The 94,171-nt window shown below is 63.3% G+C and carries 89 protein-coding genes, 1 tRNA gene and 1 riboswitch; of the genes, 51 read left to right on the top strand and 39 right to left on the bottom strand.

What is annotated here, in order from left to right; translation table 11 throughout:
- Nucleotides 1-109 precede the first annotated feature (109 nt).
- Nucleotides 110-3,127: a phosphoenolpyruvate carboxylase gene (gene ppc / locus A9J21_RS03355; RefSeq protein ID WP_066731846.1), complete on the bottom strand. Its 3,018-nt coding sequence runs from the start codon at nt 3,125-3,127 to the stop codon at nt 110-112.
- Between the two features lie 152 nt (nt 3,128-3,279).
- Here ppc and hemC point away from each other — a divergent pair, with 152 nt between their 5' ends.
- Genes hemC through A9J21_RS03340 form a run of 3 tightly spaced genes read left to right on the top strand, consistent with a single transcriptional unit; the run spans nt 3,280 to nt 7,580 of the window.
- Nucleotides 3,280-4,275 carry a hydroxymethylbilane synthase gene (gene hemC / locus A9J21_RS03350; protein ID WP_066731844.1) on the top strand — a complete coding sequence of 332 codons (996 nt, stop codon included), beginning with the start codon at nt 3,280-3,282 and terminating at the stop codon, nt 4,273-4,275.
- A 10-nt stretch (nt 4,276-4,285) separates the two neighbouring features.
- Nucleotides 4,286-6,385 carry a fused uroporphyrinogen-III synthase HemD/membrane protein HemX gene (gene hemDX / locus A9J21_RS03345; RefSeq protein ID WP_066731842.1) on the top strand — a complete coding sequence of 700 codons (2,100 nt, stop codon included), beginning with the start codon at nt 4,286-4,288 and terminating at the stop codon, nt 6,383-6,385.
- Nucleotides 6,386-6,389: 4 nt separating this feature from the next.
- On the top strand, nt 6,390-7,580 hold the full coding sequence (locus A9J21_RS03340) for a heme biosynthesis protein HemY (protein ID WP_066731840.1): 1,191 nt from the start codon (nt 6,390-6,392) through the stop codon (nt 7,578-7,580).
- Nucleotides 7,581-7,655: 75 nt separating this feature from the next.
- On the opposite strand, the gene A9J21_RS03335 is transcribed toward A9J21_RS03340, so the two are convergent.
- On the bottom strand, nt 7,656-9,215 hold the full coding sequence (locus tag A9J21_RS03335; RefSeq protein WP_404851343.1) for a cryptochrome/photolyase family protein: 1,560 nt from the start codon (nt 9,213-9,215) through the stop codon (nt 7,656-7,658).
- Between the two features lie 58 nt (nt 9,216-9,273).
- Between A9J21_RS03335 and A9J21_RS03330 the strand changes: the two genes are divergently transcribed.
- The 11 genes from A9J21_RS03330 (at nt 9,274) to A9J21_RS03280 (ending at nt 21,250) form a co-directional block, all read left to right on the top strand.
- On the top strand, nt 9,274-9,990 hold the full coding sequence (locus A9J21_RS03330; protein ID WP_066731838.1) for a pseudouridine synthase: 717 nt from the start codon (nt 9,274-9,276) through the stop codon (nt 9,988-9,990).
- An 85-nt stretch (nt 9,991-10,075) separates the two neighbouring features.
- Complete coding sequence (locus A9J21_RS03325; protein WP_066731890.1) at nt 10,076-10,648, top strand: YqgE/AlgH family protein; 573 nt, start codon at nt 10,076-10,078, stop codon at nt 10,646-10,648.
- The gene (ruvX, locus tag A9J21_RS03320; protein ID WP_066731837.1) at nt 10,641-11,078 is read left to right on the top strand and encodes a Holliday junction resolvase RuvX; all 438 of its coding nucleotides are present in this window, start codon (nt 10,641-10,643) and stop codon (nt 11,076-11,078) included. The genes A9J21_RS03325 and ruvX overlap by 8 nt, the downstream gene beginning before the upstream one ends.
- Complete coding sequence (pyrR, locus tag A9J21_RS03315) at nt 11,075-11,599, top strand: bifunctional pyr operon transcriptional regulator/uracil phosphoribosyltransferase PyrR (RefSeq protein ID WP_066731835.1); 525 nt, start codon at nt 11,075-11,077, stop codon at nt 11,597-11,599. The genes ruvX and pyrR overlap by 4 nt, the downstream gene beginning before the upstream one ends.
- A gap of 92 nt (nt 11,600-11,691) precedes the next feature.
- Nucleotides 11,692-12,663: an aspartate carbamoyltransferase catalytic subunit gene (locus A9J21_RS03310; protein WP_066731832.1), complete on the top strand. Its 972-nt coding sequence runs from the start codon at nt 11,692-11,694 to the stop codon at nt 12,661-12,663.
- A 157-nt stretch (nt 12,664-12,820) separates the two neighbouring features.
- Nucleotides 12,821-14,095, top strand: a complete 1,275-nt coding sequence (locus tag A9J21_RS03305) for a dihydroorotase (RefSeq protein ID WP_066731830.1) — start codon at nt 12,821-12,823, stop codon at nt 14,093-14,095.
- A gap of 43 nt (nt 14,096-14,138) precedes the next feature.
- Nucleotides 14,139-14,993: a 1-acyl-sn-glycerol-3-phosphate acyltransferase gene (locus A9J21_RS03300; protein ID WP_066731829.1), complete on the top strand. Its 855-nt coding sequence runs from the start codon at nt 14,139-14,141 to the stop codon at nt 14,991-14,993.
- 57 nt (nt 14,994-15,050) lie between these two features.
- Entirely contained in the window at nt 15,051-15,821 is a 771-nt protein-coding gene (locus A9J21_RS03295; RefSeq protein ID WP_082926217.1) for an ABC transporter permease, read from the top strand.
- Between the two features lie 69 nt (nt 15,822-15,890).
- Nucleotides 15,891-16,562, top strand: coding sequence for an ABC transporter ATP-binding protein (locus A9J21_RS03290; RefSeq protein ID WP_231906796.1), 672 nt, complete (start codon nt 15,891-15,893; stop codon nt 16,560-16,562).
- Nucleotides 16,563-16,643: 81 nt separating this feature from the next.
- Nucleotides 16,644-18,701 carry a glycosyltransferase gene (locus tag A9J21_RS03285; protein WP_156545642.1) on the top strand — a complete coding sequence of 686 codons (2,058 nt, stop codon included), beginning with the start codon at nt 16,644-16,646 and terminating at the stop codon, nt 18,699-18,701.
- A 74-nt stretch (nt 18,702-18,775) separates the two neighbouring features.
- The gene (locus A9J21_RS03280; protein ID WP_197497452.1) at nt 18,776-21,250 is read left to right on the top strand and encodes a glycosyltransferase 61 family protein; all 2,475 of its coding nucleotides are present in this window, start codon (nt 18,776-18,778) and stop codon (nt 21,248-21,250) included.
- Here A9J21_RS03280 and A9J21_RS03275 read toward each other — a convergent pair.
- Nucleotides 21,231-22,073, bottom strand: a complete 843-nt coding sequence (locus A9J21_RS03275) for a symmetrical bis(5'-nucleosyl)-tetraphosphatase (RefSeq protein WP_404851342.1) — start codon at nt 22,071-22,073, stop codon at nt 21,231-21,233. The two genes, A9J21_RS03280 and A9J21_RS03275, sit on opposite strands and share 20 nt — an antisense overlap.
- Before the next feature lie 334 nt (nt 22,074-22,407).
- Here A9J21_RS03275 and rfbB point away from each other — a divergent pair, with 334 nt between their 5' ends.
- From rfbB to A9J21_RS03195, 16 genes are all read left to right on the top strand, one after another.
- Complete coding sequence (gene rfbB, locus A9J21_RS03270; RefSeq protein ID WP_066731815.1) at nt 22,408-23,463, top strand: dTDP-glucose 4,6-dehydratase; 1,056 nt, start codon at nt 22,408-22,410, stop codon at nt 23,461-23,463.
- On the top strand, nt 23,456-24,370 hold the full coding sequence (gene rfbD, locus A9J21_RS03265; RefSeq protein ID WP_066731814.1) for a dTDP-4-dehydrorhamnose reductase: 915 nt from the start codon (nt 23,456-23,458) through the stop codon (nt 24,368-24,370). Before rfbB ends, rfbD begins: the two co-directional genes overlap by 8 nt.
- 12 nt (nt 24,371-24,382) lie before the next feature.
- The gene (gene rfbA, locus A9J21_RS03260; protein WP_066731813.1) at nt 24,383-25,261 is read left to right on the top strand and encodes a glucose-1-phosphate thymidylyltransferase RfbA; all 879 of its coding nucleotides are present in this window, start codon (nt 24,383-24,385) and stop codon (nt 25,259-25,261) included.
- Nucleotides 25,258-25,809: a dTDP-4-dehydrorhamnose 3,5-epimerase gene (gene rfbC, locus A9J21_RS03255; RefSeq protein WP_066731810.1), complete on the top strand. Its 552-nt coding sequence runs from the start codon at nt 25,258-25,260 to the stop codon at nt 25,807-25,809. Before rfbA ends, rfbC begins: the two co-directional genes overlap by 4 nt.
- A 66-nt stretch (nt 25,810-25,875) precedes the next feature.
- Complete coding sequence (locus A9J21_RS03250; RefSeq protein WP_066731808.1) at nt 25,876-26,961, top strand: DegT/DnrJ/EryC1/StrS aminotransferase family protein; 1,086 nt, start codon at nt 25,876-25,878, stop codon at nt 26,959-26,961.
- A gap of 49 nt (nt 26,962-27,010) precedes the next feature.
- Nucleotides 27,011-27,946, top strand: coding sequence for a glycosyltransferase (locus A9J21_RS03245; protein WP_082926215.1), 936 nt, complete (start codon nt 27,011-27,013; stop codon nt 27,944-27,946).
- Nucleotides 27,943-29,019, top strand: coding sequence for a glycosyltransferase (locus A9J21_RS03240; protein ID WP_066731806.1), 1,077 nt, complete (start codon nt 27,943-27,945; stop codon nt 29,017-29,019). Before A9J21_RS03245 ends, A9J21_RS03240 begins: the two co-directional genes overlap by 4 nt.
- The gene (locus A9J21_RS03235; RefSeq protein ID WP_082926214.1) at nt 29,016-30,014 is read left to right on the top strand and encodes a glycosyltransferase family 2 protein; all 999 of its coding nucleotides are present in this window, start codon (nt 29,016-29,018) and stop codon (nt 30,012-30,014) included. The genes A9J21_RS03240 and A9J21_RS03235 overlap by 4 nt, the downstream gene beginning before the upstream one ends.
- Nucleotides 29,983-30,810 (top strand): glycosyltransferase family 2 protein, encoded by an 828-nt coding sequence (locus A9J21_RS03230; protein WP_066731804.1) that lies wholly within the window; start codon nt 29,983-29,985, stop codon nt 30,808-30,810. The genes A9J21_RS03235 and A9J21_RS03230 overlap by 32 nt, the downstream gene beginning before the upstream one ends.
- Nucleotides 30,811-30,821: 11 nt before the next feature.
- Nucleotides 30,822-31,910, top strand: coding sequence for an MraY family glycosyltransferase (locus A9J21_RS03225; RefSeq protein ID WP_066731802.1), 1,089 nt, complete (start codon nt 30,822-30,824; stop codon nt 31,908-31,910).
- A 187-nt stretch (nt 31,911-32,097) separates the two neighbouring features.
- The gene (locus A9J21_RS03220; protein ID WP_066731800.1) at nt 32,098-32,337 is read left to right on the top strand and encodes an acyl carrier protein; all 240 of its coding nucleotides are present in this window, start codon (nt 32,098-32,100) and stop codon (nt 32,335-32,337) included.
- A gap of 8 nt (nt 32,338-32,345) precedes the next feature.
- On the top strand, nt 32,346-33,092 hold the full coding sequence (locus tag A9J21_RS03215) for an SDR family NAD(P)-dependent oxidoreductase (protein ID WP_066731798.1): 747 nt from the start codon (nt 32,346-32,348) through the stop codon (nt 33,090-33,092).
- Complete coding sequence (locus tag A9J21_RS03210) at nt 33,092-34,459, top strand: AMP-binding protein (RefSeq protein WP_066731796.1); 1,368 nt, start codon at nt 33,092-33,094, stop codon at nt 34,457-34,459. The genes A9J21_RS03215 and A9J21_RS03210 overlap by 1 nt, the downstream gene beginning before the upstream one ends.
- A gap of 23 nt (nt 34,460-34,482) precedes the next feature.
- The gene (locus A9J21_RS03205) at nt 34,483-35,589 is read left to right on the top strand and encodes an acyl-protein synthetase (RefSeq protein ID WP_066731794.1); all 1,107 of its coding nucleotides are present in this window, start codon (nt 34,483-34,485) and stop codon (nt 35,587-35,589) included.
- Nucleotides 35,589-36,797, top strand: coding sequence for an acyl-CoA reductase (locus tag A9J21_RS03200; protein ID WP_066731792.1), 1,209 nt, complete (start codon nt 35,589-35,591; stop codon nt 36,795-36,797). Before A9J21_RS03205 ends, A9J21_RS03200 begins: the two co-directional genes overlap by 1 nt.
- A 44-nt stretch (nt 36,798-36,841) precedes the next feature.
- The gene (locus A9J21_RS03195; RefSeq protein WP_066731790.1) at nt 36,842-37,510 is read left to right on the top strand and encodes an acetyltransferase; all 669 of its coding nucleotides are present in this window, start codon (nt 36,842-36,844) and stop codon (nt 37,508-37,510) included.
- On the opposite strand, the gene A9J21_RS03190 is transcribed toward A9J21_RS03195, so the two are convergent.
- From A9J21_RS03190 to A9J21_RS03170, 5 genes are read right to left on the bottom strand one after another with little or no spacing between them, the layout of a single operon-like run.
- Nucleotides 37,511-38,542 (bottom strand): glycosyltransferase, encoded by a 1,032-nt coding sequence (locus A9J21_RS03190; RefSeq protein ID WP_231906795.1) that lies wholly within the window; start codon nt 38,540-38,542, stop codon nt 37,511-37,513.
- Between the two features lie 53 nt (nt 38,543-38,595).
- On the bottom strand, nt 38,596-39,864 hold the full coding sequence (locus A9J21_RS03185; RefSeq protein WP_066731786.1) for a lipopolysaccharide biosynthesis protein: 1,269 nt from the start codon (nt 39,862-39,864) through the stop codon (nt 38,596-38,598).
- The gene (locus A9J21_RS03180; RefSeq protein WP_066731784.1) at nt 39,864-40,961 is read right to left on the bottom strand and encodes a glycosyltransferase; all 1,098 of its coding nucleotides are present in this window, start codon (nt 40,959-40,961) and stop codon (nt 39,864-39,866) included. Before A9J21_RS03180 ends, A9J21_RS03185 begins: the two co-directional genes overlap by 1 nt.
- 35 nt (nt 40,962-40,996) lie before the next feature.
- Nucleotides 40,997-42,316: a sugar transferase gene (locus A9J21_RS03175; RefSeq protein ID WP_066731782.1), complete on the bottom strand. Its 1,320-nt coding sequence runs from the start codon at nt 42,314-42,316 to the stop codon at nt 40,997-40,999.
- Nucleotides 42,313-43,458, bottom strand: coding sequence for a glycosyltransferase family 4 protein (locus A9J21_RS03170; protein ID WP_066731780.1), 1,146 nt, complete (start codon nt 43,456-43,458; stop codon nt 42,313-42,315). The genes A9J21_RS03175 and A9J21_RS03170 overlap by 4 nt, the downstream gene beginning before the upstream one ends.
- Before the next feature lie 291 nt (nt 43,459-43,749).
- On the opposite strand from A9J21_RS03170, the gene A9J21_RS03165 reads away from it, so the two are divergent.
- From A9J21_RS03165 to A9J21_RS03145, 5 genes are all read left to right on the top strand, one after another.
- A complete protein-coding gene (locus tag A9J21_RS03165; protein WP_066731778.1) occupies nt 43,750-45,135 on the top strand; it encodes a phosphomannomutase/phosphoglucomutase in 1,386 nt (461 codons plus the stop codon).
- A complete protein-coding gene (waaC, locus tag A9J21_RS03160; RefSeq protein ID WP_066731776.1) occupies nt 45,116-46,207 on the top strand; it encodes a lipopolysaccharide heptosyltransferase I in 1,092 nt (363 codons plus the stop codon). The genes A9J21_RS03165 and waaC overlap by 20 nt, the downstream gene beginning before the upstream one ends.
- Nucleotides 46,207-47,481: a lipid IV(A) 3-deoxy-D-manno-octulosonic acid transferase gene (gene waaA, locus A9J21_RS03155; protein WP_066731774.1), complete on the top strand. Its 1,275-nt coding sequence runs from the start codon at nt 46,207-46,209 to the stop codon at nt 47,479-47,481. The genes waaC and waaA overlap by 1 nt, the downstream gene beginning before the upstream one ends.
- Nucleotides 47,482-47,566: 85 nt before the next feature.
- Nucleotides 47,567-48,388: an META and DUF4377 domain-containing protein gene (locus A9J21_RS03150; protein WP_066731772.1), complete on the top strand. Its 822-nt coding sequence runs from the start codon at nt 47,567-47,569 to the stop codon at nt 48,386-48,388.
- 68 nt (nt 48,389-48,456) lie between these two features.
- On the top strand, nt 48,457-49,776 hold the full coding sequence (locus A9J21_RS03145) for an O-antigen ligase (RefSeq protein WP_231906794.1): 1,320 nt from the start codon (nt 48,457-48,459) through the stop codon (nt 49,774-49,776).
- Between the two features lie 32 nt (nt 49,777-49,808).
- Here the strand turns inward: A9J21_RS03145 and A9J21_RS03140 are convergent, their stop codons facing one another.
- From A9J21_RS03140 to A9J21_RS31360, 5 genes are all read right to left on the bottom strand, one after another.
- Nucleotides 49,809-51,281 carry a TolC family outer membrane protein gene (locus A9J21_RS03140; RefSeq protein ID WP_066731763.1) on the bottom strand — a complete coding sequence of 491 codons (1,473 nt, stop codon included), beginning with the start codon at nt 51,279-51,281 and terminating at the stop codon, nt 49,809-49,811.
- A 163-nt stretch (nt 51,282-51,444) separates the two neighbouring features.
- Nucleotides 51,445-51,768: a rhodanese-like domain-containing protein gene (locus tag A9J21_RS03135; RefSeq protein ID WP_066731761.1), complete on the bottom strand. Its 324-nt coding sequence runs from the start codon at nt 51,766-51,768 to the stop codon at nt 51,445-51,447.
- A gap of 13 nt (nt 51,769-51,781) precedes the next feature.
- Nucleotides 51,782-52,435 (bottom strand): protein-L-isoaspartate O-methyltransferase, encoded by a 654-nt coding sequence (locus A9J21_RS03130; protein WP_066731759.1) that lies wholly within the window; start codon nt 52,433-52,435, stop codon nt 51,782-51,784.
- Nucleotides 52,436-52,672: 237 nt separating this feature from the next.
- Complete coding sequence (locus A9J21_RS03125) at nt 52,673-53,464, bottom strand: TetR/AcrR family transcriptional regulator (RefSeq protein ID WP_066731757.1); 792 nt, start codon at nt 53,462-53,464, stop codon at nt 52,673-52,675.
- 124 nt (nt 53,465-53,588) lie between these two features.
- Nucleotides 53,589-53,792, bottom strand: a complete 204-nt coding sequence (locus A9J21_RS31360) for a hypothetical protein (RefSeq protein ID WP_066731755.1) — start codon at nt 53,790-53,792, stop codon at nt 53,589-53,591.
- Here A9J21_RS31360 and A9J21_RS32195 point away from each other — a divergent pair.
- The 3 genes from A9J21_RS32195 to A9J21_RS03110 all read left to right on the top strand — a co-directional run bounded on the left by A9J21_RS32195 (nt 53,707) and on the right by A9J21_RS03110 (nt 55,548).
- Entirely contained in the window at nt 53,707-53,994 is a 288-nt protein-coding gene (locus tag A9J21_RS32195) for a YkgJ family cysteine cluster protein (protein WP_082926213.1), read from the top strand. The two genes, A9J21_RS31360 and A9J21_RS32195, sit on opposite strands and share 86 nt — an antisense overlap.
- A 26-nt stretch (nt 53,995-54,020) precedes the next feature.
- Nucleotides 54,021-54,587 (top strand): DUF1439 domain-containing protein, encoded by a 567-nt coding sequence (locus A9J21_RS03115; protein ID WP_066731752.1) that lies wholly within the window; start codon nt 54,021-54,023, stop codon nt 54,585-54,587.
- 79 nt (nt 54,588-54,666) lie between these two features.
- A complete protein-coding gene (locus A9J21_RS03110) occupies nt 54,667-55,548 on the top strand; it encodes an undecaprenyl-diphosphate phosphatase (RefSeq protein ID WP_066731750.1) in 882 nt (293 codons plus the stop codon).
- 58 nt (nt 55,549-55,606) lie between these two features.
- Here A9J21_RS03110 and trmB read toward each other — a convergent pair whose 3' ends face one another.
- Together trmB and A9J21_RS03100 are read right to left on the bottom strand one after the other, a co-directional pair.
- A complete protein-coding gene (gene trmB / locus A9J21_RS03105; RefSeq protein WP_066731748.1) occupies nt 55,607-56,389 on the bottom strand; it encodes a tRNA (guanosine(46)-N7)-methyltransferase TrmB in 783 nt (260 codons plus the stop codon).
- Between the two features lie 75 nt (nt 56,390-56,464).
- A tRNA-Gly gene (locus A9J21_RS03100) sits at nt 56,465-56,539 on the bottom strand.
- 114 nt (nt 56,540-56,653) lie between these two features.
- Between A9J21_RS03100 and A9J21_RS03095 the strand changes: the two genes are divergently transcribed.
- Nucleotides 56,654-57,043: a DUF5594 family protein gene (locus tag A9J21_RS03095; protein ID WP_066731745.1), complete on the top strand. Its 390-nt coding sequence runs from the start codon at nt 56,654-56,656 to the stop codon at nt 57,041-57,043.
- A 15-nt stretch (nt 57,044-57,058) separates the two neighbouring features.
- On the opposite strand, the gene A9J21_RS03090 is transcribed toward A9J21_RS03095, so the two are convergent.
- The gene (locus tag A9J21_RS03090) at nt 57,059-57,979 is read right to left on the bottom strand and encodes an aldose epimerase (protein WP_066731743.1); all 921 of its coding nucleotides are present in this window, start codon (nt 57,977-57,979) and stop codon (nt 57,059-57,061) included.
- A gap of 81 nt (nt 57,980-58,060) precedes the next feature.
- Nucleotides 58,061-59,287 carry a polyhydroxyalkanoate depolymerase gene (locus tag A9J21_RS03085; RefSeq protein ID WP_066731740.1) on the bottom strand — a complete coding sequence of 409 codons (1,227 nt, stop codon included), beginning with the start codon at nt 59,285-59,287 and terminating at the stop codon, nt 58,061-58,063.
- Nucleotides 59,288-59,568: 281 nt separating this feature from the next.
- On the opposite strand from A9J21_RS03085, the gene A9J21_RS03080 reads away from it, so the two are divergent.
- Nucleotides 59,569-60,225, top strand: a complete 657-nt coding sequence (locus A9J21_RS03080; protein ID WP_066731738.1) for a glutathione S-transferase family protein — start codon at nt 59,569-59,571, stop codon at nt 60,223-60,225.
- 27 nt (nt 60,226-60,252) lie between these two features.
- Here A9J21_RS03080 and A9J21_RS03075 read toward each other — a convergent pair whose 3' ends face one another.
- Nucleotides 60,253-62,268, bottom strand: coding sequence for an acetoacetate--CoA ligase (locus A9J21_RS03075; RefSeq protein WP_066731737.1), 2,016 nt, complete (start codon nt 62,266-62,268; stop codon nt 60,253-60,255).
- Nucleotides 62,269-62,381: 113 nt separating this feature from the next.
- A complete protein-coding gene (gene ubiD, locus A9J21_RS03070; RefSeq protein ID WP_066731736.1) occupies nt 62,382-63,899 on the bottom strand; it encodes a 4-hydroxy-3-polyprenylbenzoate decarboxylase in 1,518 nt (505 codons plus the stop codon).
- A gap of 646 nt (nt 63,900-64,545) precedes the next feature.
- Here ubiD and A9J21_RS03065 point away from each other — a divergent pair.
- Complete coding sequence (locus A9J21_RS03065) at nt 64,546-65,625, top strand: lytic transglycosylase domain-containing protein (RefSeq protein WP_066731882.1); 1,080 nt, start codon at nt 64,546-64,548, stop codon at nt 65,623-65,625.
- A gap of 96 nt (nt 65,626-65,721) precedes the next feature.
- Here A9J21_RS03065 and A9J21_RS03060 read toward each other — a convergent pair whose 3' ends face one another.
- The 4 genes from A9J21_RS03060 to ribBA all read right to left on the bottom strand — a co-directional run bounded on the left by A9J21_RS03060 (nt 65,722) and on the right by ribBA (nt 69,300).
- Entirely contained in the window at nt 65,722-66,903 is a 1,182-nt protein-coding gene (locus A9J21_RS03060) for a pyridoxal phosphate-dependent aminotransferase (protein ID WP_066731734.1), read from the bottom strand.
- A 122-nt stretch (nt 66,904-67,025) separates the two neighbouring features.
- On the bottom strand, nt 67,026-67,541 hold the full coding sequence (nusB, locus tag A9J21_RS03055) for a transcription antitermination factor NusB (protein ID WP_029051082.1): 516 nt from the start codon (nt 67,539-67,541) through the stop codon (nt 67,026-67,028).
- On the bottom strand, nt 67,534-68,043 hold the full coding sequence (gene ribH / locus A9J21_RS03050) for a 6,7-dimethyl-8-ribityllumazine synthase (RefSeq protein WP_066731880.1): 510 nt from the start codon (nt 68,041-68,043) through the stop codon (nt 67,534-67,536). The genes nusB and ribH overlap by 8 nt, the downstream gene beginning before the upstream one ends.
- 141 nt (nt 68,044-68,184) lie before the next feature.
- Nucleotides 68,185-69,300 carry a bifunctional 3,4-dihydroxy-2-butanone-4-phosphate synthase/GTP cyclohydrolase II gene (gene ribBA, locus A9J21_RS03045; RefSeq protein WP_066731732.1) on the bottom strand — a complete coding sequence of 372 codons (1,116 nt, stop codon included), beginning with the start codon at nt 69,298-69,300 and terminating at the stop codon, nt 68,185-68,187.
- Nucleotides 69,301-69,578: 278 nt separating this feature from the next.
- On the opposite strand from ribBA, the gene A9J21_RS03040 reads away from it, so the two are divergent.
- The 3 genes from A9J21_RS03040 (at nt 69,579) to A9J21_RS03030 (ending at nt 71,895) form a co-directional block, all read left to right on the top strand.
- Nucleotides 69,579-70,610: a CaiB/BaiF CoA-transferase family protein gene (locus A9J21_RS03040; protein WP_066731729.1), complete on the top strand. Its 1,032-nt coding sequence runs from the start codon at nt 69,579-69,581 to the stop codon at nt 70,608-70,610.
- A gap of 133 nt (nt 70,611-70,743) precedes the next feature.
- Nucleotides 70,744-70,932: a YjfB family protein gene (locus tag A9J21_RS03035; protein ID WP_066731727.1), complete on the top strand. Its 189-nt coding sequence runs from the start codon at nt 70,744-70,746 to the stop codon at nt 70,930-70,932.
- A gap of 108 nt (nt 70,933-71,040) precedes the next feature.
- The gene (locus tag A9J21_RS03030; protein ID WP_231906793.1) at nt 71,041-71,895 is read left to right on the top strand and encodes an alpha/beta fold hydrolase; all 855 of its coding nucleotides are present in this window, start codon (nt 71,041-71,043) and stop codon (nt 71,893-71,895) included.
- 116 nt (nt 71,896-72,011) lie between these two features.
- Here the strand turns inward: A9J21_RS03030 and A9J21_RS03025 are convergent, their stop codons facing one another.
- The 16 genes from A9J21_RS03025 to glyA all read right to left on the bottom strand — a co-directional run bounded on the left by A9J21_RS03025 (nt 72,012) and on the right by glyA (nt 88,023).
- On the bottom strand, nt 72,012-72,644 hold the full coding sequence (locus A9J21_RS03025) for a riboflavin synthase (RefSeq protein ID WP_066731725.1): 633 nt from the start codon (nt 72,642-72,644) through the stop codon (nt 72,012-72,014).
- A 34-nt stretch (nt 72,645-72,678) separates the two neighbouring features.
- Entirely contained in the window at nt 72,679-73,800 is a 1,122-nt protein-coding gene (ribD, locus tag A9J21_RS03020) for a bifunctional diaminohydroxyphosphoribosylaminopyrimidine deaminase/5-amino-6-(5-phosphoribosylamino)uracil reductase RibD (RefSeq protein WP_066731722.1), read from the bottom strand.
- Nucleotides 73,801-73,894: 94 nt separating this feature from the next.
- A complete protein-coding gene (locus A9J21_RS03015) occupies nt 73,895-74,431 on the bottom strand; it encodes a GspH/FimT family pseudopilin (protein WP_066731720.1) in 537 nt (178 codons plus the stop codon).
- Between the two features lie 4 nt (nt 74,432-74,435).
- The gene (locus A9J21_RS03010) at nt 74,436-74,900 is read right to left on the bottom strand and encodes a type IV pilin protein (protein ID WP_066731718.1); all 465 of its coding nucleotides are present in this window, start codon (nt 74,898-74,900) and stop codon (nt 74,436-74,438) included.
- Nucleotides 74,897-76,729, bottom strand: a complete 1,833-nt coding sequence (locus tag A9J21_RS03005; RefSeq protein ID WP_066731716.1) for a pilus assembly protein PilY — start codon at nt 76,727-76,729, stop codon at nt 74,897-74,899. The genes A9J21_RS03010 and A9J21_RS03005 overlap by 4 nt, the downstream gene beginning before the upstream one ends.
- The gene (locus A9J21_RS03000) at nt 76,726-77,295 is read right to left on the bottom strand and encodes a pilus assembly protein PilX (RefSeq protein WP_066731714.1); all 570 of its coding nucleotides are present in this window, start codon (nt 77,293-77,295) and stop codon (nt 76,726-76,728) included. Before A9J21_RS03000 ends, A9J21_RS03005 begins: the two co-directional genes overlap by 4 nt.
- Nucleotides 77,289-78,242 (bottom strand): PilW family protein, encoded by a 954-nt coding sequence (locus A9J21_RS02995; RefSeq protein WP_231906792.1) that lies wholly within the window; start codon nt 78,240-78,242, stop codon nt 77,289-77,291. Before A9J21_RS02995 ends, A9J21_RS03000 begins: the two co-directional genes overlap by 7 nt.
- A complete protein-coding gene (locus A9J21_RS02990) occupies nt 78,239-78,574 on the bottom strand; it encodes a hypothetical protein (RefSeq protein ID WP_082926212.1) in 336 nt (111 codons plus the stop codon). The genes A9J21_RS02995 and A9J21_RS02990 overlap by 4 nt, the downstream gene beginning before the upstream one ends.
- A gap of 257 nt (nt 78,575-78,831) precedes the next feature.
- Nucleotides 78,832-79,374, bottom strand: a complete 543-nt coding sequence (locus A9J21_RS02985) for a GspH/FimT family pseudopilin (protein WP_082926211.1) — start codon at nt 79,372-79,374, stop codon at nt 78,832-78,834.
- A gap of 5 nt (nt 79,375-79,379) precedes the next feature.
- On the bottom strand, nt 79,380-79,835 hold the full coding sequence (locus tag A9J21_RS02980) for a type IV pilin protein (protein WP_066731712.1): 456 nt from the start codon (nt 79,833-79,835) through the stop codon (nt 79,380-79,382).
- A gap of 14 nt (nt 79,836-79,849) precedes the next feature.
- Nucleotides 79,850-83,707, bottom strand: a complete 3,858-nt coding sequence (locus A9J21_RS02975) for a pilus assembly protein (RefSeq protein WP_066731710.1) — start codon at nt 83,705-83,707, stop codon at nt 79,850-79,852.
- A 43-nt stretch (nt 83,708-83,750) separates the two neighbouring features.
- Nucleotides 83,751-84,380 carry a PilX N-terminal domain-containing pilus assembly protein gene (locus A9J21_RS02970; RefSeq protein WP_066731708.1) on the bottom strand — a complete coding sequence of 210 codons (630 nt, stop codon included), beginning with the start codon at nt 84,378-84,380 and terminating at the stop codon, nt 83,751-83,753.
- Nucleotides 84,371-85,306: a PilW family protein gene (locus tag A9J21_RS02965; RefSeq protein WP_066731706.1), complete on the bottom strand. Its 936-nt coding sequence runs from the start codon at nt 85,304-85,306 to the stop codon at nt 84,371-84,373. Before A9J21_RS02965 ends, A9J21_RS02970 begins: the two co-directional genes overlap by 10 nt.
- Nucleotides 85,306-85,923, bottom strand: a complete 618-nt coding sequence (gene pilV / locus A9J21_RS02960; RefSeq protein ID WP_066731704.1) for a type IV pilus modification protein PilV — start codon at nt 85,921-85,923, stop codon at nt 85,306-85,308. The genes A9J21_RS02965 and pilV overlap by 1 nt, the downstream gene beginning before the upstream one ends.
- Before the next feature lie 215 nt (nt 85,924-86,138).
- Entirely contained in the window at nt 86,139-86,606 is a 468-nt protein-coding gene (nrdR, locus tag A9J21_RS02955) for a transcriptional regulator NrdR (RefSeq protein ID WP_029051311.1), read from the bottom strand.
- A 169-nt stretch (nt 86,607-86,775) separates the two neighbouring features.
- Complete coding sequence (gene glyA, locus A9J21_RS02950) at nt 86,776-88,023, bottom strand: serine hydroxymethyltransferase (RefSeq protein WP_066731703.1); 1,248 nt, start codon at nt 88,021-88,023, stop codon at nt 86,776-86,778.
- A 180-nt stretch (nt 88,024-88,203) separates the two neighbouring features.
- Nucleotides 88,204-88,306, bottom strand: a riboswitch (ZMP/ZTP riboswitch).
- A gap of 167 nt (nt 88,307-88,473) precedes the next feature.
- Between glyA and ybgC the strand changes: the two genes are divergently transcribed.
- From ybgC to ybgF, 7 genes are all read left to right on the top strand, one after another.
- Nucleotides 88,474-88,878, top strand: coding sequence for a tol-pal system-associated acyl-CoA thioesterase (gene ybgC / locus A9J21_RS02945; RefSeq protein WP_066731870.1), 405 nt, complete (start codon nt 88,474-88,476; stop codon nt 88,876-88,878).
- On the top strand, nt 88,875-89,558 hold the full coding sequence (gene tolQ / locus A9J21_RS02940; protein ID WP_066731701.1) for a protein TolQ: 684 nt from the start codon (nt 88,875-88,877) through the stop codon (nt 89,556-89,558). Before ybgC ends, tolQ begins: the two co-directional genes overlap by 4 nt.
- A 21-nt stretch (nt 89,559-89,579) precedes the next feature.
- Nucleotides 89,580-90,017 carry a protein TolR gene (gene tolR / locus A9J21_RS02935; RefSeq protein WP_066731700.1) on the top strand — a complete coding sequence of 146 codons (438 nt, stop codon included), beginning with the start codon at nt 89,580-89,582 and terminating at the stop codon, nt 90,015-90,017.
- A gap of 18 nt (nt 90,018-90,035) precedes the next feature.
- Nucleotides 90,036-91,124 (top strand): cell envelope integrity protein TolA, encoded by a 1,089-nt coding sequence (tolA, locus tag A9J21_RS02930; protein WP_066731698.1) that lies wholly within the window; start codon nt 90,036-90,038, stop codon nt 91,122-91,124.
- A 212-nt stretch (nt 91,125-91,336) separates the two neighbouring features.
- Nucleotides 91,337-92,677 (top strand): Tol-Pal system beta propeller repeat protein TolB, encoded by a 1,341-nt coding sequence (gene tolB, locus A9J21_RS02925; protein ID WP_066731696.1) that lies wholly within the window; start codon nt 91,337-91,339, stop codon nt 92,675-92,677.
- Nucleotides 92,678-92,697: 20 nt separating this feature from the next.
- Complete coding sequence (gene pal, locus A9J21_RS02920; protein WP_197497450.1) at nt 92,698-93,207, top strand: peptidoglycan-associated lipoprotein Pal; 510 nt, start codon at nt 92,698-92,700, stop codon at nt 93,205-93,207.
- An 18-nt stretch (nt 93,208-93,225) separates the two neighbouring features.
- Nucleotides 93,226-93,981, top strand: a complete 756-nt coding sequence (gene ybgF / locus A9J21_RS02915) for a tol-pal system protein YbgF (protein WP_066731694.1) — start codon at nt 93,226-93,228, stop codon at nt 93,979-93,981.
- Nucleotides 93,982-94,171 lie beyond the last annotated feature (190 nt).

The raw sequence follows: 94,171 nt of genomic DNA, 5'->3' as shown, positions 1-94,171 counted from the left end.
CAGGCCGCTCAACGTGCGAAGTCGGCAACCGGAACCGCTTTACCCTCTCCCCCGACCCCTCTCCCGCCGGGCGGGAGAGGGGAGAAAAGCGGCGAAAACGCAACAAAAATCAGCCGCTATTACGCAACCCGGCCGCCACGCCGTTGATCGTCAAGTGAATCCCGCGTCGCACGCGAACGTCGTCGGCGTCCTTGCCGGCGCGGTAGCGCTTGAGCAGTTCCACCTGCAGGTGGTTCAGCGGGTCCAGGTAGGCAAAGCGGTTCTTGATCGAGCGCGCCAGCAGCGGGTTATCGGACAGGCGTTCCGTGCGGCCCGTGATGAGCGACAGCATGTCGCTGGTCAGATGCCACTCGGCGCTGATGCGCGAGAACACGGCCTTGCGCAGCGCCGGGTCGTCGCACAGCCCCGCGTAACGCGACGCCACGGCCAGGTCGGTCTTGGCAAGCACCATGTCCATGTTCGACAGCAGCGTGCGGAAGAACGGCCAGGTCTTGACCATGCGCTTCAGCGTGGCCACGGCCACCTTGCGCGACTTTTCGTCGGGTGCGGCGTCCAGCATGGCCTTGACCGCGCTGCCAAAGCCGTACCAGCCCGGCAGCAGCAGGCGGCACTGGCCCCACGAGAAGCCCCACGGAATCGCGCGCAGATCCTCGATCTTGCGGCTCTTCTTGTCCATCAGCTTGCGCGAGGCCGGCCGCGAACCCAGGTTCAGGTCGGCAATCTCGGTGATCGGCGTGGTCGCGAAGAAGTAGTCCTTGAAGCCCGGGGTCTCGTACACCAGGTGCCGGTACGCGCGGAACGCGTGGTCGGACAGCTGCTGCATGACCGCTTCGAACGTGGCGAGCCCGGCCGGCGCGTTCTGCGTGGGCAGCAGCGACGCCTCCAGCGTGGCCGCGATCACCGTTTCCAGGTTGCGCCGGCCGATTTCCGGATTGGCGAACTTGCTATTGATGATTTCGCCCTGCTCGGTCAGGCGGATCTGGCCGTTCACGGTGCCCGGCGGCTGCGACAGGATCGCCTCGTAGGTCGGGCCACCGCCACGGCCCACGGTGCCCCCGCGGCCGTGGAACAGGCGCAGCTTGACGCGGCGTTCCTCGAACAGCTTCACCAGCGCCAGTTCGGCCTTGTAGAGTTCCCAGTTCGACGTCAGGAAGCCGCCGTCCTTGTTCGAATCCGAATAGCCGAGCATCACTTCCTGCTCGACGCCATGGTGCCTGATCACCGAATCGAAGCCCGGCAGGTCCAGCAGCGACTGCATGATGCCGGCCGCGTTGCGCAAGTCCTCGATGGTTTCGAACAGCGGAATGACCATCAGCTCCATGCGGGCCGGGTCGGTCTTGCTGCCCAGCGCGCCGCGCAGCATGCCGGTTTCCTTCTGCAGCAGCATCACCTCCACCAGGTCGGACAGCGTCTCGGTGTGCGAAATGATGTAGTTGCGGGCCACGCGGTTGCCGTAGCGGGCCCGCAGGTCGCGCGCCATGGCGAAGATCGCCAGCTCCTTGCGCGTCTGCTCGGAATAGTCGTGCCACGGCAGCGTCAGCAGGCGCGGCTGGCGCAGTTCGGCCAGCAGCAGTTCCACCTTGCGCTCTTCGGGCAGCCCCGCGTAGTTGGCTTCGATGCCGGCGGCCTTGAACAGCTCGGCCACCACGGCTTCGTGCACGTCGGACACCTGGCGCATGTCCACCGACGCCAGATGGAAGCCGAAGATGGCGATGGCGCGCGCCAGCGAGTCGATGCGGCCACGAGCCAGCGCCTGGCCGTGGTGCGAGCGCAGCGAATCGAGTACCACCTGCACGTCGGCGGCGAACGCTTCGGCGTTGTCGTACGGCGCCACATCGGCCACCGGATGGCGCTGGGCCACATGGCCGGTCAGGCGTTCCGTGGTGGCGGCCAGGCGGGCGTAGATGCCGATCAGCGCACGGCGGTATGGCTCGTCGGCGCGGTGCTCGGAATGGTCGGGCGATGCCTCGGCCAGCGCCAGCAGCTCGGGGCTGGCATCGACCATCAACGACGACAGCGGCAGTTCGGCGCCCAGCGCGTGAACCTCGTCCAGATACCACAGCATGATCAGCGTCGACTGCTGCTGGGCGGCGTGCTCCAGCGTTTCGGCCGTCACATTCGGATTGCCGTCGCGGTCGCCGCCGATCCACGAGCCCATCTGCAGGAACGGCGCCAGCGGCGCGGGTGCCGTGCCGGCCTTGCCGCGGCGCGGGAAGACTTCGGCGATGTCCTCTTCCATCTCCGCCATCAGGCGCGGAATGCCCTGCAGGAACGTGGTGCGGTAGTAGGAGAGGGCGTTCTCGATCTCGTCCACCACCATCAGCCGCGTGTTGCGCAGCATGCGGGTCTGCCACAGCGTGGTCACGCGGGCGCGCAGCTGCGCCGTGTTGTGGTCGCGCTCGCGTGCCGTCATCGGCAGATCGCGCTCGGCCAGCAGGCGGGCGATCTCGCGCTCGGCGTCGAGGATCGACTTGCGTTGCACTTCGGTCGGATGCGCGGTCAGCACGGGCATGATCAGCGCGCCATCCAGGAAGTCGCGCACCTGCTTGCCGGTGACGCCGGCGGCGTCGATGGCCTGCAGCGCGCGGGCCAGGCTGCCCGGCTGAGGCGGCGATCCGGCCAGCGCATGCACGCGGCGGCGGCGGTTGTGGTGCTGGTCCTCGGCGATATTGGCCAGGTGCGAAAAATAGCTGAAGGCGCGTACCACCGAGTTGGTCTGGTCGCGCGACAGCCGCTTCAGCAGGCGGTCCAGCTCGGTGCCGGCGGAACGGTCGTTCTCGCGGCGGAAGCGCACGGCGGTCTGGCGGATCGTCTCGACCAGGTCGAAGGCGGCATCGCCTTCCTGCTCGCGCAGGCATTCGCCGAGCAGGCGGCCCAGGAAGCGGATGTCCTCGCGCAGCGGCAGGTCCTTGTCGGCGGTGCGGCGGGCCGGGGCGACGGTATTGCCCTCGGGCGTCACCACGGACAGCGTCGGCTTGCCCGATGCCCTGGCATTGCGGGTGGGGGATTTCTTGGGGGTGGCGCCCGGGGTGGTGCCATTCACGTCATGCTGGCCTGAGGCTCGCGTAACTGACTTGCGGCCGGTGGATCGGGTACGGCCGTTGGGGCGCGCAGCAGGCTGCGTCATTGACTTATCTCCTCGTCTCACTGCGTTGCTTATATGTATCGAACCCCATACACGTGGCGCGAGGTTCGACCGGCATCAATCACGTGCCGGAAAGTCACTTCGGGTCTGGCAATCTGGCGGTTTTGCGAGGGGGTGCGTGCTAACATGCGCGCATGCAAGCACCCGCCCAACCGTCGTCTTCGTCCGCTGCAGCGTCACGCAGCATGCCACACAAGCTCGTCATCGCCTCGCGCGAAAGCCGGCTGGCGATGTGGCAGGCTGAACATGTGCGTGCTGCATTGCAACAATACTATCCCCAATGCGATGTGTCCATTCTCGGCATGACGACAAGGGGTGATCAAATTCTCGATAAGACCCTGTCAAAGGTAGGCGGCAAGGGCCTGTTCGTGAAGGAGCTTGAAGTGGCCATGGCCGAGGGTCGTGCCGACCTGGCCGTGCATTCGCTCAAGGATGTGCCGATGGAGCTGCCCGAGGGGTTTGTGCTGACGGCCGTCATGGAACGCGAAGACCCGCGCGACGCGCTGGTTTCCTCGCAATTCGCCTCGCTCGACGAGATGCCGGCAGGCACCGTGGTTGGCACGTCGAGCCTGCGCCGCGAGGCTGCGCTGCGCAGCCGTTATCCGCATCTGGTCATCAAGCCGTTGCGCGGCAATCTCGATACGCGTCTGGGCAAGCTCGACCGCGGCGAATATGGCGCCATCATCCTGGCCGCAGCAGGTCTGAAGCGCCTGGGCCTGGGTGACCGCATCCGCGCGCTGATCGGGCCCGACAGCTCGCTGCCCGCCGCAGGGCAGGGCGCGCTGGGTATCGAGATCCGCTCGGACCGCCCCGAAATGGCCGAATGGCTGGCGCCGCTCAATCACGTGCCGACGCTGCTGGCCGTGTCGGCCGAACGTGCCGTATCGCGCCGCCTGGGCGGGTCGTGCCAGGTACCGCTGGCCGCCCACGCGCGCTGGCATGACGCCACGCTGCAACTCGACGCCTTTGTCGCGCTGCCCGATGGCACCCGCAACGTGCGTGCTCACGCTACGGCACCCGTGGATTCGGTGCAGGCCGCCGAGCAGCTGGGCGCCGCCGTGGCGGGTGACCTGCTGGGCCAGGGCGCCGACGCCGTACTGGCTGCGCTGTCGACCGCCGGACCCGCCTGAGGAACGCCCGATGCCTCGCCCGACCGTCGTAGTTACGCGACCCGCCGGGCAGTCCCGGCAACTGACCGAGGCCTTGCATGCCGCCGGTCTCGATGTGCTCGGCTTCCCGCTGCTGGCAATCGGCCCGGCCGCCGACGATACGCCGCTGCGCGCGGCGCTGGCCCGCCTGGCCGACTATGCACTGGTGGTGTTCGTCAGCCCCAACGCGGTGTCGTTCGCGCTGGACGCGCTGGCGCAGGTGCAGAACACCGCCGGCCAGGCGCAATGGCCGCCTGACGTTCCCGTGGCCGTGGTAGGCCCGTCGAGCGTTGCGGCGCTGGCCGAACGCGGCGTCGCACCGCCGACCCATCGCGTGATTGCCCCCGCTGGCGCACAGGGCGAGACCGATACCACTGCTGACGCCCCGCGTTTCGACTCCGAGGCCCTCTGGACCGAACTCGACACCACGCCCGGCGCGTTCGCGGGCCGCAGCGTACTGATCATCCGCGGCAACGGCGGCCGCGACTGGCTGGGCGACCGCCTGCGCGAAGCCGGCGCCACCGTGGACGCCGTGGAAGCCTACAGCCGCACGCTGCCCGAGCCGACCGGCATGCAGTGGCAGGCCGTGCGCGACAGCCTGAAGCCCGATGCGCCGCCATACGCCTGGCTGCTGACCAGTTCCGAAGCCGTCCGCAACCTCGATGCCCTGGCGCGCCTGCACTTGTCGCCCCAGGAACACGAACGCCTGAAGCAGATGCAGTGCATTGCGCCGCATGCGAGAATTGCAGCGCAGGCCCAGTCGCTGGGTTTTGCGCACGTGCTGCCCGCCGCGCCCGGCGATGCCGGCTTGCTGGCCGCATGTACGCAATGGGGCAATGCCCACGCTGGCCCGGCGGCGCCCGAGCCCGTGGCGCCGGTGCCCGCACCCGCCCCGGTCGAACCGGTGCCGGTGCCTGCGCCCGCACCGGCAGCCTCAGAATCAACAGGGTCCGAAGGACCCACGACAACGAAGGTCGAACGCGTGACGCCAGAGACTACGTCCCCCTCGTCTAGCCATGCCGCACCGTCCGGTGCTGCCGGCACGTCTTTTACTGCGCATCCGCCCGCCGGACACGCCGCCGCCCGCCGCGGCATGGTGGCCTGGTGGGTGGTTGCCGTCGTCCTGGTCCTGGCCATCGCCGGCGGCTTCTTCTGGCTGCAGATGCGCGTGGAACACCTGACGCAGGAGCTTGCGCGGCGCCAGCAGAGCAATGACACGCTGGTGCAGGAAACGCGCGTGCTGTCGAAGAATGCGCAGGACACGGTCAAGGAACTGCAAGCCAAGGTCGGCGCACTTGACGGCCAGGTGGTGGAAGCCCGCGACAAGCAGGCCGCGCTGGAACAGGTCTACCAGGACCTGATGCGCAACCGCGACGACTGGGAAATCGCCGAGATCCAGCAACTGCTGACCAATGCCGGCCAGCAACTGCAACTGACGGGCAACGTGCAGGTGGCGCTGTCGGCGCTGCAGAGCGCCGACGCGCGCCTGGCCCGCGCGGACAAGCCGCAGTACAACCAGCTGCGCCGCGCCATTGCCCGCGACATCGCGCGCATGAAGGCGGTGCCCGATACGGACCTGACCGGCGCGGCGATCAAGCTCGACGAATCGATCAACCAGATCGATGCGCTGCCGCTGCTGTCCGGTGAGCGCATGCTCGACCGCGTCCCGGGCGAGAACGAGAAGCTGGCCAAGGGCGATGCCAGGGGTGCTTCGGCGCCGGCTGCCACGGGCAATGTCCTGACGCGCACCTGGGACTACGTACTGGCCGAACTGGGCCAGGTCATCCGCGTGCGCAAGGTGGATGACACCAATGCGCTGCTGTTGTCGGGCGACCAGGGCTGGTTCCTGCGCGAGAACGTCAAGCTGCGGCTGCTCAATGCGCGGCTGGCGCTGCTGTCGCGTAACGAACCGGTCTTCCGCAACGACCTGGCCGCTGCCCAGGCGATGATCGGCCGCTATTTCGATACCCGCTCGCGCCGCGTGCAGGGCGTGCTGACGCTGCTCAAGCAGTCGCAGGCCAGCGCGGTGAGCGTGTCGCTGCCGACCATGGCCGAGAGCCTTGGCGCGCTGCATGCCCTGAAGAAGGAGTAGCCGCATGCGACTGCTTTTCTGGGTGGCCGTACTGTTTGGCGGCGCGGTGGGATTGGCGCTGTTCACGCAGTTCAATCAGAGCAACGTGGTGCTGTTCTATCCGCCGTACCGCGTGGAGATGTCGCTGAACCTGACGCTGGCGCTGCTGCTGCTGGTGTTCTTCGTGGTCTGGACTGTCATGACGACGATGCGGCATCTGTCGGAAATGCCTCGCCGGGCTGCCGCATACCGCGAGCGCAGCCGCATGAGCAAGGCCCAGGCCGCGTTGCGCGAGTCGATCGAGAACCTGTTTGCTGGCCGCTTTGCCCGCGCCGAACGCGCGGCCAAGGAGGCCCAGTCCTGGCCGGAGCAGGCGCAGACCGCCGCGCTGGTGGGCGCGCGGGCCGCGCACCGGATGCAGGAATCGGAACGTCGTGACGCATGGATGTCGCAGGTCACCGATCCCGAACGCGAGCAGGCGCGGCTGGTGTCGATGGCCGAACTGCTGGTGGATGCCCGCGACCCAGAGGGGGCGCTGGAAACCATCGCCCAGCTGCAGGAAAAAGGCGGCCGCCAGATCCACGTGCAGCGGATTGCGCTGCGTGCGCACCAGCATCTGAAGAACTGGACCGAGGTGCTTCGCCTGGCGCGTTCGCTGGAAAAGCGCAATGCGCTGCACCCGGTGCTGGCGCTGCGTCTCAAGCAGATGGCCGTGGAAGCCATGCTCGAAGAGCGCCGCCATGACGCGGAATCGCTCTATCACTTCTGGCGCTCGCTGTCGGCCGACGAGCGGCATGCCGTGCGCATCGCCGAGCAGGCCGCACGCTATTTCTCGGCGCTGAACCGCCAGAACGAGGCCCGCCGGATCGTCGAGGAAGCCCTCAAGGTCAATTGGGACAGCCGGCTGGTGCAGCGCTACGCCGATTGCGCGGAGCCGGGCAAGGCGCTGCCGCAGATCCAGCAGGCCGAAAAATGGCTGGTCGACCATCCGAACGATGCCGACCTGTACTACACGCTGGGCGTGCTCTGCCTGGGCGAGCAACTGTGGGGCAAGGCGCAGTCGAACTTCGAACGCGCGCTGCGCTACGCCGACCGCGACGCGCAGCGGCGCATCTGCGTACGCGCGCATCTGGCGCTGGCCCGGCTGTTCGAGGAAACCGACCGCCCCGAGGATGCCCAGAAGCACTATCGGGAAAGTGCCATGCTGGCGGCTTGAGCACTGGCGAGGACCGGCGGGGTGCAAATGCCCGGCCCGGTTCTCGCGTCAACCCGCGCCGGACCTGCCTTCCGCTCAGTCGCCCTCGGGCTTCGCCTTCGACCCCTTCACCGCCCCATACCTCTCCAGCGCCTCCATCCGTGCAACCTTGTGCTGGACGATCGGCTGCGGATAGTTGTCTCCCAGCTTTACTCCCGCCGACGCCAGCACCTCGGCGGGCGCCGTCCATGGTGCATGGATGTACTTGTCCGGCAGGTTTTCCAGCACCGGCAGGTATTTGCGGATAAAGCGGCCCTGTGGATCGAATTTTTCCGACTGGGTGACCGGATTGAAGATGCGGAAGTAGGGTTGCGCGTCGCAGCCGGTTGAGGCTGCCCATTGCCAGCCACCGTTGTTCGCCGAGAATTCGAAATCGTTGAGCTGGTCGGCGAAGTATTGTTCGCCACGGCGCCAGTCCACGCCCAGGTCCTTGACCAGAAAGCTGGCCGTGACCATGCGCAGCCGGTTGTGCATGTACCCGCTCTGTTTGATCTGCAGCATGGCGGCGTCCACCAGCGGGTAGCCAGTTTGGGCCTGGCACCAGGCGTCGAAATATTCGTTGCCGGTGTGGATGTCGACCCAGCGGATCGCGTCGTATTCCGGGTGGTACGACTTGCCTTCGGCCAGGCGCGGGTGGTGGTGCAGGATCATGAAGTAAAAATCCCGCCAGATCAGTTCTGATAGCCAGATGACCGCGCCGGCACTGCCAGTGCCGCTGCGCTGGGCGGCATCGTGCGCGGCACGCGCGAGCTTGCGGATCGAGATCGTGCCGAAACGCAGGTGCACCGACAGGTAGCTGGGGCCGCGCAGCGCCGGGAAGTCGCGGCGATGTCCGTATTCGCCCATGCGGCCCTGGAACTCGTGGAATAGCGCCTCGGCCCCGTCCATGCCCGTCGGCATGGCAATTTCCTTTAGGTTGCTGGGCGCAAAGCCCAGCGATTCCAGCGTCGGCAGCGCCTTCCGGTGTGCGGCGGGCACCGGGGCCAGCGCCTTCCGGTATTTGTCGACCGGGTAGGGGCGCAGGTCGAACGGTCGCACTGCCTTCAGCCACGCATTCTTGTAAGGCGTGAACACGCTGAAAGGGTGGTCCTGGCCGGTCAGGATCTCGTTTGCCTCGAAAATTACCTGGTCCTTGAACGTGAACAGTTCACGCTCATCTGCCGCCAGCGCCTGGCGCACCGTGGCGTCGCGGTCGTTGGCGATCGGTTCGTAATCGTGATTGGTGAACACTGCCTCGGCGTCGAGTTCGGCCGCCAGGCGCGGGATTGCCTTGCGCGCCTGCTCGTCGAGCACGATCAGGCCGCCGCCGGCATCGGCCAGCGCCTGCCGCAGCGGATCGAGCGATTTCAGGATGAATTCGATGCGACGGTCGGCCTTGAGCCCGCGCTCGAGCAGCGGATCGAGGATTTCGCGGTCGAACACGAACACGCACCATACCTGCCGGCAGTGCTTGAGGGCATAATGCAGCGCCGCGTGGTCGTCCATGCGCAAGTCGCGCCGGAACCAGACCAGGCCGCGTGTGAATTCCCGGTCAATCCGGTAAGGCAGACGTTCGCCCGGTGCGGGCGCAGGGGAAGGTGATCTCGGCATCGCCATAACCTAACATAGCGTCCAGATACTTCCCTACCGTTTACAAGCAGTTTTCAGATCACTCATGGCCATTACACTCGACCGCATCCTGCAATCCCAAGGCTTCGGCACCCGCCGCTACTGTGGCGACCTGGTGGAGGCCGGGCTGGTCGAGGTCAACGGCGAACTGTGCGAAGACCCGGGTGCACGCTTCGAGGTTGACGGTCTGCGCCTGACCGTCGATGGCGAGGAATGGCTGGCCTGTACCAAGGCCTACCTGATGCTGAACAAGCCCGCCGGCTACGAATGCTCGCAGCGGCCGCGCCATCATCCCAGTGTCTACAACCTGCTGCCGGTGCCGTTGCGCCAGCGCGAGGTGCAGGCCGTGGGGCGGCTCGACCACGACACCACGGGCCTGCTGCTGCTGACCGACGACGGCCAGTTCATCCACGCCCAGACGTCGCCGAAGAAGCAGGTTCCCAAGGTGTACGAGGTGACGACGTTCGATCCGGTGACGCCGGAACAGGTGGAAGCCTTGGGCGCCGGCGTGCAACTGGACGACGAACCGGCCCCGATTGCCGCGCATGCCTGCGAGGCCACCGGCGAGCGCAGCCTGCGGTTGTCGCTGCTGCAGGGCAAGTATCACCAGGTCAAGCGCATGGTGGCCGCCACCGGCAACCATGTGACGGCACTGCATCGCAGCGCTATCGGCGGCTTGCGGCTGGACCCGGCGCTGGCGCTGGGCGAATGGCGCTGGCTGACGCCCGAAGACATGGTGGCGCTGAAGTCGTCGGGCGACTGAGCCCCGGCGGGCAGGCGCCGCAAAGTGCGCTTGCGGGCAGAAGTTTTCCCCAGCAGCCGGGGTCCGATTTGGTAGAATGCAAGCCATGGCGACGCCCGAAGCTTCTATCAATCTCACCAATCAGTTCCTGATTGCCATGCCCGGCATGGCCGATCCGACGTTTTCGGGTTCCGTTGTCTACCTCTGCGAGCATAACGAGCGTGGTGCGCTTGGCCTGGTGATCAACCGGCCGATCGACATCGACATGGCCACGCTGTTCGACAAGATCGATCTCAAGCTCGAAATCCAGCCTGTTGCCCACCAGCCGGTGTATTTTGGCGGCCCGGTGCAGACCGAACGCGGCTTTGTGCTGCACGACCCGGTTGGCATCTATGTGTCGTCGCTGGCGGTGCCCGGCGGGCTGGAAATGACCACTTCCAAGGACGTGCTCGAAGCCGTGGCCAACGGCAGCGGCCCGCACCGGTTCCTGCTGACGCTCGGTTACGCGGGCTGGGGTGCCGGGCAGCTGGAGGACGAACTGAGCCGCAACGGCTGGCTGACCGTCCAGGCCGATCCCGAAATCATTTTCAGCGTGCCGCCCGAAGAACGCTTCGCGGCTGCCGTGCGCCTGCTTGGCATCGACGTGACGATGCTGTCGGGCGAGGCCGGGCATGCCTGAGCAGGCGGGGCGCGAGACGCCCCGCGACGGCACGGTGCTCGCCTTCGACTATGGCGAGAAAAAAATCGGCGTGGCGCTTGGGAATTTCATCACCCGGCAAGCCAGCGCGCTCACCATACTCCCGAACGTGACGGTCGAGGCCCGCTTTGCCGCGGTTGGCGCCCTGATTCAGGAATGGTCGCCGGTGCGGCTCGTGGTCGGCATGCCGGTCAATCCCGATGCCGGCCCCGACGACGAGGAACAGGCTTCGGTGCGACTTGCACGTCGCTTTGGTAACCAGCTGAACGGACGCTACAACCTGCCCGTGGATTGGGTGGACGAGCGCTATTCATCGCGCGCCGCCTCGATGGCCGGGGCCAAACGTGGTGCGCTGGATGCCGAGGCCGCACGGATCATCCTGCAACAGTATTTCGACGAAATCCCGCTATGACCCAGACCTCCACACCCGACGCCGAGGCGCTATACCACGCGCTACGCGACCAGGCCCAGGCCCTGATGCCATCCGGCGACCGCGCGCGCTGGTCCGTGGCTGGCATCCATTCCGGCGGTGCCTGGATTGCCGAACGGCTGGCGGCGGACCTGAAGCTGGGCGAGCACGGCGTGATCAATGTGGCTTTCCATCGCGACGACTACGCCAAGAAGGGCCTGCACAGCCAGGCCCAGCCCACCACGCTGCCGTTTTCCGTGGAAGATCGCAACGTGCTGCTGATCGACGATGTGCTGGCCACGGGCCGCACGATCCGCGCCGCTGTGAACGAACTGTTCGACTACGGCCGGCCGGCGCGCGTGGCGCTGGCCGTGCTGGCTGACCGCGGCGGCCGCGAACTGCCGTTTGCCGCCGACTATGCTGCCGCGACCGTCGAGCTGCCCCAGGACAAGACGCTGGTGCTGTCGCGCCAGGGCGAAGGCGCCGCGACGCGCTTTGCCTTTTCAACCGAAGCGCGCACCTGAGTGTCAACCCGAGACGCCGTCAGAACGTCAAGCACCGAAGCCGTACCCAGACTGAATCCGCCAGACCGAACCCGCGCCCGACCCACCTGCCCATGACCAAGATGTTCCGCAACCCGCAGCTCACCAGGAACGGCGAGCTCAAGCACCTGTTGTCGATCGAGGGGCTGTCGCGTGACATGATCACGCACATCCTTGACACCGCCAGCCAGTTCGTTTCGCTGTCCGATTCCGACCGCGATGTGAAGAAGGTGCCGCTGCTGCGCGGCAAGAGCGTGTTCAACCTGTTCTTCGAGAACTCCACGCGGACACGCACCACGTTCGAGATTGCCGCCAAGCGTCTGTCGGCGGACGTGCTGAACCTCAATATCAATGCGTCGTCGACCAGCAAGGGCGAGTCGCTGCTGGACACCATCAACAACCTGTCGGCGATGTCGGCCGACATGTTCGTGGTGCGCCATGCCAGTTCGGGCGCGCCGTACCTGATCGCCGAACACGTGGCGCCGCACGTCCACGTGATCAACGCCGGCGACGGCCGCCATGCGCACCCGACGCAGGGCCTGCTGGACATGTACACGATCCGGCATTTCAAGAAAGACTTCACGAACCTGACGGTAGCCATCGTCGGCGACATCCTGCACTCGCGCGTGGCCCGTTCCGACATCCACGCGCTGACCACGCTGGGCGTGCCCGAAGTGCGCGCCATCGGCCCGCGCACGCTGCTGCCGTCGGGCTTGGAGCAGATGGGCGTGCGCGTCTTCCACAACATGGAAGAAGGCCTGAAGGGCGTGGACGTGGTGATCATGCTGCGCCTGCAGAACGAGCGGATGAGCGGCGCGCTGCTGCCGTCGGCGCAGGAATACTTCAAGGCCTACGGCCTGACGCCGGAGCGCATGGCGCTGGCCAAGCCGGATGCCATTGTGATGCACCCGGGCCCGATGAACCGCGGCGTGGAGATCGATTCCGCCGTGGCCGATGGCCCGCAGTCGGTGATCCTGAACCAGGTGACCTTCGGCATCGCGGTACGAATGGCCGTCATGGGCATCGTGGCTGGAAATAACGACTAAGAGTCACTATCAAAATGATTCTGGCGTCGTTGCGCGACCTTGCCGTACCACTTGTACTGTCTGCGGCCGCGCGCCTAGCCAGAACCGCTTCGCTTCCTTTTGATAGCGCCTCCCAAGGCGGCAAACCAAAAACCGAATAGACGCCAGCGAACTAGACATGAAGATTCAAATCCAGGGTGGCCGCCTGATCGATCCGGCCGCGAACGTCGACGCCAAACAGGACCTGTATATCGCCGCCGGCAAGATCGTCGGCGTGGGCCAGGCGCCTGCCGATTTCAACGCCAACAAGACCATCGACGCCCGCGGACTGATCGTGTGCCCGGGTCTGGTGGACTTGTCCGCGCGCCTGCGCGAGCCAGGCTACGAATACAAGGCGACGCTCGAATCCGAAGTGGCCGCAGCCACTGCCGGCGGTGTGACCAGCCTGGTCTGCCCGCCCGACACGGACCCCGTGCTCGATGAACCGGGCCTGGTCGAGATGCTCAAGTTCCGTGCGCGCCGGCTGAACCAGACCCACGTCTATCCGCTGGGTGCGCTGACGGTGGGCCTGAAGGGCAAGGCGTTGACCGAAATGGGTCAATTGACCGAAGCCGGCTGCGTCGGCTTCAGCCAGGCCGAGATGCCAATCGAGGACACCAAGGTCCTGCAGCGCGCGATGCAATACGCGCAGACATTCGGCTTTACGCTGTGGCTGCGCCCCGAGGACCCGTTCCTGGGCGGCGGCGTGGCGGCCAGTGGTGCGGTGGCGTCGCGGCTGGGCCTGTCGGGCGTATCGGTGATCGCCGAAACGGTGCGTCTGCATACCATCTTCGAACTGATGCGTGCCACGGGCGCGCGCGTTCACCTGTGCCGCCTGTCGTCGGCGGCTGGGCTGGAACTGGTGCGCCAGGCTCGCAAGGAAGGGCTGGCGGTGACCTGTGACGTGAACATCCACCATGTGTCGCTGACCGACATGGACATAGGCTTCTTCAATAGCCAGATGCGCTTTACGCCGCCGCTGCGCAGCGGGCGCGACCGCGATGCCATCGTGGCGGCGCTGGCCGATGGCACGATCGATGCGTTGTGTTCCGACCACACTCCGGTGGATGACGACGAGAAGCTGCTGCCGTTTGCCGAAGCCACGCCGGGCGCCACCGGGCTGGAACTGCTGCTGCCGCTGACGCTGCGCTGGGCTGCCGAGCACAACGTGCCGCTGGTGAAGGCGCTGGCCCGCATCACGAGCGATCCGGCTCGCGTGATTGGCTTGCATGCCGGGTCGCTGACCACTGGCACCGCCGCCGACATCTGCGTGTTCGATCCGAAGCAGATGTGGAAAGTGGAGCGTTCGGCACTGAAGAGCCAGGGCAAGAATTCGCCGTGGCTTGGCTACGAAATGGAAGGGCGCGTGCGCATGACGCTGGTCGACGGCCAGGTCGTGTACGAGCAGCGCTGACCGGCGGCTCGCTGATCGCCTGACAGGCTACCGGGGTTTGACGATGATCTGGTTACGCAAGCTGCGGCTGGGATTGCATCTGCTGCGCGGGATGTTGTTTTGCAGCGTTGTATTTCCTTGGCTGGGGCCCGAGGCGCGACACCACCATATCCAGCGGTGGTCACGGATGCTCCTCGCCCTCTGCGGCATCTCCGTCGAAATTCCCCGAGACACTTTGCCGTCACGTGGCGCCTTGGTCGTCGCAAACCATATTTCGTGGCTCGACATCTTTGTGCTGAATGTGTGGCGGCCGTTTCGATTTGTTGCAAAATCGGAAATCCGCGCTTGGCCCTTGATTGGATGGCTGTGTGTGCAAACGGGGACTGTCTTTCTGGAGCGTGGCAAGAAGCGGGATACGCACCGCGTACTGCACCATATCGCGGAATGCCTGGGGCACGGGGACATCGTCTGTGTGTTTCCCGAAGGCACTACAAGTGACGGCACCACGGTGCTGCCCTTTCACGCCAATCTGCTGCAGGCCGCAGTGTCCGCGAAAGCGCCCGTAAAGCCTGTGGCGCTGCGGTATTTGGACGCCAGCACCCGTAGCCTGACGACCGCCACCGCGTACATCGATGACCTGACGTTGATGGATTCCATGAGCAACATTCTGGAATCGCCGCCCATAACAGTTCAGATTCTGGCGGGGGGTGAAATAGCCACGGAAGGTGTTGATCGACGTGTGGTGGGCGCGGCATGCCGCAGTGCGGTGCAGGGCTTACTAGGTACCGTCGAGTCGGAAAAGGCTGCACATACGAGTGACGTTTGCGGGGGTTTTCCTAGATCGTCGCCCAGTGTATCGTACGGCGCTGGCTATGAACCTGCACCTATAAGAGATGAAAAAATCACTTTTTATGACTAATGATCGGTTGCGGGCACTGATATTCAAAAGTCGCCGTTAGAGGCGGAAACTTACACCATGATTCTTAGTGAGATTTACAACTATCGCCAGATTGTTTCTCAACTGGTGATGCAACAACTGCTGACCCGTTATCGGCGCACAATCTTCGGCTACTTGTGGACAGTGCTGAACCCATTGCTGATGATGGGCATCACAGCATTGGTGTTTTCGCACATTTTCCGGTTCGGCCTGCGCGATTACGCGATTTTTCTTCTTGCGGGCACGGTTCCCTGGACGCTCTTTTCGAGCACGCTGGTGCAGGCGGGCGCGTCGATCGTGGGCAACGAAGGGCTGCTGAAGAAGATCTATATCCCGAAGGTCATTTTCCCGGTAGCCACGTCGACCGGTATCCTGCTCGACTCGCTGTTCAGCCTTTGTGCCCTGTTCGTGATCGCCTTTTTCGTTGGCGCGAAGATCAGTGTCGCATTGATTTTCCTGCCAGTTGCGTTTGCACTGCTCTACGTCTTTTCGTTGGGCCTGTCGTTTGCGCTGGCGGTTATCATCGTTTATTTCCGCGACATGCAGCACCTGATTGGTGTGATGTTGCAGGCCTGGTTTTTCGTGACGCCGATCATGTACCAGATCGATGCCATCTCACCCAAGCTGCAAAAGGTAATCGTGCTGAACCCGATGCTTTACTACATCGAACTGTTCCGCGCACCGATCTATGCCTCTCAATTCCCCTCTCTGCAAGCGATCGGCATCGCGACAGCGCTGGCGTTTTTCAGCCTAGTCATTGGCCTAAAAATCTTCCGCCTGTACGAAAACAAACTCATCTTTAGGCTATAAGCGATGTCTCGAATCGAAGTTTCGGACGTGTCTCTCCGATTCCGTCTTTATCACGACACGAGTCCCGCTTTGAAGGACTATGTCACCAATTTCCTGCGGGGCAAGAGTCACGGTGGACACACCGATTTCTGGGCACTGAAGAATGTCAGCCTGACGATCGAGCGAGGCGACCGCGTCGGTATCATCGGACACAACGGTGCTGGCAAGAGCACGCTGTTGAAGACGATCTGCAAGATCTATACGCCCCAGCAAGGTTCCATTAGCGTGGATGGGCGGGTGGCGCCGCTGCTGGAAATTGGCGCGGGTTTCAACCTCGAATTCAGCGGCCGGGAGAACATCTATTTCAGCGGTGGCATCCTGGGTTACAGCAAGAAGCAACTTGAAAGTCTTGAACGGGAAATCATCGATTTCACGGGGCTCGAGGAATTTATCGACACGCCCGTCAAATACTATTCGACCGGGATGTACATGAAGCTAGGGTTCGCCATTGCCACAGCAGTGCACCCCGAGATCCTGATTCTCGACGAAGTATTCGCGGGCGGTGATGCCACGTTCGTGCAGCGTGCGCAGAAGCGCATGACCGAATTTATCGATCGTTCCAATATCATGGTCTGCGTCTCGCACGACATGAACCTGTTGCAGTCGATCTGCAACAGGATGATTTTGCTGAAGCAGGGACAGGTCATTGGGGACGGTTCTCCCGAAGAAGTCATCGAGCTGTACAAGCAGACACAGGGTTAGCCCTGCCTCCGTATCAAGCCATAGGATTAACGCCAAGGGCCGCAGAGCCTCGATGGCGCAAACGACTCAACAGGGAAGACCATGCGCAGTTTCTTTCGCTGGCTGAAGGAGCGTCGCGGCGTGCATTCGTCCGGGCACCCCGCTACGGGTGCCGGAAGTGCACTGGCGGAGCTTGTGGACGCTGATTATTATCGACAGCGTCATGGCGCAGCTCTGGGCTCATTGGCTCCCGTTGAACACTATGCCCGGGTAGGCGCATCAGCCGACGCCGATCCGAATCCGGTGTTCGACTCGGCGTTCTACCTGACGCAGGTGGGCGTACAGGGCGCGGGAGCCGCGCCAACGTTGCTGGAACATTATCTGGCACATGGCGAGAGATCAGGTTTGCAGCCTTCCCCGATTTTTGATCCGCGTGTCTATCTGACACTGAATCCGGATGTGGCGGCCGCAGGCGTCAATGCACTGGAGCATTTTGTCCGCTGGGGTTGGAAGGAAGGGCGCCAGTTTGTCGACGTGACGGATCCCGGGCTGGACGCGGCAATTTCTCGCGTATTGGACCGTGATCGGGTCAATCCGGTGGCGCTCGCGCTGAACGCCATACGCAATGCCGCCAAAGGTGACTTGGCCTCGGCGCGCCGTGCCACCGGCATGCTGTCGCCGACGCTGGCCAGATCCATCTTGCCACCGATGCTGAATTCCCTTGCCGAGCGGCTCTGGGTAAAAGGTGAGTTGACCAAGGCCGTGCTTGCCTGGGAGCAAAGCCGTTACACCGCGCCGGATACATTTTCAGACAACGGAAATCTTGGCCTCGTGTTGCGCGCGCTGGGACGTCTGGATGAAGCGCTCGTCGCCTTCAGAGAGGCTGTGGCGCGGGACGATGATCGTCCCACGGTCATTGAAGCTGTGCGAGCAATTGAGATGGAACTGGCATTGGGTATCGCCAACGCGGCTCCCGCGCTCGGTTCCGATGCGGCCATCCAGTTGTTCGACACCAGCTTTCCGTCGCGTTTGTCGAGTTTCCGTTTTGGAGAATTTTCGGCTTACTTGCGTGAACTGCCAGATAGCCGGATCCAGTCATCGATCTGGGATATCAAGCATCTGCACCAGACCGAAACTTTTGCCGATATGGCGCGCCAGTTTGCTGCGGAGAGCGGTACGGATCCGCGCCGGATCGAACTCTATCGCGGGCAGCCGGTGACCGCAGCCGTTGGCTACTGCGTGTTCCTGAACAATGCGAACCTGTTCTTCTCCGAGCGTGCCAACGCCGGTGTTGATACCTTTGCCTTCACGTTGTATCCGGGCGGTGGTTTCGAACTGGCGGACGCCAATTCGGACCACAAGCTGCGGCGCCTGTGCGATAACTCGCGGCTTGGGAAGATCATTACCACTCAAAACCTTACTTACCGCTACCTTCTGGACAACCAGTTTTGTGAGCCTGATAGGCTATTGCACCTTTTTGGGGGCGTCGTACCGATGTGCTTCGACCTGACGGGCACCGAGGCTATGCTGGCAGCGCGCGACACCGCCCGCGAAGCCCTGCATGTCTGCTTTGTGGCCCAGCGCTACAGTGCCACGGGCGTGGAGAAAGGCTACGACGTGTTTGTCGCGCTGGCCGAGCATCTCCGCGATCGTGACGATATCTACTTCCACGTGGTGGGTGGCTTCGACGCCGAGACCATTCCCCTCAAGCCAGGCGCACGGATCCAGTTTCACGGTATCCAGCCGAGCGATTTCTTCCCGGTGTTCTACGGGCAGATGGACGTGATCGTATCCCCCAACATCTCTGGTTTCCGCCTCAATGATGGCAGGGGTTCGTTCGATGGCTTTCCCACGACCTGCTGCGTCGAGGCCAGCCTGTGCGGAGCGGCAATGTTCCTGTCCGACTTCGAAGGTTTGAACGCCACCCTGGAAGGCAAGCCGATCTTTGAAAACGGCAGCGACTTCGAGCAGATCGATCGCGATGCCGAAGCCATCGCCGGCAGGCTGCTGCATTACGCAGATGAACGTGAAGCGCTTCGCGCGATGGCGAGGCGCGGCAGGAATGTCATCCTGCGAGAGATGAGCCGCGAAGCGCAGATCCTTCCGCGCATCGCCGCGCTTCAGGATCTTGGTCAACGTTCCAGGCATAACCCGCAATGAGCAGGCGACTTATTCAACTTGCGCGGCGCCTGCGCGATCGGTTGCGCTCGCGCCTTACCAGGCGGCGTTGCGGCGTGTGGCCCGTCGACGCTGCCTTTTATGTGCGACGCTATGGGCGCCTGTTGCGGGGCGTGGCGCCCGTACAGCACTATGCGAAGCACGGGCGGGGCACCTCTTTTGATCCTCAGCCGCTGTTCAACAGCGAGTACTACGCCGCGCAACTCCAAGGTATTACGATTCCCCACGGCATGACGCTGCTGGATCACTACCTTTGCGAAGGCGCCGCACGAGGGCTGGATCCGTCGGCGTTGTTTAGCACGAAAGAATATCTGGCGCACAACCCCGATGTCGCCGCAGCGGGCATCAACCCTCTCGAGCACTTCGTCCACAGTGGGGCGCATGAGGGTCGGCGCTGGTTCGACCCGGAGGCGACCAAGTTGCTGGCGGCGGCCCGCGCGGCTCTGGACGAAGATCCCGGCAACTGTTTCGCGCAGCAGATCATTGCGCATCGGCTGGGGCGCTTTGTCGACGAACGCTATTACCGGATTCGTTATGGCCGGGAGATCGGCTCCGCTTTGGAACACTATCTGGAGCACGGTGGGAATTACGAAGTGAGTCCGCATCCGCTGTTCGATGCCCGCTACTATCGGGAGGTGACCGGAATTGATCAACTGCCGGCTGGCGTTACGTGGCTTGAACACTTTCTGTCCGTCGATCCGGCGGAGCGGCACGCGCCGTCGCGGCTGTTCGATCAGACCGACTATCTGGCGATGAGTCCCGATGTCGAAGCGGCAGGTGTGGACCCGTTTGAGCATTTCGTAAGTTGGGGCGATCATGAAGGCCGGTTGCCGCTGTCATTAGAGCGTTCGGACATCGAATCGCGCATCATGGACGTTCTGGCAGAATCGCCGGATCATCCCCATGCGCTGCGACTTTTGATTGAACGCAAGCTGGTGCGTGGTGAAACTGCCGAGGCACTGCAGGTGCTGGCAGACCTGCCGCACGCACTGCCTAAGGCGCGGCTCAAGGCGCTGCTAGGTCAGACCTTGCAGCAGGCTGGTGCGATAGACAAAGCCATCGAGGCCTATACCGAATCGGAGTCGCAGGGGGCGACGCCAGCCGCCGATATCGATGCCAACGTGGCGGCGGCACTGGCGCGAGAGGGCTTTCGGGCCGAAATGCGCGGCGTGCTGGATGTTGCCGAAGCGAGTTACCACGCCGCATTGGCCAGGGGGCTCAAAAATCCGCAGCCGATTCGCGAACGGCTGGCGAACCTGATGTTTGCGGGTGGTAACCGGGAGCTGGCCTTGCACCTGGTTCACAGCCGGCCGGCCGGTGCCACCACCCGGGTGGAGGACCTTCCGCTCTCTTCCGTCCCCGAACATTGTTCGCAAGGCTTCGGTCAATACCTGGAATTGATGCCCGAACGGCCCATCGCGCCAATCGAGCCTCGGTTCCTGCGGGCGCCAACGGCTTTGACGGCTGAACCGGGCACGCTGACCGCGCCGCCTTTCTATGCGGCTGTGCTCGACGACTGCACGGCAGCAAGCCGTTGCAACGTGGTGCTGCACCGCGGAGTTCTGCTGTCCGATCAGGCCACGCATCCGCGCAGCGGAATGGCGATCTTCGGGGACCGAATCGATGGTTTCCCCGTGATTCGCGCGCGCCACGCGGGCCGTGCGCTCACCGAATGGCCGGCAAAAGCGCGGCTCGAAATTCCGCGCGGGCTGATGATGTTTGGCGTTCAGAGCCGCAACTTTGGTCATTGGGGCTGCGAATACCTTCCACGTATGCTTGCCTACGATGCGTCTCCCGCGCTGCGCGGCTATCCAATCGTGATCGATGCCGGCATGCCGAAGACGCACCGGGAAAGTTTGGACCTGCTCAATGTATCGAGGCGCGAGATCATTGCACTGGAACCCGACCAGGTGGTCAGGTTCGGGCACCTTGCAATGGCACCGGTGCCGACCTATTTTCCGCTGGACGGGATCGGCGTGTACGCCTACGACGCAGTGTGGCCGCGAGACGTACTGCGCGACATGAAGCGGATGGTGCTCGACGCGCTGGAGAAGCGCGTGGGAATGCCAGCCCGTACCGGGCGCCGGCTCTTCATTTCGCGGCACGCGTTCTCAAGCCGCCAGATGATCAACGAGTCGGAGATTCGCGCCATCCTGAACGCGCATGGTTTCGAGACGATTTATCCCGAGGATCTGTCGTTCGCGGAGCAGGTCGATACCTTCCGGTCGGCAGCGATGGTTGTAGGATCATGCAGTTCAGCGTTGTCAAATACGCTGTTCTGTCCGGAAGGTACTCCGGTCATCGGCCTGATTCACGACGAGCCGAGCTTCAACTACCGAGGCTATGCCAGCTACAGTGAGGCCGGTGGGGTCCCGATCCTGTTCGTACAAAGTCCGGTGGCGCCCGGCCAGCACGCGGTGCACGCCTTCCATCGTGCGTACCGGGTGGACCCGAACGACTTCCGGGCGGCGCTGGCGTGGGCAGAGCGGCAGGCGAGCGCGGTGTCCACGCTTACTCCTTGGCTTCGATAGGGAGTCCTTCCTCCTTGCAGTTGACCTGGACGAGCTTTCGGTTTTTGGGCACATCCAAGCTGACTGCACTGAGCTGGCCTGCCCACACGCAGCCCGTGTCGAGGGCAATGACGTCCGGCCGCAGCATCAATCCTAGCGCCGACCAGTGCCCGCAGACAACGGTGGCGTCGGTGGCTTGTCGGCCGGGGACATCGAACCAAGGCAGGTAGTTGACGGGCGCGTCGGCCGGCGGGCCGCTGAAGGAAAACTCCATGTCGCCCATTTCGGTGCAAAAGCGCAGGCGTGTGAGAGCATTGACGATGACCCGCAGCCGGTCGTCGCCCTTCAGTGAATCCTTCCACCGGACAGGCTCATTCCCGAAGATATCCCGGATCCGGGTGCGCCAATTTGGCCCGCGAAGCAGTTTCTCTACCTCGCTTGCCAGATCCAGTGTTTGCTCCACGCTCCATTGGGGGAGTACTCCGGCGTGGACTAACAGGAAACCGTTTTCCTCCCTTGCGAGAGGGATATGGCGTAGCCAGTCCAACAGTTCTTCGCGGTCCGGGGCACCGAGAATGTCCTGAATGGTGTCCCGTCGCCCCAACTTGCGCACTCCTGCCGCAACGGCCAGCAGATGAATGTCGTGATTGCCAAGCACGCACTTCGCGCGGTTGCCTAGCGATCTCATGCGTCGCAACGTGCCGAGGGAATCCGGGCCGCGATTGACCAGATCACCGACGAACCGTAGTGGCACGTCGGCCAGTTCAGGGCAGCCCAGCAATGCATCCAATGACAAGGCGCAACCCTGCAGGTCACCGATTGCGTAGGGGATATTCAGCATCATCTTGTAAGAAAAAGAAAGCAGACCCGAGCCGGTTCATTCCGAAAGACACACGATTCAGGCGTACACAGTGTGCACTGCAAAGGCGCATAGCATACTTTGCCAAAGTGACAATCCTCGGGAAGGGGCAGTTACATTTTTTTCCATTCCCGGTCATATGTATGCAAGGCGACGGCTGCAGTGCGATAGAATCCCGCTTCATCCGATATCTGCAGTCGAATTGCGTATCCGTGTCCCCCGTGGGCACAGTTCGGTGACAAAATAAGAAGAAAAGTGAATTTAAATTCTCTTTTTAAGAGTCCTCTTGTCAGATATCCCTCGGGAGAAGAAGTTGAGTATGGTCTTTGTTACTGGAGGCGCTGGCTTCATTGGCGCCAATTTTGTCCTGGACTGGCTGGCCGGCGGGCATGGTTCGGTGGTCAACATCGACAAGCTCACCTATGCGGGTAATTTGAAGACCCTGGCGAGCGTTGCGGACAAAATGGAACACATCTTTTCGCGGACCGACATCAACGACCGTGAAACGCTCGACAAACTGTTTGCAGAGCATCGACCGCGTGCGGTTCTGCATTTCGCGGCCGAGAGCCACGTCGATCGATCGATCCACGGTCCCGCGGACTTCGTGCAGACGAACGTGGTGGGTACCTTCACGCTGCTGGAGGCGACGCGCCAGTACTGGACTGGCCTGAATGCGGCTGACCGTGAGGCTTTTCGGTTTCTGCATGTGTCGACTGACGAGGTGTTCGGTTCCCTCGGGCCGACTGACCCGCAATTCTCCGAGACAACGCCTTACGCCCCGAACAGTCCGTATTCGGCAAGCAAGGCTGGTTCCGACCACTTGGTGCGCGCGTATCACCACACCTATGGGTTGCCGGTGGTCACGACGAACTGTTCGAATAACTACGGCCCGTATCAGTTCCCCGAGAAGCTGATTCCGCTGGTCATTGCCAATGCCTTGGCGGGCAAGGCGCTGCCGATCTACGGTGACGGGCAGAACGTTCGCGACTGGCTGTACGTAGGCGACCACTGCGCGGCCATCCGTACCGTGCTCGAACAAGGACGCCTGGGCGAGACTTACAACGTGGGCGGTTGGAATGAAAAGACGAATCTCGAAGTCGTTCATGCCATTTGTGACATGCTCGACGAACTGAAGCCTGCTGCCACGGGTAGCTATCGCGACCTGATTACGTTCGTCAAGGATCGTCCCGGTCATGATCGACGCTACGCCATCGATGCCCGCAAGCTGGAGTCCGAACTCGGCTGGCGTCCCGCGGAAACGTTCGAGACGGGGCTGCGCAAGACCGTTCAGTGGTATCTGTCCAACCAGGGTTGGGTGTCGGATGTCACGTCGGGGGAGTATCGCAGTTGGGTAAGTGAGCACTACAGTGCGTGAACTCCCCGATCATCCAACCATTCTGCTGTTTGGCGCCAGCGGTCAGGTCGGTTTTGAGTTGGCGCGCAGCCTGGCGCCGCTGGGACGGTTGGAACTGGCGGATCGAAGCCGTTGCGATCTTCGCGACAAGGCGGCGATCGATGCGCTGGTCGATCAGGTCCAGCCGCATCTGATCGTCAATGCTGCGGCCTATACCGCAGTGGACAAGGCGGAATCCGAATCGGAGATCGCCTTTGCGATCAACGCGCAGGCTCCCGCACATCTTGCAGCGGCCGCCGCTCGTTGCGGCAGTCGGTTCATACACTATTCCACCGACTATGTGTTCGATGGAAACAAGGCGGGCTGGTACGTGGAAGATGATGCCACGGCGCCGCAGTCGGTTTATGGCCTTAGCAAGCTCCAAGGGGAACAGGCTGTGGCTGAAGCTGGCTGTCCGCACTGGATCTTCCGCACAAGCTGGGTGTTCGGCCTGCACGGCGGCAACTTCGCCAAAACGATGCTCCGACTGGCGTCAGAGCGCGACGCGCTGCGCGTGGTGGCGGATCAGTTTGGTGCGCCGACGTCGGCCGCCCTGATTGCCGACGTGACGGCCCAAGCCATCTCCCGTGGATGGTCGCGGTTCGCGCCGGCTACCGCGCCCGATGGTATCTACCATCTGTGCGCAGGTGGCGAAACGTCGTGGCATGGGTATGCGCAGGCGCTGGTGGAGCGTGCAGCGCAACGTGGCGCCACGTTGCGGGTGAATGCGGCCCAGGTGCAGCCGATTCCGGCCAGCGAATATCCGGTTCCGGCCGCACGGCCTTTGAATTCACGCATGGACACGACCAAGCTGCAAGCCACGTTTGGCCTGTCCATCCCAGACTGGCGCGATGGGGTCCATCGCCTGGTTGACCAGATCTATTCCTGAGAGGCGCCTGATATGCGCAAGGGCATTATCCTGGCCGGAGGCTCCGGCACTCGTCTATATCCGATTACTCGGTCGGTCTCCAAGCAACTGCTACCGGTCTACGACAAGCCGATGATCTACTATCCGCTGAGCACGTTGATGCTTGCGGGTATCCGGGACATCCTCATTATTTCCACGCCGTCGGACACGCCGCGGTTTCAGGAGATGCTTGGCGACGGCAGCCAGTGGGGTATGAATCTCAGCTATGCTGTGCAGCCTTCGCCGGATGGTCTGGCTCAGGCGTTCATCATCGGCAAGGAATTCGTCGGCAATGATCCGTCCGCGCTGATCCTTGGCGACAACATCTTTCATGGCCACGACCTGCAAGGGCAGTTGACCCGTGCATGCGAGAAGCAGGACGGCGCGACCGTTTTCGCGTATCACGTGCATGATCCGGAGCGCTATGGCGTTGTGGAATTCGACAGCGATTTCCGCGCGCTGTCGATCGAGGAAAAACCGTCGAAGCCGCGTTCGAACTACGCCGTGACCGGGCTGTATTTTTACGACAATACGGTCTGTGACGTCGCTGCTTCCATCCGGCCCTCCGCTCGCGGGGAACTGGAAATCACCGACGTCAACAAGCACTATCTACAGACTAACAAGCTCGACGTGGAGATCATGGGGCGTGGTTATGCGTGGCTCGATACCGGTACGCATGACTCGCTGCTGGAAGCTGCGACGTTCATTGCCACGCTACAGCATCGCCAAGGTCTTATGGTGGCCTGCCCGGAAGAAATTGCCTACCGCAACGACTGGATCGGTGTTGAGCAGATCGAGGCAATGGCGGCCCAGTTGTCCAAGAATGGCTACGGCGCCTACCTGCGTCGCATCATCGAGGACGTCACGTTATGAGCCTGAATGTGATCCGCACCTCGCTGGAAGGCGTGCTGGTGCTCGAGCCAAAAGTATTCGGCGACACCCGCGGCTTTTTCTTCGAAAGCTTCAACGCGCGCAAGTTTGCCGAAGCTACCGGCGTGGACCGTCCATTCGTTCAGGACAACCATTCGCGTTCTTCGTGCGGAGTGCTGCGAGGCCTGCATTATCAGATTTGCCAAGCGCAGGGCAAGCTTGTGCGCGTGACGGAAGGTGAAGTGTTCGATGTGGCTGTCGATGTGCGGCGCTCATCGCCGACTTTCGGCAAATGGACCAGTGCGCTGTTGTCGGCCGAAAACAAGAGGCAGATGTGGGTTCCCGAAGGATTTGCGCACGGTTTCGTGGTTGTTTCTGCGACCGCCGAAGTTCAGTACAAGACGACTGACTACTGGTATCCAGAGCACGAGCGGAGCATCCGGTGGAATGATCCGACGCTCGCCATCGACTGGCCCAATGTGGGAAAACTGCTGCTTGCCGACAAGGACCGCAACGCACCGTTGCTGGAAGCGGCGGAAGTTTTCGCGTAACGCACTTTCTGGGCCCGCGCCTATTTGCGCGCCGGGCCCGTTTTAGGATGTTGGCGGATTGCACTGATGAACATTAACGTCACGAAACCGTTTCTGCCGCCCCAGGCTGAGTACCAAAAATACGTGTCTGACATCTGGGCGCGCGAGTGGCTGACCAATAACGGCCCGCTCGTCAATGAACTGGAACTGCGCCTGAAAGAATGGCTCGGTCTGGATCACCTGCTGTTTGTCGCAAACGGCACGGTGGCGCTGCAGATCGCCATCAAGGCACTGGATCTGAAAGGCGAGATCATTACCACGCCGTTCAGCTATGTGGCTACCACTTCCAGTATTGTCTGGGAAAATTGTGTCCCTGTGATGGCGGATATTTGTCCGCATTCTTTCAATATCGACCCGGCTCGTATCGAAGACCGAATCACGGAGAACACATCCGCGATTCTTGCAACGCATGTGTACGGTACACCATGCGATGTGGAGAAGATCGAGCGTATTGCGCAACGTCATAATCTGAAGGTGATTTATGATGCCGCGCACGCATTCGGGACAACCTACCGCGGCAAGTCGTTGTTTGCTTTTGGTGATATCGCCACCACGAGTTTCCATGCGACCAAGCTCTTTCATACCATTGAAGGCGGCGCGGTGGTGACGCAGCATCCGGAAATCCTGAAGGTGCTTGCTCGGATGCGGAATTTCGGCCATGTCTCGCCGACAGCGTTCGATGGTGTCGGAATCAACGGAAAAAATTCCGAGTTCCACGCGGCAATGGGGTTGTGCAACCTGAACCATCTCGACGAGATCCTGCAGTCGCGCCGGACACTGAGCGAGCGTTATGACGCAAACCTCAAGACGCTGCCGGTGCAACGGCCGCGGTTGCCGGACAACTGCAGTTACAACCACGCCTACTATCCGGTGGTGTTCGAAAGCGAGAAGGCGAACTTGGCAGTGATCGAGGCGCTGAACCTGCACAACGTGTTCCCGCGCCGGTATTTCTTCCCGTCGCTCGGTTCGCTCAATTACGTTACCGACAAGACGCCCACGCCCATTTGCGATGACGTCGCATCACGCGTGCTTTGCCTGCCGCTATATCACTCGTTGTCGTTCGAGGAGATCGACATGATTTGCCGGCTGATTCATCGCTCGCTTAAGTATTGATTGAACGTTGGCGCGGTGCATCCCATCCCGACTGCAAAAGGAACACGGTTTGAAGCTTAGCATTCTGCTGATTACATACAACCACGCCCGATATATTCGCGAGGCGCTGGACAGCGTGCTTTGGCAGGATATCGACTTCCCCTTCGAGGTCGTGGTGTGTGACGATGCGTCTACGGACCACACGCGAGAAATCATTGCCGAGTATGTGGGCAAGGATCCGCGTGTCAGCTTCAGGTTCTTGCCTGAAGTGCCGAATATGGGTGTGACGCGGAATTACCAGCGCGGGTTCGTGGCGGTGGAATCGGAATACGTGGCAGCGCTCGAGGGCGACGACGTCTGGTGCAGCCCGCAGAAGCTTTCGCAGCAACTTGCCTTTCTCGAGGCGCACCGCGAGTGTTCGGTCTGTGGTTGCAACTACTTCGTTTATTCGGAAGAGCAGGCGCGGTACACCGAAAGGGTGGAGCGCGAAGAAGGATTTCGGTACCTGGACAGTCGCCAGTTGATCGCTGATAACCTGATCGGTAATTTCTCGACCTGCATGTACCGGACGGCAGCGCTAAAGCGGCTGCCGCCAGCCTTGTTCGATCTGCGGGCCTACGACTGGGCGGTCAATATCGTGATGGGCAGGTTTGGGCTGATTGGGTTTCTGAACACACCGCTATCCATCTATCGGATACACGGCGCGGGTACCTGGAGTTTGTTGACCCATCGGCAAAAGCTGACTTCGCAACTGGAAGTGCTGCCGCAGTACGATGCCATCACCGATGGCATTTTCAGGGACGATTTCGACGCTCTCGCCGTGCGCCTGCGCGCGGCTGGCGCAGGGGCGGGTCCCGCGCCAGCGTTTCAGTTCCGGCGCGCAGCGCGCTTTGGGCTGAAGTTGCTGGTTCAGTGCATTCCTCCGCTGTTCGTGACAATCGCAAAGCAGCTAGTGCCGCCAGTTTGCTGGCGTGTAATGTACAAGTTTATTGGAAGGCGCGCATGAAGTTGCCTACTGTTTCGGTCATCATGCCGGCGTATAACCATGCGCCGTTCGTGGTCGAATCCGTTCAAAGTGTTTTGTCACAGGATTTCGAGGATTTCGAGCTTCTGATTGGCGACGATGGCTCCAGCGATGGCACGGCCGATGCCATTCGCACGATAACTGACCCGCGCATGCAGCTGTTTGTGCACGAAGTGAACCGCGGCGCCGGTGTCGTGACCAATGACCTGATTTCGCGTTGCCGCGGCAAGTATATTGCGTTGATCAATTCGGACGACGCATGGGTGCCGGCGAAGCTGTCGTACCAGGTAAGCATGCTCGATCGGCAGCCCGAGCTGGGTGCTGTCTTCGGCCGTGCACGCTATGTCGATAGGGATGGCTCGCCCATCGAGAAGTCGACCATGCAATTTGGCCATATTTTCGACCAGGAGAATCGCTCGCGAGGCGAATGGCTGAAGCGTTTTTTTGATCATGGCAATTGCCTGTGTCATCCGTCGATGCTGATCCGCAGCGAGGTGTACAGCCAGGTAGGCGCTTATGACAACCGATACCGGCAGCTTCCGGACTTCGAGATGTGGGTAAGGTTCATTCGCCACTGGCAGTTGCACATTTCCAATGAGGACTTGGTGCGCTTCCGCATCCTTCCGGGGGAGAACGCCAGCAGCCACACGCCGGCAAATTCGATCCGGATTATGAACGAGCACTACATGATCGCGCGCAACTTCTTTGACGGAGTGTCCGCCGACTTGCTGAAGGAAGCCTTTGGAGATCGTCTAGTTTGCGATCCTACGTCGTCGGCCGAGCATGCGGATATCGAGAAGACGCTGCTGTTTTTCGGCTTCAACCAGTGGCTTGGCCATATGTACCGGATCGTAGGCATCTCAAAGATGTTCGACTTGCTGGCGAGCCCTGCGCACAGCGCGGTGCTCAAGCGTGACTACGATATCGATGATCGGACCTTTCATCGAATGATGGGTGAAGCCGATGCATTTCGGCCTGGTAACCCACTGCAGAGTATTTCCGGCAAGGACTTGCTGCGAGAGTTGAAGCAGCGGATTCGCAAACGATTTGTATGATGCAGGCAGTCTTGTCCACGGCGTGCACCGAGGCGGCCGGGCCGGAAGGCGCTTCCGTCCAGTTCCCGGCCAAGTATGCGAGCGCGCAGGTCGCGAATCGCCTCGTAGGGGCGGTCGTGGTGACCTATAACCCGGATGCTTTGCATCTTAAGGAACTGTTTCGTGCTTTGGGTCGCCAGGTTGCGCATATCGTGGTGGTCGACAACGGTTCGAAGGTCGTTCCCGATGTGGGCGCAGAGAATTTTGGCGCTCCGGTTACGTTGATCGACTGCCGCGCCAATCTAGGCATTGCCGCCGCGCATAACAAGGGGTTGCAGCAACTCGATCGCCTTGGCATGCCATACGGATTGCTGATGGACCATGACAGTCTGCCGCTCGAAGGTATGGTCCAGCATCTGCTTGCCGCCGACTTGGCATTGCGGCAAGAGGGTGTCAAACTTGCTGCGGTGGGTCCCGTCACGATCGATCGGCGCACTCGCGTGCGTTCGAAGTTTGTGAAGATCCGACATGGCATTGTCGGTCGCGTTGAGTGCGCGGCTGGCGAGCAGTGGACGGAGGCGGATTTTCTGATTTCGTCGGGCACGCTGATCCGCTTGGACGTTCTGCGCGACGTTGGTGAGATGAACGAAACGTATTTCATCGACCACGTTGACACGGAATGGTGCCTGCGGGCCCTGAATAAGGGATACCGGATCTTCGGTGTTTGCGATGCCTTGCTGGACCACTCGCTGGGCGACCACGTGGTGCGTGTCTGGTTTGGCCGCATGCGTGAAGTTCCGGTGCATTCTCCACTACGCAACTATTACATATTCCGGAATACGATCGCGATGCTCCGCCATGTGCCAATGCCGATCGGCTGGCGTAGTGCACACCTGTATCGGATGTTGCAGTTTTTGGTGTTCTTCGTGATTGGTGTTCCGCCGCGCGGATTACGGGCGCGTTTGATGATGAAGGGAATCGGGCATGGCCTCACGGGGCGTTCCGGAAAGCTTTGAGCCGGCTGCCGCCGACGTGCTCGCGAAAATTGCCGTGTCCGTCATCAGTCACGGTCAAGGCGAACTCGTATTGCCACTGCTGCATGAACTGGCGGAAATCGGAGGCCAGCTCTCCTTGCGCGTCATTGTCACGGAAAATCTGCCGAGCTCGGCGGGCGCATTCCAGCCGATGGCGTCGCCACTCTATGATTCGCTGATCCTTAACCCTGAACCTAAGGGTTTCGGCGCAAACCACAATGCGGCTTTCGCTGGATGCGAGTCAGATTTTTACTGCGTCATCAATCCCGATATCCGGCTTGCGGGCGCCGAACCGTTCAGCGCGCTGGTGTCAGCGCTTAGAAAGGCAGCCGGCATTGCCGCACCGTGTGTCCGAAATTCCGCTGGTGGACTTGAGGACAGCGCGCGCCACGTTCCGACGCTGGGCCGCCTTGCGCGGCGTGCCATCCTTCGGCAACGGCAAGCAGACTACAATCCCGAGGGTTTGGGGAAAGCGGTAGATTGGGTCGCCGGCATGCTGATGGTTTTTAATGCCGATGTCTTTCGGCAGTTGGGCGGTTTCGACGAGCGCTTTCATTTGTACTGCGAAGATGTCGATATCTGTCTGCGCACGCACCTGCAAGGTTATTCGGTGCACTGGGTGACTTCCGTCAGCGTGTTGCACGATGCGCAGCGCGACAGCCGCAGAAAGTGGAAATACCTGGCCTGGCACGTCGAAAGCATGACGCGTCTGTTTCTGTCACGTAGCTACTTTGCCTTCCTGCGTCGCCGCGCGGGCGCGGGTCGGGCAGCCTCGTAAACCATCTTGTCATGTTTGACTACTTCTGGGTGCCTGCATCCTGCGGGTTGATCTGCCTTGTCGTGCTGCTGGTGCTGAGGCCCTGTGCGGTAAAAATCGGTCTGGTTGACAGTCCGGGCGGCCGCAAGCGCCATGTGGGCGACGTGCCGCTGATCGGCGGCGTTGCTGTCCTTGTCGCGGTCTGGATCGGATCGTTGATGTATCTGCGGACATTTGATAGATACGTGGCGCTTTATGCCGGTGTCACGCTGCTTGCCATTGTCGGGCTTGTCGATGATCTGCGCGGCATGAGGCCACTAACCAAGCTTGCGTTCCAGTTTTTCGCGGCAATACTGATGACCTCTTGGGGCAACGTCTACTTGTCTTCGCTGGGCGACCTGTTCGGCCGTCGTGAGATCGATTTGCTCAACTGGGGCATTCCGCTGACCATTTTCGCGGCCCTTGCGGTGGTCAATGCCTTGAACATGAGTGATGGTCTCGACGGGTTGGCCGGCGGATTGAGCGTTATCGTGCTCGCCTGGATGGCCTATCTTGCCGCAATTGTCGGCAATATGATGGTCTTGCGTATTGCGGTGATCTTTTGTGGCGCATTGGTGGGGTTCTTGCTCCTTAACGTCAACCATCCCCTGCGCGGGGCCAGGCGGGTGTTTCTAGGGGATGCTGGCAGTCTGTTGCTGGGCTACGTCATGGTGTGGTTCGCCGTGGAGTTGTCCCAGATACCATACAATCCCGCCGGGCACGTGCCGCCGGTGGTCATGCTATGGGTGCTGGGTCTGATCCTCGTCGATCTGATGGCCGTGGTCCTGCGGCGGATGATCAAGGGCCGCAACCCGCTGGCGGCGGACCGCACCCACCTGCACCATGTCCTGGTACGCCTTGGGCTATCGCCTACCCAGGTGGTTTGCGTGATCTGGTTTGCCAATGCTCTCTTTGGGCTTGTGGGCGTCGCTGCTTGGCGCCTCGGCATGCCTGAGCAGTGGATCTTCCTGCTCTTCCTCGCGATAAGCGCGAGCCACTTTCTTATGGTGCGAAATGCCTGGAAATTACTGCGCATGGGGCGTAAGTTCACTCGCAAACAGGGAGCGCAGCCTGGCGCCTAAGGGCCGGCCGCCGCTTCCAGTCAATGCCTGACGGTAACGAGTGTTGCGGCAGGTAATCTCCGACTTGAAGAATCTACGAATAGTTTAAAATTTCATTTTCTTGCCGAAGCAAATGTGACGGGACGGCTTTCGGGCGTCCCCGGCGGCTTGCCGCATATCCTTTATCCAATAGACAAGCATTCACTCCATGAACAACAGCGAGAAGCTTCACAACGTCTTTGCGCAATCGCTCAATATCGGTCTGGACAAAGTCACTGACGAATTGACCTACAACACGATTCCCGAGTGGGACTCGGTGGCGCATATGGCGCTCGTGGCCGAAATCGAAAACGCTTTTGAGATCATGATGGATACGGATGACATCGTCGACATGAGCTCCGTTGGTAAGGCCAAGGAAATCCTCGCCAAGTACAACGTAACTTTCTGAAGGACGTCATGCTGCTCAAGGACAAGATTGCGCTCGTAACCGGTGCCGCGCGAGGCATAGGCTTCGCGACTGCCGAACTGTTCGCTCGGGAGGGTGCCCATGTGGTGCTGTCAGGCCGGTCAGTCGAGGCACTTGAAGAGGCGCAGGCGCGTCTGGCAGAGGCGGTCCCCGGCGCTCAGTCGACAGTAATGCCACTTGATGTCGCGCGCCCCGATAGCGTCCGCGACGCATTTCAGGCGTTGTTCAAGCAGGCCAAGCGTCTCGATGTGCTGGTCTCAAACGCCGGTGTTCTGGACGATGCGCTGATCAGCATGGTGACCGAAGCCCAGATTCATCGTGTCTTTGAGCCCAACACCTACGGCGTCCTGTACTGCGCGCAGTACGCAAGCCGGCTGATGGCCCGCAACAAGGGGGGCAGCATCATCAATCTGGCGTCGATCATCGGTACCAACGGCAACGTCGGCCAAGCAGTCTATGCGGGCAGCAAAGCGGCGGTCATTGGTATTACCAAGTCGCTGTCGAAGGAACTTGCACCGCAGAATATTCGCGTCAACGCTATTGCGCCGGGGTTCATCGACACGGACATGGCACGCTCGATCGGCCCGGAGAAATTCGCGGAGCGCGTGGCGTCCATTCGCATGGGGCGTGTCGGTTCGGCTGAGGAGATTGCCAAAGTGGCGCTTTTCCTAGCATCCGATCTGTCCTCGTATGTCACCGGCCAGATCATCGGCGTTGACGGCGGGATGCTGATCTGATGTTCGCGAAATGTCTGGAGTCGTTCGGCGATCGGATTGCCCTTCTGGCGGACGATGGCCAGCGCCTGTCCTACGCGGACTTGGCTGCTCGTGCGGACGAAGTGTTTGCTGTTGCTGGGTTTGCACCGCGCGCGCTGGTTGCGCTGGAATGTGAAAACTGCGTCGATTCGGTAGCGGCCTATCTGGGCGCATTGCGCAATGGGTATCCGGTTCTGCTCGTCGATGCCCAGCTGGAGGCGACGCTGCGTGACCGTCTCTATTCGCATTTTTCGGTTACCCACGTCCGGACGGCGGCTGGCGAATGGAAAACGCTTGGGTATGTCGCGCCGACGGTGCATCCGGATGTTGCGGTACTGCTGTCAACGTCGGGTAGTACCGGCTCACCGAAGTTGGTCAGATTGACATCGGCGAACCTTGAGGCTAACGCGCAATCGATCGCGCAGTACCTTGAGCTCGACGAATACGAGCGGCCCGTCACGACGTTGCCTATGCACTATTCGTATGGGCTTTCGGTCGTAAATAGCCATCTGTCCGTTGGGGCGACTCTCGTGCTGACTGGTCAACCGGTGACGGCTCGCAAGTTCTGGGATGTCTTCCGCGAGCATGAGGCGACCAGCATCGCGGGCGTGCCGACGATCTACGCCATGCTCAAGCAGCTGCGCTTCGAGCGCATGGATTTGCCATCACTGCGTACAATGACGCAGGCGGGTGGCAGGCTGGCTCCCGAGCTGATCCGATGGTATGCCGAGCTGGCCGCGTCGCGAGGGCAGCGTTTCTTCGTCATGTACGGACAGACGGAGGCGACGGCCCGGATGTCTTATGTGCCGCCGCAGCAAACGCTGGACAAGGCCGGCTCGATTGGCATTGCCATCCCTGGAGGCAGTTTCGAACTAGTCGCGGAAGACGGTCGCATTGTGGACGGCGTCAACGAAACCGGAGAGCTTCGCTATACGGGCCCGAACGTCATGATGGGCTACGCGGCCAGCGCCGAGGATCTGGCCGATGCCGATCAGCAGGGCGGCGTACTCCTGACTGGTGACCTGGCACGCCGTGACGAGGATGGTTACTACTATGTGGTGGGGCGGCTCAAGCGCTTCATCAAGGTTTTCGGCAACCGCATCGGCTTGGACGAGGTTGAAGCGCAGTTGCGGGAAGAGAATTACGATGTTGCCGTCACCGGACGTGACGACCTTCTGGTCGTTGCCCTGCGTGGACAAAACGATGGCACAGATGCGCTGGTTGCGCACGTTAGCGCAAAGTACCGGTTGCATCGCTCGGCTATCCGAGTGCATGCCGTTGATGGATTCCCGCTGTCGACGTCAGGCAAGGTCCAGTATGCGGAACTGCTCAAGGCCCTTTGTCCCTGAGCACGTTGAGTTGAGTTGACGATATGACAACCGAACGTCCCTACTTCGCGTGGCCTGTCTATGGCATGGCGCACGGCGACAAGTCCCGCTACCTTTCCGAGTCGCTGACCGCGTTGACGTGGCAGCATGCCGAGCGTTGTGAGCCATATGGCCGGATTTTGCAGGCACATGGTTATCAGGCCGGGCAGTCGTTCGCGCTTGAGCAGATTCCGTTCATTCCCGTCAGGCTGTTCAAGGAATATGAGCTCGGGTCGGTATCGAAAGACGATGTGTTCAAGGTGCTGACGTCGTCGGGTACTACGTCACAGCGCGTGTCCCGGATCATTCTGGATCGCGATACTGCGATGGCGCAGACCAAGACCTTGGTCCTGATCCTGCAGCAGTTTTTGGGCAAGGCGCGGTTGCCGATGCTGATCATCGACCATCCGGGCGTGATCAAGAACCGCCAGTCCTTCTCGGCGCGCGGCGCGGGAATTCTCGGACTCTCGAATTTCGGGCGCGATCATACCTACGCATTGCGCGACGAGGATATGACGCCCGATATCGATGGCATTCGTGCCTTTCTGGAGCGGCATCGCGGACAGCGCGTCTTTATCTTCGGTTTTACCTTCATGGTGTGGAAGTATTTCTATCAGGCCTTGAAGGACATGCCAGATGCTCCGCGCTTCGAAGATGCCATCCTGATCCACAGTGGCGGATGGAAGAAGCTGCTCGAGGAAGCGGTCGACAACGACACCTTCAAGGCGGCGTTGGCGGACAAGCTTAACATCCGGGCGGTGCACAATTTCTACGGTATGGTCGAGCAGGTTGGTTCGGTCTTCATGGAATGCGAGCATGGTCGTCTGCATGCCCCAGCTTTTGCTGACGTACTTATCCGCGACGCTCGCGACTGGTCAGTCCTGCCGCAAGGCCGCACCGGACTGATCCAGGTGTTGTCCGTGCTTCCTACGAGTTATCCGGGACATAGCCTGCTGACGGAAGATCTGGGTGAATGGACTGGGCTTGACGATTGCCCGTGTGGACGCATGGGTCGTACGTTCCGCGTGCACGGACGTGTTGCCAAGGCAGAATTACGCGGCTGCAGCGACACTCACGCGGCGGACTCGCAATCGCAAATGGTGACCGTCTGATGGCTGATTACGTATCGTTGATCCCTGGGGCACCGCTTCCCGAGGCGTTGGCCGACGTTCCCCCGCTGCCCGCGTTCGCTCCGGCGTCTCTCGATTTTGTCGAGGCGTTGTCGGGCTTGCTGATGCGGATGCCGGAAGCGAGGACGTACCCGGAGCTGACGGCGCTGGGATTCTGGATGCGCCGCGCCAACTTGGCCCGTCTGCGTGCGGACATGGAGCGTCGTGCCGGCGAAGCGCTGCTCGTGCCACGCGGCACAGTACTGCACATCGCACCGTCCAACGTCGACACCATTTTCGTGTATTCGTGGTTTCTGTCGCTTCTGACGGGAAATCGGAACATCGTTCGCCTTTCTTCCAAGCCTTCCCCGCAGGCAGACCTGCTCGTTGGGGCGATTGCAAAACTGTTGAGGGAACCAGCGCATCAGGAGATTGCTCGCCGCACGCTGCTGGTCCGATATGCGGCTGATGATCGCACCACGACGCGATTCTCGGCGGTGTGCGATGTCCGGGTGGTCTGGGGCGGCAATGCGACGGTCGAGCAGATTCGCAAGCTTCCGTTGCCCGGAACGGCCACGGAGGTGGCGTTCGCCAATAAGTATTCGCTTGCGCTGATCGGCGCTGAGAGTTGGACGGAGGCTACCGAATGCCGAAAAGCTGATTGGATTGAAGCGTTCTACAACGATGCCTACTGGTTCGACCAGATGGCATGCTCGTCGCCGCGGCTGGTTCTCTGGCTCGGTGATGCAGTGCAGATCAAGGCCGCTTCGACAGACTTCTGGGGCCGTTTTGAGGGGTATCTGGCGGATCGTCAGGAACGATTCGGCGATGCGGACTATGTGAACAAGCTGGTGGCGGAGGACGCTCTGGCGATCGAAGCGGACGTTGCCATTTCGACGACGTCAAACAACGACCTCGTGCGAGTGTGGCTCGACACCCCCGCGTTGCACCACACACTGCACTGCGGTGCGGGCCTGTTCTTCGAATCGTCGCTTGACTCGCTCGATGCCATGCGGCCCTTGCTGAGCCGAACGGTGCAGACGCTTTCGTATGCCGGTGTCGAGACACAGAGGCTGCGCGATTTCATCGCTGCCAATCCGCTGGCGGGGATCGATCGCGTCGTCCCGTTCGGCCATGCGCTGGATTTCGCGCCGGTCTGGGATGGCTTTGATCTTCTTCGTGTATTCATGCGCGAAATTACGGTTGCCTGAACGGCACTTCGGCAACTTATCTGTCACAGATTTAGCAGACGCTCATGCCTCTGATCCATTCTTCTCCAGTATCTTCCGTGGTAATCGCCGGCGCAGGCGGTTTTGGGCTGGAACTTTTCGACTACCTGCAGGACGAGGCCTTCCGAGGAGGCGTGACCGTGGCAGGATTTATCGACGATACCCCTGGCGGGACGGTTCCTGATGGTATCGATGTCCCTCATTTGGGCACCATTGGTGATTTTCGTGCGGCGCCTAGCCAAGTGGTAGTTGTAGCGATTGGCTCTGTGAAGGGGCGGCAGATCGTTCTGGAGAAGCTGAACGCCAACAACATAGCCACGCCCGCTTATGTCCACCCGTCGGCCATTGTGTCGCCAGCGGCGACGCTCGGGAAGGCGGTCCTGATTTGCCCCTATACGATTGTCAATCGCAATGCGGTCATGGACGATGCCTCAGTGGCCAACGTGCACTGCAGCATTGGCCATGGAGCCCGTGTGGGGGCCTATTCGGTGCTGTCGCCGTATGCCGCCCTTAACGGCGACGCGATAATCGGCATGGGCTGTTTCCTAGGTACGCGCGCTACAATCTATCCGCGCATCAATATTGGTGATGGTTGCATCGTGGACTCCCATACTGGTGTGCGCGTGAATGCCGAGCCGCGTCACATGATTTCATCGCGTGGAACCTATCAGGTCAGCGCCTTGCGGATGCGCTGATTACCGGCCAGTCACGGTATGGTCTGTCAGTAGTGCTTCCCACTTGTCAATAATTGGTGCCAGTTCAAAGCGTTGTGCGCTCAACCGGGCACCCGCAGCCAGTTGCGCTGCCCGGCGCTCGTCCTGCATGACTGAAAGCAGCGCGGTTGCCAGAGCCCGAGGGGTGTCAACGGGAACGACGAGCGCATTCTCACCATCTCTCAGCAGTGAACGTGGACCGGCTTCGCAGTTTGTCGAAACGACTGGCAGCCCGAAAGCCATCGCCTCGATGAGTACGAGACCGAATCCCTCATATCGGGAACTCAGGCAGAACAGTGACGCCTGCCGATAGGTCTCGGCGATGTCGCTGCGAGTTCCCGGCATCTGTACGGAATCGACAAGGTCCAGTTCGGCGCGTAGAGATTCCAGTTGCGACCGGTCCTCGCCTTCGCCGATGATTGTGAGGGTCCATTCTGGAGCTGACGGTGTGACGTCTGCCCACGCTCGGATCAGTGTGTCGAAGCCTTTGGCACCAGTCAGCCGCCCGACGGCGAGCACCTGTTTGCCAAGCCTGCGGGCGGGTGCCGTTGGTATCGGAAACGGTAAGGGATTTGGCAGCGCTAGTACCGGGCAGCGCGGATGCGTGGCGTCGATCCACCTCTGCCGGTCGGACTCCGTGAGCACCACGATGGCGTTGTGCCAGCGCGCGGCCATCCTGCGGGCAACTCTACGTGCCTTGCGGCCAAGATCCTCGTCGAAATGACAGTGTTCCCAACCGACTCGCCGGATGCGGCAACCGAGCGTAGCAGGCAATGTGAACCATGCCAGCATGGTATCGGCCTCGACGAGAGCCGTCACACGGTGTTCCCGCAGCACGCGGCGCAGTCGGCGCACCGTTGCCAGATATTGCGCCTTGAAGGAAGGGCGTGTGTCGAACAGTCCGACGTGGCACACTGCCGGATGCAGCGGGAAGACGCTGCGCGTATCCCAGAGGCTGATGATGCAGATCTTGTGCCCACGGGCGGCAAGGGCGTTGGCGATCGTGGTGGTCATGCGCTCCGCTCCGGCCAAGGCATTCAGTGTGCCGGTGAGAAAGGCTATGGTGCTCATGGTGCTGCGGCACCCTGTTCGGTGCCAGACATCGACGCTTTGCCAACTTTTAGCCACAGGGTGACGCCGAACGCCACAGCGACAGCGTTCGCGGTCGCGTAGCCGAGCACCGCGCCCATTGTCCCAAGGCGCGGGATGGCGATAACGTCGACTAGAACGGTCGTGCTCAGTACCAGCGCCCATTTCAAGGCGATCCATCGCGGCTTTCGCAGGTAAATTGCCAGCAGGCTCAATCCGGCATCGGCGAATGTCAGTGACGAGGCTACTGCGCCTAAGCGCAGCAGGCCGGCTGTGGCAGCGAACGCCGGACCATATAGCAGCCTGACAATCCAGTCGGCGGAGAGGGCGAGGACCGCTGCACCGCAAAATCCAATAACCAACATCGCACCAGCCACCACAAGGATATTTCTGCGTGCTATCAATCTGTCCGTCTGTGCATAAACATACAGCGGTGCAATCCCAGCAGCAAGGATCCCTGCAATGGTCGTATAGTTGTCGAGAATCTGCATCGTTGCCGAGTAGGCGCCCAGCTCCGCTACGTGAACGAGAGGCTTCAGTATCAACTGGTCGGCGCGGCGCGCGGCTACCATCACCATGAAGCTGATCCAGAAAAGCGTACCATCTCGGATCAGATCTCGTGTCAGCGTCGGAATGTAAGGCGGTATCTCACGCGGTGCACGGGCAAAGTAATACCAAGTTAGCAGCAGGGCTGCGATGGCCGCCTCGAGCGCAAACGCACTGGCGTAGGGAGCAATGGCGTGAACACCCGTGAAGAAGAGGCTGCCGACCAGCGCCGCCTTAGCGGCCAGAGCCACAAGGTTGAAGATCACATTCGGTCGGTTATGCGTTCGTGATTGCATCCATGCGATGACGACGCCAAACGGTTCGCGCAGCATGATGGCCATGCCGAGAATCATGGCAGGTATCCATGTATCGGCAGGCTGTTGGGTCAGAAGCAGATAGGCGCCTATCAAAGTGTACCCAAATACTCCTGCTGCAAATCGGATGGCGAACGCATGCATCAGCAGGGAATGCTTGTCCTCGGTCGTCTGCAATGCCACAAGCCGAGGGACTACCACCTCCGCGGAGCAGACAAGGGGAATTGCAGCGGCAATGAAGACCAGGGACTGGGCGTACTGGAAATGGCCAAAGCCTTCGGTTCCTAGGGCTCGGGCAAGCATGCCGACTACCGCAATGCCTACGCCGACTTGCAACCCGCGGTCCGCGAGCATCCAGAGAAGATTGCTAGCGACAACTCGGCGCATCAAAAGCCTTCCGTCAGGTGTTGGTAATGAATGAGCCACCGATCGGCAATGACCCGGATATCGAAATGGCTGGTAATCCGCTTGCGATTTTTTGCACATTGATCGGGCGTGGTGGGCAGTCGGGACACGGCAGACCGCAGCGCCTGGGCTAGCGCTGCCGCGTCGCCGACCGGAGTGATCGTGGCGAGGTTGCCAGCGATTTCCCTTACGCCCGCAGCGTCGGTAGCGACAACTGGCAATCCAGTGGCCATGGCCTCGCCAATCACCAAGGGCATGCCCTCGATCTGCGACGACAAGACAAAGATGTCCGCGCCATGCAACAAGTCTGGGATGTCTTGCCGGGTCCCCAGCAGTTGGACAACCTCGCAGAGTTGCATTGCGGCAATGTCATCCTGGAGTTGATTGCGCAGTGGTCCGTCGCCGGCAATGCGCAAACGAAGCCGGGGCTCCTCCGTGTAAAGGAGGGAGAAGGCACGAATCAAAAGCGCATGGTCCTTCTCCGGGACGAGGCGTCCTACGCTAAGCAAGACAATGTCGCCGGCGTCCACCAGCAGGTCCTTGCGCACGGAGTCCCGCACCGATGCTTTCAGTGCAAAGCGCGAAGTATCAATGCCATTTGGCATGACAATGATTCGGCTTGCCTGGACCGCGCCACTATTGATCATGGCTTCTCGTCCCGCTGCGCTGACATGTGTCGTTAGCGCACACCAACGGTCCGTTACACGATAGGCCATGGCACGCAGCTTCCCGCCTTCGCGGGCGCTGTGGGCCGAACAGATGACGGGCGGCACCGATGTCGTGCGAGCTAATGCGCGGGCAAAAAGATTGCCGTGAATCATATGGGCGTGGATGACATCTGGCCGCCATTGGCCGACGATTTTCCTGGCGCGGTATAGCGCGCAAAGCGCAGACAGGGGAGTCTTGCGCATGTTCAGGGAGAAGACTTCTACGTCAGGAGGAAGCCGGACATCGCATCCTGGTGTCAGGGTGATGATGGCGACTTGATGCCCGAGATCGACAAAAGCTCGGGCCAGCGCAGCAATCTGCTGCTCGGCGCCGCCAAGCTTGAGGCCGGTGGTCAAAAAGAGAATACGCATAGACTCTGGTGCGGACGCCTCAGCCTCAGCACTGATCACCGTGCCCCATACCCCGTTACCAACGTCCTAAACGTCTTCACTGCAATCAGCAAATCCAGGGTGATCGAGCAATGCTTGACATAGTAGAGATCGTAGCTGAGCTTTGTGACGGTTTCCTCGTGCGAGCCGACGTATCCCTGTCGCACCTGTGCCCAGCCCGATAGCCCGGGCCGTACTAGGTGGCGGTATGGATAGTAGGAAATCGACTCCGTGAAGGCATTGACCATTGGCACTTGCTCAGGGCGAGGTCCAATGAAACTCATGTCACCCACGAGCACATTCCAGAGTTGGGGAATTTCGTCAAGGCGGTACTTGCGGATGATACGGCCCACGCGTGTAACGCGAGGGTCCTGCCGTGCAGCGAACTGCGCTGGCGCGTGGCAATCCACGCCCATGCTGCGGAATTTGAGCATCGTGAATGGCGTGCCGAAGAGCCCGACACGTGCCTGGCGGAAAAGGGCGCCGCCGGTGGATTCCATGTTGACGGCCACTGCCACAACGAGGCCGACCGGCAAGGCAATCGGGGCCAGGGCTATGACGGCGACGATGTCGACCAGCCGCTTCACGTAGTCATACAGAAAGTGATCGGCATAACCGTCTAGAAAATTCTCGTCGATATGGTCTACGCCCAAGCGGCCGGTCAGCATTTCGCCGATCCGCTCCACAGAGTACATACGCAGATGCCCCGTCTGGTATTGGGCCAGCAGACGCGTGCGTACGGGGTCGGCGGTCAGTCCTCGCTCCACCATGATGCCATCGCAATGCATGGCGTCTTCGATGGAATGAATCTGCTCGAAGCGCGTCTGGCTTGGTGGGGCCGAGCCAGGCATCGAAACAATCCGGTTTAATTGCTGCAGCGTCTCTGGGTCCATGTAGCCGAACACGGGCACGTACTTCTGCACATAGTGTCGGTATCCCAGCCAGATCCAGCCCAGAGTCGTGATGTAGCTGACCAACACCGCACCGCGTGAATACTCGACGTGAAGTCCCGCATAGACGATCAGCAGCATGGCGAATGGCAGCGTCGTGGCCAGGCCGACGATACTGGCGCCCTCCATTGGCGGTAAATGGAGCGCTCGGTGCAGCAAGACGAATGCGGTCAGGTAGGGCAGGGCTGTCCAAGCCAGAGTGCGCGGGAAAACATATGTTACCCAACCTGCTTGGTGCGCCAACTCGGACAGCCCCGTGTTGGCGGCAAACAGTACGAGTCCGAGCACGGCCCACGTAATCATGCGCCCGGCGCGCCGGATTGTCTCAGAGCGAGCCCGCGTGCCGTGCCCGTTGCGCCGCCATGAATCGGTATGGATGAAGCTCATGATGCTGATACCCGCGTCGCAAACTGCCGGATCGCTGGCAATGCCTGCTGATAAACCGCCCAGGTAGCACGCACCATGGGGTCCAGTCCGAACTGTTCTTCCCATCGGGCACGCGCAGCCTTGCCCAGAGCGGCGCGTTCGGCGGCATCGTGCCCAAGATTCCGTAACGCCTTTTTAAATGACTCAATAGAATTGCTGTCGACCAGTACGCCACACCGACCGTCGTCTAGTTGTTGCCGGATGCCCGGCAGGTCACTGGCAACCACAGGTAACCCTGCGCGCATCGCCTCCAGGACGGATATCGGAGACCCCTCGTGGTCGGATGCCAGCAGGAATGCCTGAGCGTTGGCCAAAATTGCAGCCACATTGCCGACGTTACCGGCAAAACGGATGCGCCCCGGTGCCAGTTGACTGGCAAGTTGCTCCAGGGCCATGCGCTGCGGCCCATCACCGGCGATGACCAGTTCGCAGTCCGCTAGTTGCGCCGCGGCGAATGCCCGTATCAGCAGGTCGGGGCGCTTGGGTGCCGCAAGGCGCATGACCGTCACGACGCGCCGCAGGGGCGCGGACGGCTCCGCCCGTCCAGGCACGTCCTGTATGCCGTTCGGAATGACGTGGATGCGATGCCTGGCAATAGGCAGCCTGCGCGCCAGTTGGCGCTCGGCATCGGCCACGCAGATGAACTGGTTCGTCAGCGGTGCCAGCAGCCATTCGGTGAGCCGGGCCACAGTGCGCTGCTTCCAGGGTGCGGCCGATTTAAATGCGAAGCCATGCACAGTGTAGACGACCGGTATGCCGAGTAGGCGTCCGGCGACACGTCCCAGGGCACTCGCCTTGGCGCTGTGGGTGTGTATGACATCAGGCGCCGCCTGGCGCAGGGCGCTTATCAGTTCGCGCAGTGCCGCGAAGGCCTTGAACGCCGATAGGGCATTGTCCATTGTCGCCAGCCGGATTGTCGGGATAACCAGTTCGGCAGCCTGGTCGAACAGCGGCCCATTGCCCCCCGCCAAAAGCACGACATCGGCTTGCCCGCGCACGGCGCGCAGCAGGTCGGCAACGTGCGTCTGGGCGCCACCTGTCTCGGAGTTGGTGATGAGAAAGGCGATGCGCGGACGATCAGGCAACGGATTGGACAGCGTCATCAGGTGTAGTGGCGGATTCGTCAACGGCGGCGGTGCGGAGCCATCTGGGCGCTTGACATGTCAATCCGCCTTTCTCGTGAATCGGATGCCCGCTGGAACGTGCGCGGGCAGACCGATTGCAGTCAAAAAGCGCCGAAAAATTCCCCTGAAGGGGCGGCTGAAGGCGATTATAGCGCCTGCGCCACGCGCAATCCGGCACAATACGGCTTTTTGGCGCCCTGCCCGCGCCCCTTCCCGAGGCGTCCCGCCAAGGGTGGAATCGCACGATGAACCTTGTTTCCAGGAAGCCACATGCAAATTGATCCCTCGATCTTCAAGGCCTATGACATCCGCGGCATCGTCGGCAAGTCGCTGACCCCGGAAGTGGCCCGCCATATCGGCCTGTCGTTTGGCTCGGCCGCCGTCGAACTTGGCGAAAAAGCCGTGGTGGTCGGCCGTGACGGCCGTCTTTCAGGCCCGGATCTGCTGGGAGGGCTGGTCGAAGGCCTGCGCGCCGCCGGCCTGGATGTAATCGATCTCGGCATGGTTGCCACGCCGATGGTGTATTTCGGTACGAATATCGAGCTGGATGGCCGCCGCGCCACGTCCGGCATCATGGTCACGGGCAGTCACAATCCGCCCGACTACAACGGTTTCAAGATGGTGCTGGGCGGCAAGGCCATTTATGGCGACCAGATTCAGGCCCTGCGCCAGCGCATCGATGCGGGCAACTTCACCAAGGGTGGCGGCAGCTACAAGCTGGTGGATGTCCGCCAGCAGTACCTGGACCGCATCGTTGGCGACGTCAAGCTGGCCCGTCCGATGAAGATCGCCCTGGATGCGGGCAACGGCGTGGCCGGGGCGTTCGTCGGCGATCTGTTCCGCGGGCTGGGCTGCGAGGTCGTGGAGCTGTTCTGCGACGTCGATGGCCATTTCCCGAACCATCATCCCGATCCCGCGCACGTTGAAAACCTGCAGGACCTGATGAAATGCCTGCGCGAGACCGACTGCGAACTGGGCCTGGCCTTCGATGGCGATGGCGACCGCCTGGGCGTGGTCACCAAGGATGGGCAGGTCATCTTCCCGGATCGGCAACTGATGCTGTTTGCCGAGGAAATCCTGTCGCGCAATCCGGGCCAGCAGGTGATCTACGACGTGAAATGCACGGGCAAGCTGGCACCGTGGATTCGCGAGCATGGCGGTGAACCGCTGATGTGGAAGACCGGCCATTCGTTGGTAAAGGCCAAGCTCAAGGAAACGGGCGCGCCGATCGCCGGCGAAATGAGCGGTCATGTGTTCTTCAAGGACCGCTGGTACGGCTTTGACGATGGCCTGTACACCGGCGCCCGTCTGCTGGAAATCCTGTCGCGCCATACCGACCCGAGCGCCGTGCTGAACGCGCTGCCGAACTCGAACTGCACGCCGGAACTGCAATTGAAGTGCGCCGAGGGCGAAGCCTTCACGCTGCTCGACAAGATCCGCGCCAATGCGAAGTTCGAGGGCGCGAAGGAAGTGATCACGATCGATGGCGTGCGCGTGGAGTATCCGGACGGCTTTGGCCTGGCCCGGCCGTCGAACACCACGCCCGTGGTGGTCATGCGCTTCGAGGCCGACAACGATGCCGCGCTGGCGCGCATCCAGGCCGAATTCAAGCGCGTGATCCTGGCGGAAAAACCGGATGCAAAGCTCCCGTTCTGAGGTTGTGCAGCCATCGGCCAAGACCCCACCGCAGCCATTGGCGGCGGTGGGGGCATTTGCGTTGCCGGCCCGGCCACGCATCCTGATCGTCAAGGTGTCGTCGCTGGGCGATGTCGTGCACAACATGCCGCTGGTGCATGATCTGCGCACGCGCTGGCCCGAGGCCGAGATCGACTGGGTGGTGGAAGAGGGCTATGTCGACCTGGTGAAGCTGCTGCCCGAAGTGCGCCGCGTGATTCCGTTTGCGTTGCGACGCTGGCGCAAGCGCTTCTGGCAGGGCGAGACCTGGGCCGAGGTGGGGGCGTTGCGCGCGGCCATCCGCGAACAGGCCTACGACGCAGTGCTGGAAACCCAGGGGTTGCTCAAGACGGCCATCGTCGCGTGCACGGCTGCGCGCGCTGCAGGCGCCCCGGTCATTGGCCTGGGCAATGCCACGCAGGGCTCGGGCTACGAGCCGGCGGCGCGGCTGTTCTACACGGCGCCGGTCAAGGTGCCCCGGCAGACCCATTCCGTGCGGCGCTCGCGCCTGCTTGGAGCGGCGCTGACGGGCACCACGCCGCCGGAGCCGCCGCGCTTCTTTGGCCCGGCCGCCAGCACGCTTCATGTCGACGATCCGCTGTGGGCCGGCCTGCCGGCGCGCTATGCGGTCTGCTTCCATGCGACAGCGGGCGCGAAGAAGCGCTGGCCGGTGGCGAACTGGCATGCGCTGGGCCAGAAACTGCATGCCGAAGGGCTTGCCGTGCTGTTGCCGTGGGGCAGCGAGTCGGAAAGGCGCGACGCCGAGGCGTTGGCCGCCGGCATGCCCGGCGCGCAGGTGCTGCCGCGTTTCTCGGTGATGCAGGGCTTTGGCCTGATCAACCGGGCCGAGGTGGTGATCGGTGTCGATACCGGTCTTGTGCATATCGCTGCAGCGTTGTGTCGGCCGACCGTCGAAATCTACACAGCCACATGGCGCTGGAAGACCGAGGGCTACTGGTCGGAACGCATCGCCAATGTGGGCGACGACGGCATCGTGCCCGACGTCGACGAGGTCTATGCCGCCGCGCGGCGCGTGCGCGGAGTCTCCGTCTGATGCTTCGAATTGTTTATACCCTGCTGTGGCTGGTGATCCTGCCACTGGCGCTGCTGCGCCTGACGTGGCGGTCGCGCAAGGAACCTGGCTATCTTCATCACGTGGGGGAGCGCCTCGGGCGCTACGACGACCTGCCGTCGGACGGCCCGTGGCTCTGGGTTCATGCCGTGTCGGTGGGCGAGACGCGCGCAGCGCAGCCGTTGATCGACGCATTGCTCGCCGCCTATCCGCAACACCGGCTGCTGCTCACGCACATGACGCCCACCGGGCGGCAGACCGGCGCGCAGCTTTACGGCAGCAACCCGCGCGTGCAGCAGTGTTACCTGCCGTATGACGTGCCCTATATGGTGCGGCGCTTCCTGTCGCACTTCCGGCCGGACGCCGGGCTGATCATGGAAACGGAGGTCTGGCCGAACCTGGTGCATGTGACCCGGCGTGCCGGCGTGCCGCTGTTCCTGGTCAACGCCCGGCTGTCGCCGCGCAGCTATCGGCGCACCGCGCGCTTTGGCAGCGCGGCGGCTTCGCTATATAACGATTTCACGATGGTGTTGGCCCAGACGCCGGGCGATGCCGAGCGCTACCGGGCGCTGGGCGTGAAATCGGTGCAGATCACCGGCAACCTGAAGTTCGACATGCAGCCGCCAGAGGTGGGCATGGCGCGCGGGCAGCTTCTGCGGCGCGCCTTCGGCGGCCGCCAGGTGTTGGCCGCTGCCAGCACGCGCGATGGCGAGGAGCCGCTGATCCTGGAGGCCTTCTCGCGCTGGCCGGGCGCCACGCGTCCCGCGCTGCTGCTGGTGCCGCGCCATCCGCAGCGGTTCGATGAAGTCGCTGCCATGGCTACGCGCGCCGGATTCACGGTGCAGCGCCGCAGTGCGCTCGACATCGAACAGGCGACCGCGCCCATTACGGCCGACGTCGTGCTTGGCGATTCGATGGGCGAGATGGCGATGTACTATGCGGCATCGGACATCGCCTATATCGGCGGTAGCCTGATTCCGCTGGGCGGCCAGAACCTGATCGAAGCCTGCGCGGTCGGTACGCCGGTGCTGATGGGCCTGCACACGTTCAATTTTGCGCAGGCCACCGAAGATGCCATCGCCGCCGGCGCCTGCCTGCGCGTGGCCAATGCCGACGAGCTGATGGCCGCGGCGGCCGGCGTGCTGGGCGAACCGGCCCGGCTGGCCGAGATGCGGGCAAACGCGCTGACGTTCGCGGGTCTGCATCGGGGGGCGACGGCTCGGACACTTGGCGCGCTGGCGCCAGTGTTGCGCTGACATACAGACGGCGCGCAGGGCGCTAGACTGGTCGGGATTTGTGGATTTTGCTGCGCTTGCCGCGGCAGTCTGAAGGAGTCGACCCATGCAAAGCGTTCTGCGTCCCCTTGTCGTGACACTCTTGCTTGGCGCCGCCGCCATCCTGTCGGCCTGCGCCACGGGCCAGCCGCCCGACAATCCGTCGGCCAGCGCCAGCCTCAACGAAACCCGCTCCAGCGGCCCCAGTCGCTGGGAACTGGTGCGCTGGCAGATGCCAGACGGCACGTTGCGTGACATTCCGCATGGCGACAACGGCGAGCCGATCGTCTTCAATTTCAGCGATGGCATTGACTCGTCGCAAGGCACCGTCAATGGCACCAGCGGCTGTAATCGCTTCACCGGAGGCTATGGCAAGACCAATACCGGCATCCGGTTCGACCGTGTCGCCGGCACGCGCATGGCCTGCCCGGGCCCGCGCATGGAAACGGAATCGGCGCTGCTGAAGGCGATGCAGTCGCCGTTCACCACCGTCGGTACGCAGCCATCGGCCGGGGCCATGGGCCGCCAGATCATCTGGAAGACGGCCGACGGCGATCTGCTGCAGTTTGTCGAACGCGAAGGCGTGGGCCGGCGCGGCGACAAGGTGGACCCGGCCACCGGCGGTGTGCCCGGCCGCGAAAAGATCGTCTATATCGATTCGCAACGCGTGGAATGCACCGGCGCTGGCAAGCTGCAGTGCTACCGCTGGCGGGAATCGGCCGATGCGCCGTGGCAGCTCTGGTACGGGCCGATCGAAGGCCTCGATTTCGAGCCGGGCATCACCTACAAGCTGCGCGTGAGGGAATATCAGGTGCCGAATCCCCCGGCTGATGCCTCGGCCATCCGCTGGCAATTGCTTGAGGTGGTTGAGCGGCGTAGGGGGAAGTGAAAGGGCGATCGATTAGAATGGCGGGTTGATTTGGCGCTGGCCGGTGACGCAGGTTGTTGGCAGCGCGAGTGACTCTTTCGCACTTTATGACTATCCGCTCTAGCCGGCTGTCGATGATGGCCGATGCCCTCATCTTTGCGTTTCCGATCCTGATTCTCTGTGTGCCGCGTGGGGCAGGGGTGTTTCTGGCTGGTGTCGGTGTGGTGCTTCTGGGCGGGTGGCGTGGGCTAGGACGCGATTGGCGCCAGCACGCCAATGTGCTGATGCCGCTGACTCTCGCGGTTCTGGCGTTCCTGGCGGTCTACCTAGTGTCGAAGTTTTATCACCACATCCCATGGAATGTGATCGACAATCCGTCCCGTATGCTGCTGGCGGTCCTCACATGCTGGATTATCGTTCGCGCCGCGCCAAATCCTGAGCGGCTATGGACCGGCATTACTCTGGGACTGTTTGGAGCGCTGGTGATAGTGACCTTCCAGACGCTGGTATTGCACATTGATCGGCCGTCGGCCTGGGTGCAGCCTATCGCGTTTGCAAACATGGTGGCAGCACTGGCTCTAGTGGGCTTTGCTAGGCCCGGCAACGGACTCCGTACGCACGTTCAGGCTTGGTTCAACGTCGTTTGTGCGACGCCGATCCTCATGATGAACGGCTCACGTGGCGGCATGGTGGCGATGTTGCTTACGCTGTTTCCCTTGCTTCTGGTCCGGTATCGCGGCTTCAGCCTGCGCATGTTCCTGGCTTCCAGCGCAGCCATCGTCGCCATGGTTGGTGGAGCGTACCTTGTACCTGGTAGTCCGCTCGCCGAGAGGGTGGATAAGGCAGTGATGGAGGTACGCCAGTTTGATCAGGGTAATTCGGAATCGTCAGTTGGCGCACGGTTGCAGATGTGGGAAATCGGTATGCGTTATTTTGCCGAGCATCCGTGGTCGGGCATTGGGGTCGGACAGTTCGCGCTGATTCTAAAGGCGGCCCCGTATTGCTCCCACCGATCGGAGTCGATGGTGTGCGTGCTTGAACACGCACATAACGATGTTGTGGAGGCGGCTTCCACGACGGGTGTACCCGGGTTGTTGACCTTGCTTGGCCTGTTCCTCGTGCCGGCCGCGCTGTTCTGGCGGTTGATTCGTACGTGCCGCGCAGCAGGCAACGTTTGTGGTGAAAGCGTCGGTGCGGCAGGTCTTGCCGTCATCATGGCGTCGTTGCTATCGGGTCTGACGCAGGTGACCCTCGCGCACCAGGCAAATATCGTTTTCTATGCTGGTTTGATGGGCTTGCTGCTGGGCTTGGCCGGTCGAGAGGCCAATGCGGCGGGAACTGTCGTCAGGTCGGACGCCGGTCGTGACGCGGCAGCCTCCACCGCGAGATCGTCATCCTTGTCCACCTGAAGCCACGAGGTGAGTGGCAAAGCGATATCCGCCTAGCTACGCGGTAGCCCGGGCATGTCCCGTCGGGAACCGTTTCCTCGCGCCGGCTTGGCGGCTGGTGCAGACCCCACGTTCATCTTCGCCGGCAACTTGTACATCGCCCCCGGCAGTTGGGTCAGCAGCGTGTTGATCTGCACCACATCGTCTTCGGACAGCGTGCCGGTCGATGCCTTCAGGCGCATGCCGTTCATGATGGCGTCGTAGCGGGCCTTGAACAGGTCACGGCGCGTGGAGAACAGCTGCGCTTCGGCGTTGAGCACGTCGATATTGATCCGCACCCCCACCTCGTAGCCCAGCTGGTTCGATTCCACCGCGCTCTGGGCCGAGCGTTCCGCCGCTTCCAGGGCCTTGACCTGGGCCAATCCGTTGAAAACGCCGGAGTACGTCTGCCGCGCCTGTTGTGCCGCGGTACGGCGGGCGAACTCGAGGTCGCTGGCGGCCTTGTCGGCCAGTGCCAGGGTCTCGCGCACGCGCGACTGGATCTGGCCGCCCGTGAAGATGGGAATATTCAGCTGTACGCCCACCACGCCGGAGTTGTAGCGGCTGCCCACGTTGCTGAGCTGCGTGGCCGTGCCCTGCGCATTGGTGTAGCCGTACGACGCCACGAGGTCCACGGAGGGCAGGTGGCCCGCCTTGGCCTTGTTGGTCTCGCGCTGGGCGGTCTCCAGGTTGTAGCCTGCCAGCCCCACCTGCGGATTGGTCTGCTCGGCCTGCGATGCCCACGCGTTCACATCGGCCGGCTGCGGGCCAGGGATCTGGGCCTCGGGCCGTAGTCCCATGAGGTCGTCCACGGGCTTGCCGGTGATTTGCTGCAGCGTTGCTCGGGTTACCTCCAACGCGCTCTGGGCTGCGATTTCCGTCGACGTCGCCAGGTCATAGCGGGCCTGCGCATCATTGGCATCGGTAATCGTGGCCGTGCCCACCTCGAAATTCCGCTTGGCCTGTTCCAGCTGTTCGCCGATGGCCTTTTTCTGTGCGCCGGCCAGGTAGAGATTGTCTTGCGCGGCCAGTACGTCAAAGTACGCCTGCGACGCCCGCGTAATCAGGTCCAGCTGCGCTTGCTGGAACGTGACTTCGCCCGCCAGCGACGCAAGTTCGCCCTGCTTGTACGTCTCCCACCGGTCCCAGCGGAACAGCGGCTGCGTGAGCTGCAGCGCCCAGGTATTGGCATTGAAGTAGCGCGTGGTGTCCACCGGCGAGCTGTAGTCGGCCATGGTCCGTTGCGCGCCAGCCGTACCGGCGACCTGCGGCAGCAGGCCCGCGCGGCCCTGGGGCAGCTTTTCACGCGTGGCAAGCAGTTGGGAGCGGGCACTGGCGAACTGTGCGTCGTTGGCTTGCGCGTCGCGATACACCTGCAGCAGATCGGCGGCCAGCGCAGAGGGCATGTGCAGCCAGGTGAGCAGGGCGGCCGCCAGCACCAGGGGTTTCCTGGCCGCAGCGGGCACGGCGGAAAGCGCAAAACTCATGACATCTCCAGCTCGGCCAGCGGCACGCGCGGCCAACGATCGATAGGTTGCGACGGGTGGTACTGCCAGGGACGGGGTACTTCGAATGCTGCGAATGCTGCGGGTACGGCTGGGGTGCTGCGCGGTAGTACGGTCCCGGCGGGCTGCCGGGACCGTTTCCGGATCAATACTGCGGGACGGACGGATCGACCTGGGTCGACCAGGCGTGGATGCCGCCGGTCAGGTTCCAGACCTTGGCGTAGCCCTGGCGCTCCAGGAAGCTGGCTACCTGCATGCTGCGTGCACCGTGGTGGCAGATGCAGACAATCTCGGCATCTTCGTCGATGTCGTTCAGACGGGCCGGAATCTGGCCCATCGGGATATGCGTGATGCCGGGCATCGCGGCGGTGCGCACTTCCAGGTCTTCGCGCACATCCAGCAACACCGGCTTGGCGCGGCTGGCATCAGCCAGCCATTGCGCCAGTTCGGGGGCAGTGATTACCTGCATGGCTGGCTCCGGTTCAGAACTTGAAGCGGGACGGCTGCGCGGCGCCTTGCAGCGGCTTGACCAGCGTCTCGAACAGGTTCACCACCTGATACTCGGTCTCGGACACCCGCGTGATGATACGGGCTTCCATCACGGGTGCCTCGCCGATGATGGCGGCGATACGGCCGCCGACCTTCACCTGCGACAGGATCGACTGCGGCAGTTCCGGCAGCGAGCCGGAGATGCAGATCACGTCGTACGGGGCGGCCACGGCCCAGCCCTCGGCGGCATTGCCTTCGGCCACTTCCACATTGGTCACGCCGGCATTGGCCAGGTTCTGGCGGGCCAGTGCCACCAGTTCCGGGCGGATGTCGACGGTCACCACGTGGCGGCCGCGGGCGGCCAGCAGTGCGGCCATGTAGCCCGAACCGGCGCCGATTTCCAGCACGTTCTCGTGCTTGCGCACGTTCAGGTCCTGCAGAAGGCGGGCCTCCACGCGCGGCGGCATCATGTTCTCGCCGCCCGGCAGCGGAATCTCCATGTCGACAAAGGCCAGCGCGGCGTAGGCCTGCGGCACGAACTGCTCACGCTTGACCACGGCCAGCAGGTCCAGGATTTCCTGGTCCAGCACGTCCCATGGGCGGATTTGCTGTTCGATCATGTTGAATCGGGCTTTTTCGAGATCCATCTTGCCTTTCCTTCCAGATGCTTGCGGGGTTGCGCCGCCGGCCGGGTTTGTCCCGCCGTCAACGCTGTTGTTTCGATTGATGCCGGATTTGCCGTGTCCCGCCGGGTGCCAGAGCCGCCGCGTGTCGGGATGTTACGCAAAAGCCCACTATTTTACCCCCGTCAACGGGCCTGGCATGTTTACAAACGGTTAGCGTTGCGTCGTGGCACGCGGGCCGAAGCACGGCGTGGGGTGTCTTCATGTCGGATGGGCCTGTGCGTCGTCCTGGCCGGGCAGCCCTGAGTGCGCGGATTGCGCGGCGGCGCGCTCCGCCATCAGCTCGTCGCGGATCCGTTCCCAGACAAAAGGGCCTTGAGGCACGGGCAGCGGGGTGTCGCGGGCGGCGCCCGTGGTCAGGCCGAACAGCAGCGTATGCAGCAACTGATCCAGGAAAGCGTCGGGGTCGATGACCGGCACGTTCACCTGGCTGAAGGCGCTGCGCCAGAGCATCAGGAATACCAGCGGCGCGCACAGCAGTGTGGTCGCGGGGTTGGCAGGCACCTGGCGAAACTCGCCGCGCGCCACCCCACGAGCCAGCACACGGGCAAACAGTTCGTCGCCAGGCCCCATGACTTCGTCCTGATAGAACTGTGCGATATCCGGAAAATTGCCGGATTCGGCAATGATCAGCTTGGTAAGGCCCGCCACCGGCGTAGCGCCAATCAGGCCCCACCAGCCCAGCAGCAGCTCGCGCAGCAGCTCCGGCGTTGAACCTTCGTAGGTGTCGACGAGATCCGTGCCCTTGGTCAGGGCCGGCACCATGTTCTCTCGGACCACGGTCTTGAACAGCTCTTCCTTGTTCGCGAAATACAGATAGACCGTGCCCTTCGAAACGCCGGCTGCTGCCGCCACGTCTTCCAATCGGGTGGCCGCGTAGCCGCGCTCAACGAATAGTGTCAGCGCGGCAGCCACCAGCTCTTGCGGGCGTGCGGCCTTGCGCCGGCTCCAGCGGCGGGTTTCGGAATCTTTCTTGGGTAGGGCAGGGCTCACGGGACAGGCGCCAGAGCGATTGCATCGGGATGCATCGCGATATTAATAACTTGTCGGTCAGTAATGTAGAGGACCGGAATTGCGGGGTCAAGCGGCGTGCGACGAACGGTAAAAGTGACTCATGTTACTCAAGTTGCGCTTTGTTGCAGGTCTCGCGGATCGGGTCAGGCACAATGCCGACGTGGCGCCGTATTGGCGGCGCCGTCATTGTATTGTCGGCATCCTGCCGCTGAACCTTCACCATGTCGTGCCAGTCTGAACCCACCTGCCGTGCCGGCTGCGGCGCCTGCTGTATCGCGCCTTCCATCACGTCACCCTTGCCGGGCATGCCGAATGGCAAGCCGGCCGGTCAGCGGTGCGCGCAATTGATGGCGGACATGCGTTGCGCGGTGTTCGGACAGCCGGAGCGGCCGGCGTTCTGCGGCGGACTTCGTCCGTCGGCCGAAATGTGCGGGAATTCCCGCGAATCAGCGATGGTCTGGCTGACGCGGCTTGAGCAGGCGACCGCGCCGGCTGCAGTAGTGGCCTGACCAGGCTGTTTGATGGAGAGGCATGCATGATTGCGATGACGCGCCGGCGCTGGCTGGCGGCTGCGGGTGTGACCGCGCTGGCAGCCACGGGCTGGCTCGCGGGCTGCAGCGTATTCCGCAGCGAGTACACATTCTCGCAAAGCCAGCTGCAAGACGCGCTGGCGAGGAAATTCCCGTTCAACAAGCGCTATATGGAGGTGTTCGACATCCAGCTTGCCAATCCGCAGCTGGCGCTCGACTCCACGCGCAATCGTGTGCTCGTCAGCTTCGATGCCACGATCGATAACCGGCTGTTTTTCCGCCAGCCGCTGACCGGGCGCTTTGCACTCGACAGCGCGCTGCGTTACGACCCGCCCAGCCATTCGCTTGTACTGCAGGACCCCGAAGTCAAGCAGTTCGACGTGCAGGGGTTGCCAGGCCAGTTTTCACGCCAGTTGAATGCTTTGGGCGGTATCCTGTCAGAGCAACTGCTGCAGGACTATCCGTTGTACACGTTCAAGCCCGAGCAGCTGCGGTTGGCCGGCACCAGCGTGGAGCCCGGTACAATCACCGTCCTGCCTGACGGTATTAACGTCAAGATTAATCGGCCGTAAATCCAGAGCAACAATAATGCGATGCCTTCGGGCAACGCTGGCGGGCCAGCCGCCATTCGCGCCTACTTTTTGAGTCCATATGGATATTGCACTCGCCCTCAAGGCCGTGATTCTCGGCATCGTAGAAGGACTGACCGAGTTTCTTCCCATTTCCAGCACCGGCCACCTGATCCTTGCCGGGCAACTACTGGACTTCAATGACGAAAAGGGCAAGATCTTCGAGATCGTGATCCAGTTCGGCGCGATCCTGGCAGTCTGCTGGGAATTCCGGCGCCGTATCGGCGCTGCGCTGGGCGGCCTGGTCTCGGATCCGAAGCAGCAGCGCTTTGCGATCAACGTGATCGTTGCCACGGTGCCGGCCATCGTCCTGGCGCTGGTGTTCGGCAAATGGATCAAGGCCCATCTGTTCAACCCGATCACCGTGGCCCTGGCATTCATTGTCGGCGGCGTGGTGATTCTCTGGGCGGAATGGCGCGAAGGGCGCCGCGGTACGGTATCGCACCCGCAGGGCAATGCGCTGCTGGAAGCCGCCAAGGCTGGCGCACCGCGCATCGAATCGATCGACGACCTGACCTGGCGCGATGCCCTGAAGGTGGGCCTTGCCCAGTGTTTCGCCCTGGTGCCCGGCACCTCGCGTTCTGGCGCCACGATCATCGGCGGCATGCTGTTTGGCCTGTCGCGCCAGGTAGCGACCGAATTCTCGTTCTTCCTGGCGATCCCGGTCATTTTCGGCGCCACGGTCTACGAACTGTACAAGGCGCGCGCGGTGTTGTCGGCCGACGACCTGGGCATCTTTGGCATCGGCTTCGTGTTCGCATTCCTGTCGGCGTTCCTGTGCGTACGCTGGCTGCTGCGGTTCGTGGCCACGCACGATTTCAAGCCATTCGCCTGGTATCGGATTGCCTTCGGGATCATCGTGCTGCTGACGGCCTGGACGGGTATGGTGTCCTGGCACGCGTGATTTGCGACGCAAGCGCAAATCTGCGACAGCATGAAAAAGGGGCCTCCGGGCCCCTTTCTTATTTCTTGCGGAATACCACGTCCCAAACCCCATGGCCTAGCCGCACGCCGCGTTTTTCGAACTTGGTCACGGGTCGGTAATCGGGGCGTTCTGCAAATCCGCCGGCAGCCGTCGAGGTATTTTCCAGCGTCAGCTCGCCGCCCAGTACTTCCACCATCTGGTGCGCGTACTCTTCCCAATCCGTGGCGCAATGGAAATAGCCACCCGGCTTCAGGCGGCTGGCCAGCACCTTCACCAGGGGCGGCTGCACCAGGCGGCGCTTGTTATGGCGCTTCTTGTGCCAGGGGTCGGGAAAGAAGATATGCACGCCGTCCAGCGACTGCTCGGTCAGCATATGTGCGATGACTTCCACGGCGTCGTGGTTCATGATCCGCACGTTCTGCAGATCGTTCTCGCCGATCAGCTTCAGCAGTGCGCCTACGCCGGGTTCATGGACCTCGCAGCCCAGGAAGTTGTCCTGGGGACGCAGTTTGGCGATATGCGCGGTCGTTTCGCCCATGCCGAAGCCAATTTCAAGAATCGACGGTGCCTCGCGGCCGAACGTGGCGGCCCAGTCCAGTGGCTCGGCCTGGTAGGGCACGATGAACTTCGGACCGAGATCGTCGATGGCACGCTGCTGGCCGGTGGATGTGCGTCCGGCACGCCTGACGAACGAGCGGATGCGGCGCGGATGCGCGACCTCGTCACCCGGATTGGCAGGGGTGGCGTCTGCAGGTTGTCCGCTGGCGCCGTCGGCGTCGTCGCCCGGCAGCGTGTCGGTGTTCGTGTCTTGGGGAAGCATGGCAACAAAAAACCGCCGGGCGGAGCGCCGGTCATCCATTGACCGGGTGCCAGAGGCGGCTTGTCAGATAAGAAGTGGAGCGGGCGATGGGAATCGAACCCACGTCTTTAGCTTGGGAAGCTAAGGTAATGGCCATTATACGACGCCCGCCATGGCTTACTGGGGGCGGATTGTAGCATGGTTGGCCGGCGGGTTTCGCCCGGTGGCCGCGCCGCCCCAACCCGGCGCACAATACCCGATCCCCCTCACGAGACGCCCCCGCCCGTGCATCCAGTTCCCGCCCAACGCTTCAATTCCGATCTGCTCCCGCGCATTGTCGAGCGCGTGCAGCGTCTGTCCCGCGGCATGTTGCATGCGGATATCCTGCCGGCAGCCGCGCCGGACCAGCCCGCCTGCCTGCGCGTCTGGGCGGCGGCCCGGCCTGATGGCGGCCGCTACGCGCATCCGATCGACATCACGTTATCGTGGGACAGCTTCGAAGTGGACCGCCTGTTTGCATCGGGTGGCGATGTGCGCTTCGACGCGTATCTCGAAGCCTTGCCGGCCAAGCTCGATGCCTGGCAGGAACCCCGGCAGATCGATTTCAACTCGCGCACGCAGGCAGAGCCCGCGGTGCTGATCGGCGGGCTCGATTTCGAGCATCTGGTGCATTGACGGCGATCGACGAGGCTATCGAATGACCAGCCGGCACGTCGCGGTCTCTTCCGTCCCGCCCGGCAGCCATCGCAACCCGTGTCCGTGATGGATGGCGTTCGGCAGGCCGAGCCACGGCTCGACGCAGTAGAAGTCGGAGTCGTCGCGCTCGGTCCAGGTGGTCACGGCATACCAGGGCACTGCGTCTGGGGCATCGAGCGCGATCTCGATCGTGCGGGCGGGCAGTTCCAGTCGCGCAGCGCCAGCATCGCCTGGCGTGGCCTGCAGGACATGGAAGGTGTCCTGCAGCCGCGGATCGTCCACGCGATAGGCGGGTTCGCCCGGCTCGGGCGCGGTCAGGCTGCCATCGGCCTGCTGACGCACGCGCACAGCGGGCGGCATGACGATGCGGCTCTGCCCGCGCGCCTGATGCGGCAGGGCGAAGTAGAAATGATGGCCCGCGTAGCAAGGCATCGGGGGTAGCGCCACTTCCCCGGTATTGCGGACGTGCAGCGAGACGTCGAGCTCGTGGGGCACCAGCCGATACGTCGCCGTGAACACAAACGCGAACGGATAGCCCGGCCGGGTCAGGTCCGACGATGTCAGCGACAGGCTGACGGTATCCTCCGACAGTTCCGAGACGGCAAACGGCAGGTCGCGTGCAAAACCATGCTGGGGCAGGTCGTGGACCTCGCCAGCGCCGTCGCGCCAGCGGCCAGCTTCGCCTTCGACGAAATGCCGGCCGATAAACGGAAACAGCAGCGGATTGCCGCCACGCACCTTCGCGACGCGGGTCCAGTCCGCGTCGTCGGGCCAGTAGAGGATGTCGTGTCCGCGATGCACCCAGCGTACGAGCCGCCCGCCGTGCGCGGGGGCCAGCAGCAGGTAGTGGTCGTCATGGCCGACCCGGAGCAGGTCCTGGCCCTGGAAGCGCTGTGTCGTGGTCATCGTCGGCATCCGTGGCGTGTCGAAAACCGCAAGCGTAGCGCAAGTGCGGCGCCGGCTTGGTGCGGCCGGCCTCCCACACGCTCGCGGCGCCTACCGCCGGATGTCGTCGCTCATGTAGATGGTTTCGCGCACCAGCGGGTAGATCTGCGCCTCCCAGTGCCTGCCGTTGAATACGCCGTAGTGGCCGACCCCGGTCTGGATGTGATGCATGCGCAGGTAGGGGCGCAGGCTCGAACACAGGTCCTGCGCGGCCATGGTTTGCCCGATGGCGCAGATATCGTCGCGCTCGCCTTCTATGGTCAGCAGCGCCGTGCGGCGGATGGCGCGCGTCGACACCCGTCGTCCGCCCACGTCCAGCAGGCCCTGCGCCAGCAGAAAGCGCTGGAATATCAGGCTGACCGTTTCCAGGTAGAACTCGGCCGTCAGGTCCATCGTGGCGAAGTACTCGGTGTAGAACGCCTGGATGGCATCGGCCTTGGCGTGTTCGCCACGGGCGCGCAGTTCGTACAGGTCGCGCAGCGCCTGCTCGTGCCGCTCGCGGTTCATGCTCATGAAGGCAATCAGTTGCACGAAGCCCGGATACACGCGCCGCATGGCGCCGGCAAACCGCCAGGGCACATTGCCGATCAGCGTGCTCTCGAACCATTCGATGGGGCGGCTGGTGGCCAGCGCGTTGACGCGCGTCGGATTCACGCGGGCGTCGATCGGGCCGGCCATCAGCGTCAGGCTGGGCGGCTGCATCGCGTCGCCGTCCTCGGCCATCAGCGCGGCGGCAGCCAGCGCGGCCACGGTGGGCTGGCATACGGCCACCAGGTGCGTGTTGCCGCCCAGTGCGTGCAGGAAGGCGATCAGGTGCTGCACGAATTCGTCGAAGCCGAAGCGGCCGCACGCCAGCGGCACATCGCGCGGGTTGTGCCAGTCGGTAATGTAGACGTCATGGTCGCGGAGCATGGTTTCCACCGTGCCGCGCAACAGCGTGGCGAAGTGGCCGGACATTGGCGCCACCAGCAGCACACGCGGCTGCTGCGGCACGCCCTCGCGGCGAAAGCGCAGCAGCGTGCAGAACGGCGTACGCGTCACCACTTCCTCGACAACCGGCACGTCCTGCCCACGGATGCGCACGCTGTCGATGCCGAAGGGCGGCCGGTAGTGGGTGAGCCGGGCCAGCGCCAACACTTCACATGCCGCGCGCAGGGTGCGCAGCGGCTCGGATTGGTCGCCGCGGCGCCATGCGCCGAGCAGCGTGGCCGTGATGTCGGCCAGCGAGCACGCCGGCTGCATCAAGTCTGCATATGTCTGGTAGGCCTGGTAGAGCATGGCTCGATCTCCCGCTTGCAACGCTCGGCGCCGCAATTAATGTGCCATCGCCCTCGATGTTGGCACGCAGGTTGCGGATCGGGAATCGGTTCCGTGCGCCGGAACACACGCGGTGCACCGGGTGGCGTTGCCATCGCGCGGCTCCGGCGCGCGATGTGGCAGGCGCTTCGGGCTGGTGCCAACCATGCAGCAGGCGCACCGCCCGGGTGCGTACTGGCGAAACGCGTCCGGGCCGCCGATACTGCAAGCGGACGTTACGCCCCGGGGGCGGAGGAGGCAAGATGGCCAAGACAACCCTGACCATCAGCAGCAAGACTTATTCATCGTGGTCGCTACGCGGCTGGCTGCTCGCGCGCTTTGCGGGGCTGGAATTCGAGGAGGTGCTGGTGCCGCCCGACGATCCCGCCGTGCGCGCCGAAATCCTGCTGCTCTCGCCGTCGATCCTGGTGCCCTGCCTGCGCCACCAGGGCGTGACCGTGTGGGACACGCTGGCGATTGCCGAATACCTCAACGAGATCAAGCCGAAGGCCCGGCTGCTGCCCGACGAACTGGTTGCGCGGGCCCATTGCCGCGCCATCTGCGGCGAGATGCACTCCGGCTTTGCCGCGATGCGCGCGGCGCTGCCGATGAACCTCAAGGGCCATTTCCCGGGCCTCAAGGTGTGGTCGCGTGCGCAGGCCGACATCGACCGCATCACCACGATCTGGACCGAATGCCTGACGCGCTACGGCGGCCCCTACCTGTTCGGCAAGCATCGCACCGTGGCCGATGCGATGTATGCGCCGGTGGTCACCCGCTTCGTCACCTATGGCGTGCAGCTGGAGGCGCCGCTGGTGGAGTTCTGCAAGACCATCCTGGCGATGCCGGAAATGCAGGAGTGGATTGGCGCGGCGCGCGAGGAGCCCGACGAGATCAGCGAACTCGACGTGGAGTTCTGACGCCGGGCCGCCTGCCAGCCGCGCCGCTCAGGCCACGCGCGGCTGGCGCGCCAGATAGTCGGCTGCATAGGCGAAGTACCACGCCAGACAGTCCGGATTGGCCATTGCGTCCGGATTGGCGATCCGGTCCGGCGCATGGCCCAGCAGCAGCTTCTTGATGGGGACTTCCATCTTCTTGCCCGACAGCGTGCGCGGCACGCCGGGCACCTGCACGATCTCGTTCGGCACGTGCCGGGAAGACAGCGCCACGCGGATGCGGGCACGCATGGCGTCGCACAGGGCATCGTCCAGCGCCATGCCGTCGCGCAGCACCACGAACAGCGGCATATACGATTCGCGCCCCAGGTATTCGAGGTCGACCACCATGCTGTCGAGCACTTCGGGCAACTCCTCCACCACGCGATACAGCTCGCTGGTGCCCATGCGGATGCCGTGGCGGTTGATCGTGGCGTCGGAGCGCCCGTAGATGATGGCGCCGCCGCGTGGCGTGATGCGGATCCAGTCGCCATGACGCCAGGCGTTCGGGTACACGTCGAAGTAGCTGTCGCGATAGCGCTTGCCATCGGCATCGCCCCACAGGAACAGCGGCATCGACGGCATCGGCTCGGTGCAGACCAGTTCGCCCACCTCGTCGATCAGCGCGTGGCCGTGCTCGTCGAACGCTTCCACCTTGGCGCCCAGGCACCGGCATTGCATCTCGCCGGCGTGTACCGGCAGCACCGGGCAGCCCGCCACGAACGATCCCGCAAAATCGGTGCCGCCCGACATCGGCGCCAGCCAGACGTCCTCGCGGACATGGGCATAGATCCAGGCATAGGCATCTTCCGACAGCGGCGAGCCGGTGGAGCCGATGCCGCGCAGACGCGACACATCGGCAATCTGCGTCGGCTCCACGCCCGCCTTCATGCAGTTGGTGAAGAACGCGGCGCCGGCGCCGAACATCGTCACGCGGGCCTCGTCAACGAAACGCCAGAGCACGCCGGCATCGGGCCACGCCGGATTGCCGTCGTACAGCGCGATGGTCGTGCCCAGCAGCAGGCCGGCCACCTGTGCGTTCCACATGATCCAGCCGCTGCTGCTGTACCAGTGAAATACGTCGTCGGCGCCCAGGTTGTTGTGGAAGGCCATCAGCTTGAGCTGCTCGATCACGATGCCGCCTTGGCCGTGCACGATTGGCTTTGGCATGCCCGTGGTGCCCGACGAGTAGACGATCCACAGCGGATGGTCGAACGGCACCGGATCCACCTGCAGCGGTACGTCGTGCGCGAGCACATCGGCCCATGCGTGGCGGCGCAGATGAGTGTTGGCGCCGCCGATGGCCGCGTCGATATCGCTGCCCAGCGTCGGCACGATCACGATATCGGTCAGCGAGGGCAGGGCGGCCACCAGATCGGCGATGACGGGTGCGCGGTCGTACGCCTTGCCGCCATAACGGTAGCCGTCCGCCGCGATCAGCGCCTTCGGCTCGATCTGCCGGAAGCGGTCGATCACGGCCACCTGGCCCATGTCCGGCGCGCAGCCCGACCAGATGGCGCCGATGCTGGCGGTGGCCAGAAAGGCCACGACGGTTGCCGGGATGTTCGGCAGGTAGCCCGCCACGCGGTCGCCACGCGTCACGCCCATCTGGCGCAGCGCGTGCGCCAGCGAGGCCACCTGGGCCTCAAGCGTATCCCAGCTGATGTCGGCCAGCGGCTGCGCCTCGCCGGCATGGCGGATGGCCGTGCGTGCGCGGGCCGGGCCTGTGCCGGCGTGGCGGAATACCTGCTGGACGTAGTTGAGCGTGGCGCCTTCGAACCAGCGTGCACCGGGCATGGCGCGGCGGGCCAGGACGGCGCTGGCCGGCGTGTCGAAGCGCACGTCGAAATAGTCGACGATGGCTTGCCAGAATGCCTCGATATCGGTGACCGACCACTGCCACAGACTGGCGTAGTCGCGGAAATCCAGCGCACGCTCGCGGCGCAGCCAGTGCATGAAGGCGGCCAGCTGGCTGCCGTCGGCGAACGCCTGCGTGGGCGTCCACATCAGCTTCCCTGCAAGAGTCATTTGTCTCCTCCGCGGCCCGTCTGACGCAGGCCCCTAGAGTGATGGGTGGTCCGCAAATGATAGCGGACCACCGCCCCGCCCGTGCGGGGGCTACCTGGGTGGCAACTTGCCGGCTACTTGCCGGATTCGAACAGCGTGCCCCAGATTTCGTCGACGCGCGTCTTCACGGCCGGGTCCATCTTGATCGGCGTGCCCCACTCGCGCGTGGTTTCGCCGGGCCACTTGTCGGTGGCATCGATGCCCATCTTCGAGCCCAGGCCCGAGACGGGCGAGGCGAAGTCGAGGTAGTCGATCGGGGTGTTGTCGACCATCACCGTGTCGCGGCTAGGGTCCACGCGCGTGGTGATGGCCCAGATCACTTCCTTCCAGTCGCGCGCGTCGATGTCGTCATCCACCACGATGATGAACTTGGTGTACATGAACTGGCGCAGGAAGCTCCACACGCCGAACATCACGCGCTTGGCATGGCCGGCGTACTGCTTCTTCATGCGCACCACCGCCATGCGGTAGCTGCAGCCTTCGGGCGGCAGGTAGAAGTCGGTGATCTCCGGAAACTGCTTCTGCAGCAGCGGCACGAACACTTCGTTGAGGGCCACGCCCAGCACGGCCGGCTCATCGGGCGGCTTGCCGGTGTAGGTGGAGTGGTAGATCGGGTCGCGCCGCATGGTGATGCGGTCGATGGTGAATACCGGGAACCAGTCCTGCTCGTTGTAGTAGCCGGTGTGGTCGCCGTACGGCCCCTCCAGTGCGTGCTGATACCCGGACGGATGGTTCGGGTCGGGCTGGATATGGCCCTCGAGCACGAATTCGGCCGATGCCGGCACCGACAGCTCGGACAACGTCGGCGTGATGCAATTTGCCAGCGCGGTACGGCTGCCGCGCAGCAGGCCGGCAAACTGGTACTCGGACAGCGTATCGGGCACCGGCGTGACCGCGCCCAGGATCGTGGCCGGGTCGGCCCCCAGCGCCACGGCGATCGGGAACGGCTTGCCGGGGTTGGCCAACGCGTGCTCGCGGAAATCGAGCGCGCCGCCGCGATGCGCCAGCCAGCGCATGATCACCTGGTTGCGGCTGATGACCTGCTGGCGATAGATACCCAGGTTCTGGCGCTTCTTGTGCGGGCCCTTGGTCACGACCAGGCCCCATGTAATCAGCGGTGCGGCGTCGCCGGGCCAGCAGGTCTGGATCGGCAGCCGCGCCAGGTCGACGTCGTTGCCTTCCCAGACGATTTCCTGGCAGGCGGGGCTGCTGACGCGCTTGGGGGCCATGTCCCATACCGACTTGGCCAGCGTGAACAGCTTGCCGGCTTCGCGCAGGCCGCGCGGTGGCTCGGGCTCCTTGAGCGCCGACAGCACGCGGCCGATATCGCGCAAATCTTCCAGTGTCGACGCGCCCATGCCAAGCGCTACTCTTTGTGGCGTCCCGAACAGATTTGCCAGGACCGGCACTTTATAGATATCACCATCGTCGCGGCGCGGCTGTTCGAACAGGACGGCCGGGCCTTCCGCACGCAACAGACGGTCGCAGACCTCGGTCATTTCCAGGTTCGGCGATACCGGTGCGGCAACGCGCTTGAGGTCATCGCGCTGTTCGAGCTGACCGATGAAATCGCGCAAATCTTTGTATTGCATAGTGAATTTGGTTCGGAGATGTGGCGTCGCGCCATCCCATGGCACGCTGCAGCGATGTGTGTGACGATACACACGCCACCTCAAAGGCGCAAAAAAAACGTGCCGGCGGACGCAGCGAAATTGTAAGTAATTGATGACGATAGTCATTTGTTCAGACAATTGCCAGCCTAGGCGTGGCCTGCGATCGGAGGGCAGTGGTCAGCCCGGGAGTGTCTAAAAAGGCCCTGTTACATATTTCTAAAAGTAGGGATTTTTGTCTTTCTTATGCTTGACGGGTTATAAAAGCGTTCCTACAATCCGGTCTGCTCTAAGGAGAGTTGCGCTGCAACATAGCTTTCGCCCTCGTGTCAAGAGGGCGGTGGCGAAAAAAGCAACGTCGACATTTCCGAATCGACTGTCCATCAAGCGGCCCCAGGGAGGAGCCCGGTGCGCAGTCCTCTGGCGGGATGCCGGAGTCGATGAGTGATCTTAGTGGCAGGGTGCGGCTCCCCAAGCGGTACCCTGTTTCTCGTTGGGCGCATGGGGAGCGCCCGCCAACAGATGCTGGACACCCCTGCTAGGTGGCGCAGCATCCTTACTTGAATACGTTGAGATCGGGCACGCGCAGTTGTCAGGCGCGCGCAGCGGGCGACGGATGGAGGTAAGCATGAGCGGTTGGAAAACCCTTCATCTTCCCGGCATCGGGCGGGCATTGCAGGTCCGCCTCAGACAGCCGGTACCCGGTGTGAGCCGTGCACTGCAAGTGCGACTGGCCCATCCGGTGGCAGGTCGCGCGTTGCTGCGCGGCGGCCGCACAACCTTGAAGTACACCCTGAACAGTCTCGGGGTGCTGTCGGTGGCCGCAGCGGTCACCCTCACTGTCAGCCAGCAATGGCGGACGTCGCTCGCCGGGGCACTGGCGGGCAATGAAGCGCCTGCCGTGCTGGTGGACGCCGCCGTGGCGAATGCCGAAGCGGCAAATACGGTGCACACCGTGGCAAGCACCTCGGTGCCGGCCATGTCGGCTGACGCCGCCGCTGCAAGGCTGCTGGCCGCAGTGCCGGCAACGGCCAAGGGCCTGCCGACCGTGTCGGGCGTCGATGAATGGAGCCAGACCCCTGCGGGCAAGGTCCCGTCGGTGGCGCACCTGGCTGCCCAGATTCCGGTCCAGCGAGTGGCGCTGGACGCGCGCAATACGAGCGCGCTGGGATCGGCACGCGAACAGGCCGCCGTGGCGGAGTACATCGCACGCAAGTACCGCGTGGCCAGCCAGGCGACCGCCCAGCTGGTCAAGGCTGCCTACATGACTGGGCGCGAGGTCGGCATCGATCCGCTGCTGATCCTGGGCGTGATCGCCATCGAGTCCAGCTTCAATCCGTACGCCGAAAGCGGCGTCGGGGCGCAGGGCCTGATGCAGGTGATGACCAAGGTCCACCAGGACAAGTACGAGGCCGTGGGCGGCGTGACCGCCGCGCTGAATCCGTACGCCAACATCAAGATCGGTGCGCTGGTGCTGAAGGACTGCATCGCCCGCGCCGGTTCGATCGAGGGCGGCCTGAAGTACTACGTGGGTGCCACGACCAACACCGACGGCGGCTATGGCGCCAAGGTGCTGGCCGAACGGGCGCGTCTGCGCGCGCTGCTGGGCCTGCCGGCCACGGCAGCCGGCGATGCCAAGACGCAGGCCGAACATCACCAGAACGGCGAAAAGCTGGAAGCCTCCGGCAATACCGCGCAGGCGGCCTGACCCTCCGGTCGATTCGATCCTGCAAGAAGAAAGGCACCCCTCGGGGTGCCTTTCTGTTTTTCCGGCGCGACTCCGTGCCCGCTGCCCGGACAAGACCTAGCGCAGGAAATGATGCATGCGGTCCATCGCTTCCTCGATATTGGCCATCGACGTCGCATACGAGATCCGGATGTAGTCGCGCGCCGTATGCGGGCCGAAGTCCGTGCCCGGCACCATCACCACGCCGGCATCGTGAAGGATGGCTTGGGTGAGCTTGTCGGCGTCGCCCGCGGCCGGGTGGTTCACATGGCGGCAGTCGGCGTAGACATAGAACGCGCCGTCGGGCTTCACCGGCACGCGCAGCCCCAGCGCTTCCAGCGCTGGCAGGATCGCGTCGCGGCGCCGATGGAATTCGGCCTTGCGCGCGTCGTAGATGGCCATGGCCTCGGGCGAGAAGCAGGCCACGGCCGCGTGCTGGGCCACGGCCGATGCGCAGATGAACAGGTTTTGCGCCACCTTCTCGAACGCCGGCACCAGCGCATCGGGCACCACCAGCCAGCCAAGCCGCCAGCCGGTCATGTTGAAGTACTTCGAGAAGCTGTTGACGGTGATCACATTGTCGTCGAGCGCCAGCGCCGAGACCGGCGGGGCGTCGTACGACAGGCCCTGGTAGATCTCGTCGAGAATGGCGAAACCGCGGCGCGCGCGCACTTCTGCCAGGATGGCCTTGAGCTCGTCAGGCAGGATCGACGTGCCGGTCGGGTTCGATGGCGACGCCAGCAGCACGCCGCGCGTCTTGTCGCCCCAATGGGCTGCCACCTGGGCGGCCGTCAGCTGGAAGCGCTCTGCCGGGCCGCTCGGGATCATCTTCGCCTGGCCGTCGAATGCCGCCACGAAATGGCGGTTGCACGGGTAGCTCGGGTCCGGCATCAGCACTTCGGCGCCGATTTCCACCAGTACCGCGCAGGCCAGCAGCAGCGCGCCCGAGGCACCGGCCGTGACGATCACGCGCCGCTCGGGGATATCCAGCCCGTAGGCGGTCTTGTAGTAGCCGGCAATGGCCTCGCGCAGCGCGTGGATGCCCAGGGCGCCGGTGTACTGCGTCACGCCGCGCCGCATCGCGGCCTCGGCCGCGTGGATGACGGGCGCGGCGGCCGTGAAATCGGGCTCGCCAATGCCCATGTGGATGATGTGCCGGCCGGCACGTTCAAGCTCGGCGGCCTGCTTGGCCAGTTCCATCACGTGGAAGGCCTCGATGTTGGCAAGTCGGGAAGCGGTGGCGATACGCTGGTAGTCCATGGCGATAGGGACGAAAACACAGGGTTGAAACAAAAACACCCGCCGGAGCGGGTGTCATGCCGGTGACTGGCATCATGGGATGCCGGACGCCGGATTGCAACATCCAGTCAGTGGATGCGTGTCTAGCGGCGTGCTGCCACCTCGGGTGCGCGCACCTGGGCGGCCAGCTTGTCGAGCACGCCATTCACGTACTTGTAGCCTTCCACGCCGCCGAAGGTCTTGGTCAGTTCCACGGCTTCGTTGATCACGACCTTGTACGGGATGTCCAGGCAGTGCACCAGCTCGTAGCTACCCACCAGCAGGGCGGCGCGTTCCACCGGCGACAGTTCGTCGACGGTACGGTCCAGAAACGGCTCGAAGGCAGCCGTCAGGCGCGCTTCCTCGCGTACGGCCCCGCCCAGCAGCGCGTCGAAATGCTCGCGATCGGCCTTGTTGAAGCCTTGCGCGTCATGCAGGTGGGCCTGAATTGCACCAATATCATTGCGATTCAGCAGCCATTGATACAGGCCTTGCAGGGCCAGTTCCCGGGACCGGCGGCGCGCGCTCTTGGGCGGTGCCTTGGGTTCGGTGCGCGCCTTGGCGCCGGCCGGCTTGCCGGCGGCGTCTTGCGCGTCGCCGTTGTCGGGGGCATTACTCATCATCTTCCTCGTCATCTTCATCGCGGCCGTCGTCCTCGCGCAGGGAGTCCAGCGCCACGACCAGGTTGGCCATTTCCACGGCGGTGCGGGCGCAGTCACGGCCCTTTTCGCGCGTGCGGGCATGGGCCTGCGCGTCGGTGTCGACGGTCAGGATGCCATTGGCAATGGGCACGTTGAAATCCAGGCCCACGCGCGTGATACCGGCGCCCGATTCGTTCGAGACCAGCTCGAAGTGATAGGTCTCGCCGCGCACCACGGCGCCCAGCGCGATCAGTGCGTCGAACTGGCCGCTTTCGGCCATCTTCTGCAGGGCCAGCGGCACTTCGAGCGCGCCAGGCACGGTCACCAGCAGCGTGTCTTCACCCTCGACACCGAGCTTTTCCAGTTCTGCCGTGCAGGCTTCGCGCAGCTCGTCGCAGACAGGCTCGTTGAAACGGGCTTGCACAATACCGATGCGCAGGCCTTCACCGTCGAGGTTGCTCTCGTAGAAGCCATGATCCATTGTCAGTTCTCCATTCATTCGGTCAGGCATCGGCAGGAATACCGGTGCCGCGTGATTCCGTACCGCGGGCGGGTGCTTCGTTCAATCGCGTTCAATCGCCTTCAATCGCCTTCAATCGCGTTCAATCGCCTTCAATCGCGTTCAATCGCAATTCGGCTCGCCATCCATGGGCTGGCAGCCGACGATTTCCAGATCGTAACCGGTCATGCTCGGCATCTTGCGCGGCGAGCCCAGCACGCGCATCTTGCCCACCCCGATATCGCGCAGGATCTGGGCGCCCACACCGTACGTGCGCAGGTCAGGCTTGCGGCGTGGGCGGTTGTGCGGGGCGTCCAGCGCGGCAAACTGTTCGAACAGCTGCTCGGGCGCATCGCCGCAGTTCAGCAGCACCATCACGCCCTGGTCGGCGCCGTGCAGCGTTTCCAGGGCCGCCGGCAGGCTCCACGAGTGCGTGGTGCGGCCGGCTTCCAGCAGGTCCAGCACCGACAGCGGCTCGTGCACGCGCACCAGGGTTGCCGTATCCGGATGCGGCTGGCCCTTGACCAGCGCCAGATGGGCGCGGCCCGACGGCTTGTCGCGGTACATCACGCTGCGGAACTTGCCCCACGGCGTCTGCATGTCGCGCTCGCCCGTGCGTTCGATAATGCTCTCGGTACGGCTGCGGTAATGAATCAGGTCGGCGATCGTGCCGATCTTCAGGTCGTGTTCGCGTGCGAATTCGATCAGGTCGGGCAGGCGCGCCATCGTGCCATCGTCCTTCATGATCTCGCAGATCACCGCCGCCGGGGTCAGGCCGGCCAGTGCGCCCAGGTCGCAGCCGGCTTCGGTATGGCCGGCGCGGATCAGCACGCCGCCCGGCTGGGCCGTCAGCGGGAAGATATGACCTGGCTGTACCAGATCGGCGGCCTTGGCGTCGCGGGCCACGGCGGCTTGCACCGTGCGCGAGCGGTCGGCGGCCGAGATGCCGGTGGTCACGCCCTCGGCGGCCTCGATCGATACGGTGAAGTTCGTGCCATGCACGGTGCCGTTGCGCGACACCATCGGATACAGCTCCAGCTGGCGGCAGCGCTCGGCGGTCAGCGTCAGGCAGATCAGGCCGCGGCCATACTTCGCCATGAAGTTGATGGCTTCGGGCGTCACGAAGTCGGCCGCCAGGACCAGATCCCCCTCGTTCTCGCGGTCTTCCTCGTCAACGAGGATGACCATGCGGCCGGCGCGAATGTCGGCAATGATGTCTTCAGTACGGGCGATAGTCATGGCTTGGGACGGCGTTCAATGAGGGGCGGGTGCGGATGCGAGCAATCGGACAAGCAATCAGGCGGGCAGGGCCGGCGCGGATGCCGCGAGACCGGCGAAATCAAGGCCGCTATTGTACGCCATGCCGTTCGACGATGCCCCGGCTTCAGGGGCGGCCCCGGCCTCCCGCAGCAGGGTCCGGGTTGGTCCGGGTTGCGGGAATGTGAGCAAGGCGGCATATCGGAACGGTTGCGCCGCCAGACTTTGGGACGGCCGGCCAGATCAATGGGAGATATCAGATGCATCCACCACTGCAGGGCATCCGTATTGTCGAGTTCGAAGGCCTCGGTCCCGGGCCGCTGGCTGGCCGGATGCTGGCCGACATGGGCGCCGAGGTCACGGTCATCGCCAGGCGCCAGCGCACGGCCGTGGCCGACCAGCTGGGCGGCAGCAAGCCCAGTCCACTCAGGCGCGGCAAGACCATGGTGCCGCTGGACCTGAAGCAGCCGGCCGACCTGGCCGAAGCCCTGCGCCTGGTTGGCATGGCCGATGGCCTGATCGAAGGCAACCGGCCCGGCGTGATGGAGCGGCTGGGGCTGGGCCCGGCCGACTGCGCTGCCCGCAATCCCGCGCTGGTCTACGGGCGCATGACGGGCTGGGGTCAGACCGGGCCGCTGGCGCAGACCGCCGGACATGACCTGAACTACGTCGCGCTGACGGGCATGCTGTCTCTGGCGGCGCGGCCCGGGCAGGCGCCGATCACCCCGCCCACGGTGCTGGGCGACGCAGGCGGCGCGCTGGGGCTGGCCTTCGGTATGGTCTGCGCCATGCTCGACGCCCGCGCCACGGGCCGTGGCCGCGTGGTGGACGGTGCCATCGTCGACATCGTGGCGATGCTCGGCAGCATCGCCCTCTGGGTGCGCAACAACGGCCAGCTGGACGGAGACCAGCCCAGCCCGTTCCATCAGTCGCCGTTCTACGATGTCTACGCCTGCGCCGATGGCGGATTCATCACGATCGGCGCCCTGGAGCCGCAGTTCTACGCGTTGCTGCTGACGAAGCTGGGTCTGGAAGATGTCGATCCGGCAAGCCAGTATGACCACGCCGCCTGGCCCGCCCTCAAGGCGCGCTTCACGGCGTTGTTCCTGAGCCAGCCGCGCGCCCACTGGGACAGCCTGCTGGGCGGGACGGACGTGTGCTACGCGCCGGTGCTCAGTATTGCCGAGGCGGCCCGGCATCCGCACAACGTTGCGAGGGGCCTGTTCGTCGAGCGCGAGGACGGCACCCTGGATACAGCGGGTGCACCCAGGTTTCTGGCGCCCGACGCCTGAGGCCGGCGTCATGGATTAATAAAAGAGGCGATTAAAGCTCTTGATCTGGATGCCGACATTACGGGTGTGGCGTCATGGCGCAGTTGTAAGCGCCATGCGGCCGCACTCTTGATCAACTCGTCAGGTAATTCCTATGGTGACTTCTCTCGTCAGTTCGCTGGGCGCAGCCGATGCCGGCAGCGATCCGGTCGCGCTGCTGATGCTGCGCAAGACGCTGGACCTGCAGGCGCAGAGCATGACCCAGCTGCTCCAGTCGGCGCCGGCCGTCTCCGGCGCCAGCAATCCGCCGCACCTGGGCAACAACATCGACATCACGGTGTAAGTTCGGCGCGTAGTTGGCGCCGACGCAAACGGCCTCCGCTATGCTGGCTGGAGGCCGTTTGCCTTTTGATGGACGGAGAATCAAGAAAATACGTCGAGAAGGGGAATCATGCTGCGAGCCATCCGATATGCCCTGACCATGGCGGGACTCTGTCTGGCGCTGGTGGCGTCCGCGCAGGAGGTGGCGCTGGACGAAAGTATCGTCAGTGTCAGCCTGCCACGCGGCACGGAACTCAATCTCGTGGTCAGCAAGAAGCCCGGGTCGAAGCCGACGACTGCCGCCTTGCTGTTCCCCGGTTATCCCGGAGTGCTCAGGGTGGAGGTGCAGGCCGGTGGGGCGCCGGAATTCCAGCTGCGCGGGAATTTTCTGGTGCGCGCTCGCCGGCATCTGGTCAGCGACAGTGTCATGACGGTACTGGTGGATTGTCCCAAGGACCGCTGGACGAATTGCGATGACACCTACCGCGAGTCGGACCAGTATGCCGCCGATATTGGCGCGGCCATCGACAAGCTCAAGGCGGAACAAGGCGTCAGCAAGGTCTACCTGATCGGTACGAGCTACGGCACGGTATCCAGCGCATTCCTGGCCCGCAAGCTCGACGGCCGGATCGACGGCGCGGTCCATACGTCAACGTTCACCGATCCGCGCGCCGGACGGGGCCGGGGACCGGTGCACGGCCTGGCGATGTGGGATTTCGACTGGACTGCCGCGCATGTGGACCAGCTGTTCGTCCATCATCAGGATGACCCCTGCCCGCTGACCCAATATCGCACCATCGCCGCGCGTCACGGCAGCATTCCGCTGATCACGGTGCAAGGCGCGAAGGGCGTGCGTGGTGAGCCCTGCGAAGCGTTCTCGCAACACGGCTTTGCCGGTCGCGAGCGGCCCGTGATGCTGGCCATCGGCGACTGGATCGCCACGCGCAAGGTGACCGAGACGGTCGGGACGAAGGGTGACGAGTAGGCGTCGGGTGAGGCGTCGGGTGAGGCGTCGGGTGAGGCGTCGGGAGGGGGGCCGGGCAGGGTGCCCGGCGAGCGCCAGCCGGGGCGTGTGCCCGGGCTGGTCACTACGCGCGCCGTTCAGATCGCCGGCTTCGCCACCCCGTCGGACGCCGACAGCATCCGTTCCACATATCGCGCGATCAGGTCGATTTCCAGGTTCACGCGCTTGGCCGGGGCCAGTTCGTTGAGCGTGGTCACTTCCACGGTATGCGGGATCAGGTTGATCGAGAACTCGCAGCCGTCGGCCCCGTCGCTGACGCTGTTGACGGTCAGCGAGACGCCATTCACCACCACCGAGCCCTTGTACGCCAGGTAGCGGCCCAGCTCGCGCGGGGCGCGGATGCGCAGTTCGTGCGACTCGCCCACGGGGGCGAAGCGAACCACTTCACCCAGTCCATCGACATGGCCGGAGACCAGATGGCCGCCCAGGCGATCGGCCAGGCGCAGGGCCTTTTCGAGATTGACGCGGCCCGGCTGCGCCAGTCCGACGGTCTTGTCCAGCGATTCGCGCGAGACGTCCACGTCGAAGTGGCCGGCTTCCAGCGTGACCACGGTCATGCAGGCACCCTGGATGGCGATGCTGTCGCCGATGCCCACGTCGGACAGGTCCAGGCCGCCAGCCGCCACCCGCAGGCGCACGCCCGCGTTGGCATCGCCCAGCGGCGAAACGGTTTCGATGCGGCCCACGGCCGCCACAATGCCAGTAAACATGCTTGCCTCTGTCTGAATACGATGAATACGGTTGTCAGTCCTTGCTGTCGGCACGGCGGGCGATCAGGCGCAGGTCGTCGCCGATCTGCCGCACCTCGTGCCAGCGGAATTGCGCGGCGTCTTCCAGTCTGGTCAACGGGGGCAGGTTGAACATGCCTTGTGCGTCGCCAAGCAGCCGGGGCGCCATGTAGACCAGCAGTTCGTCGGCGCAGCCTTCGCGGATCAGCGATCCGTTGAGCTTGTAGCCGGCTTCCACATGCAGTTCGTTGATGCCGCGCTGGCCCAGCGCTTCGAGCATGCGGCGCAGCTCCACCTTGCCGTGCCGGTTGGGCAGCACCACGACTTCGGCGCCCCGGTCTTCCAGCGCACGCTGGCGGGCCTTGTCCTCGACGGCGCAGAACACCAGCACGGGCTTGGCGAAGTCGCCCGTGTCGCGATTCAGGATCTGCGCGTCAAGCGGTACTTCGAGCCGGGAATCGACCAGCACGCGTTGCGGCTGACGCGGGGTGTCCACGGCCCGCACGGTCAGCGCGGGGTTGTCGTCCCGTACGGTGCCGATGCCGGTCAGGATCGCGCAGGCACGGGCCCGCCAGGCGTGGCCGTCATCACGGGCAGCCTGGCTCGTGATCCACTGGCTGGTGCCGTCGTGCAAGGCGGTGCCGCCATCGAGCGACGCGGCCACCTTGACGCGCACCCACGGCCGGCCGCGCGTCATGCGCGAGATAAAGCCGATATTGAGGTCGCGTGCTTCCTTTTCGAGCAGTCCGCAGCGCACGTCGATGCCAGCGTCACGCAGGCGCTGCAGGCCACGGCCAGATACGCTCGGATTCGGGTCCTCCATGGCGGCCACCACGCGGGCGATGCGCGCGCGCACCAGCGCATCGGCACACGGCGGCGTGCGGCCAAAGTGGCTGCACGGCTCCAGCGTGACATAAGCCGTGGCACCGGCGGGGTCGTGACCACGCGCAATGGCGTCCTTCATGGCCTGGATTTCAGCGTGATCCTGGCCGGCCGGCTGTGTATAGCCCTGTCCGATGACCTGCCCGTCCTTCATCAGCACACAACCGACGCGAGGGTTTGGCGTGGTGGTGTACATGCCCCGCGCGGCGAGTGCCAGGGCCTGTGCCATGGCGGTATGGTCGGAATCGGAAAACATGGTGTGGCGAGTCGGGCCTGAAGTGGTGTGTCCGGTCAATCGAAATTCTGGGAATTCAGGATCGGCGATCCGGCCCCTGGCGCCTGCGGAATTGTCAGTCGCAATCGGCGTCGGCGCCGGGCCGGCAGATCCGGATGCGTCCCTGGGCGCCGAGCCGTACCTGGCGCTGCGCCTGGTGGCAACGCACCAGGAATGTGGCGGCCAGAAAGCCACCACGCTCAGATCGTGAGTATCCCACAGGTGTCAAGCGCAGGCTTTGGGTGGTTGCGGTGCCGGCGGTGGCGCGCAGCGTGATGCGCAGGCAGCGGTCATGCAGGGCGACCACCGAGAACGGCGGCGTCCGGTCGCCGGCAGGGGCGTCGCCCATCGCTGTCAGCTGCCAGCCGCGTGCCAGGGTATCGGCACCGTGGATCGGCTCCAGCCGCACCTCGGCACGCCTTGCCGACGCCGTGGTGCGGCCCAGGGCCAGCGACGCCGCCAGGCGATCCGCAGCGTGGCCGGCGCTATGCTCGGCGACGAGCGTGCCGATGGTGGGCCAGGCCGCCACCGCGAGCACTGCCGACACCGCCAGCGACACCAGCAGTTCGGTCAGCGTCACGCCATGGTGCTGCCACAATCTAGACCGTGCCATGGCGCTAGCACCCCGGCGGCAGGGCACGCGCACGTTCGTCCGGCGTGGGCAGATAAAGCCACTCTCCGGTGCTGCGCAGCACAACGGTCCCGCAAAGCGGGTCGCGCTTCACCGGGGCCGCGCGCACTTCCACGCAGCGCGACAGCGATATGCCTTCGCAACGGGTGGCTGTCAGCCAGTGATGCGTACGGGCAGGCGGCGGTGGTACGGCCCTGGGCCATTTGCCAGCGGGTGTCGTGTCATCGGCAGTGCTGGCGAATGTCAGGTTGATCAATGCATGGCGTTCGAGCGCGAGCATGGCCGACACCAGTTCGGCACGCGCCTGCATGCGCCAGCCGCGCTCTGTGTGACGCTGCCACGCGGGCGCGGCCAGCATCGTCAGCACGACGGCGATGATCACTACGGCCAGCAGTTCGACCAGGCTGAAACCGGCGCGCCGCGCGACACGATCAGGCAGAAGCACCGTCATTGTGGCGACCTCACCAGTTCCCGCCAGCCCAGTCGTCCGCGCCGCCGATGCCAGCGTGCCTGTTGCAATGGCGTTGCCGTATTGCCGTTCACCTGCCAGAGATCCAGTCCGAACGTGTCACGTGTCGAAGCACCGGGTGCCGCGGCGTGGCCCGTTGCGAGTGTCGATATGACGCCGATGGGTGCGGCCATGCCACCGGCCCACGGCAATCCCGTCACGGCATGGGCGGGGGCTCCATCGCTGCCCCATGTGGTGACCGACTCGCCGCTGGCAGCATCGACGAGGTAGCTGCGACGTTGTCCATCGGTATCGACGGTTGTGAAGCCGAGGTGAACCGGGCTGGCACGGTACAGCGTATCCACGCGTTCGCCGGGCCGGGGCAGCTTCAGCGTCCAGCCGTCTGCGGCCGCGCCGGCGCGGACTTGCGCCGACCGGAGTACCACGCCATCGCCGCTGGGTAAAGCCTGAATGCTGGCCGGGGCACGCGGCGCACCTGTGCGATCCGGTATCGCGGACAGTTCATTGCCGGCACCGTAGACCACCAGCGGTGCGGTGCCGGTCTGCACGACAAGCGGCGCTTCCGCGGCGTCTCCAGCCGAAGCGCGCTGCCGGTGCATGCAGGTGGGGAGCGATGCACGAGCGCCGGCAGACAAATGTTCAAGGCCAAATCGCCAAAGCCTGCCCGCCGTATCGGTGGCATAGGCCGTGTGTGCCGCGCCACTGGCCGAGCTGCGGATCGTCACGGCCAGCAGGGGGATCGACGCAGTTGTCACGTCGCAACCGGAGTCGGGCAAGGTCATGCGTGGGACGCTTGCCGTCGCAGACCAGCGCCGCGCAGAGCGATCAAGCGGCAGCAGGGCAAGCCCGGCGTGGGCGCCCGCTTCGGCGTCGGGTGCGACGATTGCCACTGCCGCCCAGCGCCGCTCGCCATGCTCTTGCCACATGGCCGCCACGACAGGGCCGCTGCCCGACAGCGGCAGCGCATGGCTGGCCTCGACTTCCCACAGCAGTTGGATCGGGGTTTCCGCATCGGGCGTCGAAACGTCGAGCACGAACACCGCCCCGGGCTGGCGTAACGACGATGTCTGTCGCGCCGGAACGCCGCACAGCAACAGCGTTCTCCACGTGCCTGAAGGGTCAGCATCGATGCTGGTGGGGCGCGGGCACGTTGCGGATGGCATCGCGCCTGCGGGATCGGTCAGGGCGGCGGCGCTGGCGAGCGCGGCACGTGGCAGGTAGCCGGCGCGCTCGCGGCCCGTCACGGCGTCGAATCCATGCAGCAACCCGTCACGTGTCCCCAGCCACACCATGGTCGGACGCCTGGCATGGCGTTGCCTGAAATCGGTATGGCCCGGTTGCATCGGCAGCCAGGCAGGCGGCGGCACCACATGCGCGCGCGCGCCGGCAGCATTGCCAAGGCGCGTGTCGCGCGGCCGCAGGGCAGGGACCCGCAAATCGCCTTGCAACCATGCCAGCCGCGCCTGACCGGACCCGGTGGGGGCGACGCCATCAAGCAATGCCCGGGCATCATCATCCATCTCGAACCAGCGTAGCCGGGCGAGTTGATGGCCGCCCAGGTAAAGCCGCCGGGCATCCAGAGCCTGCCGATCGAGTCGCTCGCTGGCTTCCCAGGGCATTTGCAGAGGCGACGGAGACAACGCGGCAGTCCGGAATGCGAGCGCATGCAGCCGGCCCGTCCAAGGATAGGCGCCGGTGGAGATCCGGTATCCCAGTGGCAACTGCCCCGGGGTTGCGAAGCTGGCCGGCATCGCACACGCCACCAGGACCCCGCCCAACAGCCAGCGTGCGACACAAGGGTGGATGCTCATGGCTGGAACTCCGTCTGCAGCAATACGCGCACGCCGGGGTCCCGCCCCACACCCAGTGCAACGATGCGCATGCGCGGCCACATGCCGGGCGCCGGCGGATCATCGCGGACCTCGATCAGGTAGCGGGGCAGTGTCGTGGCGCCGATCACGCCTGTTGGCAGCACGGGCAGTTGCGCGCCGGTGAATGTCCCCAGCGCAACGCCAAGGTCGGCGCGGGCGTCGCCCGCATTGCCGATATCGCCGTCGAGCCATGGCTGCCACACGCGGTGGTTGCCATCGGCCATGCAGATGCCGCGCTGAGGACCGTCCGCGCAGGTACCCGGCGCCGGGAGGTGGGCCACGCGTGGACTGCCGGCAGCAACGGCGGCGATCAGATCGGCTTCACCATCGAGCAGTGCTGCTTCGGCGGCGCGGAAGGCGATCTCGCGGTCGATTGGCTGGCTTGCCAGTTGCCTGCCGGCCAGCAGAAAGTGGGTGGCGGCAGCGCAGATGCCCCCCATCAGCAGCATCAGCGTGGCAATGAACGCGAGCAGCGCTGCACCTGCCTGCTGGCGATGCCTCAGCATAGCGGGGCCTCCAGGCATGGCGACGGATTGCGCAGCCGAACGGTGGTGGCGAACACCCGGCGCCGCAGGCGCGGTTGCCTGGTCGGCACGAAAACGTGGTCGTTAGCGTGGCGGTTGTCATCGGCTGGAAAGAGCGTGAGCCGCTGTGCGGACCCGGACGGGACGGTAGCCCGGTCTCCACGCACGACCATGGCGATCTGCACGGCGTGCACGCGGTGCCAGATGTCCGGGCCCTGGGTGGGCAATTCACGTGCCGGCATAAATTGGTCAATCCGGCCGTCGCCGTCGAGGTCTACGCCATAACGCAGTTGCAGTGTCTCCACGCCGCGTACCAGGGTGCCTGCCGTCAGGGTGTCCGCGAGCAGCCGGCTGCCCTGGCGGCGTGGATAGCGGCACAGCAACTGTGGCGCGCCATCGCTGGACACGCCGATGTAGAAGAAATTGGTTGACGCATGGTGGGGCAGGCTTGTCCCTTTTGTCGGGACGATGGCGACGGCCGGCAGTGCGTAGCCGCCGCAGTCGCTCATGGTGCCGTCGGGCATTGTCGGGTCGGCGGCCAGGCCGCTGCCGGACACTCGCACCAGCAAGGCGTCGCTGCCGTGCACGCCGGCGCGTGTGCATTCCATCTGCGCCTGCAAAGCCCGCTGGCGTGAAGGCAGCGCGCAGTTGTCGCGCCCTTCGATGGGGGGCACGGGTGCGGGGTGCGCGGGCGCCAGCGCGACCTGTGCGGGAATCCATCCTGCCTGCCGAATCGTGTGGGTCAGGATGGACAGCGCGCGCTGTCCCCGTTCCTCGATCAGAACGCTGTCGACCACGGTGTCGTACGCGTCGCGCATCACCTGGAAGGTGGCTAGCGCAGCCAGCGTGGCGATCAGTCCCAGCGCCATGCCCACCATCATGCTGGCGAGCGTATAGCCCCGCGCGTGCTTGAGGCGGCGGCGCATCATGGGCGCACCCAGAGGGCGATGTGCGTGACCGGCATTGCCTGGCGGGGCGAGCGGGTCATCGGATCGGGGGGAAGGCTGCCCAGCGCGATGCGGTTGCCGTGGCTGCAGCCCGTGCCGGCGGAAGCGACGTCGCACAGCGCGGCACGCGCCGCATCGCCACCGATCAGCCGCCAGGCGTCGTCACGTGCTTCGGCCTGTTCGGCCGCCAGCCGCAGCGTGACGCCTAGCCGTTCGTGCTGTCCGCCCCAGCGCAGCCACGCGCTGCCAAGCGTAGCCAGCGGTATCGCGCCCAGGCCAACGATGGTCAGGCAGACCAGCGCCTCGACCAGCACGTCACCGCTGGCCTGTCGACGGAAAGGGCCACGGGCTGGCGCAGGGCAGCGGAGCAGCTGGCAGGAGAGCCGGGTAGCGGGGGCAGCGGGCGGGGCAGGGGGACAGAAAGCCGAGGAAGGCATGGCGCATCGGTTCGACAGGAACGGATGACCACGATAGCGGCGGGAAGGGGGTTAAAACGTGTCCGGATGTGACGGGGTTGCGTCAATGTGTGTCCGAGCGGCGGTCGGAATGGGTCGATGCCACTTCGGACACTTCAGGGCATGACGCAGGTCGAGGTATCGATGTCCGGGTTGCACACGCGAGAGCGGCCGAGCAGGCTGATTTCCACGACGCGTTTCGCGGTGCCGATCGTGAATCCGACGGTCATCGCCATCTGTTTCTTGTCGCTAGTCTGCGAATAACCCACTGGCGAGAACGAAACGTACTCCGTTCCCTGCGGGGTCGAGGCCGACGTGATCGTGACATCGGTGGGCAGCTTCTCGTATTCGACAATCAGGGTGTCGTTGTTGTCGAATTCGCCGTCAGGCGTGGCGTGCTCGTTAAAGACTTGCCAGCCGTTCTGCCAGTTCCCGCCGATGGGTGCCACGGTCACGTAGGTATTGCTGGCCGCGGCAATGGTTCGCGCCCGTGTGACAGCGGAATTGAAACTGTCGGCCGCCGTCATGACACGGTTGCTTCGCATGAACGCCGACATGCTCGGGATCGCGCAGCCGGCGAGCACGATGCCAACTGCCATGGTGGTAATCAGCTCCAGCAACGTGAAGCCACCGGCGCGGCGTGGGATAGAGTTCGGCATCTCAGTCACCAGCAGTTTGCGGTTTGCGAATAGGTGGTCCCATTGGCCATGTTGTCCTTCTGGCCGTTGGTTCTCAGCACGAGCGTGCCGCACGTGGCATCGGCCCGTCGCGGAATGGCTTGCAGTTCGATGCACTGCCCGTCAGTCATGCCAGCCGTGCAGGAGATGGCACGGATGCTGTAGTTGCTGCCCGTATCATTGTCGCCCGAGAAGGTCTTGTAACCAGTCCAGATCGTCGCGTCGACACTCGACGTGTTGTACGTGTTGACCTGGGAATAGTGCCGTTCGAACAGCTGCATGTTGCCCATCAGCGCCGCCTTGGCTTCGGTGCGTCGTCCCTTCAGGATGAACTGCTGATAGGACGGATAGGCGAATGCGCTCAGGATGGCAATGATCGTGACGGTGACCATCAGTTCGGCCAGCGTGAAGCCGAGCTGGCGGCGTAGAAGGTAAGGATTCATGGCTGCCTTGCTGGTCAGTTCGCAAACTTGAAGTTCCGGATCTCGCGCCAGCTCATGCGGCCCGGCCGGCTGCCCGTGTCAACCGGCGGCATGGTGGTGGCCGCCCCGGATGTGCCAAACGAAATTACCTGGGTCCGGGTGGTCTGCTGCATGCCGCCGATCGAGTCCCGGTCACCCACCGAGACATTCGTGATGATGATCGACGGTGCGCCCAGCATGCCGGTGCTCGATTGGAAGCCGGAAATGCCGGTAGTCGGGGCTCCGGTCAGCGAGTTCAACGCATAGCTGCGGCTGCCGCCGCTGGTGCCGCAGGTGCCCGTGGCGGTATATATCGAGTTGAAGTACACGAGTCCGTTCGACACGACGGCGGCAGTGATTTGCCGTTCCGACGTATCCAGGAAGTCCATCACCCAGCCAGGCTTCCGCGGCGCGGTATATCCCGGCGCGGCCGTACTGCCAGAGTACTGGATCGATTTGCTGCTGTCGATCAGGCTAAGCGTCTGATGATTGAGTTTGCTGCGATCCGAGACGTAGTTGGTGCCGCCACCGTCGTAGATACCGTAGAAAGATTGAGTCTGGGTCGCGTTAGTATCGGCCAGTTCATAGTATTTGCCCGTGCCGAAGAGCACCATGTAGCCACCGGGTGCATACACCACCTGCGGCTGCATGGTGATCGGCTGCCGCGGCCCATTGTTCGGGGATGCTGCGACGAACATCGGCTTGCCCGGAGTGCCGCCGAAGGCGGGCAGGGCGCCGGATGCATTCCACGTCTCGGGCAAGCCGGAGAGATTGAACTTCCACAGATTGCCTTGTAGATCACCGGCATAGGCAGCCATAACTGCGCCGCTGGCCTGGTTGACCACCGCGGGCGTGCTCATGCCATTGGCGAGCGCCGTGGTGGACGGCGACGGCGTGACGATCTTCCAGTAGTTACCGTTGAGCGACCAGGTCGCGCCGGCCGCCTTGTCGAGCGACAGGATGAAGAGCACTCCCGGTGCGTTGGTGTTGGAGGAGCCATCGTCCTGGTTGGCGTTCAGGCCATTGCCTACGATGACATACCACTTGTACACCGGCACCTTGTTCGAATCGTATCCGCTCAGCAGCTTGACGATGACCGGAGTGCCCATGACGTTGCCTATGTCGGTATCGTCCTTGTCCGTGAACTCCCACAGGACATTGTTCGCATTGAAGGCGGCGCCGCTCTTCCTGCCGTCCGGATCGGTCACGTCGAGCGCGTAGACCCCTTGGGCACCGCCGCCGAAACCGCCGGCAAGCACGGTCCGCCAGGTGCTGCCGACCTGCGCTTCTGCGACGACCGGTGTGGCATCAACGTAGGCGCGATGGTTGTACGTTGTCGAGGTCAGCTGGTTGAGGTTACCGACAACCGCGTTGGGCACGTAGGCAAATACTTCGTCGCCCGTGCTGGCATTGAAACCATGCAGCATGCCGTCGTTCGCGCCAACATAGACCATCGGCGTGCGCAGCAGGTATTTTGTGTAGAAGGTGTTGTAGTCGGTGCCCGTGCGCGAAGTGGACGGTGCGCCGACGTAGACGGGGCCGGAGTTGATAATGTCGCCGAACACGCTCTTACGTCCACGGAAAATGCCGTTGTTGCTGCCCTGGTTATCAGCTTCCTGGCTGCGATCGCCGCGCAGGTAGTCTACGCGCTGCTGGCCACGTCCGTCGCTGGTGCCGGTACCGGGGTTCAGGTTCAACGCGTCCTGCTGGGGCTTGCCCAGGGTGGACCAGCCAAAAACGGTACCGGTGCCGGTTGTGGGGTTCAGCGTGAAGAGGGAGCGGGTGGCGAATGCGCGAGTCGTCAGCTTCGCACCGGCTTCCCACGCCGGGGTATTGGTGATCGAAACCGAATTGTCGGCGCCCTTGGTGAGCGGATACGCGGTAAGCTTGCCGTTCCATTGCTGGTCGAAGCCGGGCGTGTACACATTGCCGTTCTCAACGATCCGGGTGCTGCTCAGCGCCACGCCGGACAACGTGCCTGCCGAACTGGTGATCTGCGTGAAGATCTGCTTGATCGCACTGATCATCTGCGCCGGCTGGCTGGCCAGGAACCAATTCGATGGAATGTTGGAGCCGGTCGGTGCCGCCTCCCATTCCGTATTATTGGTGACCACAGTGCCGCCGGAACCCAGAGTCTTGAAGGGGTTTCCGTCCTTGTTGCCGCCGTCCACCGTCTCTTCCTTAAAGCCGCCGTACTTGGATGCCAGATAGATCTGGCTTTGGCGCTGCGTGCTGCCTACCGTGCCGTTGCCGTTTTCGTTCACGTCGATGCCGAACGTTGTCACACGAGCGTCGGGCATGGTCGGACGGAACGCGGACGAGTGTGCCCAGTAGGCTACGCCCGCCATGTAATAGGACGACCAGTTAGAAGTGGGGTGGTTTTTGGTCCCGAGATTGGTGAACGACGAATCGAGCGGGCTCGCGTTGCCGGCGGCCGGCGTGTTAGTTTCCAGTGCACCCACCTTGTTGGTCCACTCGACTACGTTGAATTTGCTCCAGGAATCGGTGGAGCGCGCCGGGTCGCCCTGATTCGAAATGGAATTGCCCGGAATATAGTGGTCTTGGTGGGTGTTGATGTCACCAATGGTCAGCACATAGTTGCGCTGGCAGCTGTTCAGCAGCGGGTCGCTCCACGACTTGTAGTAGGCGAAGTTGTCCGCGTAGGCGGTCGAAACGTTCTGGATCGCTTCGGGCGTCGGGCCATCAGGGTGGTTCTGCAGATAGCGGATGCTCTCGTAGTACAACTCGCTCAGCGGGTCATACTGCTTGTAGTTGCCGGCCGGGTTGTCCGTAGGCTTGCCCAGGTCTGTGACCAGCGTACGCCCGAACTTGTTCAGGTAGTTGATCACGCCGCTGTTGCCCGAGGCGTCGCTGAGCGGGTTGGTGACCAGCACACCGTAGGAATCCCATTCCTTGTTCGGATTGGTGATGGTGTTCAGCGAGGTATTCACCGCATTGTCGCCAAGGTACTTCATCGGCGCACGGAGCACGCCGCCGTAGCGCTCGTTCTGCGCGTTGCTGGTGTTGTTCGTCGGATCGTTCAGGTAGCCGAAAGCAGCGAAGCGAACACGGTCGGCGTTGCGCTGCATCTGGCCCACGGGCTTGTAGTTCGTGCCATCGTAGCTATAGCAGAGGTCGCTGCGGGTGGCGGCTTCACTGCTGTCGCAAACCTGCACCTGTACGCGGTATCCCCGCCGTTCGGTGACGGTCCCGTTCTTACTGACGTCGGCGTACTTGCCCAGGCTGGAGCAGCTCGCCTTGGAGTCGTCGGCATCCGAAAAAAAGATGTGGTTGCCGCAGGAGGCCATGTACAGCGTGCTGTAGCTGAAGGGTGTTACCTTGTTTGGCGCGCTGGTCGTACCATTGCCGTTGATGCTCTTAAGCGGAAAGTAACTGCCGCTCTTGAAGAAGTCGGCACGCAGCAGCGCGCGCTGCAGAACGGTCTGTGTGCGGGTGTCGATGACGCGGTCACCGCCGGTCATAGCCAGGCGCAGTTCGTCGATTGCCGATGCCGATGCCCAGTTCATGAAGTTGCCGCTGAACGCACTCGAGCACTCGTGCGCACTTGTGGCGTCGCCGGAGATTTTGAAGTAGCCGTTCGTGGAATCGTACGTATAGCACTTCGCGTTGTTGAAGTACCCAAGGTAGCCCTGCGACTTGTCGTAGGTGCCCCGGTATGCAGCGCCGGTTGTCGGAAATTCCACCGACAGCGTCAGCATCAGGTTCGGGTGAATGTTCTGCGACTGGCCATAGAGCGGAGTGCTCGAGATGGAGACCGTCGGAACGGTCGCGGCAGACAGAAGCGTGCACCACAGCATGGCGCACGCGGCAAACAGGCGGTATTGGATCTTCATGAATGCGTTCCCGGATGGAGGGGGGGCAGACAAGGGTTCGGAATCAGGAGTCGGCCTTCCGGAAGACCGATTGGACGATCGCGCGCGTGGTGTCGTTCGGGCCAAAGCCGATGGCCGTGATGCGGTACTTGTAGCGCGGCGGGGCGGAGTCGCTTGCCACCGAGCCGTTGGCGTTGTCCCGCAGGATCTCGATGAGATACCTGGGCTTGCGGGCGGGGGTCAGTCCTGAGCCGGTCGGGAACGAGCGGCCCGTAAACGTGCCGTACTCCACGGTCTTGTTGCCGTTCGCAGCCGTCCAGTTGATGGTGTCCCAGACCGGGGCGCCAGCGCCGTCGCTGGTGTCACACAGGCCAAGGAACGCCGAAGGCATGGTGGTGCCCGTGTTGCAGTCGCCTGCGAGAAAGCCGGCGTTGCTGGTTGGCACGAAAATGCTCGAACGCTTGGCTGCTTCCGAGATGTCGATCTCGGCGTCGTAGAGCGCCGCTTCCGCCGCCTGGTAGGCAATTTCGAAGTCGCGCTGATTGCGGGTGGAACGCTTGGTGTCAAGTGCGATTCGGGCCCCGCCCAGCGCCAGCAGGGTGATGACGAGGAGCATGATCACTGCGGTGATCAGCGCGATACCGCTGGCATGCTGGGAGCGGCGGACCCGATGTGATTGGGCTGTCAAGAGCATGACGGATCTCCGCAAGTCTGATAGTTCCGAATCTGGATGGTCGCGTAGTACAGTTTGCGCGCCGACTTGATGTCGACGGTTGGGGTGTAGGTGCCGTTGTCCCCGGTGTAGAGCGGGCCGAACAGCGAGATCGCGGCCGGCGTGCCGGCATCCGCGCTGGCGGAATCGGCGCGGACGATCAAAGCGATCTTGACGGTCTTGACGTTGAGCCAGTCGTCGCTGTTCATGGTCGACGCCGTAGCGTACTTGTCCGGCACGTCGTCGGCATTGGTGCTGATCCCGTAAAGCAACTGCATGTTCTCGACGCCGGGAACCAGTTCCTGTGTGTGGAAAACGGTCGTACTTTCCTGTCCGCTGGCAGTGCGTTCGCGGTACTTGCACATCAAGGATGGCTTGCCATTGGCACCGGTGCCGACGAACAGGATCGACAGGCCCCGCTGCGCAGCGGCATTGTCGATGCCTGTGGGCCCGGCAACGCCTTGCCCCGAGCAGTCGACCACCGATTCATCGGGCAGGGTGACGTCGGCTTGCTGGCCAACGCCGAAGTAGCGAATCAGCACGGTGTCGCTTGCATTGATGGCGGTGCCGGCGCCGCAGGCCAGCGTTTCGCTGTCGTTCGGGTTCGAGCAGCTGTCCAGCCCGCCAATCATTGGTTCTGACACCCACATCATGCCGCCGTTGTTCGGGAGGGCTGGCACATAGGCGGTCTGGCGCATGAGCCGCATCATCACGGACAGCGCGAAGTTGCCCCGTTCTTCCAGGTTGGCGTTGTCGTTGATCGTCTCGTAGCTGCTTCGGCTCATCATGTAGAACGAGATGCCGGCCATCAGCACTAGCAGGCTGATTACGAGCGTCACCATCAGTTCGACCAGGGTGAAGCCCTTGCTGCGACGAATCTGAAGGCGTTGGGGAGTCTGGTGTGTCATCAATTGGCGACTCCTGGCATGACCACTACGACGATCTGGACTCCCGCCGAATTGTTGACCTTGTTGCCGTCCGGCGTGCCGGTGTCGCCGTCGTCGTTGAACCGCGAAAGCCAGCCGATCTTGACCACCAGCGGCGTGTCCTTCAGTGATCCTGTTGCACCTGCCACGGCATTGCAGTTCCACTCGTAGCCAGCGCCAGGCGTGAACGTATTTGCGTCGCGGCAGATGACTGCGCGACCGTTCGGCAGACTGCTGGCGACCCTGCGCGACCATTCGGCGATATCGAAAGCCGCCGACATGACGCCGCAGTTTGCCTGGGTATCCGTGCAGGGGGTCATGTACAGATTGGCAGCGTCCGAAATCTGCGGAATGCCAAGTTGCGTGTCGAAGTTGTCGAATGCGCCAGCGTTTATCTGCGCGTAGTTGGCGCGCATGCGGTCCGCAATGTCATTGGCCAGTTGCAGCGCCACGACATCATAGGAAGATTGCTGCGCGAATCGGAATGACTTGATCAGCAGATTGGCCACGCCAAGCACGCCAAAGGCGAGCACGACAATGGCAACCAATGCTTCAAGCATGGTGAAGCCGGCTGCCTCCCGGCAGCGTGATTGACCCATTTGTGACTCCCGTCCAAAAAAACGACAGTTCTTTTTGTTCTTTGCGCGGCGCGCTGGAATTCTGTTGCGTCCGGACCTCTGCTGGGCCCGGTTCCGCGTGGCGGCACTGCCATGTTGCAGTGCTTGTTTCTATGCGATTTAAACGCACGCTCGTCCGCCTGCCTCCTTACCCGAAGGAGGTCAGTGCAGATTAGACAGCTTTTTTAGGGAAGTGGCTACCCCTTTCGTGGGGTAGGGGTCGAAAACTCGTCCAGTACGTCGCGGAATTCAGACACATCTTCGAAGCTTCGATAAACGGAAGCAAAGCGGATATAGGCGATCTTGTCGAGCTTGCGCAATTCGCGCATGACCAGTTCGCCCACCTGGCTGCTCGGGATTTCCTTCTCGCCCAGCGCCAGCAGCTTTTCCTCGATGCGGAGGATGGCTTCGTCGATGGCCTCGGCCGATACCGGCCGCTTGCGCAGGGCCAGCCGCATCGAATCCTTGAGCTTGGCCCTGGAGTAGTCCACGCGCGAGCCGTTCTTCTTCACGATGGCCGGAAAGAAGAGTTCGATGCGCTCGTAAGTGGTGAAACGGCGGTCGCAGGCCTCGCAACGCCGGCGGCGGCGCACGGCTTCGCCGTCCTCGGAGACGCGACTGTCAAGGACCTGGGTATTGGAATGACCGCAGAAGGGGCATTTCATGCCTGACCACCTGAAGAAATATGCCAGCCCGCATTTTGCATCTTTGAGTTCTGTTGCGGGGTTGTGGCGGGTCAACCGGCGCCGCCGACCAGGGGAGGGCGGCGCCGTTGGTGCGTACTAACTATAGATACGCTTCAGATCGCGCGGGGCGATCCATCCATCCGTCCGATCAGCCGTAGACCGGGAAGCGGCGCGTCAGCGCTGCCACCTGCTCGCGAACCTTGGCGATGTTGGCTTCGTCGTGCGGGTTGTCCAGCACGTCGGCGATCAGGTTGGCCACCTGGCGGGCTTCCTCTTCCTTGAAGCCGCGCGTGGTCATGGCCGGCGAGCCCAGGCGGACGCCCGAGGTCACGAACGGCTTTTCCGGATCGTTCGGGATGGCGTTCTTGTTCACCGTGATATGCGCGTCGCCCAGGATCTTCTCGGCTTCCTTGCCGGTGATCTGCTTGGCGCGCAGGTCCACCAGCATCACGTGGCTTTCCGTCTTGCCCGACACGATGCGCAGGCCGCGCGAGATCAGCGTCTCGGCCAGCACGGCGGCGTTCTTCACCACTTGCTGCTGGTATTCCTTGAATTCCGGCTGCAGCGCTTCCTTGAACGCCACGGCCTTGCCGGCGATCACGTGCATCAGCGGACCACCCTGGATACCCGGGAAGATGGCCGAGTTGATGGCCTTCTCGTGCTCGGCCTTCATCAGGATCACACCACCGCGCGGGCCACGCAGGCTCTTGTGGGTGGTGGTGGTCACGAAGTCGGCGTGCGGCACGGGGTTCGGGTACACGCCGGCGGCGATCAGGCCGGCGTAGTGGGCCATGTCCACCATGAAGTAGGCGCCCACTGCCTTGGCAACCTTGGCGATGCGTTCGAAGTCGATGCGCAGCGCGAAAGCCGAGGCGCCGGCGATGATCATCTTCGGCTTGGTTTCGTGGGCCTTCTTTTCCAGCGCGTCGTAGTCGATGTCTTCCTGGGCGTTCAGGCCGTAGCTGACGACGTTGAACCACTTGCCGCTCATGTTCAGCGCCATGCCATGGGTCAGGTGACCGCCTTCGGCCAGGCTCATGCCCATGATGGTGTCGCCCGGCTTGAGCATGGCGAAGAACACGCCCTGGTTGGCCTGCGAGCCCGAGTTCGGCTGCACGTTGGCGGCGTCGGCGCCAAACAGCTGCTTCACACGGTCGATGGCCAGCTGCTCCACCACGTCGACGTACTCGCAGCCGCCGTAGTAGCGCTTGCCGGGATAGCCTTCGGCGTACTTGTTGGTCAGTTGCGAACCCTGGGCGGCCATCACTGCCGGCGAGGTGTAGTTCTCGGAGGCGATCAGCTCGATATGATCTTCCTGGCGCTGATTCTCCTTCTGGATCGCGGCGAAGACTTCGGGGTCGATCTGTTCGATCGTGAAACGGCTGCGTTCAAACATGGCGTGACTCGTCTGTAAAAAGGAAAGCGGACGGCAATATCGATAGGAACATCGGTTGCAAGTCGGCGCTATCGTATTAAAGCGGGAATTACTTCGCGGATAGGGCGCGCGGGAAGGCACTGGCGTCCAGCGCCGGGCTGCCGAATGCGGCGGACCGGCACAGGGCGCACCCTGCTTCCCATTCGCTGCCCAGGCGAGCGGCAGGCGCTTTTTACTTCACGCCCAAAGAACTTGCGCTTCCTCGTGGTAGTACCCACTGACTTCGCCAGTCGCGCAAGATGGAATGGTTGCGGCAGAGTTTATGCGAACGCGTCGCTGGCCGCAACCCGGCGGCGGCCCGGCCGGAGCGCACGCCGCCTGCGCCGTCAAGGGCTTGTGGTCCATGGCTCGCAACTTGCTGTTGCAAAGTCGCATACGGGTTAACCAGTGCGCTCCGTTACAATGCGGCCCATGCCAAATTTCGTGTGGCCGCTGCGCGTGTACTGGGAAGACACGGACGCAGGCGGCGTGGTGTTCTACGCCAACTATCTCAAGTTCTTCGAGCGGGCCCGCACCGAATGGCTGCGCTCGCTCGGCATCGAACAACAGGCCCTTGCCGATACATCTGGCGTGGTCTTCGTCGTACGCAGTACCGCTGTGGAATACAATGCGCCCGCCCGGCTGGATGACCAGCTGGAAATCCGTACGCATATCGAACGGGTCGGGCCTGCATCGGTCCAATTCGCCCAGGAAGCCTGGCGCGGGGACCTGCTGCTGGCCAGCGGCAAGATCCGTGTGGGATGTGTCGATAAAGGCACGTTCCGTCCGGCCCCGATTCCTGCTCCTGTTCTCGCTACTATTAAAAACGCTCGATGAATCCGGTGACCGTCACACAAGACCTGTCGATCATTTCGCTGGTCCTTCACGCCAGCCTGCTGGCACAGGCCGTCATGGCGCTGCTGCTGGTGATGTCCCTGTTCTCGTGGACCTATATCTTCCGCAAGCATCTGGCGTTGCGCTCGGCGCGCACCCAGACGGAAGGCTTCGAGCGGGATTTCTGGGCCGGCGGCGACCTGCAGGCGCTCTATAACAGTGCCGTGAACAACCGCCATAACACTGGCGCGCTGGAACGGATCTTCGAATCGGGCATGGGCGAGTTCCTGAAGGCCCGCGAGCGCAGCAACGACGCCGGCGCACTGCTGGACGCCGCCCGCCGTGCCATGCGCGCCGCTTACCAGCGCGAGATGGATGTGCTGGAATCGCACCTGCCGTTCCTGGCGTCGGTGGGTTCGGTCAGCCCTTACATCGGCCTGTTCGGCACTGTATGGGGGATCATGAACGCGTTCCGCGGCCTGTCAAATGTGCAGCAAGCGACACTCGCGTCGGTCGCCCCCGGCATTGCCGAAGCGCTGGTCGCCACCGCGATCGGCCTGTTCGCCGCCATTCCGGCCGTGATTGCCTACAACCGCTATGCCACGGAGATTGATCGCCTGGCCATCCGGTTTGAAAGCTTCATGGAAGAATTTCTGAACATCCTGCAACGCCAGACGCGTTAAACAGACAGGGGAGCATCAGCCATGGCAGCCATCCAGCGCCGCGGCGGTTCGCGCCGCCGGGCCAGCGCCGAGATCAACGTCGTGCCGTATATCGACGTGATGCTCGTGCTGCTCGTCATCTTCATGGTCGCGGCACCTATCGTGAGCCCGGCGGTGGTGGACCTGCCGTCGGTGGCCAACGCCACGCCGCAGCAGCAAACGCCGCCGATCATCGTCACCGTGCATGAGGACGGCCAGCTGACCGCGCGCGGCAAGGACAGTTCGGGCGGAACGTTCGAGCGCAAGCTCGACAAGCGCGGTCTGACCGATTTCGTGCGTCAGCGCCAGAACGAGAATCCGGACCAGCCAGTGGTGATTGCTGCCGCCAAGACGGTCAAGTATGAAGCCGTACTGGACGTGATGTCAGAGCTCAAGGCCGATGGCGTGAAGCGCGTCGGCCTGATGGTCAAGTCCAAGTAAGCGATATCGCGTCTCAAAGTGGCCAGCCTCTCGTCACGTCATCCGCAGCAAGGGCCTTCGCGCGCGAAGGCCGCCGCCTATCCGTATCAGCCGGTCAAGGAACGCGGCACGATGCGGTCGTTCCTGCTCGCGCTGCTGATGCACCTGTTGCTTGGCATCGTGCTGTACTACGGCGTGCATTGGCAGAGCAGCACGCCTGTGGGCGCCGAGGCCGAGCTTTGGGAGGAGGTTCCCGACGTTACCCCCCCGCCGCCGCCGCGCCCGGTGGAGCAGCCGGTGCCGACGCCGCCGCAGCCGGCCGTGCGCAGCAAGGTCGAGGAAGCGGCCGATATTGCGCTGGAGCAGAAGAAGCGCAAGCAGGCTGAGGAAGCCGCCGCACGCGAGGAAGCCGCGCGCCGCGAACGCGAGCGCAAGGACCAGGAACAGAAGGAAGCCCAGCGCAAGGAAGAGCAGCGCCAGCAGCAGCTCGATGCGCAGCGCAAGGAAGACGCGAAGAAGAAGGCTGACAAGGACAAGGCTGACAAGGCAGCGCAGGAAAAGGCCGCCGAGATCGCCCGCGAGAAGGAAAAGGAAAAGGCCGAGCAGCAGCGCAAGGAAGCCGACGCGAAGGCCAAGTCCGAGGCCGACAAGCAGGCCAAGGCCAAGGCGGACGCCGACAAGCAGGCGAAGGCCAAGGCGGATGCCGATGCCAAGGCCAAGCGCGAAGCCGCGGCCAACGCGCAGCGCAAGAGCGAACTGGCGCGCCTGCAGGCGCTGGCCGGCGGCGGCAGCGCGTCGTCGAGCGGCGGTGGCATCGGCAATGCCGCAGGTTCGGGCGCCGGTTCGGGCGGCAAGGCGTCGCCGGGCTATTCCGAACGCGTGCGCCGCAAGGTGAAGCCGAACATCATCTTCAACGGCACCGTGGACGGCAACCCTTCGGCCGTGGTGGCAGTCCGCCTGGCCCCGGACGGCTCGATCCTGTCCAAGCGGCTGGCCAAGTCCAGCGGCGACGCCGACTGGGATAATGCCGTGATACGCGCCGTGGAGCGTTCGGACCCGCTGCCAACTGACGAGGGTGGCAAGGCCCCGTCGTTTGAATTCACCATCACGTTCCGCCCCAAGGATTGACCGGCTAAGGGTCGAGAGCGCCATGATTTGCAACATAATGCAACCTTCATCGTTGGCCGCCAGTCCCATCGCTACCATGAACGGTTGCCTGACGCGGCCGGCAGTGTGCAAGACGTACACGCACGGAGCATGCGCCAAGCTGCATGCCGTTCCTGTGCCTGACTTGCTGTGCCCGCCGTACCGATGAATCCCAAAATCGACTGAGGAGCAGCATGCGAAAGCTTTGGGTCCCTAACTGGCTGTCCCGGCGCCAGACCACCAAGATCACCCGCGACCAGGGCCGCCACGCGCTGATGGCCTGGCTGGCGGTGGCGCTGATGTCGGCCGGCGCGGCGCACGCGCAACTGAACGTGGAAATCACCGGCGTGGGTTCGAACCAGTTCCCGGTGGCAACTGCCAATTTCCAGGGCGAAGGCCAGGGCGCGCAGAACCTGACCGCCGTCATCCGTTCCGACCTGACCAACAGCGGCCGATTCCGCAATATCGATCCGGCCGGTGCCACCGTCGCCGAATCCGCCCAGGTGGACCTGGGCAGCTGGAAGGCCAAGGGCGCCGACGCCTTCGTGGCCGGCAGCGTGACGCCCTCCGGCAATGGCCAGTACGAGGTGCGTTTCCGCCTGTACGACACGGTCAAGGGCCAGAGCCTGGGTGGCCTGGCGTTCAACGTCAGCCAGAGCCAGCTGCGCGTGACCGCGCACAAGATCGCCGACTACATCTACGAGAAGCTGCTGGGCGAGCGCGGCGTATTTGCCACGCGCCTGTCGTACGTGTCGAAGGTGGGCAGCCGCTACCAGCTGCTGATTTCGGATTCGGACGGCCAGAACGCCCAGGTGGCGCTGTCCAGCAGCGAGCCGATCATCTCGCCGTCGTGGTCGCCCGATGGCCGCCGCGTGGCCTATGTCTCGTTCGAGGCCAAGAAGCCGGTGGTGTACGTGCACGACCTGGCAACGGGCAAGCGCACGCTGGTGTCGAACCAGAAGGGCAACAACAGCGCGCCGTCGTGGTCGCCTGACGGCCAGCGCCTGGCCGTGGCGCTCTCGCGCGATGGCAACACGCAGGTCTATCTGGTCAACGCCGACGGTTCCGGCCTGCGCCGCATCTCGCGCAGCAGCGCGATCGACACCGAGCCGCAGTTCTCGCCGGACGGCCGCAGCATCTATTTCACCAGCGATCGCGGCGGTGCGCCGCAGATCTACCGTATGCCGGCCTCTGGCGAGGAATCCGGCGCAGCACAACGCGTGACCTTCAAGGGCAACTACAACGTCAGTCCGCGCATTTCGCCGGACGGCAAGTACCTGGCCTACATCTCGCGTTCGGGCGGCTTCCGCCTGCAGCTGCAGGACCTGTCCAACGGTGACGTGACTTCTCTTACGGATACGTCCAACGACGAAGCCCCGAGCTTTGCCGCCAATGGCAAATACATCCTGTATGCCACCCGCGTGGGCGGCCGCTCGGTACTGGCGGCAGTCTCCACGGACGGCCGAACGAAACAGGTTCTGTCACTCCAGTCCGGCGAGGTTCGCGAGCCGTCCTGGGGTCCTTTCATGCAGTAGAAAAAGAGGAGTCTCTCGCCATGTCCCAAATGATGACCAAATCGCTTGCCCTGGCTGCTCTGCTGGCCCTGGGCGCCTGCTCTTCCGGCGTGAAGCTGGACGATGCATCGAAGTCGGGTGCCAACCAGGGCGGTGCCCAGACCGATCCGCGCGCCGTGGCCCCGGTGGTTGCCGCCGACCCGCTGAACGACCCGAACAGCCCGCTGGCCAAGCGTAGCGTGTACTTCGACTTCGACAGCTACTCGGTCAAGTCGGAATACCAGGGCACGCTGCAAACGCACGCGCAGTACCTGAGCGCCAACAAGGGCCGCAAGATCCTGATCCAGGGCAACACCGACGAACGCGGTACCAGCGAGTACAACCTGGCCCTGGGCCAGAAGCGTGCCGAGGCCGTGCGTCGCTCGATGTCGTCGCTGGGCGTGCCCGAGTCGCAGATGGAAGCTGTGAGCCTGGGCAAGGAAAAGCCGAAGGCTACCGGCCACGACGAAGCCTCGTGGGCTGAAAACCGTCGCGCCGACATCGTCTACTGATCCACGGAATAATCCTTCATGAAAGCTCGCGTTTCCACCCTGCTGTGGCTGGCCGCCTTCTCCGGTGGCCTGCTCGCAGCCAGTTCCGCGCACGCCGGCGTCTTTGACGACGACGAGGCGCGCAAGGCGGTGCTGCAACTGCGGGACCAGTTCAACGGTTTCCAGGCAACGGCATCGCAGCGTATTGACCAGAACAGCCGCCAGCAGCTCGACATGCAGAACCAGCTGGAAGGTCTGCGTCAGGAAGTCGCCCGGCTGCGCGGTCAGAACGAGGTGTTGCAAAACACGGTGGACACGCTGCAGAAACAGCAGAAGGATTATTACGCGGACCTGGATGCGCGCCTGAAGAAATTCGAGCCGCAACAGGTGACCGTCGATGGCAAGGAAGGGCTTGCACAGCCGACCGAAAAGCCCGAGTACGACGCCGCGCTGAAGCAGTTCCAGTCGGGCGATTTCAAGGGCGCGGGCAACGCCTTCTCGGCGTTTGCGAAGAAGTACCCGCAAAGCCCGTATCTGCCGCTGGCGCAGTTCTGGCTCGGCAACTCGCTCTACGCGCAGCGTGACTACAAGGGTTCGACTTTCGTGCTGCAGAACATGGTGCAACAGTTCCCGGCGCATGCGAAGGTACCGGACGCCATGATCGCCATTGCCAACAACCAGATGGAATCGGGCCAGAAGGCAGCGGCCAAGAAGACGCTGGAGACGGTGGTGTCGAAGTATCCGGGCACCGAAGGCGCCCAGGCCGCCAGCAACCGGCTGAAGACGCTGAAGTGACCGGCTGAGTTACGAAAGCCAGGAGAGAGCCCGCAGATTGCGGGTTTTTTCTTTTTCGGGGCGGCACAACGGCGGCATCGTGGCTGTCGGGCCGGTCATTGGCACCATCACTTCCGGCTGATCCTCCCAGGGGCGCCGGCGCGCTAAAATACGCGATTCGCCCCTCGCGGCGTGTCCGACAGCGCGCTTG

The organism is Cupriavidus sp. D384 (assembly GCF_001652915.1).
Lineage (GTDB): Bacteria > Pseudomonadota > Gammaproteobacteria > Burkholderiales > Burkholderiaceae > Cupriavidus.
Note: the sequence above shows the minus strand (reverse complement) of the source record. Positions and strands in the feature narration are given on the sequence as shown.

What these genes read in the sequence shown, in the direction of transcription:
- ppc (WP_066731846.1), bottom strand. Translation starts at nt 3,127, where the DNA reads ATGACGCAGCCTGCTGCGCGCCCCAACGGCCGTACCCGATCCACCGGC.
- hemC (WP_066731844.1), top strand. Translation starts at nt 3,280, where the DNA reads ATGCAAGCACCCGCCCAACCGTCGTCTTCGTCCGCTGCAGCGTCACGC.
- hemDX (WP_066731842.1), top strand. Translation starts at nt 4,286, where the DNA reads ATGCCTCGCCCGACCGTCGTAGTTACGCGACCCGCCGGGCAGTCCCGG.
- A9J21_RS03340 (WP_066731840.1), top strand. Translation starts at nt 6,390, where the DNA reads ATGCGACTGCTTTTCTGGGTGGCCGTACTGTTTGGCGGCGCGGTGGGA.
- A9J21_RS03335 (WP_404851343.1), bottom strand. Translation starts at nt 9,215, where the DNA reads ATGGCGATGCCGAGATCACCTTCCCCTGCGCCCGCACCGGGCGAACGT.
- A9J21_RS03330 (WP_066731838.1), top strand. Translation starts at nt 9,274, where the DNA reads ATGGCCATTACACTCGACCGCATCCTGCAATCCCAAGGCTTCGGCACC.
- A9J21_RS03325 (WP_066731890.1), top strand. Translation starts at nt 10,076, where the DNA reads ATGGCGACGCCCGAAGCTTCTATCAATCTCACCAATCAGTTCCTGATT.
- ruvX (WP_066731837.1), top strand. Translation starts at nt 10,641, where the DNA reads ATGCCTGAGCAGGCGGGGCGCGAGACGCCCCGCGACGGCACGGTGCTC.
- pyrR (WP_066731835.1), top strand. Translation starts at nt 11,075, where the DNA reads ATGACCCAGACCTCCACACCCGACGCCGAGGCGCTATACCACGCGCTA.
- A9J21_RS03310 (WP_066731832.1), top strand. Translation starts at nt 11,692, where the DNA reads ATGACCAAGATGTTCCGCAACCCGCAGCTCACCAGGAACGGCGAGCTC.
- A9J21_RS03305 (WP_066731830.1), top strand. Translation starts at nt 12,821, where the DNA reads ATGAAGATTCAAATCCAGGGTGGCCGCCTGATCGATCCGGCCGCGAAC.
- A9J21_RS03300 (WP_066731829.1), top strand. Translation starts at nt 14,139, where the DNA reads ATGATCTGGTTACGCAAGCTGCGGCTGGGATTGCATCTGCTGCGCGGG.
- A9J21_RS03295 (WP_082926217.1), top strand. Translation starts at nt 15,051, where the DNA reads ATGATTCTTAGTGAGATTTACAACTATCGCCAGATTGTTTCTCAACTG.
- A9J21_RS03285 (WP_156545642.1), top strand. Translation starts at nt 16,644, where the DNA reads ATGCGCAGTTTCTTTCGCTGGCTGAAGGAGCGTCGCGGCGTGCATTCG.
- A9J21_RS03275 (WP_404851342.1), bottom strand. Translation starts at nt 22,073, where the DNA reads ATGATGCTGAATATCCCCTACGCAATCGGTGACCTGCAGGGTTGCGCC.
- rfbB (WP_066731815.1), top strand. Translation starts at nt 22,408, where the DNA reads ATGGTCTTTGTTACTGGAGGCGCTGGCTTCATTGGCGCCAATTTTGTC.
- rfbA (WP_066731813.1), top strand. Translation starts at nt 24,383, where the DNA reads ATGCGCAAGGGCATTATCCTGGCCGGAGGCTCCGGCACTCGTCTATAT.
- rfbC (WP_066731810.1), top strand. Translation starts at nt 25,258, where the DNA reads ATGAGCCTGAATGTGATCCGCACCTCGCTGGAAGGCGTGCTGGTGCTC.
- A9J21_RS03250 (WP_066731808.1), top strand. Translation starts at nt 25,876, where the DNA reads ATGAACATTAACGTCACGAAACCGTTTCTGCCGCCCCAGGCTGAGTAC.
- A9J21_RS03240 (WP_066731806.1), top strand. Translation starts at nt 27,943, where the DNA reads ATGAAGTTGCCTACTGTTTCGGTCATCATGCCGGCGTATAACCATGCG.
- A9J21_RS03235 (WP_082926214.1), top strand. Translation starts at nt 29,016, where the DNA reads ATGATGCAGGCAGTCTTGTCCACGGCGTGCACCGAGGCGGCCGGGCCG.
- A9J21_RS03230 (WP_066731804.1), top strand. Translation starts at nt 29,983, where the DNA reads ATGGCCTCACGGGGCGTTCCGGAAAGCTTTGAGCCGGCTGCCGCCGAC.
- A9J21_RS03225 (WP_066731802.1), top strand. Translation starts at nt 30,822, where the DNA reads ATGTTTGACTACTTCTGGGTGCCTGCATCCTGCGGGTTGATCTGCCTT.
- A9J21_RS03220 (WP_066731800.1), top strand. Translation starts at nt 32,098, where the DNA reads ATGAACAACAGCGAGAAGCTTCACAACGTCTTTGCGCAATCGCTCAAT.
- A9J21_RS03215 (WP_066731798.1), top strand. Translation starts at nt 32,346, where the DNA reads ATGCTGCTCAAGGACAAGATTGCGCTCGTAACCGGTGCCGCGCGAGGC.
- A9J21_RS03210 (WP_066731796.1), top strand. Translation starts at nt 33,092, where the DNA reads ATGTTCGCGAAATGTCTGGAGTCGTTCGGCGATCGGATTGCCCTTCTG.
- A9J21_RS03205 (WP_066731794.1), top strand. Translation starts at nt 34,483, where the DNA reads ATGACAACCGAACGTCCCTACTTCGCGTGGCCTGTCTATGGCATGGCG.
- A9J21_RS03200 (WP_066731792.1), top strand. Translation starts at nt 35,589, where the DNA reads ATGGCTGATTACGTATCGTTGATCCCTGGGGCACCGCTTCCCGAGGCG.
- A9J21_RS03195 (WP_066731790.1), top strand. Translation starts at nt 36,842, where the DNA reads ATGCCTCTGATCCATTCTTCTCCAGTATCTTCCGTGGTAATCGCCGGC.
- A9J21_RS03190 (WP_231906795.1), bottom strand. Translation starts at nt 38,542, where the DNA reads ATGACCACCACGATCGCCAACGCCCTTGCCGCCCGTGGGCACAAGATC.
- A9J21_RS03185 (WP_066731786.1), bottom strand. Translation starts at nt 39,864, where the DNA reads ATGCGCCGAGTTGTCGCTAGCAATCTTCTCTGGATGCTCGCGGACCGC.
- A9J21_RS03180 (WP_066731784.1), bottom strand. Translation starts at nt 40,961, where the DNA reads ATGCGTATTCTCTTTTTGACCACCGGCCTCAAGCTTGGCGGCGCCGAG.
- A9J21_RS03175 (WP_066731782.1), bottom strand. Translation starts at nt 42,316, where the DNA reads ATGAGCTTCATCCATACCGATTCATGGCGGCGCAACGGGCACGGCACG.
- A9J21_RS03170 (WP_066731780.1), bottom strand. Translation starts at nt 43,458, where the DNA reads ATGACGCTGTCCAATCCGTTGCCTGATCGTCCGCGCATCGCCTTTCTC.
- A9J21_RS03165 (WP_066731778.1), top strand. Translation starts at nt 43,750, where the DNA reads ATGCAAATTGATCCCTCGATCTTCAAGGCCTATGACATCCGCGGCATC.
- waaC (WP_066731776.1), top strand. Translation starts at nt 45,116, where the DNA reads ATGCAAAGCTCCCGTTCTGAGGTTGTGCAGCCATCGGCCAAGACCCCA.
- waaA (WP_066731774.1), top strand. Translation starts at nt 46,207, where the DNA reads ATGCTTCGAATTGTTTATACCCTGCTGTGGCTGGTGATCCTGCCACTG.
- A9J21_RS03150 (WP_066731772.1), top strand. Translation starts at nt 47,567, where the DNA reads ATGCAAAGCGTTCTGCGTCCCCTTGTCGTGACACTCTTGCTTGGCGCC.
- A9J21_RS03140 (WP_066731763.1), bottom strand. Translation starts at nt 51,281, where the DNA reads ATGAGTTTTGCGCTTTCCGCCGTGCCCGCTGCGGCCAGGAAACCCCTG.
- A9J21_RS03135 (WP_066731761.1), bottom strand. Translation starts at nt 51,768, where the DNA reads ATGCAGGTAATCACTGCCCCCGAACTGGCGCAATGGCTGGCTGATGCC.
- A9J21_RS03130 (WP_066731759.1), bottom strand. Translation starts at nt 52,435, where the DNA reads ATGGATCTCGAAAAAGCCCGATTCAACATGATCGAACAGCAAATCCGC.
- A9J21_RS32195 (WP_082926213.1), top strand. Translation starts at nt 53,707, where the DNA reads ATGTCGTGCCAGTCTGAACCCACCTGCCGTGCCGGCTGCGGCGCCTGC.
- A9J21_RS31360 (WP_066731755.1), bottom strand. Translation starts at nt 53,792, where the DNA reads ATGCCCGGCAAGGGTGACGTGATGGAAGGCGCGATACAGCAGGCGCCG.
- A9J21_RS03115 (WP_066731752.1), top strand. Translation starts at nt 54,021, where the DNA reads ATGATTGCGATGACGCGCCGGCGCTGGCTGGCGGCTGCGGGTGTGACC.
- A9J21_RS03110 (WP_066731750.1), top strand. Translation starts at nt 54,667, where the DNA reads ATGGATATTGCACTCGCCCTCAAGGCCGTGATTCTCGGCATCGTAGAA.
- trmB (WP_066731748.1), bottom strand. Translation starts at nt 56,389, where the DNA reads ATGCTTCCCCAAGACACGAACACCGACACGCTGCCGGGCGACGACGCC.
- A9J21_RS03090 (WP_066731743.1), bottom strand. Translation starts at nt 57,979, where the DNA reads ATGCCGACGATGACCACGACACAGCGCTTCCAGGGCCAGGACCTGCTC.
- A9J21_RS03085 (WP_066731740.1), bottom strand. Translation starts at nt 59,287, where the DNA reads ATGCTCTACCAGGCCTACCAGACATATGCAGACTTGATGCAGCCGGCG.
- A9J21_RS03080 (WP_066731738.1), top strand. Translation starts at nt 59,569, where the DNA reads ATGGCCAAGACAACCCTGACCATCAGCAGCAAGACTTATTCATCGTGG.
- A9J21_RS03075 (WP_066731737.1), bottom strand. Translation starts at nt 62,268, where the DNA reads ATGACTCTTGCAGGGAAGCTGATGTGGACGCCCACGCAGGCGTTCGCC.
- ubiD (WP_066731736.1), bottom strand. Translation starts at nt 63,899, where the DNA reads ATGCAATACAAAGATTTGCGCGATTTCATCGGTCAGCTCGAACAGCGC.
- A9J21_RS03065 (WP_066731882.1), top strand. Translation starts at nt 64,546, where the DNA reads ATGAGCGGTTGGAAAACCCTTCATCTTCCCGGCATCGGGCGGGCATTG.
- A9J21_RS03060 (WP_066731734.1), bottom strand. Translation starts at nt 66,903, where the DNA reads ATGGACTACCAGCGTATCGCCACCGCTTCCCGACTTGCCAACATCGAG.
- nusB (WP_029051082.1), bottom strand. Translation starts at nt 67,541, where the DNA reads ATGAGTAATGCCCCCGACAACGGCGACGCGCAAGACGCCGCCGGCAAG.
- ribH (WP_066731880.1), bottom strand. Translation starts at nt 68,043, where the DNA reads ATGGATCATGGCTTCTACGAGAGCAACCTCGACGGTGAAGGCCTGCGC.
- ribBA (WP_066731732.1), bottom strand. Translation starts at nt 69,300, where the DNA reads ATGACTATCGCCCGTACTGAAGACATCATTGCCGACATTCGCGCCGGC.
- A9J21_RS03040 (WP_066731729.1), top strand. Translation starts at nt 69,579, where the DNA reads ATGCATCCACCACTGCAGGGCATCCGTATTGTCGAGTTCGAAGGCCTC.
- A9J21_RS03035 (WP_066731727.1), top strand. Translation starts at nt 70,744, where the DNA reads ATGGTGACTTCTCTCGTCAGTTCGCTGGGCGCAGCCGATGCCGGCAGC.
- A9J21_RS03030 (WP_231906793.1), top strand. Translation starts at nt 71,041, where the DNA reads ATGCTGCGAGCCATCCGATATGCCCTGACCATGGCGGGACTCTGTCTG.
- A9J21_RS03025 (WP_066731725.1), bottom strand. Translation starts at nt 72,644, where the DNA reads ATGTTTACTGGCATTGTGGCGGCCGTGGGCCGCATCGAAACCGTTTCG.
- ribD (WP_066731722.1), bottom strand. Translation starts at nt 73,800, where the DNA reads ATGTTTTCCGATTCCGACCATACCGCCATGGCACAGGCCCTGGCACTC.
- A9J21_RS03015 (WP_066731720.1), bottom strand. Translation starts at nt 74,431, where the DNA reads ATGGCACGGTCTAGATTGTGGCAGCACCATGGCGTGACGCTGACCGAA.
- A9J21_RS03010 (WP_066731718.1), bottom strand. Translation starts at nt 74,900, where the DNA reads ATGACGGTGCTTCTGCCTGATCGTGTCGCGCGGCGCGCCGGTTTCAGC.
- A9J21_RS03005 (WP_066731716.1), bottom strand. Translation starts at nt 76,729, where the DNA reads ATGAGCATCCACCCTTGTGTCGCACGCTGGCTGTTGGGCGGGGTCCTG.
- A9J21_RS03000 (WP_066731714.1), bottom strand. Translation starts at nt 77,295, where the DNA reads ATGCTGAGGCATCGCCAGCAGGCAGGTGCAGCGCTGCTCGCGTTCATT.
- A9J21_RS02995 (WP_231906792.1), bottom strand. Translation starts at nt 78,242, where the DNA reads ATGATGCGCCGCCGCCTCAAGCACGCGCGGGGCTATACGCTCGCCAGC.
- A9J21_RS02985 (WP_082926211.1), bottom strand. Translation starts at nt 79,374, where the DNA reads ATGCCGAACTCTATCCCACGCCGCGCCGGTGGCTTCACGTTGCTGGAG.
- A9J21_RS02980 (WP_066731712.1), bottom strand. Translation starts at nt 79,835, where the DNA reads ATGAATCCTTACCTTCTACGCCGCCAGCTCGGCTTCACGCTGGCCGAA.
- A9J21_RS02975 (WP_066731710.1), bottom strand. Translation starts at nt 83,707, where the DNA reads ATGAAGATCCAATACCGCCTGTTTGCCGCGTGCGCCATGCTGTGGTGC.
- A9J21_RS02970 (WP_066731708.1), bottom strand. Translation starts at nt 84,380, where the DNA reads ATGCTCTTGACAGCCCAATCACATCGGGTCCGCCGCTCCCAGCATGCC.
- A9J21_RS02965 (WP_066731706.1), bottom strand. Translation starts at nt 85,306, where the DNA reads ATGACACACCAGACTCCCCAACGCCTTCAGATTCGTCGCAGCAAGGGC.
- pilV (WP_066731704.1), bottom strand. Translation starts at nt 85,923, where the DNA reads ATGGGTCAATCACGCTGCCGGGAGGCAGCCGGCTTCACCATGCTTGAA.
- nrdR (WP_029051311.1), bottom strand. Translation starts at nt 86,606, where the DNA reads ATGAAATGCCCCTTCTGCGGTCATTCCAATACCCAGGTCCTTGACAGT.
- glyA (WP_066731703.1), bottom strand. Translation starts at nt 88,023, where the DNA reads ATGTTTGAACGCAGCCGTTTCACGATCGAACAGATCGACCCCGAAGTC.
- ybgC (WP_066731870.1), top strand. Translation starts at nt 88,474, where the DNA reads ATGCCAAATTTCGTGTGGCCGCTGCGCGTGTACTGGGAAGACACGGAC.
- tolQ (WP_066731701.1), top strand. Translation starts at nt 88,875, where the DNA reads ATGAATCCGGTGACCGTCACACAAGACCTGTCGATCATTTCGCTGGTC.
- tolR (WP_066731700.1), top strand. Translation starts at nt 89,580, where the DNA reads ATGGCAGCCATCCAGCGCCGCGGCGGTTCGCGCCGCCGGGCCAGCGCC.
- tolB (WP_066731696.1), top strand. Translation starts at nt 91,337, where the DNA reads ATGCGAAAGCTTTGGGTCCCTAACTGGCTGTCCCGGCGCCAGACCACC.
- pal (WP_197497450.1), top strand. Translation starts at nt 92,698, where the DNA reads ATGTCCCAAATGATGACCAAATCGCTTGCCCTGGCTGCTCTGCTGGCC.
- ybgF (WP_066731694.1), top strand. Translation starts at nt 93,226, where the DNA reads ATGAAAGCTCGCGTTTCCACCCTGCTGTGGCTGGCCGCCTTCTCCGGT.